The sequence below is a fragment of the Paraburkholderia edwinii genome (assembly GCF_019428685.1).
Taxonomy (GTDB): Bacteria; Pseudomonadota; Gammaproteobacteria; order Burkholderiales; family Burkholderiaceae; genus Paraburkholderia; species Paraburkholderia edwinii.
On the sequence record NZ_CP080096.1, the window covers coordinates 3,224,247 to 3,339,589 of the forward strand.

General features: G+C 63.9%; 94 protein-coding genes and 1 tRNA gene (2 of these 95 cut by a window edge). 36 read left to right on the plus strand and 59 right to left on the minus strand.

The features are described 5' to 3' along the window. Positions 1 to 1,733: the 3' portion of an FtsX-like permease family protein gene (locus tag KZJ38_RS35720; protein WP_219803819.1), read on the plus strand. Its footprint begins 817 nt before the window's first position; only the last 1,733 of its 2,550 coding nucleotides appear in the window; the start codon falls outside the window, past its left edge; it ends in the stop codon at positions 1,731 to 1,733. Positions 1,734 to 1,743: 10 nt separating this feature from the next. Then, positions 1,744 to 2,919 carry a lipocalin-like domain-containing protein gene (locus KZJ38_RS35725; RefSeq protein WP_219801712.1) on the plus strand — a complete coding sequence of 392 codons (1,176 nt, stop codon included), beginning with the start codon at positions 1,744 to 1,746 and terminating at the stop codon, positions 2,917 to 2,919. Between the two features lie 7 nt (positions 2,920 to 2,926). Here KZJ38_RS35725 and KZJ38_RS35730 read toward each other — a convergent pair whose 3' ends face one another. The 4 genes from KZJ38_RS35730 to hpnI form a co-directional block, all read right to left on the minus strand. Next, complete coding sequence (locus tag KZJ38_RS35730) at positions 2,927 to 3,976, minus strand: lysylphosphatidylglycerol synthase domain-containing protein (protein WP_219801713.1); 1,050 nt, start codon at positions 3,974 to 3,976, stop codon at positions 2,927 to 2,929. Further along, entirely contained in the window at positions 3,973 to 4,848 is an 876-nt protein-coding gene (gene hpnK, locus KZJ38_RS35735; RefSeq protein ID WP_219801714.1) for a hopanoid biosynthesis-associated protein HpnK, read from the minus strand. Before hpnK ends, KZJ38_RS35730 begins: the two co-directional genes overlap by 4 nt. Positions 4,849 to 4,856: 8 nt before the next feature. Continuing rightward, positions 4,857 to 6,278 carry a hopanoid biosynthesis associated radical SAM protein HpnJ gene (hpnJ, locus tag KZJ38_RS35740; RefSeq protein ID WP_219801715.1) on the minus strand — a complete coding sequence of 474 codons (1,422 nt, stop codon included), beginning with the start codon at positions 6,276 to 6,278 and terminating at the stop codon, positions 4,857 to 4,859. Positions 6,279 to 6,362: 84 nt separating this feature from the next. Next, a complete protein-coding gene (hpnI, locus tag KZJ38_RS35745; protein WP_219801716.1) occupies positions 6,363 to 7,598 on the minus strand; it encodes a bacteriohopanetetrol glucosamine biosynthesis glycosyltransferase HpnI in 1,236 nt (411 codons plus the stop codon). Positions 7,599 to 8,360: 762 nt separating this feature from the next. Here hpnI and KZJ38_RS35750 point away from each other — a divergent pair. Further along, positions 8,361 to 8,714: a YkgJ family cysteine cluster protein gene (locus KZJ38_RS35750; RefSeq protein WP_246642108.1), complete on the plus strand. Its 354-nt coding sequence runs from the start codon at positions 8,361 to 8,363 to the stop codon at positions 8,712 to 8,714. Between the two features lie 144 nt (positions 8,715 to 8,858). Here KZJ38_RS35750 and KZJ38_RS35755 read toward each other — a convergent pair whose 3' ends face one another. The 9 genes from KZJ38_RS35755 to KZJ38_RS35795 form a co-directional block, all read right to left on the minus strand. After that, positions 8,859 to 9,248, minus strand: a complete 390-nt coding sequence (locus KZJ38_RS35755; RefSeq protein ID WP_219801718.1) for a copper resistance CopC family protein — start codon at positions 9,246 to 9,248, stop codon at positions 8,859 to 8,861. Between the two features lie 131 nt (positions 9,249 to 9,379). Then, positions 9,380 to 10,192, minus strand: a complete 813-nt coding sequence (locus tag KZJ38_RS35760) for a DUF72 domain-containing protein (protein ID WP_246642110.1) — start codon at positions 10,190 to 10,192, stop codon at positions 9,380 to 9,382. A gap of 279 nt (positions 10,193 to 10,471) precedes the next feature. Beyond that, positions 10,472 to 11,326, minus strand: coding sequence for a nitrilase family protein (locus KZJ38_RS35765; protein WP_219801720.1), 855 nt, complete (start codon positions 11,324 to 11,326; stop codon positions 10,472 to 10,474). After that, positions 11,323 to 12,726: an amidase gene (locus tag KZJ38_RS35770; protein WP_219801721.1), complete on the minus strand. Its 1,404-nt coding sequence runs from the start codon at positions 12,724 to 12,726 to the stop codon at positions 11,323 to 11,325. Before KZJ38_RS35770 ends, KZJ38_RS35765 begins: the two co-directional genes overlap by 4 nt. Further along, positions 12,723 to 13,712 carry a DUF1028 domain-containing protein gene (locus tag KZJ38_RS35775; protein ID WP_219801722.1) on the minus strand — a complete coding sequence of 330 codons (990 nt, stop codon included), beginning with the start codon at positions 13,710 to 13,712 and terminating at the stop codon, positions 12,723 to 12,725. Before KZJ38_RS35775 ends, KZJ38_RS35770 begins: the two co-directional genes overlap by 4 nt. A gap of 18 nt (positions 13,713 to 13,730) precedes the next feature. Then, positions 13,731 to 14,441, minus strand: coding sequence for an ABC transporter ATP-binding protein (locus tag KZJ38_RS35780; protein ID WP_219801723.1), 711 nt, complete (start codon positions 14,439 to 14,441; stop codon positions 13,731 to 13,733). Next, positions 14,438 to 16,273 (minus strand): branched-chain amino acid ABC transporter ATP-binding protein/permease, encoded by a 1,836-nt coding sequence (locus tag KZJ38_RS35785; protein ID WP_246641936.1) that lies wholly within the window; start codon positions 16,271 to 16,273, stop codon positions 14,438 to 14,440. The genes KZJ38_RS35780 and KZJ38_RS35785 overlap by 4 nt, the downstream gene beginning before the upstream one ends. Continuing rightward, on the minus strand, positions 16,266 to 17,099 hold the full coding sequence (locus KZJ38_RS35790) for a branched-chain amino acid ABC transporter permease (protein WP_219803821.1): 834 nt from the start codon (positions 17,097 to 17,099) through the stop codon (positions 16,266 to 16,268). Before KZJ38_RS35790 ends, KZJ38_RS35785 begins: the two co-directional genes overlap by 8 nt. Before the next feature lie 22 nt (positions 17,100 to 17,121). Further along, complete coding sequence (locus KZJ38_RS35795) at positions 17,122 to 18,276, minus strand: substrate-binding protein (RefSeq protein WP_425518402.1); 1,155 nt, start codon at positions 18,274 to 18,276, stop codon at positions 17,122 to 17,124. 426 nt (positions 18,277 to 18,702) lie between these two features. On the opposite strand from KZJ38_RS35795, the gene KZJ38_RS35800 reads away from it, so the two are divergent. Then, positions 18,703 to 18,903 (plus strand): ANTAR domain-containing protein, encoded by a 201-nt coding sequence (locus tag KZJ38_RS35800; protein WP_219801724.1) that lies wholly within the window; start codon positions 18,703 to 18,705, stop codon positions 18,901 to 18,903. Positions 18,904 to 18,975: 72 nt separating this feature from the next. Here KZJ38_RS35800 and KZJ38_RS35805 read toward each other — a convergent pair whose 3' ends face one another. From KZJ38_RS35805 to KZJ38_RS35840, 8 genes are all read right to left on the minus strand, one after another. Further along, positions 18,976 to 19,764: an FRG domain-containing protein gene (locus tag KZJ38_RS35805; RefSeq protein ID WP_219801725.1), complete on the minus strand. Its 789-nt coding sequence runs from the start codon at positions 19,762 to 19,764 to the stop codon at positions 18,976 to 18,978. A 112-nt stretch (positions 19,765 to 19,876) separates the two neighbouring features. After that, positions 19,877 to 20,713 carry a CmcJ/NvfI family oxidoreductase gene (locus KZJ38_RS35810; protein ID WP_219801726.1) on the minus strand — a complete coding sequence of 279 codons (837 nt, stop codon included), beginning with the start codon at positions 20,711 to 20,713 and terminating at the stop codon, positions 19,877 to 19,879. Between the two features lie 111 nt (positions 20,714 to 20,824). Beyond that, positions 20,825 to 21,109, minus strand: coding sequence for a hypothetical protein (locus KZJ38_RS35815; RefSeq protein ID WP_219803825.1), 285 nt, complete (start codon positions 21,107 to 21,109; stop codon positions 20,825 to 20,827). 424 nt (positions 21,110 to 21,533) lie between these two features. Further along, positions 21,534 to 23,138, minus strand: coding sequence for a class I adenylate-forming enzyme family protein (locus KZJ38_RS35820; protein ID WP_219801727.1), 1,605 nt, complete (start codon positions 23,136 to 23,138; stop codon positions 21,534 to 21,536). A 5-nt stretch (positions 23,139 to 23,143) separates the two neighbouring features. After that, on the minus strand, positions 23,144 to 23,878 hold the full coding sequence (locus tag KZJ38_RS35825) for a CoA-transferase subunit beta (protein WP_219801728.1): 735 nt from the start codon (positions 23,876 to 23,878) through the stop codon (positions 23,144 to 23,146). Beyond that, a complete protein-coding gene (locus tag KZJ38_RS35830) occupies positions 23,871 to 24,704 on the minus strand; it encodes a CoA transferase subunit A (protein ID WP_219801729.1) in 834 nt (277 codons plus the stop codon). The genes KZJ38_RS35825 and KZJ38_RS35830 overlap by 8 nt, the downstream gene beginning before the upstream one ends. Then, positions 24,701 to 25,480: an enoyl-CoA hydratase/isomerase family protein gene (locus tag KZJ38_RS35835; RefSeq protein ID WP_219801730.1), complete on the minus strand. Its 780-nt coding sequence runs from the start codon at positions 25,478 to 25,480 to the stop codon at positions 24,701 to 24,703. Before KZJ38_RS35835 ends, KZJ38_RS35830 begins: the two co-directional genes overlap by 4 nt. Continuing rightward, positions 25,477 to 26,631, minus strand: coding sequence for a CaiB/BaiF CoA transferase family protein (locus KZJ38_RS35840; RefSeq protein ID WP_219801731.1), 1,155 nt, complete (start codon positions 26,629 to 26,631; stop codon positions 25,477 to 25,479). Before KZJ38_RS35840 ends, KZJ38_RS35835 begins: the two co-directional genes overlap by 4 nt. A 224-nt stretch (positions 26,632 to 26,855) precedes the next feature. On the opposite strand from KZJ38_RS35840, the gene tcuC reads away from it, so the two are divergent. Both tcuC and KZJ38_RS35850 read left to right on the plus strand, forming a co-directional pair. Further along, a complete protein-coding gene (gene tcuC, locus KZJ38_RS35845) occupies positions 26,856 to 28,151 on the plus strand; it encodes an MFS transporter (protein WP_219801732.1) in 1,296 nt (431 codons plus the stop codon). Between the two features lie 81 nt (positions 28,152 to 28,232). Then, entirely contained in the window at positions 28,233 to 28,994 is a 762-nt protein-coding gene (locus KZJ38_RS35850; protein ID WP_219801733.1) for an IclR family transcriptional regulator, read from the plus strand. Positions 28,995 to 29,039: 45 nt separating this feature from the next. Here the strand turns inward: KZJ38_RS35850 and KZJ38_RS35855 are convergent, their stop codons facing one another. Further along, positions 29,040 to 29,657 (minus strand): amino acid synthesis family protein, encoded by a 618-nt coding sequence (locus KZJ38_RS35855; protein WP_219801734.1) that lies wholly within the window; start codon positions 29,655 to 29,657, stop codon positions 29,040 to 29,042. Positions 29,658 to 30,013: 356 nt separating this feature from the next. Here KZJ38_RS35855 and KZJ38_RS35860 point away from each other — a divergent pair, with 356 nt between their 5' ends. Next, complete coding sequence (locus KZJ38_RS35860) at positions 30,014 to 31,549, plus strand: GMC family oxidoreductase (protein WP_219801735.1); 1,536 nt, start codon at positions 30,014 to 30,016, stop codon at positions 31,547 to 31,549. Positions 31,550 to 31,740: 191 nt separating this feature from the next. Here KZJ38_RS35860 and KZJ38_RS35865 read toward each other — a convergent pair. From KZJ38_RS35865 to KZJ38_RS35890, 6 genes are all read right to left on the minus strand, one after another. Further along, positions 31,741 to 31,828, minus strand: a tRNA-Ile gene (locus tag KZJ38_RS35865). A gap of 178 nt (positions 31,829 to 32,006) precedes the next feature. Next, a complete protein-coding gene (rpoD, locus tag KZJ38_RS35870) occupies positions 32,007 to 34,409 on the minus strand; it encodes an RNA polymerase sigma factor RpoD (RefSeq protein WP_219801736.1) in 2,403 nt (800 codons plus the stop codon). A 115-nt stretch (positions 34,410 to 34,524) separates the two neighbouring features. Further along, on the minus strand, positions 34,525 to 36,408 hold the full coding sequence (dnaG, locus tag KZJ38_RS35875) for a DNA primase (RefSeq protein ID WP_219801737.1): 1,884 nt from the start codon (positions 36,406 to 36,408) through the stop codon (positions 34,525 to 34,527). A 169-nt stretch (positions 36,409 to 36,577) separates the two neighbouring features. After that, positions 36,578 to 37,024, minus strand: coding sequence for a GatB/YqeY domain-containing protein (locus KZJ38_RS35880; RefSeq protein WP_219801738.1), 447 nt, complete (start codon positions 37,022 to 37,024; stop codon positions 36,578 to 36,580). 164 nt (positions 37,025 to 37,188) lie between these two features. Continuing rightward, on the minus strand, positions 37,189 to 37,401 hold the full coding sequence (gene rpsU, locus KZJ38_RS35885; RefSeq protein WP_075159061.1) for a 30S ribosomal protein S21: 213 nt from the start codon (positions 37,399 to 37,401) through the stop codon (positions 37,189 to 37,191). A gap of 109 nt (positions 37,402 to 37,510) precedes the next feature. Continuing rightward, on the minus strand, positions 37,511 to 38,731 hold the full coding sequence (locus KZJ38_RS35890; RefSeq protein ID WP_219801739.1) for a BaiN/RdsA family NAD(P)/FAD-dependent oxidoreductase: 1,221 nt from the start codon (positions 38,729 to 38,731) through the stop codon (positions 37,511 to 37,513). Positions 38,732 to 38,951: 220 nt separating this feature from the next. Between KZJ38_RS35890 and tsaD the strand changes: the two genes are divergently transcribed. Beyond that, a complete protein-coding gene (gene tsaD, locus KZJ38_RS35895) occupies positions 38,952 to 39,977 on the plus strand; it encodes a tRNA (adenosine(37)-N6)-threonylcarbamoyltransferase complex transferase subunit TsaD (RefSeq protein ID WP_219801740.1) in 1,026 nt (341 codons plus the stop codon). Positions 39,978 to 40,080: 103 nt separating this feature from the next. On the opposite strand, the gene folE2 is transcribed toward tsaD, so the two are convergent. The 4 genes from folE2 to KZJ38_RS35915 form a co-directional block, all read right to left on the minus strand. Further along, complete coding sequence (gene folE2, locus KZJ38_RS35900; protein WP_219801741.1) at positions 40,081 to 40,890, minus strand: GTP cyclohydrolase FolE2; 810 nt, start codon at positions 40,888 to 40,890, stop codon at positions 40,081 to 40,083. Positions 40,891 to 41,046: 156 nt separating this feature from the next. Continuing rightward, positions 41,047 to 42,957, minus strand: coding sequence for a 1-deoxy-D-xylulose-5-phosphate synthase (gene dxs / locus KZJ38_RS35905; RefSeq protein ID WP_219801742.1), 1,911 nt, complete (start codon positions 42,955 to 42,957; stop codon positions 41,047 to 41,049). Between the two features lie 101 nt (positions 42,958 to 43,058). Then, on the minus strand, positions 43,059 to 43,943 hold the full coding sequence (locus tag KZJ38_RS35910) for a polyprenyl synthetase family protein (RefSeq protein ID WP_219801743.1): 885 nt from the start codon (positions 43,941 to 43,943) through the stop codon (positions 43,059 to 43,061). Then, entirely contained in the window at positions 43,940 to 44,236 is a 297-nt protein-coding gene (locus KZJ38_RS35915; protein WP_075159066.1) for an exodeoxyribonuclease VII small subunit, read from the minus strand. The genes KZJ38_RS35910 and KZJ38_RS35915 overlap by 4 nt, the downstream gene beginning before the upstream one ends. Before the next feature lie 308 nt (positions 44,237 to 44,544). On the opposite strand from KZJ38_RS35915, the gene KZJ38_RS35920 reads away from it, so the two are divergent. Both KZJ38_RS35920 and KZJ38_RS35925 read left to right on the plus strand, forming a co-directional pair. Then, complete coding sequence (locus KZJ38_RS35920) at positions 44,545 to 45,651, plus strand: aromatic ring-hydroxylating oxygenase subunit alpha (protein ID WP_219801744.1); 1,107 nt, start codon at positions 44,545 to 44,547, stop codon at positions 45,649 to 45,651. A 179-nt stretch (positions 45,652 to 45,830) separates the two neighbouring features. Continuing rightward, the gene (locus KZJ38_RS35925) at positions 45,831 to 46,712 is read left to right on the plus strand and encodes a sulfurtransferase (protein ID WP_219801745.1); all 882 of its coding nucleotides are present in this window, start codon (positions 45,831 to 45,833) and stop codon (positions 46,710 to 46,712) included. An 85-nt stretch (positions 46,713 to 46,797) separates the two neighbouring features. Here the strand turns inward: KZJ38_RS35925 and KZJ38_RS35930 are convergent, their stop codons facing one another. From KZJ38_RS35930 to polA, 3 genes are all read right to left on the minus strand, one after another. Further along, positions 46,798 to 47,667, minus strand: coding sequence for a dienelactone hydrolase family protein (locus KZJ38_RS35930; protein WP_219801746.1), 870 nt, complete (start codon positions 47,665 to 47,667; stop codon positions 46,798 to 46,800). A 335-nt stretch (positions 47,668 to 48,002) separates the two neighbouring features. Next, positions 48,003 to 49,427, minus strand: coding sequence for an NAD(P)/FAD-dependent oxidoreductase (locus KZJ38_RS35935; protein WP_219801747.1), 1,425 nt, complete (start codon positions 49,425 to 49,427; stop codon positions 48,003 to 48,005). A 63-nt stretch (positions 49,428 to 49,490) separates the two neighbouring features. Then, complete coding sequence (polA, locus tag KZJ38_RS35940) at positions 49,491 to 52,151, minus strand: DNA polymerase I (protein WP_343223909.1); 2,661 nt, start codon at positions 52,149 to 52,151, stop codon at positions 49,491 to 49,493. 154 nt (positions 52,152 to 52,305) lie between these two features. Between polA and KZJ38_RS35945 the strand changes: the two genes are divergently transcribed. After that, positions 52,306 to 53,049 (plus strand): LOG family protein, encoded by a 744-nt coding sequence (locus tag KZJ38_RS35945; protein WP_219801749.1) that lies wholly within the window; start codon positions 52,306 to 52,308, stop codon positions 53,047 to 53,049. Between the two features lie 63 nt (positions 53,050 to 53,112). Here the strand turns inward: KZJ38_RS35945 and KZJ38_RS35950 are convergent, their stop codons facing one another. Then, entirely contained in the window at positions 53,113 to 54,003 is an 891-nt protein-coding gene (locus tag KZJ38_RS35950) for a transcriptional regulator GcvA (RefSeq protein WP_219801750.1), read from the minus strand. Between the two features lie 112 nt (positions 54,004 to 54,115). Between KZJ38_RS35950 and KZJ38_RS35955 the strand changes: the two genes are divergently transcribed. After that, a complete protein-coding gene (locus KZJ38_RS35955; protein ID WP_219801751.1) occupies positions 54,116 to 54,814 on the plus strand; it encodes a chromate transporter in 699 nt (232 codons plus the stop codon). Further along, the gene (locus KZJ38_RS35960; protein WP_219801752.1) at positions 54,811 to 55,347 is read left to right on the plus strand and encodes a chromate transporter; all 537 of its coding nucleotides are present in this window, start codon (positions 54,811 to 54,813) and stop codon (positions 55,345 to 55,347) included. The genes KZJ38_RS35955 and KZJ38_RS35960 overlap by 4 nt, the downstream gene beginning before the upstream one ends. Here the strand turns inward: KZJ38_RS35960 and KZJ38_RS35965 are convergent. Continuing rightward, a complete protein-coding gene (locus KZJ38_RS35965) occupies positions 55,341 to 56,867 on the minus strand; it encodes an AMP nucleosidase (protein ID WP_219801753.1) in 1,527 nt (508 codons plus the stop codon). The genes KZJ38_RS35960 and KZJ38_RS35965 overlap by 7 nt on opposite strands. 187 nt (positions 56,868 to 57,054) lie before the next feature. On the opposite strand from KZJ38_RS35965, the gene KZJ38_RS35970 reads away from it, so the two are divergent. From KZJ38_RS35970 to KZJ38_RS35990, 5 genes are all read left to right on the plus strand, one after another. After that, positions 57,055 to 57,465, plus strand: coding sequence for a hypothetical protein (locus tag KZJ38_RS35970; protein ID WP_219801754.1), 411 nt, complete (start codon positions 57,055 to 57,057; stop codon positions 57,463 to 57,465). 186 nt (positions 57,466 to 57,651) lie between these two features. Then, positions 57,652 to 58,647, plus strand: coding sequence for a homoserine kinase (locus KZJ38_RS35975; protein ID WP_219801755.1), 996 nt, complete (start codon positions 57,652 to 57,654; stop codon positions 58,645 to 58,647). Further along, positions 58,638 to 59,435: a BPSS1780 family membrane protein gene (locus KZJ38_RS35980; RefSeq protein ID WP_219801756.1), complete on the plus strand. Its 798-nt coding sequence runs from the start codon at positions 58,638 to 58,640 to the stop codon at positions 59,433 to 59,435. The genes KZJ38_RS35975 and KZJ38_RS35980 overlap by 10 nt, the downstream gene beginning before the upstream one ends. Positions 59,436 to 59,590: 155 nt before the next feature. Beyond that, positions 59,591 to 60,046, plus strand: coding sequence for a MarR family winged helix-turn-helix transcriptional regulator (locus tag KZJ38_RS35985; RefSeq protein ID WP_219801757.1), 456 nt, complete (start codon positions 59,591 to 59,593; stop codon positions 60,044 to 60,046). Between the two features lie 263 nt (positions 60,047 to 60,309). Beyond that, positions 60,310 to 61,827, plus strand: a complete 1,518-nt coding sequence (locus tag KZJ38_RS35990; RefSeq protein ID WP_219801758.1) for a cryptochrome/photolyase family protein — start codon at positions 60,310 to 60,312, stop codon at positions 61,825 to 61,827. Between the two features lie 86 nt (positions 61,828 to 61,913). Here KZJ38_RS35990 and KZJ38_RS35995 read toward each other — a convergent pair whose 3' ends face one another. Continuing rightward, positions 61,914 to 62,090, minus strand: a complete 177-nt coding sequence (locus KZJ38_RS35995) for a DUF3563 family protein (RefSeq protein ID WP_219801759.1) — start codon at positions 62,088 to 62,090, stop codon at positions 61,914 to 61,916. A 90-nt stretch (positions 62,091 to 62,180) separates the two neighbouring features. After that, positions 62,181 to 63,359: an extracellular catalytic domain type 1 short-chain-length polyhydroxyalkanoate depolymerase gene (locus tag KZJ38_RS36000; protein ID WP_219801760.1), complete on the minus strand. Its 1,179-nt coding sequence runs from the start codon at positions 63,357 to 63,359 to the stop codon at positions 62,181 to 62,183. Between the two features lie 320 nt (positions 63,360 to 63,679). Between KZJ38_RS36000 and KZJ38_RS36005 the strand changes: the two genes are divergently transcribed. From KZJ38_RS36005 to KZJ38_RS36020, 4 genes are all read left to right on the plus strand, one after another. Beyond that, a complete protein-coding gene (locus KZJ38_RS36005) occupies positions 63,680 to 64,507 on the plus strand; it encodes a phosphatase PAP2 family protein (protein ID WP_343223870.1) in 828 nt (275 codons plus the stop codon). Between the two features lie 123 nt (positions 64,508 to 64,630). After that, positions 64,631 to 65,455, plus strand: a complete 825-nt coding sequence (modA, locus tag KZJ38_RS36010; protein ID WP_219801761.1) for a molybdate ABC transporter substrate-binding protein — start codon at positions 64,631 to 64,633, stop codon at positions 65,453 to 65,455. Positions 65,456 to 65,557: 102 nt separating this feature from the next. Further along, on the plus strand, positions 65,558 to 66,232 hold the full coding sequence (gene modB, locus KZJ38_RS36015) for a molybdate ABC transporter permease subunit (protein ID WP_219801762.1): 675 nt from the start codon (positions 65,558 to 65,560) through the stop codon (positions 66,230 to 66,232). 257 nt (positions 66,233 to 66,489) lie between these two features. Then, complete coding sequence (locus tag KZJ38_RS36020) at positions 66,490 to 67,194, plus strand: ATP-binding cassette domain-containing protein (RefSeq protein ID WP_219801763.1); 705 nt, start codon at positions 66,490 to 66,492, stop codon at positions 67,192 to 67,194. 128 nt (positions 67,195 to 67,322) lie between these two features. Here KZJ38_RS36020 and KZJ38_RS36025 read toward each other — a convergent pair whose 3' ends face one another. Both KZJ38_RS36025 and KZJ38_RS36030 read right to left on the minus strand, forming a co-directional pair. Beyond that, positions 67,323 to 68,165 carry a TOBE domain-containing protein gene (locus KZJ38_RS36025; RefSeq protein ID WP_219801764.1) on the minus strand — a complete coding sequence of 281 codons (843 nt, stop codon included), beginning with the start codon at positions 68,163 to 68,165 and terminating at the stop codon, positions 67,323 to 67,325. Between the two features lie 96 nt (positions 68,166 to 68,261). Then, complete coding sequence (locus KZJ38_RS36030; RefSeq protein ID WP_219801765.1) at positions 68,262 to 70,055, minus strand: CHAD domain-containing protein; 1,794 nt, start codon at positions 70,053 to 70,055, stop codon at positions 68,262 to 68,264. Positions 70,056 to 70,350: 295 nt separating this feature from the next. Between KZJ38_RS36030 and KZJ38_RS36035 the strand changes: the two genes are divergently transcribed. Continuing rightward, on the plus strand, positions 70,351 to 71,145 hold the full coding sequence (locus tag KZJ38_RS36035; protein ID WP_219801766.1) for an SDR family NAD(P)-dependent oxidoreductase: 795 nt from the start codon (positions 70,351 to 70,353) through the stop codon (positions 71,143 to 71,145). 103 nt (positions 71,146 to 71,248) lie between these two features. On the opposite strand, the gene KZJ38_RS36040 is transcribed toward KZJ38_RS36035, so the two are convergent. Beyond that, a complete protein-coding gene (locus KZJ38_RS36040) occupies positions 71,249 to 71,635 on the minus strand; it encodes a tautomerase family protein (protein ID WP_219801767.1) in 387 nt (128 codons plus the stop codon). Positions 71,636 to 71,731: 96 nt separating this feature from the next. Between KZJ38_RS36040 and KZJ38_RS36045 the strand changes: the two genes are divergently transcribed. The 3 genes from KZJ38_RS36045 (at position 71,732) to KZJ38_RS36055 (ending at position 73,967) form a co-directional block, all read left to right on the plus strand. After that, positions 71,732 to 72,604 carry a LysR family transcriptional regulator gene (locus KZJ38_RS36045; RefSeq protein WP_219801768.1) on the plus strand — a complete coding sequence of 291 codons (873 nt, stop codon included), beginning with the start codon at positions 71,732 to 71,734 and terminating at the stop codon, positions 72,602 to 72,604. Positions 72,605 to 72,792: 188 nt separating this feature from the next. Beyond that, entirely contained in the window at positions 72,793 to 73,155 is a 363-nt protein-coding gene (locus KZJ38_RS36050; RefSeq protein ID WP_374992504.1) for an MbcA/ParS/Xre antitoxin family protein, read from the plus strand. After that, complete coding sequence (locus KZJ38_RS36055; protein WP_219801769.1) at positions 73,152 to 73,967, plus strand: RES family NAD+ phosphorylase; 816 nt, start codon at positions 73,152 to 73,154, stop codon at positions 73,965 to 73,967. The genes KZJ38_RS36050 and KZJ38_RS36055 overlap by 4 nt, the downstream gene beginning before the upstream one ends. A gap of 79 nt (positions 73,968 to 74,046) precedes the next feature. Here the strand turns inward: KZJ38_RS36055 and KZJ38_RS36060 are convergent, their stop codons facing one another. The 4 genes from KZJ38_RS36060 to KZJ38_RS36075 all read right to left on the minus strand — a co-directional run bounded on the left by KZJ38_RS36060 (position 74,047) and on the right by KZJ38_RS36075 (position 78,879). Further along, positions 74,047 to 74,784 carry a metallophosphoesterase gene (locus tag KZJ38_RS36060; RefSeq protein ID WP_219801770.1) on the minus strand — a complete coding sequence of 246 codons (738 nt, stop codon included), beginning with the start codon at positions 74,782 to 74,784 and terminating at the stop codon, positions 74,047 to 74,049. A gap of 163 nt (positions 74,785 to 74,947) precedes the next feature. Beyond that, the gene (locus KZJ38_RS36065) at positions 74,948 to 76,519 is read right to left on the minus strand and encodes a c-type cytochrome (RefSeq protein WP_425518403.1); all 1,572 of its coding nucleotides are present in this window, start codon (positions 76,517 to 76,519) and stop codon (positions 74,948 to 74,950) included. A gap of 31 nt (positions 76,520 to 76,550) precedes the next feature. Further along, on the minus strand, positions 76,551 to 78,146 hold the full coding sequence (locus KZJ38_RS36070) for a GMC family oxidoreductase (protein ID WP_219801771.1): 1,596 nt from the start codon (positions 78,144 to 78,146) through the stop codon (positions 76,551 to 76,553). Then, the gene (locus tag KZJ38_RS36075; protein WP_219801772.1) at positions 78,139 to 78,879 is read right to left on the minus strand and encodes a sorbitol dehydrogenase family protein; all 741 of its coding nucleotides are present in this window, start codon (positions 78,877 to 78,879) and stop codon (positions 78,139 to 78,141) included. Before KZJ38_RS36075 ends, KZJ38_RS36070 begins: the two co-directional genes overlap by 8 nt. Positions 78,880 to 79,298: 419 nt before the next feature. Between KZJ38_RS36075 and KZJ38_RS36080 the strand changes: the two genes are divergently transcribed. From KZJ38_RS36080 to treY, 8 genes are all read left to right on the plus strand, one after another. Beyond that, positions 79,299 to 79,970 carry a DUF1345 domain-containing protein gene (locus KZJ38_RS36080; protein ID WP_219801773.1) on the plus strand — a complete coding sequence of 224 codons (672 nt, stop codon included), beginning with the start codon at positions 79,299 to 79,301 and terminating at the stop codon, positions 79,968 to 79,970. Between the two features lie 607 nt (positions 79,971 to 80,577). Then, positions 80,578 to 84,093 (plus strand): maltotransferase domain-containing protein, encoded by a 3,516-nt coding sequence (locus tag KZJ38_RS36085; RefSeq protein ID WP_219801774.1) that lies wholly within the window; start codon positions 80,578 to 80,580, stop codon positions 84,091 to 84,093. A gap of 7 nt (positions 84,094 to 84,100) precedes the next feature. After that, positions 84,101 to 87,574 (plus strand): maltose alpha-D-glucosyltransferase, encoded by a 3,474-nt coding sequence (treS, locus tag KZJ38_RS36090; RefSeq protein WP_219801775.1) that lies wholly within the window; start codon positions 84,101 to 84,103, stop codon positions 87,572 to 87,574. Next, entirely contained in the window at positions 87,567 to 89,804 is a 2,238-nt protein-coding gene (glgB, locus tag KZJ38_RS36095; protein WP_219801776.1) for a 1,4-alpha-glucan branching protein GlgB, read from the plus strand. Before treS ends, glgB begins: the two co-directional genes overlap by 8 nt. 159 nt (positions 89,805 to 89,963) lie before the next feature. Beyond that, positions 89,964 to 92,291, plus strand: a complete 2,328-nt coding sequence (glgX, locus tag KZJ38_RS36835; RefSeq protein ID WP_246641937.1) for a glycogen debranching protein GlgX — start codon at positions 89,964 to 89,966, stop codon at positions 92,289 to 92,291. Positions 92,292 to 92,334: 43 nt separating this feature from the next. Next, complete coding sequence (gene treZ, locus KZJ38_RS36110; protein WP_219801777.1) at positions 92,335 to 94,236, plus strand: malto-oligosyltrehalose trehalohydrolase; 1,902 nt, start codon at positions 92,335 to 92,337, stop codon at positions 94,234 to 94,236. Next, on the plus strand, positions 94,236 to 96,515 hold the full coding sequence (gene malQ, locus KZJ38_RS36115; protein ID WP_219801778.1) for a 4-alpha-glucanotransferase: 2,280 nt from the start codon (positions 94,236 to 94,238) through the stop codon (positions 96,513 to 96,515). Before treZ ends, malQ begins: the two co-directional genes overlap by 1 nt. Then, the gene (gene treY / locus KZJ38_RS36120) at positions 96,512 to 99,502 is read left to right on the plus strand and encodes a malto-oligosyltrehalose synthase (RefSeq protein WP_219801779.1); all 2,991 of its coding nucleotides are present in this window, start codon (positions 96,512 to 96,514) and stop codon (positions 99,500 to 99,502) included. Before malQ ends, treY begins: the two co-directional genes overlap by 4 nt. A gap of 38 nt (positions 99,503 to 99,540) precedes the next feature. Here the strand turns inward: treY and KZJ38_RS36125 are convergent, their stop codons facing one another. After that, entirely contained in the window at positions 99,541 to 100,884 is a 1,344-nt protein-coding gene (locus KZJ38_RS36125) for a hemolysin family protein (protein WP_219801780.1), read from the minus strand. Between the two features lie 259 nt (positions 100,885 to 101,143). Further along, a complete protein-coding gene (locus KZJ38_RS36130; RefSeq protein WP_219801781.1) occupies positions 101,144 to 101,950 on the minus strand; it encodes a sensor histidine kinase in 807 nt (268 codons plus the stop codon). A 168-nt stretch (positions 101,951 to 102,118) separates the two neighbouring features. Between KZJ38_RS36130 and KZJ38_RS36135 the strand changes: the two genes are divergently transcribed. Next, positions 102,119 to 102,460 carry an FKBP-type peptidyl-prolyl cis-trans isomerase gene (locus tag KZJ38_RS36135; RefSeq protein WP_219801782.1) on the plus strand — a complete coding sequence of 114 codons (342 nt, stop codon included), beginning with the start codon at positions 102,119 to 102,121 and terminating at the stop codon, positions 102,458 to 102,460. A gap of 67 nt (positions 102,461 to 102,527) precedes the next feature. Next, positions 102,528 to 103,364, plus strand: coding sequence for a helix-turn-helix domain-containing protein (locus KZJ38_RS36140; RefSeq protein WP_219801783.1), 837 nt, complete (start codon positions 102,528 to 102,530; stop codon positions 103,362 to 103,364). A 174-nt stretch (positions 103,365 to 103,538) separates the two neighbouring features. Here the strand turns inward: KZJ38_RS36140 and KZJ38_RS36145 are convergent, their stop codons facing one another. From KZJ38_RS36145 to truA, 11 genes are all read right to left on the minus strand, one after another. Then, the gene (locus KZJ38_RS36145; protein WP_219801784.1) at positions 103,539 to 104,732 is read right to left on the minus strand and encodes an O-succinylhomoserine sulfhydrylase; all 1,194 of its coding nucleotides are present in this window, start codon (positions 104,730 to 104,732) and stop codon (positions 103,539 to 103,541) included. A gap of 252 nt (positions 104,733 to 104,984) precedes the next feature. Then, a complete protein-coding gene (gene purF, locus KZJ38_RS36150; RefSeq protein ID WP_219801785.1) occupies positions 104,985 to 106,535 on the minus strand; it encodes an amidophosphoribosyltransferase in 1,551 nt (516 codons plus the stop codon). 69 nt (positions 106,536 to 106,604) lie between these two features. Beyond that, the gene (locus tag KZJ38_RS36155) at positions 106,605 to 107,159 is read right to left on the minus strand and encodes a CvpA family protein (RefSeq protein WP_219801786.1); all 555 of its coding nucleotides are present in this window, start codon (positions 107,157 to 107,159) and stop codon (positions 106,605 to 106,607) included. A 7-nt stretch (positions 107,160 to 107,166) separates the two neighbouring features. Continuing rightward, positions 107,167 to 108,237, minus strand: a complete 1,071-nt coding sequence (locus tag KZJ38_RS36160) for an SPOR domain-containing protein (RefSeq protein ID WP_219801787.1) — start codon at positions 108,235 to 108,237, stop codon at positions 107,167 to 107,169. 28 nt (positions 108,238 to 108,265) lie between these two features. Beyond that, positions 108,266 to 109,576 carry a bifunctional tetrahydrofolate synthase/dihydrofolate synthase gene (folC, locus tag KZJ38_RS36165; protein ID WP_219801788.1) on the minus strand — a complete coding sequence of 437 codons (1,311 nt, stop codon included), beginning with the start codon at positions 109,574 to 109,576 and terminating at the stop codon, positions 108,266 to 108,268. Between the two features lie 222 nt (positions 109,577 to 109,798). After that, positions 109,799 to 110,671 carry an acetyl-CoA carboxylase, carboxyltransferase subunit beta gene (accD, locus tag KZJ38_RS36170; protein ID WP_075159106.1) on the minus strand — a complete coding sequence of 291 codons (873 nt, stop codon included), beginning with the start codon at positions 110,669 to 110,671 and terminating at the stop codon, positions 109,799 to 109,801. A 99-nt stretch (positions 110,672 to 110,770) separates the two neighbouring features. Continuing rightward, a complete protein-coding gene (trpA, locus tag KZJ38_RS36175) occupies positions 110,771 to 111,592 on the minus strand; it encodes a tryptophan synthase subunit alpha (protein WP_219801789.1) in 822 nt (273 codons plus the stop codon). 85 nt (positions 111,593 to 111,677) lie between these two features. Next, on the minus strand, positions 111,678 to 112,610 hold the full coding sequence (locus KZJ38_RS36180; protein ID WP_219801790.1) for a DNA-methyltransferase: 933 nt from the start codon (positions 112,608 to 112,610) through the stop codon (positions 111,678 to 111,680). An 11-nt stretch (positions 112,611 to 112,621) separates the two neighbouring features. Further along, on the minus strand, positions 112,622 to 113,815 hold the full coding sequence (gene trpB, locus KZJ38_RS36185) for a tryptophan synthase subunit beta (RefSeq protein WP_219801791.1): 1,194 nt from the start codon (positions 113,813 to 113,815) through the stop codon (positions 112,622 to 112,624). A 59-nt stretch (positions 113,816 to 113,874) separates the two neighbouring features. Next, positions 113,875 to 114,612 carry a phosphoribosylanthranilate isomerase gene (locus KZJ38_RS36190; RefSeq protein ID WP_219801792.1) on the minus strand — a complete coding sequence of 246 codons (738 nt, stop codon included), beginning with the start codon at positions 114,610 to 114,612 and terminating at the stop codon, positions 113,875 to 113,877. Beyond that, positions 114,609 to 115,343 carry the 3' portion of a tRNA pseudouridine(38-40) synthase TruA gene (truA, locus tag KZJ38_RS36195; protein WP_219801793.1) on the minus strand. Its footprint extends 93 nt past the window's final position, so 735 of the gene's 828 nt are visible here — the last part of the coding sequence; the start codon falls outside the window, past its right edge; it ends in the stop codon at positions 114,609 to 114,611. Before truA ends, KZJ38_RS36190 begins: the two co-directional genes overlap by 4 nt.

Here is a 115,343-nt window from a genome sequence, read left to right on the forward strand (position 1 = left end):
GCGCGTTTCTCGTGTTCACGATCCAGGCGCTTGGCGCGTTGCGGCGTCGCACGCAATTCGCGCTGCTGCGCGCGCTCGGTGTGACGCGCCGCGGCGTGGTCGGGCTCATCGTCGCGGAAGGCGCCGTGCAAGGCATCATCGGCGCGCTGATCGGCGTCGCGCTCGGCTATGCGGTCGCGGCTGCCGTGCTGCATTTCGCGGGCGGCGACCTCGGCGGCGGCTACTTCGAAGGCGTGCATCCGCAGGTGCATGTCGACGCCGCGGCCGCGTGCCTGTTCGTCGCGCTCGGCATCGGCGCCGCCGTGCTCGGCAGCGTTTCGCCGGCGCTCGAAGCGGCGCGTGCGCAACCGGCGCAGGCGCTAAAAGCCGGAGACGAGGAAACGAGCCTCAGGAAGCTGCATCGATCGCGCGCGCTGATCGGCGCGCTCGTCGCAATCGGCGTCGGCATCGCGGCCGCGCGGTTACCGGCGGTCGATGGTTTGCCCCTATTCGGTTACGCGTCCGTGGCGCTATTGCTGATCGGCGGCGTGATGACGATGCCCTATATCGCGCGCACGGTGTTCGACGCCTTGCCGCGCACGCAGCGCGCGTTGCCGCAACTCGCGCTCGCGCAGCTCGCGCATGCGCCGGGGCGTGCGGCGATCGGACTCGCCGGCATTGTCGCGAGCTTCAGCCTGATGGTGGCGATGGCGATCATGGTGTCGAGCTTCCGCATCGCCGTCGACGACTGGCTGCAACTGCTGCTGCCCGCGCCGCTCTATCTGCGCGCGGCGCCTGCCGGCGACAGCGGCTTTCTATCGGCCGCCGATCAGGCCGCAATCGCTGCGACGCCCGGCATCGAGCGCGCCGAATTTCTGCGCGCGACGCAAATCTCGCTCGATACGCGCCTGCCGCCGGTCGCACTGATCGCGCGCCCGATCGACCCGCGCAACCCCGCCGCGCGCTTGCCGCTGACGGGCACGCCGCTTGTTCCGCGCGACGGTACCGCGAGGCCCGCGTGGGTCAGCGAGGCGATGGCCGATCTGTATCGTCTGCATATCGGCGATCGCATTACGTTGCCGGTCGGCGGCCGCGCCGCGACGTTCACGGTCGCCGGCATCTGGCGCGATTACGCGCGGCAATTCGGCGCGGTGGTCATCGATGAAGCGGACTACCGCAAGCTCGCGGACGACACACGCGCAAGCGACGCCGCGCTGTGGCCCGCATCCGGCGTTTCCGCCGCGCAGACCATTGAACGCATCCGCGCGCGCGTCGCGGGCGGCGATCGGCTCACGTTCTCCGAACCGGGCGAGATTCGCGCGGCGAGTCTCAAGATTTTCGACCGCAGTTTCGCGGTCACGTATCTGCTCGAAGCGGTCGCGGTGCTGATCGGCCTGTTCGGCATCGGCGCGAGCTTCGGCGCGCAGGCGCTATCGCGCACGCGCGAATTCGGCGTGCTGCGTCATATCGGCGTCACGCGCGGGCAGATCGCCGCGCTGCTGCTGATCGAAGGCGCACTCGTCGCGCTCGTCGGCGTCGCGTCGGGGCTCGTGCTCGGCACGGGCATCGCGGCGGTGCTTGTGTTTGTCGTGAACCCGCAGTCGTTTCACTGGACGATGAGTTTGCATATGCCGTGGGCACTCGTGCTGACGCTTGCCGCCGCGGTGATACTCGCCGCGGCGCTCACCGCGTTATGGAGCGCCAGGTCCGCGCTGTCGGTCGACGCGGTCCGCGCCGTGCGGGACGACTGGTAAGCCGATGACAATGAAACGCCGCACCTTCCTCGCATTGCCTCGCGCGCTCGCTTCCTTGCTGCCGGTGGCGGTGCTCAGGCCGATCGTTCCGCTTGCGTCGTTGTTGCCGCTGCTACGGCCGCAGCGAGCTTCAGCAAAAGAACCCGACTATCCCCCCGTCACCGCGGGCCGCACGCTCGTCTTTCCGCGCGACTTCGGCGCGCACCCGCAGTACCGCACCGAATGGTGGTACGCGACCGGCTGGCTCTACACCGCCGATCACAGCGCGCTTGGCTTTCAGGTGACGTTCTTCCGCTCCCGGCCCGCGCTCGACGATGCGAATCCAAGCCGGTTCGCGCCGCATCAGTTGCTGTTCGCGAATGTCGCGCTCAGCGATCCGCAAGCCGGCCAACTGCAGCACGATCAGCGCTCGGCGCGCAGCGGCTTCGGTCTCGCGCAGGCGAGCGAAGCGGACACGAGCGTGCAGATCGGCGCGTGGTCGCTCGTGCGCGACGCGCGCGACGGCGCGTACAAGGTCGAGATCGACGCCGCGAACTTCGAGATGGCCTTTACGATGCAGCCGACGCAGCGCGTGCTGCTCAACGGCGCGCAAGGCTATAGCCGCAAGGGGCCGCTCGCGAGCCAGGCGAGCTACTACTACAGCGAGCCGGCGCTGCACGTGACCGGCATGCTCACGCGCAATCGCGCGTCGGGCGGTAAGGCCGAGCCCGTGCAAGGGATTGCGTGGCTCGATCATGAATGGTCGACGGCGTATCTCGCCGATGAGGCGATCGGCTGGGACTGGATCGGCCTCAACTTCGACGACGGCAGTGCACTGATGGCGTTCCAGATTCGCGACAAGGCGGGCCGCAAGTTCTGGGCAGGCGGCACGCTGCGGCGCGCGGACGGTTCGTCACGTGAGCTTGCGCCCGCGGACGTTGTGTTCACGCCGCTGCGCTGGTGGCGCTCGCCGCATACCGATGCGCGCTATCCGGTGACGATGCGCGTCGATGCCGGCGATCTGCATCTGACGCTGACGCCGCTTTTCGACGATCAGGAAGTGGATAGCCGCGCGAGTACAGGCGCGGTCTATTGGGAGGGGGCCGTCACGGTTACGGCGGCAGCGGCGAGTTCAAACGAAGCGAAGAAGCCGCTCGCACACGGCTATCTGGAACTGACGGGATACGTTGCGCGGCTCCAGTTGTGAGCCCTGTTCAGCTTTCCGACGTCACCGGCTTGTGCGTCTTCTCGACACGCGCTATCGCGACCGGCGCCGCGTCGCTCAACTGTCCTTGCCGCTCTGCCGCCACGCGCCGCAGCATCTCGGCGCCTTGCCACGAGATCAGCGCGAGACAGCCGAAAATCACCTCGCGTATCCGCTTGATAAACGCAAGCGACAGCGCCGCGTCGTGACTGACGCCGAACATCTGCGCGAGCAGCACCACCGACGCCTCCTGCACGCCAAGCCCCGACGGCACGAAGAACGCCGCGTGCCGCACCGCCTGGGTGATCGCCTCGATCGCGATCGCGCCGCCGATCGACACCGGATGGCCAAGCAGCGCAAGCGCGACATACGCTTCGAGCGCACCGAGCACATAGCCCGAAAGCTGCCACAGGAAGGCGCGCAGCAGCAAGCCCGAACGCACCATCAGCGCGTCGATATCGGCATCGAGACGCTTGCCGTCGATACGCTGCAATAGCGGATGCGACTCGCCGAAAAGCCGCCCCGCCCAGCGCTCGATCGCATGGAAAATGCCACCGCGCCGCAGGAACACGATTGCCGCGGCCGGCAGCGGCAACGAGAGCACGAGGCCAAGCGTGATCGCATGCCAGGCGCCCGAGCTTTGCGCGGACGCGACGATCAGCACGATGCCGATTGCCGAGAACGCGTACTGCACCGCAAGCGTCACGATCACTTCGACGATGACCGTCGCGCTCACGAAACTGCCGTCGGCAACGCGCCATTGCGCAAGCCGGATACCGATCACTTCGCCGCCGATACCGACTACGGGCAGCAGGCGGTTGACCGCTTCGCGCACCGTCGCGACCCATAGCAGGAAGCCGAGCGACGCGCGCCGGTCGAGCAGAAGCCGCCATGCCTGCGCGTCGAGCAGCAGCGGTAGCAGATGCAGCGGCACGAGCAGCAGCAATGCCCAGCCGGCGTGCCGGATCATCTGGAGCGCGTCGCCGACGCGCAGATGCAGCGTCAGCGCGATCAGAATCGCGATACCGACCGGCCAGCCCACGAAACGCAGCCACTTCATGACAGCACCGCCCCGTTTTGCGACCCGTCATGCGCGCCGTTCGATCGTGCATCGCCGAACACATCGCTAAAGCCGCCGCGCGTCGCGCACGCCGCGCGCAGCGCCACCGCGACGCGCGGCGACAGCAGTGCGTTCAGTTCATCGGTATGGCGATAGCGGCGCATGCCGTCGGACAGCGCGCCTTCGCCTGCCGTCGCCGGATGGCAATAAATCTCGCCGACGCCGGGCGGCAGATTCGCGAGCGTCTCGAGCAGCACGGCTTCGTCCATGCCGCCCGTATGCGCGATGCCGACCACATAGTCGTTGTGCGCGATGCCCGCGCGCTCGAGCCGCGCGCGCACGCTCGCCATCCAGGGGCGGATCCACGCGGGCGAGTGCGCTTCGTACGGCAGCCGCATCGCGCGCATGCCGTAGTCGCGGCCGATCCGGAGAATCAGCGAGAGCACCGTCGGGTGCAGATGGAAATGCTTGTGCGTGTTGACGTGATCGAGCGGCAAGCCGGTCGCTTTGAACGCTTCGAACTGGGCGCGAATTTCACGCGCAAGCTGGGCGCGCACGTGAGGCAGGAAGAAGAAACGGAAACCGTCGCGCACCATGTTGTCGCCGAAACGGCCGTGCGCATCGACGAGCGCGGGTATCTCGTCGCGCGGCAAACTTGCCGCGCCGTCGGCCAGCACCAGATGCAGGCCGACGCGCAATTGCGGCAGACGCCGCGCGCGCTCGAGCGCGTCGCGCGCAGCCGGCGCGCCGACCATCAGGCTCGCCGCGCTCAGCACGCCATGCCGATGCGCACGCTCGACCGCTTCGTTGACGCGCTCATGCAGACCGAAATCGTCGGCGGTCAGAATCAGCGCGCGGCCGGGCGATCGCATGGAGGACGTCACGCCTCGTGCGCCCTCAGGAAGCGGAAGAATTCGACGCCTTCACGCAGGCGGCGCTTCATCATCTCCCAGCTCATCAGCATTTCGCGCACGATCTCCCAGATTTTCGACGGGCGGAAATAGAACTCGCGATAGAACTGCTCGAGGTGGTGATAAATCTCGTCGCGCGACAGGTGCGGATAACCGATCGCCGCGAGCTGCACGCCTTCCTTGCTGACGAGATTGATGACCTTGTTCTCTTCCATCCAGCCGTTCTCGACCGCCTGCTTGTAGAGCGTCGTGCCCGGATACGGCGCCGCGAGCGACACCTGAATGGTGTGCGGATTGATTTCCTTCGCGTACTCGATGGTCTTGCGGATCGTCTCCTGCGTCTCGCCCGGCAGGCCGAGAATAAATGTGCCGTGAATCTTGATGCCGAGCTTCTTGCAATCCGCGCTGAAACGACGTGCGAAATCGGTGCGCACGCCCTTCTTGATGTTGACGAGAATCTGGTCGTCGCCGGATTCGAAGCCCACCAGCAACAGACGCAGGCCGTTCTCCTTCATGATCTTGAGCGTCTTGTACGGCACGTTGGCCTTGGCGTTGCACGACCACGTCACGCCGAGCTTGCCCAGGCCGAGCGCGATCGCTTCGGCGCGCGGCGCGTCGTCAGTGAAGGTGTCGTCGTCGAACATGACTTCCTTCACTTCCGGCATGTTGTCGCGAATCCACTTCACTTCCTCGATCACGTTCTCGACCGACCGCACGCGATAGCGGTGACCGCTCACCGTTTGCGGCCACAGGCAGAACGTGCAGCGCGACTTGCAGCCGCGGCCCGTATAGAGCGAGACATACGGGTAGTTCAGGTAGCCGATGAAGTAGTTGTCGATCTTCAGATCGCGCTTATAGACCGGCGCGACGAACGGCAGCGAGTCCATGTCCTCGAGGATCGGACGCGCTTCGTTATGTTCGATCGAACCGTCCTTCGCGCGCCACGACAGGCCCTTGATTTCCGCGAACGGCTTGCCTTCGGCGAGTTCCTTGCAGGTGAAGTCGAATTCCTCGCGGCAGACGAAATCGATCGCCTCGGTTGCGGTCAGCGAGTTGTGCGGATCGACCTGCACCTTCGCGCCGACCATGCCGACGATGATCGACGGCTTGTGCTTCTTCAGGTCTTCGGCAAACGATGCGTCGGTGGGGAACGACGGAGTGCTCGTGTGAATAATGACGAGGTCGTACTGCTCGGCGATCTTCAGCGTTTCCTGAACCGAGATGCCGTCGGCCGGCGCGTCGAGCACGCGGCTGCCGGGCACGAGCGCAGCCGGCTGCGCGAGCCACGTCGGATACCAGAACGAGCGGATTTCGCGCTTCGCCTGGTAACGCGACCCCGCGCCGCCATCGAATCCGTCATACGACGGCGCCTGCAAGAACAATGTCTTCATGCTCATGGTCGTTGTCACTCCGCCCTGCAATGTGTCAGCGTTGCGTTCAGTCATGGAATTATCAGATATTTGCGCGCTCGGGGTTTATCGGCCATCGGAGACTTCGAGCACCTCGACCGCATCAAGCTTTGGCGTTCCGCTTGCCGCGGTCCGCGTCGTGACAGGCACCCGCGCGCCGCGCCAGATCACATAGGACCCGAACGCACCGGCGAGCCACTGTAACATCAGCAATGCGTCGCGCAAGGGGACGAGCGGCAGGTCGCGCCAGAAGGTCCGCCCGTTGCGTGTCGCATGAATATGCATCGCCAGCCGCGCGACGCAGCCGGCGCACGTGATCGCTGTCATCGCCGCCGCCGCGACCGGTTGCGTGGCTTCTGCGTGGAAGGCGCCCGCGAGCCGCGCGCCGAGCAGCAGCCACGGCGACGTAAAGGTGACGAACAGGAAGGCGAAGCCCGCCGGATTAACCGAGCGGATCGTGCGCAGCCAGCGCGTTTCGCGATGCCAGAGCGCGACGAAGCCCGTTTCGATCACGTCGGTTGCGACGATCATTTTCGATAAAACCGTGCGCAAACCGAGCCGGCGCACGTGCCCGGCCAGCCAGTAGTCGTCGGCGAGACAATCCTTGAGCGGCTCGAAGCCGCCGATTCGCTCGAACGTATCGCGGCGCAGCGCGAGTGTCGCGCCAAAGCCGAACTCGCGCGAGCCTGTTGCATGCGCAACGAGCACCGACGGCAGAAACCATTCGTTGACGAACAGTGCGCCGATGCGCGACCAGAAGCCCTTGATGCCGGTTGCACGATACAGGCACGTCACCACGCCGTTGCGCGGGTCGGCGAGCGGCGCGCAAACGTGCTGCAGATAGTCGGGCGCGACGGCGATATCGCTGTCCGCAACGACGAGCAGATCGTATCGTGCGTGTTCGACAAGATTCATCAGGTTACTGACTTTCAGATTGCTGCCGTGCACGCGCGCATCGACGACGAGCGTGATGTCGCAATGCGGATAGGCGGCCTGCAGCCGATGCACGACGGCGATTGCCGGATCGTGCGCGGACGACACGCCGAACAGCAACTGGAAGCACGGGTGAGTCTGCTCGCAGAACGACGCGAGGTTTTCGTAGAGCCGCGGCTCCGCGCCGCACAGCGGCTTCAGTATGCTGACGGCGCCAAGCGCCGCGGGCACCGGCTGCGACTGCCCTTTGCGAGGGCGCCTTTGCGCCGTGCGCCGCAGCAGGCCGGCCGCCAATCCTGCATAGACCGTCGCGCCGCAGCAGATCACCGCGAGAAGCCATTGCGCATAGGACGTCCAGTTCGCGGTCATCGGACCCGAGCCTCCCTGGCGAAGCGCTGACCGCGCAATAGCGTCGACAGACGAGACGTGCCTGGACTGATTGGTCTGTTTAACATCGAGAGCACTCCGCTCATGTCGTCCAATCCGAGCGTAAGGTTTGCATGTGAAGCGTAGATGTTGGTGCAGAAATTGCCAAAGTCGGGATAGAGGTTATCCAAACAGGAACGCACGTGCATCGACCTCGCGCAAACCAAGCGCAGGCGAGCCTCTTAGCCGGGTGAGATAGTCCGCTCTCCGATGCGCGCAACCGCGGCCGCGATCGCGTGGCTGGAAATGGAGCAATGCACCGTTAGCCGAAAGGCAGGTGCAGGGTGTCTCAAGCATTAATTGTTTCATCGATCTGACTACAGCGCGCGCAAAAGAATGCTTGCGATTCCGTTAGGTATGGCAGAGCCATCCTTACGAAACCGATAATTATTTCTTTCAAATAAAAACGTGTCGCGGCAAGTGAATCCGCACAAACAATACTAGCAGCGGATCCTTATAGGAACATTAAGCTGACATGAGCAGCGGGAGGGCGCCGTGATGCGTCGCATTCTGCCAAAGTGCCCTGTTTGCAGGCTTTTTAGATTTCCGGCGACAGGTTTTGCGGTAAAGCTACGCCGCGACGGCTCTAAACACAATAAACTTTTTCGCTATTGGAAAAATGGATTTTTGACGATTTTTCAAATGCAAAGTAGCGACGCCATTCAATTGCTCGATATACAGGACGATAATCGGATCTTTGCCGATATGGTGAACGACGACGCCAATCCGTGCCTCTCGTGCGGCGCATGCTGCCAATACTTCCGGGTATCGATGTATATGGGCGAAATGACGGGCGCGGGCGGCACCGTGCCCGACGAGCTCGTGAGCCAGGTGAACCCGTATATCGTTTGCATGAAGGGCACCGAAGCGGGCTATGGGCGCTGCGTCGCCTTGCGCGGTGAAGTCGGAAAGCCCGGCATTCATTGCGCGATTTATGCACAGCGGCCGTCGCCGTGCCGCGAATTTCGCGTCTGGGCCGACGACGGCTCGCCTAATCCGGATTGCCAGCGGCTACGCGAAAGGGCCGGCTTGCCGCCGCTAGCCGCGATGCCGGCTTAAGGGCGGCTTAAGGGCGGCTTAAGGGCGGCTTAAGGGCGGCTTAAGGGTGACTGAAGGGCGACTTAAGGACGATGCGGTGTTAGCCGGTCGCGCTTGACGGTTCCGAGGTTCAGCCGCTTCCCGCTTTGCCGCGATCTGTCACACCTATTTCACATCGAACGTATAGTCGCCGTGCGTGCGATGCCCATCGGACGCGACCGCGACCCAATGCACGGTGTACTGTCCGGCCGCGAGCTCGGACAGGGGCACGCTGATCACATCGCGCGCCTTCGCGTCGATGCTCGCCTTGCTGGTCGTTACCGGCTTGCCCGCCGCGTCGGTGACCGTCAGCGACGAGAATGCGGGCTCGAGCGGACCGTTGAATGTGATTCTGACTTGCGCCGGCGCGGACACCGTTGCGCCCGATGCCGGTTCCTGTTGCGACGGGAATACGTGTGCGAATGCCGTCTGCGTGGTGAGCAGCACCGAGGCGCACAGCGCGGAGACGGTCATACGCTTGCGCGCGGTGTTGAATTCTTTCGTTTTCCAGAACATGAGACTTCGTCGCGGTTACAGTGGATGCGTCATCGCATCGACAAACGGTCGATGCGCCGGTGGCAGGTTCGACACGGCGCGGCCGCTGAATGTTTCAAATGCGGTTTCGAATGCGGCTTCAACATGCGATTTCAGCCCCGCTTCAGGCGCTCGATCAGGGCGATACCTGCCGCCGGATTGCGTTCCTTGAAACCGCTGATCACGTACAGAAACACATCGCGCGGGCTCTTGCCGGCAGTGCCCGGCTTCGCGACGGTTTCGAGGCCCGCCGGCTGACCGCCTGACGCCCATGTTTGCATCCGCGCGGTCCAGAGATCGAGTGCGTCGTCATCGTAGCCGCGTTCGGATGCATCGGATGTGCCCATGATGCGTGCGTAGACGAACGGCGCGGTGACATCGGCGATCTGCAGGTATTTCGAATCGCCTGCCATCACGATCGCCACGCCATGCTTGCGTGCAAGCGCGACAAAGGCTTCGTTGCGAAAGCTCTCGTGCCGCACTTCGACTGCATGACGCAGTGCGCGGCCGCCGGCCTCTTTCGGCAGCAGCGATAGAAATGCGTCGAAGTCCTGCTCATCGAACTGCTTGGTCGGCGCGAACTGCCAGTTGATCGGCCCGAGCTTGTGCTTCAGTTCGAGCACGCCGCTCGCGATAAAACGCTTGATCGACTCGCCCGCTTCCGCGAGGATGCGCCGATGCGTCGCAAAACGCGGCGCTTTCAGCGAGAAGACGAAATCGTCGGGCGTCTCGTCGTGCCACTTCGCGAACGATTCGGGCTTTTGCGATCCATAGAACGTCCCGTTGATTTCGATCGTCGTGAGCTGGCGGCTCGCGTATTCGAGCTCGCGTTTCTGCGTGAGATCTTCCGGGTAGAAGATGCCGCGCCACGGGGCGAAGGTCCAACCGCCGATGCCGACGCGGATGTTGGGGGTAGTTGAAGCCACGGCGGTGGCGGCCGTAGCCGGGGCTTTTTGGGCGGGCGCTTTCTCAGCAGCCGGTGCCTTCGCGGCCGCCGCTTTCTTGACCGCTACCTTGGTGGCCGGCGCTTTCTTAGCCGCCACCCCCGCAGTACCTGCCGCGCCCGAAGCGCGTTTCGACGGCGCCTTCGTCGTAGCCGTCGTTGATTTCGCCGCCTTCGCGGCCGGTTTGCGCGCTGCCATCGATGACGTCTCCCCTTACGCGTTCATATCGCTCCAGTGTAGCGAATCGCGCGGGGCTGCGCGTCATCCTTCGCGCGCTAACCGGTACACCTCCGGCCGGCGATCGCGCAACACATGGTTGAACGCATTGAGTTGCCGATGCCGGCGCGCATCGGCAAGATTCACCTGCGCAACAAGAATCTCCTCGTCGGTCGCACTCGCGGGGCCGGCAACCGGCCAGCCGTGCGCGTCGACAATCACGCTGCAGCCGAGAAACGGCTGTCCCCGCTCGTTGCCCACGCGATCCGCGGCGGCGACGAACAACCCGTTCGAATGCGCTCCGCTCATCGCGAGCAGATTCGCCATGACCGGCAAGCCCGCCGGTTGCGCCGGCATTGGCACCCAGTTGGTCGGCACGCACAGCATGTCCGCGCCGCCGTGCGCAGCGAGCCGGAAAACTTCGGGAAACCAGATGTCGTAGCAGATCGCGCACGCGATGCGCCCATACGGCGTATGAAACACCGGCACGCCGAGATTGCCCGGCTCGAAGAACAGATTCTCGTCGCCCCACAAATGCAGCTTGCGGTAATTGCCAAGCACGCCCTGCGGCCCAATGATCGCCGCCGAGTTATAGAGCACGTCGCCGTCGCGTTCCGTATAGCCGGCGACGAGTGTCACGCTCAACCGCGCGGCAAGGGCTGCCCACGCGCGTATCGTCTCACCGTGTCCGATCGTCTCGGACAGCGCAAATGCTTCCTCGCGCGTCTCGAACACGTAGCCTGAGTTGCATAGCTCCGGCAGCACGATCAGACGCGCGCCGCGTGCATCGGCTTCTTCGATCAACGCAATCGTGCGCGCAACGTTGCGCGCCTTCGCGCCGACTTCCGGCTCCATCTGGATGCAGGCGACGCCCAGCTTGCTTTCATTCCCTGTGCTCATTGAGCGATACTCCTCGCGATCGGCGCGCGCATCGCATGCCAGCGATGCACGTTTTCATAGGCTTGCGCCACGCGCAGCACAGTCGCTTCGTCGAACGGCTTGCCGACGACCTGCAGGCCGACCGGCAATTCGCGCGCATCGAAACCGCATGGCAGAGACAGGGCCGGCAAGCCGGTCAGATTGAATGGATACGTGAGCCGCCACGACGCCGCCAGCGGGCTTTCCTCGAGTCCGCCGGTGATCACCGACGCCTGGCCGCGATGCCATGCGGTCACCGGCGATGTCGGCGTCACGATCGCATCGACGCGTTCGAACACCGCGTTGAAATCCTCGATCAGCAGTGTGCGCAGCTGCTCGGCTTTCAGGTAATCCGCTGCCGTCACCATGCGGCCGATCTCGATGAGCGTGCGCACGTCGTCGTTCATCGTGGCTGTTGCGCCCTGTTGCAGGCCGCGGTCGTGATATGCACTCGACGATGCGAGCTCGATCGCGTAGATCGCGCCGAGGCCGTATTGCAGATTCGGCACGTCGAAATCGACGATTTGCGCGCCGAGCGCGGCCAGATCGGCGATCGCCTGTTCGACGCGCGCTTCGACGTCGACTTCATTCGCGCCGGAAAAGTGATTGCGGCACACGCCGATGCGCAAGCCCGCGACGCCCGCATCGAGCTGGGCGGTGAAGTCGGGCACAGGCATGTCGGCGCTGCCCGCGTCGCGCGCGTCGAAGCCGGCCAGCACGTTGAGCATCAACGCGGCGTCGCGCACCGACAAGGTCAGCGGCCCCGCATGATCGAGCGACCAGCTATGCGGCACGATGCCCGCGCGGCTCACGCGACCGAACGTCGGCTTGAGGCCGACCACGCCGCACAGGCTCGCCGGAATGCGGATCGAGCCGCCGGTATCCGAGCCGAGCGCGCCGCACGCGAGGCCTGCCGCGAGCGCCGCGCCGGACCCGCCGCTCGAGCCGCCGGGAATGCGCGACAGGTCCCATGGATTGCACGTCGGCGGCGTCTCGGTGCCCCATGCGAACTCGTGCGTGCGGGTCTTGCCGATCAGCACCGCGCCCGCCGCGCGCAGGCGCGCGACCGCCGCCGAGTCCGCGTTGGGGAACGCATAGCCGGGCGCGCGGCTGCCCGCGGTGGTCGGCATATCGGCCGTCAGGTAGTTATCCTTGACGGCGATCGGCACGCCATGCAGCGGTCCGCGCCGCTCGCCGCGCGCGATTTCCTCCGCACAGCGTTCGGCGTCCGCCCGGACCCGCGGGTTCAGGCATTCGTACGCGAGCACGTCGGCGTCGAGGGCTTCGATACTGGCGAGCAGCGTGTCGATCACGTCGACCGGAGAGACGTCGCCATGCGCGATGCGCGCGGCGAGTGAAGTCAGATCGTCGACGTCGCTCATGGGCGCTCCCCGGCGACGCGGTCGGCTGTGTGCTCTGCTGTGCGCTCGGTCATGCGCTCAGTGGTGCGCTCGGTTGCGTGATAAACGCGCGTCATATCGAACACGATCGCCGGATGACGCTCCGACAAATCGAGCGTGCGCAGCTTGTCGATCTCCGTGAGTATCGTTCGGTACACAGACAGATTGTGTGCAATGCGATCGTCCGCAAACTCGACGCCGATCCAGCGCGCGAGTTCATCGATGCGTTCATCGGCCGTGCCGCGCGCCCGCTGCGTCGCTCCCGGGCGGGACGGCGGCGGCGTCAGCAACATACGCGTGACCGCGGGTGGCGGCGCACGACCCGGGTCGTCGCGCGTCGGCATGCCTTCGACGAATGGCGTCACCTGGCGCCGCGCGAGTTCGAATACGCGCCGCAGTTCGGCCACAGGGTTTTCATGTTCGTCGACGCGCACATCGACCCATGCGTACGCTTCGTCGCGCATGACCTTGAGCGCGGCGGATTGCCGGCCGCGCATATCGCCGCCCGCAGCCTGCCCGGCTTCGAGCGCCTGCATCAGACGTTCTTCGAGCGCGAGATCGGGTGTCGCCTCGAACGCGGCCTGCATCGCATCGAGCGTCGCGGCGCCGACCAGCATGTTGCCCTGAACCGAATACGTGGCGCCGGTGCGCTGCCCGGCCCAGCCCGTGCATTGCGCACCGGTCCATGCGGCGCCGTGCCCGCGCTCGCCGATCACGCCGATCTGCCGCAAATCCGCAGCCGGGTCGCCGCCCAGCGCCTGCGCGAGCGCGCTCTCCGCATCGGCGCCGCGCTCGAGCAGTTCGAGCACGTCGAGTGCGAGATACGGATTGACCCACGATTGCGTGGACACCGCGCCAACGCCCGCGCGTACATAGATGCACATCGCACCCACGGCCGGCACCGCGGTACTGACAGCCACGCCGAGCGCGCCGCTGGCCGGGCAGCGCGCGACAATCGAAAAAGTCATGAAAAACGGTCTCCGTGGCTAGAGCGATAAAAAGCGCGCAACGGTTTCTTGAGCTGCCGGATCCGCTGTCGAACCCACAGCCGGAATCTCGCCGAGTTCGAGCACCGCATAGCGATTCGCGACAGCAAACGCAAAGTGAACGTGCTGTTCGACGAGCAGCATCGATGTACCGGAACGGTCGCGCTCGCGCGTCAGAATGCCGACCAGCCGTTCGATTACCGATGGCTGCATGCCCTCGGTGATTTCATCGATCAGGATCAGCTTCGGCTGGCGGATCAACGCGCGCGCGACGAGCAGCATTTTCTGCTCGCCGCCCGACAGGGTGCCCGCCTTCTGCCGCAAACGCTGCTTCAGAAACGGGAACAGGTCGTCGATACGCGCGAAAAGCGGCTTGAAATCGCGGTCGCGCGCGAGCGCGAGCTTCAGGTTCTCTTCGACGGACAGGTCCTGAAACAGCGCCTGTTCCTGCGGAATGTAAGCGACGTCGCGCCGCGCGATCCGGTTCGGCGGCAGGCCGGCGATGCGCTCGCCGAACAGCGTGATGTCGCCGCTTTTCGGGCGGATATAGCCCATCAGCGTTTTCAGCAGCGTCGATTTGCCCATGCCGTTCTTGCCCATGATCGCGACCACTTCGCCGCGCGCGAGCGTGAGATCGATGCCCTTGAGCACCATCGCTTCGCCGTAGCCGCTTTGCAGCGCGCCGATATCGACTGCAGACGATGTGCTCATGCCCCGCCCTCCGTGCCGGCCGTTCCGGTGTGCGATTCGCCCGCATACACGGCGCGCACGAGGTCCGAGTTCACCACTTCGTCGACACCGCCATCCATCACGATGCGCCCCTGATGCAGCACGACGATGCGCGAGCTGATCTGCCGCACGAAATCGAGGTCGTGCTCGACCAGCAGCAGGCACATCCGGTAGCGCGTCGCGAGCGAGACGAAGATCGAGCCGATCTGCGTGCGCTCCTGCTTCGTGAGGCCCGCGGTCGGTTCGTCGAGCAGCACTGTGCGCGGTTCGAGCGCGAGCACCATCGCGAGTTCGAGCGCCTGTTTCTGGCCGTGCGACAGATAGCGGCACTGCTGCTCCGGGATGCGATCGAGGCCCGTGAGACGCAGCACGTCGAGCGCCGGCTGCGGCAATTCGAGCGTCGTTGAACGTTGCCATCTCGACGGCCGCGCGACGCGATAGCGTGCGATACGCAATGCTTCTGCCACGCTCAACGAATCGAATACGGTCGCAGTCTGGAATTTGCGTCCGACGCCAAGCGCCACGCAATCATAGGGCGCAAGCCGCCGGATCTCGGCGCCGCCGATTTCGACGGTGCCGCCGGAACGCTGCGCGCCATCGGCGATGCAGCGCATCAGCGTGCTTTTGCCCGCGCCGTTCGGTCCGATCAGACTCAGCAGTTCGCCGGCATGCGCATCGAAGCTGATGCCGTCGAGCACCTTGAGACTGCCGAAATGCTTGTGTATGCCGCGCAGCGACAGCGCCGGACGCGCCGTTCCCCCGGTCGCGTCGTCGCGCTCGCGCGCAGGCGCCGCGACAAACGTCACGGCGACCGGCGCGGGGCCTTTACGACGCGGCAGCATGCCGCGCACGCCATCGGCGACCAGCGGCGCGAGCCCGCGCGGCATCGCGACGATCACCACGACGAACGCGATGCCGATCAGCAGCGTCCAGATATACGGCAGATCGCCGCTCAGATACGCGCTGCCCGTATCGATCAGCAGCGCGCCGACAATCGGGCCCAGCAGCGAACCGCGTCCGCCGAGCGCGACCCAGATCACGAGTTCGGTACCGAATACGAAGCCTGCATACTCGGGCGCGACCACCATCTGCACGCATGCGAACAGGAAACCCGCGAAGGCGGCAACGAGCGCGCAGGTGTCCATCAGTCGCGCCTTGTAGCGCGACACGTCGATGCCCAGATACTCGCAGCGCGACTCGTTCTCGCGGATCGCGACGAGCAGCCGGCCCGCGTCGCTGCGTACGAAAAGCCACGCGATCACCGCCAGCACCGTAAGAAAGGCGCCTGCAATAAAGAACCACGCTTCGAGCGGCAGATCGATACTGTCGAAGCCCGACAGCCCGCTGCTCGAGCCGGTGAATTCACCGCCCGAATAGATCGCCTGCACGAGCACGATCGGCAACACGAGCGTGACGACCGACGCATACAGCGGCGATGCGCCGTGATAGAACGCGAGCCAGCCGATCGCGCGCGACACAAGCCACGCGGCGGCAAGCCCTGCGGCAAGCGCGCCGGCTGCGAGCAGCGGCGAATAGCCGGCGTGCACGAACACGAGCCCTGCCGCATAGGCGCCAATGCCGAAGAACGCCGACTGTCCGAAAGTCAGGATCCCTGTGTAACCCCACAACAGGTCGACAGTCAACGCGAGCGCCGCATACAGAAACGAGCGGATCAGGTTGTTGACAAGAAAAGTAGGCAGTATGACGCTGCCCACCGCCAGCACCGCGAGCGCGGCCACGCCCACGACGAGCGGCATGCGCCACGGCCGCGCAACCGGCACGCGCAACGGCATGGTCGAAACAGGATCAGCCACGAGCAAAGCCCTCCGGCCGGATACGCAGCAGCAACGCGGCGAGCACCGCGATCGTCAGTCCGCCGAGCACCGGATTGACGAATGTGCTGACGAGCACCTGCGCGCCGCCGAGCACCGTGCTTGCCACCGCAAGATTGACGAGCGACGCGCCCGCGACCAGCACGAGCATGAAGGCGCCGACCACCCACGCGACACCCATATTCGGATCGACGCTCGCAAGCGGCGTGATCAGACAGCCGGCCAGCGAAGCGAGCGCCGCGCCGGTGCAGAACGTGATGAAACGCACGCGCGCGCTGCTGATGCCGAGACCGCGCGCGAGCGCTTCGTTCATGATGACCGCGCGGGTTTGCAGACCGAGGCGCGTACCGTTGAGCAGCCAGCCGAGCGCCAGCGCGATGATCAATGCGACGCCGACGAGGACGAGCCGGTACGCCGAATACTGCGCGCCGAGCCAGTGAACCGCACCGCTCAGCGGGCTCGCGACCATCTGCACGCCGCGTCCGAACGCGAGCGTGATCAACTGGCCGACGATAATGCCGAGGCCCCATGTCGCCAGAATCGCATCGAGCGGACGCGCATAGAGCGGCCGCACGATAAAGCGTTCGACCGCCATGCCGAGCACGAAGCCGATCGCCAGCGAACACGGAATGCTCCACCACCAGCCGAGCCCCGCCTGCGCGACGATCACACTCGCATAACCGCCCGTCGTCAGGAATGCGCCGTGCGAGAAGTTGATGATTTTCATCACGCCGAAGACGAGCAGCAATCCGGTCGATACGATAAACAGGATCGCTGCGGTCGTGACGATATCGAGGCCCAGATTCAGCATCGCGGTCGCCTCGTTGCGCTTACTTGAGTGCCGGGCACTGCGCACCCGGATCGACGTTTTTGAACGACTCGATCACCTTGACCGAACCGTCCGCCTGCACCTGGCCCAGATACATCGTGAGCGGCGTGTGACGCTGCTTGTCCATCTGGATCTTGCCGCGCGGGCCGTCGAACGAGACTTGTGCGAGCGCGGGTATCACCTTCGCGGTGTCGACGGTGCCGGCTTTTTCGACCGCTGCCTTGTACAGGTAGATCGCTTCGTACTCGGGCACCGACAGATCGTTCGGCGTCTTCAGATCGGCGCCGAAGCGCTTTTGCATCGCCGCGAGAAATTGATGATTGGCAGGCGTGTCGATGTTCGTGACATACGAACCCGAAATGTAGATGCCTTGCGCGTCGGCGCCCATGCTTTTTGCCGTGCCTTCGTCGACGGCGAGATTGCCGTACGGCAGCTTGATGCCGGCCGCGCGCAACTGCTTGGTCAACGTGACGTTCGGCGCACCGCCGGCCGTCGATGTGATGATCGCGTCGGGTTTCGCCGCCTGCAGCTTACTGATGATCGACGTCCAGTCCGAGCCGTCCATCGGCAGGTATTCGTTGCCGACCACCTTGCCGCCCTGCTTCTCGATGTAGCTCTTCGTGAAGTCGAGCATGCCGCGGCCGAATGCGTAGTCGCTGCCGATCAGGAAAAACGTTTTGGCGTGCTGCTGCTTCATGAAGTAATCGACGATCGGCGCGACCTGCTGGTCGGGCACCCATGCGTCGACGTACATATAGCGGTTACACGAGCGGCCTTCATAGAACGACGTGTAGATAAACGGCACCTTGCCGCGCGAGACGATCGGCAAACCCGCGTTGCGCGCGGCGCTCGTTTCCATCGAGATCAGCGCATTGACCTTCTTGTCGAAAATCAGCGAATCGAACGCCTTTTGCGCACCTGCGGCGCCGCTGCCGTCGTCTGCCACTTCGAGGCTCACCTGACGGCCAAGAATGCCGCCTTTCGCGTTGATTTCGTCGACGGCGAGTTGTGCCGATTGCACGACCGACGGCGCAACGACGCTGTTCGCGCCGCTTAAGCCCACCGGCACGCCGATCCTGATCGGGTCGGCGGCGAACGCCGTGTGCAAGGTCATCAGTAATGCGGTTGCCGTTGCCGCGTAAGAGAGGCGTTTCATTGTTTTATGGCTCCTTGTGTCCGTCATTTCATCTGCTCATCTGCTTCGGTGCGACGTGAATGGGAAAAACGCGAACGCAAAAAGCCCGAGACCGGATCAACCGGTGTCGGGCTTCATTGGCCGTTGCCGCGCGGGACGCCGTTGTCGTGCGCGACGTAAGTGACTGGCTGACCGGCGGCGCGCGCCTGATCAGCAAGCTCTAAAAAGCAATGGGTATGCCAACTATCGTCGGCTCGGTGTCGGCTCGGCGCTCACGTGCGATTCAACAAGGGCCGACGCACTTCGCATATTGATCACTTGCGCCGCGCCATGCGCTGCGGGCATGATCGACAGGCGCCTCGCGCCATGTGCGGTGGCTAAAGCCGCACGCGAACTGTGCAAGCGTGCACCAACCATGCGCGGCATCGCACAAGCTCTAGCTTTCGAATGACATTCTCCGAGCGGCTCGAGCAGAAGCAGGCAAATCTGCGCACGATCCAGCGCGCAAAGCGCATCGTGATGGATGCGCGCAAAGTGTCCGAAGACGAGGCGTATCAGTTATTACGCTCGCAGGCGATGGTCAAGCGCGAGCAGATTGAGACCGTTGCAAGCGCGATCGTCAAGGCGTATGAGACTTTGAGTTTTTGAGCGGCGTTACGTGCGCGCTTTGTCTTTGCCCTCATGCGCGCCTTTCAGCGCAGTTGCGCGCTTTTCTGTGCGCTATGAACCGAACGTCAGGCTCGGCCACACCATTTCAAGTTCAACTGCGATCGATTTCGCGAGGCCATCGAGATCAGGGAACAGCGACGCGTTCGTGATGTTCATGCGGTATAGCCAGCGCATCGCGTCGCTGCGCAGGTCCGGCGGCAGAATGATCTTGCGCAGCAGTTCGGTGTCGCTTTCATAATCGTCGAGAATCGCGTGCAGCGGCCGGTCGATCACGCCCGGCACGACGAACGTGCCGGACTGCGCGATCAGGCGGCCGTCCATTTCGGATGGCTCACCGAACCAGATCACCTCGTTTTCGTTGCTGAGGAAATACCGCTCGAGATTGCCCTTCACGCGCGGGTCGAGTTCATCGCGCGTGAGCATCGGCGCTGCTTTCGGGCGGGCGCTGTTGCACCATAGCGCCGGTGTGTTCAACGCGAAGATCGCGGCATCGGTCGTCGTGCGTTCGAGCGCGAAAAATGCGGCGACGAACGGCGACTTCGTGAAATCGAGCAGGCGCGTCGGCGCGCCATGGTGTTGCATCAGGCTCAGGCAGCGCAGATCGTCATTGAGCAGGTCCGGGTTTGCAAGGTAATTGTGAGCCTTGCGCCGAAAGATGCGGATCGCGCGCGCTTCACGCGCCTGCCATTCCGCGCGGTCCGCAACATACGCGAGCAGATAGCGCGACAACGAGCTTTGCAGATGCCAGCGTGCGTCGGGCTGCCCGCGAAAGGCCCAGCCGTCGAGATCCGAACACAAGTCGACGAATGCGCCCCAGCTCGAGATAACCGTCGTTTCCATCGCGCCGTTTGCCTCCCCGTAAAACTGTCAACGGTAGCAGGCTAATCTTTTTAGCCTCGTTCGGCGCGAGTATAGAAGGCAATTGTTTCGCTCGTGCGTATTTTGCGTCGCGTCAGAACAGCACCACGGAGCGCAATTCGATGCTTTTTCGCGGCAGCGCGTCGGCAGGCGAGGTCGGATCTTCGAATGCGCTATGCGCGGTCAATCGGGCGATCCCGTCTCCGGCAGAATCGAAAATTTTCAGCAGCACGACTTCGTCGGGCGTCATCTGCGGAAAGTAATACCAACGGTGCTGCGCGTTATGCGCGAAGGTGTAAACCTCGCCGCTGGTGCCGTCCTGGCGGTGCAAATCGGTCGGGACCAGGTCGTCCGGCGCAATGCTGCGCGAATCGCACATCGCAAGCGGCGACGATTCGACCGGTGCAGCAATCGGGCGCCACAGGTTAATGATCGCCGTGCGCCCGTTGAGCCACTCGTCGGCTTCACCAGCGGGCGCGAGTTCCCGTACCCGGCGCGCGCCCGAGACGAAGGTCTGATCGTTGTGGATCGTCATGACCGGCTGGTGGCCATTCTGTGCCCGGGTCGCCGGGTCGGCATCGCGCAGCGTATGGTCGAAAATCACTACGCTCCGCGCACCGGTCAGGCGCTTGATCAACTCGATCGATTCGGGGTAGTACACCGCTTCGACGGCACGCGCGTCGGAGAAGTCGGCGAGTGCGCTCGTATGCGTATGCAGTTCGAAGCCGTTGCGGTCGATCGATAAACCGCCCGGCGGCGCCGCGACGCGTGCATTGACGATCGGCATGCGATACGCGCGGTAGGTGCCGGCTTCACGCGGCACGCCCGACGGCGGATCGTACATATAACGGTAAGGCCGCTCGCCGTTGGGCACCAGATAGTTCAGGTCGGCCTCGACCATGACGGGTTGATCGATGACGATATCGCTCATGGGTTTTACTCCGTCCTTTTGCGAAAAACAGATTCGGCGTGCGCGGCGGGTATGCGCTCAAATACGCGTTCAGGTATGCGTTTATACCCGCACGCCGTTTATGCCGGCCTGTCATTCAGGCGGCGGCAACTCGCCGGCGAGATGGAACATCTCGTACGTGTATCCCAGGTTGAAATAGCCGGCGCGTGCGTAGGCGGCAACGCGTTCGAGGCGCTCGGCCTCGGTGCGATTCGAGTGCTCGTGCGATGACTCGTTGGACCCAGCGGTTCGTAAATCGGTTCGCAAGCTTGAGCTGCGAGATTCAACCGTGGGTACAACCGCAGCATTGTCCGACTGTGAAAAAAGCTGCGTTCGACGGAACAGCGGCCGACGAAAAATCGATGCGAGACCCAGCATGGCACCCCTCCGACTTCAAAATGCCCTGATTCAACTAGCAAGCACGCTCGATGCAAACAAACAGGCATGACAGCGATGCTGCGGACACGCGAATGCATTAGCGTGCCGTTATCTGCATGATCGACAGGCCTGGCCTGGCTGGCTAGTTAAACTTCGACATCCGGGAGGGGTGAAGTCATTCCATGCTTGGCGAAAAACGCAAGCCCGCACGCGGTTGGCGAATGAATTTTCTAAGGCGTGCTTGCAGGACGTGCGGCGGATGTTAAGACACATAATAGAAGCGATGAACGCTTCCATGCTGCTTAAGCAAGCCGCTTCAACGAGATTTGAGGATTGCGCTTTTGAATTGCGGCGTGAAAAGCGTGTGCTCACGCGAGCTTACGGGAATTTACGCAAGCTCGCGAGCTCAAGTACCTTGCGGGAGCTATGACACGGCGTGAAGCAAGCCATCGCGCACCAGGCCCGCGAGCGACTTGCGATCGACCTTGCCGACTGCCGTCTCGGGAAGCGCGTCGACGAAATAGACTTCGTGCGGCACGTAAATGCGCGACAGTCTGCGGCGCACCGAATCGCAAATATCCTGCGCCTGCAGTGTCGAATCGCTCCCTGCCACGATCACCGCGACCGGAACCTCGCCCAGATCCCTATCAGGCTTGCCGACCACGCAGCAGGCTTGCACGTGCGTCTCGCTGACAATCACGTTTTCGATCAGTAACGGCGAGAGGTTTTCTCCACCGCGAATAATCACGTCCTTGATACGGCCGGTGACGTACAGGTATCCGTCTTCGTCGAAGCGGCCGAGGTCGCCGGTACGCAGCCATCCATCGGTAACGGTGCGCGCGGTCGCGTCTTCCGCGCCGAGGTAACCGGTCATCACGCTTCGACCGGCGATACAGATTTCACCTTCGACGCCGGGTGCATCCGTCATCGTGTCGTCGGCTTGCCTCAGCTGAACCGATTGCCCGCGCAGCACGGTGCCGACCGAACCGATCCTGCGCGCGTGGGGCGGATTCATCGTGCTCGTGCACGTTGCTTCCGATAACCCATACGAAACGATAAGCGGACAGCCGAGCTTCGCTTCCACTTCGCGGTGCAGCGCCTCGGTAATCGGCGCCGAGCCGCATCGCGCGATTCTCAGCGATGCCAGTACCGCCGGCGTGAACGTCTGCGACAGCATGCGCGAATACATGGTCGGAACGCCGGTGATGATCGTCGGTCGATGCCGTTCCATGAGCGCGGGCATGTCGTCGGCGCGGAAGCGATCGGCGAACACAATCGTTGCGCCTGCAAGCAACGGGGCAAACAGCTGGTTATTCACGCCATTCGTGTGATAGATCGGCATCACATGCAGCAGACGGTCTTGCGGCGAAAGGCCGGTGTGGGCGATTACACCCAGCGCGTTGTTCAACAGCGCGCGTTGCGTCAGTTCGACTGCTTTTGGACGGCCGGTGCTTCCCGATGTGAAGAGAAGCAAAGCGGGCGTCTGCGCATCGATAGGTGGTTCGCGCGTTGAATCGGTGGCTTTGGATTCTGCTTCAGCGTGCGTATCGAGTTCAGCGAAATTAATCGCCAGAATTGCGCTACCACGATTGAGCTTGAGCGCTTGCGCAAGTTCATTGTTGGCGGAATCGAAGACCAGTCCTTTCGCGCCTACCAGCGTCAATCGTTCATGGATTTCTTCGGCCGGCAATTTCGGTTCGAGTACACAAGGACACAGTCCGCAACGGATCGCCGCCAGCAGAACGATGACCGCGTCGAGCGAACGGCTCATTGCGATCGCGACTACGTCGCCGCGCGCGAGGCCTCGCGCAAACAGGTTTGCGGCGGTCGTCGCGGTTGCATCCGCTAGCTCTGCATACGTTAATGACCGCGTGCCGTCGTCAAGTGCGGTCAATGCGGCGACTTGCGGCTTGCTCCAGTATGCAGCGAACGCCTGCGCGAGCGTTTGCGCGGTGCTATCGGCGCCGCCATATGTGCCACTTTCAGTGCCGCTTTCCGTGTTCCGCGGCGAATCGGATTGCTTCAGCATCGTGCTTACCTCAAGCGAATGGCCGCGTCGTGTTCGAATTGCCCGTTCTGGTCGAGCGCGCGCAGCGCCTCGCGCTCGCGCGCGCTCGGCGGCTGCGTCGGCTCCGCACCGGTTGCATCGAATTCGAATCCGGTCCGCTCGCGCACTTCGTCGAGGCTCGATTCCGGGTGCCACGACTGAAGCGCGAGCCGGTTATCGCGCTTCACGAATACCGCGATCGGCGTGACGACGCCGTGCATGCCGCCCCACGACGTGACGAAATCGAGCTTCTGCACAAGGGTTCGGCGCGAATGCTCGGTACGCCATGTGCAGGCGCGACGCGCCGTCGGCAGCATGACGGCGCCGCCGCCGCCGCCCGGTAAGCGGACTTTCGGATGATCCCATTCCCCAATGCACGAGTTGTTCGCGCAACCGCTTCCATCGAGCTGTGCGGCGCCGAGGAAGGTCAGATCCATGCGGCCGCGTGCGCAGAGGTCGTAGAAGTCTTCGTTGGCGAAAATCGAGGCCGAGCCTTCAGCCAGCACAGGATCCGAACTCGACAACGGAATCGACGATGGCGTCGGATTTACGCCGCCCGCCACGTTGATATAGACGAAATCCCAGTCGTAGGCGCGCTTGGCCATCAGGCAGGCAAGCATCGGCAGTGTCGAATTCACGCCGCTAAAAGTAATTTCGTTCGGACGTATAAACCGTGCGAGATTCGTGACGATATAGGAGAAGCCTGACCACGGTTCATGCATGATGCGCGCTCCTTTCTTCCGGCGCTTGAGCGAGGTGCGCGTCGAGCACGTCCTGGCCCGCGGGCAGATAAGCCTCGACTGCCGCATAGTCGACCGCATACTTCGGCCAGCACGAGCCCGGCCACGCTCCATTGGGGACAATCGCGTACGCTTCGACCATAAAGTACGGAATCACCGTCAACTCCGGCTGAGCCGAAAAGTCTTCGTCCGAGATTTCTTCGGCAACAACGAGCACGCTTTTCGAAGCACGACTGATGATGCGATCCCAGTGATACGTGCCGGCAATGCGCACGTTGCCTTGTCTATCCACGCTGCTCGCATGGATCACGGCAAAGTCCGGCGCGATCGCGGGAATCACCCAGGTCGCGGCGCCACTGCCGTACGGATCTTCGATGCACTTCCAGTTGTTGATGCGTGTGAGGTCGCTGCCGTGCAGTCCCGCGCAGGGCTGGAACGGCACGCCGAATGCGGCCGCGCGCAAGCCCGCGGTCAGACTCGCGCATGCGTGTTCTTCGAGCTTGAGCGCACCGCTCTCGACCGCTTTCCGATAGTACGGAGCGAGGCCGAAATTGCCTTCCATTGCGACGATGCCGCAACGCGCGCGGCTTGCGACGCCGGCACGGCACAAGATGTCGATGTCGTAGCCCGGCGATTGCTTGACCACTTCGATGCCGCGCTTTTGCTGGCGAATCAGTTCACGCACGAACGCAAACGGGCCGCGATGCAGGAAGCTGCCGCCAAGGCCCAGCGACGCGCCATCGGGTACGCGCGCGACGAGTTCTGAAAGTGACACGCACTTGTCGGTGTCTGGAAAGCCGGAAGTCATAACGTCTCCTTCTGCGGATGCTCGCTGCGCGGGCTCGATGCCGGGTTCCCGGAGTTTCGATAAGCATCGATGCGGCGCTTGAGGCCGGGTTCGGCTGCTGAGCGTACCAGGGCGGCGAGATCGGCGTTAGCGTGGTCGTCGCGCAGTGCATCGCGCAGTGCATCGCTTAACAACGCGCGGCTTGCGGCCGGTAGCGAAGTGGCTCGCGCAACTGCATCCGCTACCACATGATCGCGCTGCTCGAGCGAGGCGACGCGCTCGATAAAACCATTTCGAACCGCACGGTCGACATCGAACGTTTCGGATGTCTCAAGGATACGCTGCGCTTCGAGCAACCCGACAATGCGCGCGAAACGGCCGGTACCGAGTACGAGGCCGAACTGCAGGCCCGGCATGCGAAACGTCGTGCCCGGCGCCGCGACGCGCATATTGCATGCAGCAATCAGGTCCACGCCCGCCCCGAAGTTTTTGCCGTGCGCGACGGCGACCGTCAACGCCGGCGACGCGGCGACACGCTGCAGCAGCGTTTCGATGCGCACGAATCGCAGCAGCAAGTCGCCTTCGCTCGCTTGCTCGACATCGGTCATATCGAACCCTGCGCTAAAGCAACGGCCCTCGCCTTGCAGAATGACCGCCGGCACATTCGATGTAGCGATTTCGTCAAAAGTGGCAATCAGCTGCTCGACGAGCTCGGCGGACAAGGCATTGTGCTTTTCCGGCCGCTTCAGCGTAATAGACCAGTATTCAGGGTACTTTTCGATTGCCAGCAGATTCATGCTTCGACCTCGCTTGCCGCGCCCGCGAGCAGTTCGCCGTTGTGTTCGCCAAGCGCGGGCGGACGCATGCGGATAGGCGGCGTTTCGCCGGAAAAGCGCACGGGCGACGCGAACGTGCGCGTTTTCACGCCGTTCGGCAATTCGAGCGGTTGAACCCAGGTCATATGTGCGACCTGTTCGTCCGCAAGCACCTGCGAATAGGTATTGATCGGCGCACACGGCACGCCTGCCTCGCGAAAGCGCGCGATCCATGCCTGCGCGTCCGCCGATGCGAAGATGCCTTCAAGGATGTCTCGCAGGACGACCTGATGTTGTGCCCGCAACGTCGTCGTGGCGAAACGATCGTCGGCTTCGAGATCGCTTCGTTCAACGACCTTGCATACCGCGCGCCATAGCGCGTTGTTGCCCGCGGCCATGCCGAACCACGTGTCGCGCGCCTTGAACGCCTGATACGGCGCGTTGCGCGGGTGCGCGGAGCCGAGCTTGACCGGGTCGCGGCCCGTGCCGAAATATTCGGACGTTTGCAACGCGGCGATCGCAAGCGTCGCGCCAAGCATCGGTACATCGATGTGGGTGCCGACGCCGCTGCTCTCGACGCCGCGCAAGGCCGACGCAATCGAGAACGCCGCATAGAGGCCGGCAGAAAAATCCGCGAGCGGCACGCCGCATTTCACCGGCGCGCCATCGGGTTCGCCCGTGATACTCATGATGCCGCTCATCGCCTGCACGGTGAGATCGAAGCCGCCTTCCTGCGCGCGCGGACCGGTCTGACCGTAGGCGGAAATCGAGCAATAAACGAGGTGCGGAACAAGCTCGCTGATCGCCTCGTAGCCGAGACCGAGACGGTCCATCACGCCCGGACGGTTATTTTCGATCAATACGTGAGCGGTGCGAATCAACGCTTTCGCCTGTTCGATGTCGGCCGCGTCTTTCAGATTCAGCGCGACCGATCGCTTGTTGCGATTCAGCGAAGCGAAGTTCTCGCTGTAGCCGTCGGAAATCGGCGGCCACGCACGCAGCGTGTCGCCGCCTTCCGGATGTTCAACCTTGATGACGTCCGCACCCATATCGGCAAGCAGCATGCCGCAATACGGCCCCGCCGCGACATTGCAGAACTCGATGACCCGGATTCCCTGAAGTGGCAATTCCATCTCAACCCTCGCTGATTCGCCCGATATTTTGTGCCGCCTGATTCGGCACCCTGATTAGTGCATTAGTGCATTCGCGAACGCGGTATTGCGCGGTTCCAGGGAATTCCCCTGGATGCCGCGTTGCCGCTTGACCTCATTTTGCAGCGGTGGGAGGATCAAGTAAACCAAAATTTGAGAATGTGTTCCTGAATTTTAGGAATCTAAATCCTTGGAGAGAGACAGAGATGGCGACGCACACAGCGCCCGATGCGCGAGCAGGTACCGTATTTCGCGTGGTAAGCGGAAATTTTCTCGAGATGTACGACTTCATGGTCTACGGCTTCTATGCGTCGTCGATCGCGAAGGCCATGTTTCCCGGCGATAACGAGTTCATTTCGCTGCTGCTGTCGCTCGCCACGTTTGGCGTGGGGTTCCTGATGCGGCCACTGGGCGCGATCGTGCTGGGCTCGTATATGGACAAGCATGGGCGACGCGCGGGTCTGATTGTCACGCTGACCTTGATGTCGATCGGCGTGCTGCTGATTGCGGTGACGCCGAGCTATGCGTCGATCGGGTTGCTCGCGCCGGTACTGGTGATTGCGGGCCGCCTGCTGCAGGGTTTCTCGGCAGGCGCCGAATCGGGCGGCGTGTCGGTGTATCTATCGGAAATTGCGCCGCCTGGACGACGCGGCTTCTATGTGTCGTGGCAATCGGCGAGCCAGCAGATTTCCGTGCTGATCGCGGCAATTCTCGGTGTCGTGTTGCGCTTCACGCTGTCGGCCGATCAGATGGATGCATGGGGATGGCGCATTCCGTTTCTGTTCGGCTGCTCGATCATTCCGGTGCTGTTCTGGATTCGCCGATCGGTGCAGGAATCGCACGTATTCAAGGCGCAAAAACCGCAATCGGTCGGCGATATTTTCCGTTCGCTTGCAACCAACTGGAAGATCATCCTCTGGTCGACGATGCTCGTAACGCTGACGAGCATCATGTTCTATCTGATCACCGCTTATACGCCGACTTATGGGCGCGCCGTGCTCGGCCTCAAGCCGATCGATACGTTCTGGGTCACGATCGGCGTCGCGATGACGACGTTCATCATGATTCCGCTGATGGCCGCGGTATCCGACAAGGTGGGCCGCAAACCGATGCTGCTCGGCGCGTCGCTGATTATCGCGCTCGTGTCGTATCCAACCATGAGCTGGCTCGTGAGCGCGCCGTCGTTCGGCACGCTGCTCGCGGTCGAGGTCGGCTTTGCGGTGCTCTACGCAACCTATCAGGCGTCGCTCGTCGTCACGCTCACGGAAATCATTCCGCCGAATGTGCGCGGCACCGGCTTTTCGCTTGCATACAGCTTGTCGCAAGCGATTTTCGGCGGCTTCACGCCGGCGATCTGCACGCTGCTGATTCACGTGACGGGGAACAAGGCGATACCTGGCGCATGGCTTTCTATCGGTGCGCTGCTTGCGCTGATCGCGACGCTGGCCGTCGTGCGCAGCGACAGAAACAGCGTGCGGGGAATATCGACGGTTACGTCGTGAAATCGTTCTGAAACGGTGGTGCTTGTCTTGCTTTCCCCGGCCAGAATGCGTGATAGACTTCCTATTATTTAGGAAGTCAATATGGACAAGACACTGCTTAAAGGTCTCGTCGTTCTCGAGGCGGTCACCGACCTCGAGCACCAGCCGAAGACCATCGAAGAACTGGCGACCCGTGTCGGGCTGACACGCAGCAACGCGCATCGCACGTTGCAGACCCTGATTTATGCCGGCTATGTGGAACGCGACGAACAGGCCGGCGGCTATCGCGGCACGATCCGCCTGTTCGAACTGGGGGCGCGTCAGCTGGCGCAGCTCGATGTGCGCAGAGTCGCGTTGCCGTTGATGCGGGCGCTCGCCGAGCGCACCGAAGAGACGGTGCATCTTTCGGTGCTGGACGGCCTGGACGTGGTGTATGTCGAGAAAATCGACAGCGCGCAGCCGATTCGCGCGTATTCGATGGTCGGCGGACGCGGCCCCGCGTATGCGGTCGCAACGGGCAAGGCGCTGCTTGCCTATCAGCACGACGGCTATCTCGATGGCTACGCGAAGCAGCTGACGCGCCACACAGCCGTGACGATCACGTCGCTGCCTGCCCTCAAGGCGGAGTTGCAGAAGGTTGTGCGGGCCGGCTATGCGATCAATAACGGCGAGTGGCGCGAAGGGGTCGGCGGTGTGGCCGCGACGGTGTTCAACGGGCTTGATCAGCCGATCGCGGCGGTCGGTATTTCCGGGCCGCTCGAGCGGCTTACTGCGCGCAAGATGAAGGAGTTTGCGCCCGATGTGGAGGCGTGCGCGCTTAAGATTTCGCGCGCGATGGGGCATCGCGGGCAGGAGAAAAGTTAAGCGGCCGCGACTCGAATCGGCGTGCGGCCGCCGCCTCATCAGCGTTTATGTCCGGCGGCTCTGAATATCCTGCACAAGCTTCGCGACCTGCTCGGCGCTCGCTCCTCTTACCCGCGCGTTGACGCGCGTGGTGCCGAATCCGACGAACAGCACAATTTCATTCGGCCCCGGCGCACCGGGCACCGACAGGACGATGCTATCCATTGCATCGTAATCCCAGGCATCATCAGCTCCGCCGAAAATCAGATCGATGGTGGCGCCGGCAGCACCGACCTTTGCGTTTCCTGGAATCAGCGCCGGGCCTGCCCCGAGACCGGTGCGCATCGCGAGGCCGAGCCTCGGATGGATCAGCGCCGCGCCATGTTCCGATTCTCCGTTCGTACCGACCAGCGCGGCCTTGCCATACGCCCGCGGACGCGCTTGCCCAGCGAATCGTTGCAATGCCTTTTGCGTCAGTACGGTGCCGATTTCGACGGACATTTCGGCGAGACGCGCAAGCGACTCTTCGGAAGCCGCGCCCTGACCGGCATAGGGATTCGCAAACACCGCGGCGGCAACGACATGAAGCGATGGCTGACTGGCCGTGCGGCCCGCCTCGCCAAGCGTTTCGCGTTCAATGACGTAAATCTGACGGATCGAGGAAATGACAGACGGCGTCTCCATATCTTCTCCCATGCGAAAGTGAACGATCGAGGGCGGCTACCGCTGGGCGGTCGCTCCAACAGAAGAATATGGCTAAACGCCGGCTGTGTCAGGTTAGCCGGTACGGGATGCCTCAAACCGCAATTGCCGCTTTGCAGCCGTTCATTTTCATTACAGCCTGACCGGCATTTTTATTCCGCGCCTGCATGTGCATGCCGGCATTCTTTCGTGCTGATTCGCTCTACGCGAAGTGCAAGGAATCACTAGAAGAAGTTTCATCAACACACGAATCCGCTGCATGTAGAGTTACAGCGGACATCGCCGTACCAATGGCTGTTTCACCGGTTTTCCCACTTGATGATCATGGACGAAACGACATGCCTCTCGTCACAGGAAATTTAAGTTCGGATACCTACGATAATATCGTGGTAGGTGGAGGATCGGCCGGGTGCCTCATCGCAGCACGGCTGTCCGAAGACAGGTCCCGCAAGGTGCTGCTCATTGAAGCCGGTGGCGCCGACGTCGACCGGCCTGCGATGGTCGAGCCGGCGCTATGGTCCACGAATTTCGGCAGCGACGTGGACTGGCGATATCGCACGGTTCCCCAGCGCCATGCGAACGGGCGCGTATTCGACTGGAATCGCGGCAAGGTGCTCGGTGGATGCAGCAGCATCAATGCGACGGTTTGGGTTTGGGGGCATCCATCCGATTTTGACCGGTGGGCCGCCGATGGCAATACCGGTTGGGACTTTGCCAGTCTCCAGCCCCTCTTCCGGCAACTCGAAACCACGTTGAGATCGGAAGACAATGACAGACGAGGTACAAACGGGCCGATGCGCCTCGCGTCCACCTCATGCGGCGTGCCGCTTGCCGAAGCGTTTTTTGAGGCTTGCGGGAGTGCCGGGCACCCCCGCCTTTCCGACGTCAACGGACCCGTGCAGGAAGGCAGCGGCACATACGATCTGACCGTCGCCGCGGGACGGCGCTTTAGCGTCGTGCATGCATTTCTGCACCCCGCCATCGATCGCCCGAATCTGACGGTCCTCAGTCGCGCGGAGGTCGATCGGCTGATATTCGCTGGAAACGATTGTGTGGGCGTGCGCTGTCGCCATGAAGGGAAACTGCGCGAGTTCCGCGCGTCCGGCGAGATCATATTGAGCGCCGGCGCATTGGCCACGCCGTACTTGCTGATGCGCTCGGGAATCGGCAATGCAGCCGACCTGGGCCAGGTCGGCATCAAGGTCATTCACGATCTTCCCGGCGTTGGCGAAAATCTTCATGACCATTGCTTCATCAACGCATTTTCAGCTGAAACCGCAGAACCCGTACACCGCGAGGGACGCCTCGGCGCGCATCTCTATACACGCAGCCACGAAGCGCTCTCCACACCGGACATCGAGGTCGTGATTTCCGGCGGCGCAATCGGCCTGACAGACGCACCGATGGAAAAGTGCTTCTCGCTGCAAACCGCGCTCTTACGCCCATTGAGCCGCGGCCGCTTGACGCTCGCTCATCGCGATGGCGACATCGATATCGACCCCAACTACCTCGCCGAAAAAGCCGACATCGATGCGCTGTGCACTGCGGTGGAAAAATGCTCGGAGCTCGCCGCCTCAGCGCCTATATCGCGACACTGCACGGGCAAGGTCCGCAAGCCACCGCATGGGAAAGCACAGATACTCGAATTCATCCGAAACAACATGGGTACTTATTGGCATCCCGTCGGCACATGTGCAATGGGCGCCGGAAAGCAGGCAGTGGTCGATGCGTCTTTACGCGTTCACGGCTTAACGAACCTGAGAGTTGCAGATAGCTCCGTCATGCCGTCGATCACGACTGGAAACACTCTGGCGCCCACCCTTGTGATAGCGGAACATGCCGCGCGTAGGATTTCGTTGGACACGCGGGCATAAACAGAAATTTCGTTAGGCAAACTGGCAAGTACTAAAACTGGACTAACCAGGCGGGCGGCGCAGGCCTCGCGCGGGTAGTTTGGTCACTCGCGAGGAAAATGTAGGTGCGCTTCAACTAACCTGTTAAATCAAATTTAACTGGTTTTGTCGATTTGCCGTGGAGAGAGGTTTGAAGAGGTGCTTGCGAAGCTTGGTGGGCCGGGTGGGATTCGAACCCACGGTGTCCTTTCGGAGGCGGATTATGAGTCCGCTGCCTGCAACCAGCACGGCGTCCGGCCCAAGAAGAAAAAGACCCGGTCGCAAGGCCGGGCCTGATCGCTGATTGGCCGACATACTACACGAAATCGGGGCTTCCGGGACTGCTTCGCGTACTACACGAAACAGCCCTGAAGCCCCGCGTGAAGACAGCGGCCCGACCGCTTCACTTCGTTAAAAGCGAAGCGGCCGACGACTCACGTCAGTTTCCTTCGAGGAACGACTTCAGCTTGTCGGAACGGCTCGGGTGACGCAGCTTTCGCAGCGCCTTCGCCTCGATCTGACGGATCCGCTCACGCGTGACGTCGAACTGCTTGCCGACTTCCTCGAGCGTATGGTCCGTGCTCATCTCGATGCCGAAACGCATGCGCAGTACCTTCGCTTCGCGCGGCGTCAGCGAGTCGAGCACGTCCTTCACGACGTCGCGCATGCTGGCATGCAGTGCGGCGTCGGCCGGCGCAACCGTGTTCGTGTCTTCGATGAAGTCGCCGAGATGCGAATCGTCGTCGTCGCCGATCGGCGTTTCCATCGAGATCGGTTCCTTCGCGATCTTCATGATCTTGCGGATCTTGTCTTCCGGCATCTCCATCTTCTCGGCCAGCGTTGCCGGATCCGGCTCGAGACCGGTTTCCTGCAGAATCTGACGCGAGATGCGGTTCATCTTGTTGATCGTTTCGATCATGTGAACAGGAATACGGATCGTGCGCGCCTGATCCGCGATCGAACGCGTGATGGCCTGGCGAATCCACCACGTGGCGTACGTCGAGAACTTGTAGCCGCGGCGATATTCGAACTTGTCCACCGCCTTCATCAGGCCGATGTTGCCTTCCTGGATCAGGTCGAGGAACTGCAGACCGCGGTTCGTGTACTTCTTCGCAATCGAAATGACCAGACGCAGGTTCGCTTCGGTCATCTCGCGCTTGGCCTGACGCGCCTTCAGTTCGCCGGCCGCCATCTGGCGGTTGGTTTCCTTCAGGTCCTTCAGCGGCAGCACGACGCGCGCCTGCAGGTCGAGCAGACGCTGCTGCTGTTCGCGGATCGCCGGGATGTTACGCGTGAGGATCGCGCTGTACGAATGACCTTCAGCAACGATCTTGTCCGACCACTCGAGGTCCGTTTCGTTGCCCGGGAAACGCGCGATGAACTCGGCACGCGGCATGCCGCACTTGTCGACGACCGTGTGCAGGATCTGACGCTCGACCTGACGCACTTCGTCCACCTGAGCACGCAGCGTGTCGCACAGACGTTCGACGGTACGCGCGGTGAAGCGGATGCTCATCAGCTCGTTCTGGATCGTTTCCTGCGCCTTCAGGTACGACTTCGACTTGTAGCCTTCCTTCTCGAACGCGCGGCGCATCTTGTCGAACCATTCGCTGATCAGCGCGAATTTTTCGAGCGACATGCGCTTGAGGGCCTCGAGCTGCGCGGCGTTTGCCGTGGCTTGCGCGGCGCCGTCGTCGTCCTCTTCCTCTTCTTCTTCGTCCTCTTCGGCTTCCTCGTCTTCGTTCTCGATCGCTTCCGCTTCCTGCTCCGAGAAACCGTCCGCGTCTGCGGCGTTTTCGTCGATCAGACCGTCGACCAGTTCGTCGATGCGGATCTCTTCGTTCGCGACGCGCTCAGCCATCGCGAGGATGTCCGCGATCGTGGTCGGGCACGCGGAGATCGCCATGACCATGTGCTTCAGGCCATCTTCGATCCGCTTCGCGATTTCGATTTCGCCTTCACGCGTCAGCAGTTCGACCGTGCCCATTTCGCGCATGTACATCCGCACCGGGTCGGTCGTGCGGCCGAATTCGGAATCGACCGTTGACAACGCAACTTCCGCTTCCTCTTCGACTTCGTCGTCCGACGACGCGGCGGGCGCGTTGTCGTTCAGCAGCAGCGTTTCAGCATCGGGCGCCTGCTCGTAGACGGCCACGCCCATGTCGTTGAACGTGCTGATGATGCCTTCGATCGCCTCGGTCTCGGCGAAATTGTCCGGCAGGTGGTCGTTGATTTCCGCGTAGGTCAGGAAGCCACGCTCCTTGCCTAGCTTGATCAGCGCGCGCAGCTTCGAGCGGCGCTCCTCGAGCTCTTCCGCGGTGCCCGGCTGCGTGGAGGCGAATGCGTCCTTCAGCAGCGCTTTCTCCTTCGCGCGGCGGTCGCGTGCCTTGGCCTTTTCGCCTTTGCCCGGAGCGGGAGTCGTTGCGGGTTCTTCGCTCTGGGTGGTTGCGTCGTCATCGACGGATACTTCGTTCAGCTTTTTCGTCATGGAGTTCGCCGTACCGGCTGTAGTCTCGACTCGCGGCTGGTGGACAACAGCCGGTTGAACCGTGGATACTGGAGATTCGCGCACTGCCGCATCGTCCTGCGCGGCAGCCGCGTCCCTTGCGTCTTCCTTCGGGCTTCCGGCGCCCGGCGGTTCCTTCACCGATGCGACAGCTTTCGCCGCCTGCACCGGAGCCGCTCGCGCGGCGGAAACGGTGGAAGTACGCTTCCGGGCTGGGGTGGCGCTCTGGGTAGACGTTTTTGTTGCGGAAGTTGCGGACCTGGCCTCTGTGACCTTCGTGGTCGGCTGCTCGGAGCCTTTGCCTGCCGCTTTCTTTCCGCCTGTAGTCTTTACCATTGCAATCGCCTTTCGCCTTTGCCTGGAAATAAAACCGCTGAAAACCTTTTATTATAGCACCTGCGTTTCAGCCCTTCCCTTGACACTTCCCCTTCACACCTTTTTTACCGCTTTCTCACAGCCCGAGCTGACGCTTCATGTCAGCGCACCTTTGACTCAAGCCGTTGAATTCCGCCAGTTCTTCCGGCGTATGTCTGGATTGACGAGCCAACTGATCAAGGCGTTCACGGGACGCGTCGTAGCGCATCTTGAGGCTCGCCGCTTTCAGTTCCTCGCCGGCGAGCCGCTCATGCTCGCGGCGCTCTTCGGCGACGCTCGCATCCTCGGGGTCTTTCAGCAACAAATCCCGAACGTTTTCATCATAGTCCAGAATTTCGCGAAAGATTTCCTCGAAGGTTGGGGCGTTCGCACCGTTGCGCAATAGATCGGACAGCAACTGAAATTCGGCCGTTTCGCCCAACGCTCGCGCGTGAGTCAGCACTTCCTCGAATAGCTCCGCATGACGGGTTACCGCCAGCAAATCGCGTTCTGCGTCCTCATCGAGCGTCGCAACGATGCGCGGATGCATGACGAGGTTGCGCAGCGCGCGTTGCTCGATACCGGTTACGCTGCGCCGGTCTTTACGCGCGGGTGCCGAGCGCGCCGCGGCTGCGATCCGCGCATCGACTTCGCACAGTGCGGCCACTTCGTCGAACGGCACATCGAGGCGGTCCGCGAACATGTGCATGATCTGCGCACGCAACGCATTGGCCGGCAACGCCTGCAACAGCGGTTTCGCATCGAAGAGCGCGCGCGCCCGGCCTTCGGGCTGGTCCAGTTCCTTGCCGGCCAGCACCTCGTTCAGCATGAACTGTGACAGCGGCATCGCACGCTCAACCTGCTGCGCAAATGCTTCGGTGCCGAATTCGCGCACGTAGCTGTCCGGATCGTGCTCGGTCGGCAGAAACAGGAACCGGATGGTCCGGTTGTCCGCCGCATGCGGCAGGCATGCGTCGAGTGCGCGGCGTGCCGCGCGCCGACCGGCCGCATCGCCGTCGAAGCTGAAAATCACCGTGTCAGTCTGACGCAGTAATTTCTGCACATGAATCGGCGTGCAAGCTGTGCCGAGCGTCGCGACTGCGTTCTGAAACCCCAACTGGGCCAGCGCGACGACGTCCATATAACCTTCAACCACCAGCACGTACCGTTGTTCCCTGATCGCGAGGCGTGCTTCGAAAAGCCCGTACAGCTCGCTGCCCTTGCTAAATAGAGGTGTTTCCGGCGAATTCAAATATTTCGGCTCGCCGCCGTCGAGCACGCGGCCGCCGAAACCGATGACCTGTCCCTTAACGTTTCGGATCGGGAACATCACGCGCTCGCGGAACCGGTCGTAACGGCGGCTCTGGCCCTGCGCATCCGCTTTGTCGCTGACGATGACGAGTCCCGCGTCGACCAGCGCATCGTCCCGATAATTGGGAAACGTTGCCTCGAGATTCTGCCATCCGTCCGGCGCGTACCCGAGGCCGAAGCGCGCTGCGATCTCGCCGGTCAGTCCGCGCTTTTTCAGATACTGAATCGCATTCGGCGCGCCACGCAGTTGCTTGCGGTAGAAATCGCACGCGGTTTGCATGACGTCCGATAGCGCTGTCGTGACCGCCTTCGATACAGCCGGCCCGTAGCCTTCGCTGCTGCCGCCATTTACGCCGCCGATACCGCCGCGCATCGACGGTTCGTGCGGCACCGTCAGGCCCACCGATTGCGCGAGCTCGTTGACCGCCTCAGGAAACGTCAATCCCGCATGCTCGATCAGAAACCCGATCGCCGTTCCATGCGCGCCGCAACCGAAGCAGTGATAGAACTGCTTAGTCGGACTAACCGTAAACGAAGGGCTCTTCTCGTTGTGAAACGGGCACAGCCCCATGAAGTTCGCACCGCCCTTCTTCAGCTGCACATACCGGCCGACCACGTCGACGATATCGACGCGGTTCAGCAGATCCTGCAGGAATGAGTGCGGAATCACGATACTTGCGTTGCCTTAAAAAGGACCGGGGGCACCGGGCCGTCGGATCGCTGACGAGCGTTCTGAACAGGATAGGACGCGCGCGCCGAAACGGACAAAGCAACCGCGCATGAGAATAAGCGCCGGGACAGCGGTCTTATTCCCGCGCGACTTTGTCCGCGGAAACCGGCTACTTCGAGAGCGCCGCCTTGACCTTCGCCGACACCGCGGTCATGTCCGCGCGGCCGGCCAGTTTCGGCTTCAGCACGCCCATCACCTTGCCCATATCCTGCGGGCCGGCGGCGCCTGTCTGCGCGACGGCCGCCTGCACTTCGGCGGCGATCTCGTCTTCGGACATCTGCGCGGGCATATAGGCTGCGAGCACATCGAGCTCGCCCTTTTCCTTCTCGACGAGGTCGGTGCGCCCTGCGGCTTCGAACTGGCTGATCGAGTCTTTGCGCTGCTTGATCATCTTGTCGATGACCGCGGTCACGCCGGCGTCGTCGAGTTCGATGCGCTCGTCGACTTCGCGCTGCTTGATTGCCGCAAGCAGCAGCCGAATCGTGCCGAGGCGTTCCGTTTCACGCGCGCGCATGGCGGCCTTCATGTCGTCGTTGATCTGAACCTTAAGACTCATCGTTCACCTGCCATACATTGTGAAGGTGTTGCGGGAATTGATCGTTCGCGCCGGGCAGGACGCTGCGTGCGCCATGCAGAACACAAAAACCCGCATGAAGCGGGTTGTGACGCGGGTTTCTCGAACGCGGACCTATCTGGCGCCTGACGGGCGCCGCGATGCGATCAATAGAACTTCTTCGGCAGCATCTGGCTGCGCAGGCGCTTGAAGTGCCGCTTGACCGCCGCCGCCTTCTTGCGCTTGCGCTCGGACGTCGGCTTTTCGTAAAACTCGCGCGCGCGAAGTTCGGTCAACAGGCCGTTCTTCTCGATCGTGCGCTTGAAGCGGCGCATCGCGACTTCAAAGGGCTCGTTTTCTTTTACGCGAATGGTCGTCATTTTTCAATAACGGTTTTGGGCAAAGGGATCGAAGTATAGCAGACGTTCTGCATAAAAGCACGAATGAGTCAAGCCCCAAAATGAGCCCCCGCACTTCGGCCCCGGCCGGTTACGTTGGACGGACAAACTCGGCCGCCGCCTGCCCCGCCGCGACGCCGGACGCCCACGCCCACTGGAAGTTGTAGCCGCCGAGCCAGCCGGTCACGTCGACGGCCTCGCCGATGAAATACAGGCCCGGCACGCGCGCGCTCATCATCGTCGTCGACGACAGTTCGCGCGTATCGATGCCGCCGCGCGTCACCTCGGCCTTCCGGTAGCCCTCGGTGCCGTTCGGCACGAGCGTCCAGCGCGACAGCGCGTCGCCGATCTTGCGCAGCGTCTTGTCCGGCAGATCGGCGATGCGTGCATCCGGCGGCACGCCGTGCGTGTCGAGCCACACGTGCGCAAGCCGCGCCGGCACCCAGTCGGCGAGCAGATTCGCAATCTGCCGCTTGCTGCCGGCCTTGGCGTCGATCAGTGCGGCGCAGGCGTCGCGTTCGGCGAGCAGGTTGATGTGGATCGGCTCGCCCGGCTGCCAGTAGCTCGAAATCTGCAGCACGGCCGGGCCCGACAAGCCGCGATGGGTGAGCAGCAGGTCTTCGACGAATGCACCGGCGGCCTTTTTCGCACCGGTTTCGAGGTGCACTTCGAGCGATACGCCCGACAGCGTCGAAAACGGTTCCCAGTCGGCGGCCGCGAAGGTCAGCGGGACGAGCGCCGGGCGCGTGTCGATCAGCTTGTGGCCGAACTGTTTCGCGAGACGGTAGGCAAAATCGGTCGCACCGATCTTCGGAATCGACAGCCCGCCTGTCGCGACGACGAGCGCGCGCGCGGCAATGCGGCCCGACTGTTGCGTGCCGAGCGTGAAAATGCCGTCTTGCTCACGGCTCACTTCTTCGACGACGACCGGTCGGCGCCACGCCACCTGGCCAGCGTCGCATTCGCTCTTGAGCACGTCGATCACCGCGTCGCTCGACTGGTCGCAAAAGAGCTGGCCCTTGTGCTTCTCGTGCCACGTGACGCGATAGCGCTTGAGCAGCGCCATGAAGTCGCGCGGCGTATAGCGCGCGAGCGCCGAGCGGCAGAAATGCGGGTTCGCCGACAGGTAGTTGGCCGGCCCCGCATGCAGATTCGTGAAGTTGCAGCGGCCGCCACCCGAGATGCGGATTTTCTCGGCGAGCCGCGGCGCGTGATCGATCAACGCGACGCGCCGCCCGAGCTGGCCGGCCACCGACGCGCACATCATGCCGGCGGCGCCCGCGCCGATCACCGCGATGTCGAAAGTTTCCATGGCGCGCATTGTAACTGCGGGCGTGGTGTGCCCGGGCGGCTGCTATGCCGCACTGGTATACTTTGAGGTTCCGTTTTTGCTCACGCGTTTTTGCTCATGTAACGGCACCTTCTGGCGGGCACCGCGCCGCGCGACGCACGCGAAACGCGCCTGGCGCCGCGAGCGCGAATCGCGTTCGCAACGCCGTCCGCCTGCCAGACTCCGACCGTCTTCCCGAACCATGCTCGTTCTCGGCATAGAAAGCTCCTGCGACGAAACCGGCCTCGCGCTCTACGACACGGGGCGCGGCCTGCTTGCGCACGCGCTGCATTCGCAGATCGCGATGCACCGCGAGTACGGCGGCGTCGTGCCGGAGCTCGCCTCGCGCGATCACATCCGCCGTGCCTTGCCGCTGCTCGAGGAAGTGCTCGAGCGCTCGGGCGCCGCACCCGCCGATATCGACGCGATCGCGTACACGCAAGGCCCGGGCCTTGCCGGCGCGCTGCTGGTCGGCGCGAGCATCGCGAATGGCCTCGCGATGGCGTGGGACAAGCCGACTATCGGCATCCATCATCTGGAAGGGCACCTGTTGTCGCCACTGCTCGTCGATGCGCCGCCGCCGTTTCCGTTCGTCGCGCTGCTCGTGTCGGGCGGTCATACGCAGCTAATGCGCGTGACCGATGTCGGCGTCTACGAGACGCTCGGCGAAACGCTCGACGATGCGGCCGGCGAAGCGTTTGACAAGACCGCCAAACTTCTCGGCCTCGGCTATCCGGGCGGCCCCGAAGTGTCGCGGCTCGCCGAATTCGGTACGCCGGGCGCTGTCGTATTGCCGCGTCCGATGCTGCATTCGGGCGATCTCGACTTCAGCTTCAGCGGCCTCAAGACGGCCGTGCTCACGCAGATGAAAAAGCTCGGCACGAACGTCTGCGAGCAGAGCAAAGCGGACCTTGCGCGCGGCTTCGTCGATGCGGCCGTCGAGGTGCTTGCGGCGAAGTCGCTCGCGGCGCTGAAGCGCACGAAGTTGAAGCGGCTGGTGGTCGCGGGCGGCGTGGGTGCGAACCGGCAACTGCGCGAGGCACTGTCGGCCGCGGCTAAAAAGCGCGGCTTCGATGTGCACTATCCGGATCTGTCGTTGTGCACCGACAACGGCGCGATGATTGCGCTCGCCGGCGCGTTGCGGCTGCAACGCTGGCCCGAGCAGGCGGGCGCCGACTATGCGTTCACGGTCAAACCGCGTTGGGACCTGGCTTCGCTCGCGCGCTGAGCTTTCGCTCGAAGCAACACGACGCGCAACGCATAAGCCGACAGCAAAACACAAACGGCCGCAACAAGCGGCCGTTTGTGTTTGCGCATGGTTGCGCTGACAACTATCGCGCAACGCGCTTATCGTTCTCGATCAGCGCATACGCGCTGTGATTGTGAATCGACTCGAAGTTCTCCGCTTCGAGCACATACGAGACGATCCGCTCATCGGCATTGAGCCGCTGCGCGACATCGCGCACGAGGTCTTCGACAAACTTCGGGTTCTCATACGCACGCTCCGTGACGAACTTCTCGTCCGGCCGCTTGAGCAGCCCCCACAGCTCGCACGACGCCTCTTCCTCGGCAATGCGGATCAATTCTTCAATGGCGACATCGCCGGCCAGTTCCGCATTGATCGTCACATGCGAGCGCTGGTTATGCGCGCCATACTGCGAGATCTTCTTCGAGCACGGGCACAGGCTCGTCACCGGCGCCAGCACCTTCAGGAACACCCGCGTCACGCCATCGCGCACATCGCCCGCCAGCGTCACTTCATAGTCGAGCAGGCTTTGCACGCCCGATACCGGCGCGGTCTTGTTCACAAAATACGGAAACGACACTTCGATGCGCCCCGCGTGCGCTTCGAGCTTCTCGAGCATCGAGGCCAGCATCGCGCGCAGCGTCGTCGCGTCGAGCGGCTCGGTGCGCTCTTCGAGCAGCGCGACAAAACGCGACATATGCGTGCCCTTCTGCTCCGCCGGCAGATGGACATCGAGGTTCCACGTGCCGATGGTCGGCTGCACCGCGCCGTCTTGCGTGCGAACCGTCAATGGATGACGCACCGCCTTGACGCCCACCCGCTGAATCGGAATCTGCCGGGTATCGACCGTGCTTTGCACGTCGGGCATCACGAAGGCGGGGTTCATCTGATTCATCTTGTTGTCCTCACGGGCACGCGTGGACGCGTGCGTGCAAATAGCGAACTGCAAATGGCAACCGCCGGCTTCAAGCCGGCGGTTCCGGATGGGCTGCGCGGCCCATCGACTCATACTGGAGAATGCCGCAGCGGCGCGGCGAATGCGCCGCCAGGCTCAGGCGACGCGCTTCACCGACTTCCCGGCCGATGCCGCACTGACGTGATCGATAAACCGTTCGCGGATCGACTTCGCGATGCCCGCGCCGTCAAGACCACATTCGGCAAGCAGCTTGGCCGGATCCCCGTGATCGATGAACTGATCGGGGAGGCCCAATTGTAGTACGGGCTTGATAACCCCACTTGCCAGCAGGGCTTCGACGCAGGCGGAGCCGGCGCCGGCCATCACGCTGCCTTCTTCGACCGTGACGAGCGCATCGTGCGTTTCCGCCAGTTCGCGGATCAGCTCCGCATCGACCGGCTTCACGAAGCGCATGTTGGCCACGGTTGCATCGAGTTGCTCGGCGGCGGCAAGCGACGGTGCGACCATCGTGCCAAACGCGAGAATCGCAATGCGCTTGCCCACGGGCTGCGACGTTTCGCGGCGGATTTCGCCCTTGCCGAGCGGCAGCGCGGCCATCTGCTTGACGGTCGCGACACCCGTGCCCGCGCCGCGCGGATAACGCACCGCCGTCGGGTTCGGCTGTTGCAGCGCCGTGTACAGCATCTGACGGCATTCGTTCTCGTCCGATGCGGCCATCACCGTCATGTTCGGGATGCAGCGCAGGAACGCGAGGTCGTACGCGCCCGCGTGCGTCGCACCGTCCGCGCCGACTAGACCCGCGCGGTCGATCGCGAAGACCACCGGCAGGTTCTGCAACGCGACGTCGTGAATCAGCTGGTCGTAGCCGCGCTGCAGGAACGTCGAGTAGATCGCGACGACCGGCTTCATGCCTTCGGCCGCGAGGCCGCCCGCGAACGTGACCGCATGCTGTTCCGCAATGCCGACGTCGTAGTAGCGGTCCGGGAAGCGCTTTTCGAACTCGACCATGCCCGAGCCTTCGCGCATCGCCGGCGTGATGCCGACCACGCGCGCGTCGAGTTCAGCGGCATCGCAAAGCCACTCACCGAACACTTGCGTGTAGGTCTTCTTGCCGGGCGCCGTCGACGGCTTGATGCCCTCGGCCGGATTGAACTTGCCGGGTCCGTGGTACAGCACCGGATCGGCTTCGGCCAGCTTGTAGCCCTGGCCTTTCTTCGTCACGACGTGCAGGAATTGCGGGCCGCGCAGTTCCTTGATGTTCTGCAGCGTCGGGATCAGCGAATCGAGATCGTGGCCGTCGATCGGCCCGATGTAGTTGAAGCCGAACTCCTCGAAGAGCGTAGCCGGCACGATCATGCCCTTCGCGTGCTCTTCGAGCTTGCGCGCGAGATCGAGCATCGGCGGCGCGACGCGCAGCACGCGTTCGACGCCGGCGCGCGCGGCTGCATAGAAGCGACCGGACATCAAGCGTGCGAGGTGGCGGTTCAACGCGCCGACCGGCGGCGAGATCGACATGTCGTTGTCGTTCAGGATGACGAGCAGCGGCACATCATCAGCAACACCGGCGTTGTTCATCGCTTCGAACGCCATACCGGCCGTCATCGCGCCATCGCCGATCACCGCGATCGAGAAGCGGTCGTCGTGCTGCAGCTTGCTCGCGATCGCCATGCCGAGCGCGGCCGAAATCGACGTGCTCGAATGCGCGGTGCCGAACGTGTCGTATTCGGACTCGGTGCGGCGCGGGAAGCCCGAGATGCCGCCGCGCTGACGCAGCGAATGCATCTGGTCGCGGCGGCCCGTCAGGATCTTGTGCGGATAGGTCTGGTGGCCGACGTCCCAGACGATGCGGTCGCGCGGCGTATCGAACACGTAGTGCAGCGCGATCGTCAGTTCGACGGTACCGAGGTTGGACGACAGATGCCCGCCCGTTTGCGACACGCTGTCGAGCACGAAATTACGCAGCTCGCCGGCGAGCGAATGCAACTGGCGGAGATCGAGGCGGCGCAGGGCGGCCGGGTCGTCAATGGTTTTCAGCAAGTCGTACATCGTCGTTCCATTGTAGGAAAGCTTGCGCGCCCGCACTTCATTCGCGCCTACCCCTTCTGGTCTCTAGCGTGGCGGCGGGCTTCGCGTTGGTCTTCGCTTCTTTAACTGACCCGGTTCACAACCAGGTCTGCAAGCTCGGCAAGACGCTGTGCGCGCGTGCCGAAGGGCGCAAGCGCCGCGTGTGCATCGCTGCGCAGTTGCGCCGCGAGCGCGCGCGATGCGTCGAGCCCGATAATCGATACATAAGTCGGTTTGCCGTCCTTCGCATCCTTGCCCGCGGTCTTGCCGAGCGTGGCCGAATCGGATGTGGCGTCAAGGATGTCGTCGACCACCTGGAAGGCGAGGCCCACGGCCGCCGCGTATGCGTCGAGCGCGCGCAGCGTGTTCGCATCGGGCGTTTCGCCGGCGAGCGCACCCATGCGCACCGCGCCGCGCAACAATGCGCCGGTCTTCATGCGGTGCATCGTTTCGAGCTGTTCGCGCGTGAGCTTGTGGCCGACGCTGGCGAGATCGATGGCCTGGCCGCCTGCCATGCCGATCGAGCCGATTGCGAGTGCGAGCTCGCGCGTAAGCGCTGCCTGCTGTGCGGGAGCCAGCGCCCCGCCTTCAGTCAGCGCGACGAATGCCTGCGACTGCAGCGCATCGCCGACCAGCAGCGCCGTCGCTTCATCGTATTGCACGTGCACCGTCGGCTTGCCGCGGCGCAGGGCGTCATCGTCCATGCACGGCATGTCATCGTGCACGAGCGAGTACACATGGACCATTTCAAGTGCGGCAGCGGCAGCCTCGAGCGATTCGGCGCGCGCGCTGGTCAACTCGCCTGCCGCATGGCAGAGCAACGGACGGACCCGCTTGCCGCCGCCCATTACCGCGTAGCGCATCGCCTCATGCAGGCGGGCCGGCGCGGTCGTGGTGGGCGGCAGGTGGCGATCGAGAGCCTGTTCTACGCGCTCGAGCACCGTGCGCATCCATTGTTCGAAATTCATAGATCGTCGTCTCCGCTATCAGCGGCGGTTGTGGGGAGCGGCTTGAGCGTCTCGCCATCGAGCACGCGTACCTGTTGTTCAACTTTTTCGAGCTGCTGCTGGCAGAACGCCACGAGGGCAGCGCCGCGCCGGTACGCGGCAAGCGATTCCTCAAGACTCAAGCTGCCGCCCTCCATGCGCCCGACGAGCCCTTCAAGCTCCGCGAGCGCCGCTTCGTACGTGTCGGGCAGCGGCGCACCGGCCTCTGCCGCGGGGGACGTATCAGCGTTCTGGTTAGATGCGGTGTTCGCCATGAATCGTCGCAAAATTAAAACAAGTCGGACATTCTACGGCAAAAGCGACATTTCCGAGCCCACGACCCGCTCCCGTGCCGTTGCGCATTGGGCACACGTCATGCAAGAAACTGCACAAATGCGCGTCTCGTCCCTCAAAAAACTCTAGCGCCGATAAGGTAAAAACGCGAACTTCGAAGACAATTTTGACCCAAATCAGATACTTAAAGTCCCCAAGGAGGGGGAAACAGGTATAATCGCGGGCTCCCTAAATCGAATCTTCGATGGTTGGGTTGTTCACTGCTTTCACGTCTTCATCGGGAGTGGGAATGTCCAATCTGAGCAATGCGCTGCAGCTGCGATCTATTCATAGTCAGCTGCCAGTCGCGGCTTACTTTGACGAAGCGCTTCTTACGCGCGAACTCGAAACCCTTTTCAGGAAAGGTCCTCGTTACGTCGGGCACGAATTGATGGTGCCCGAAACGGGAAACTATTTTGCCCTGCCGAGCGAAAGCGAAGGGCGCGTCCTCGTTCGCAACCAGCAATCGAACATCGAACTGCTGTCGAACGTGTGCCGGCACCGCCAGGCCATCATGCTGAACGGCCGCGGCAGCACGGAGAATATCGTCTGTCCCCTGCATCGCTGGACGTACGATCTGAATGGCCAGCTGCTTGGCGCACCGCATTTCGCGGACAACCCCTGTCTGAATCTCGGCGCGACGTCGCTGCAGAACTGGCACGGGCTGCTCTTCGAAGCGCACGGTCGCGATGTCGCGAAAGACCTTGCACGTCTGGGCACGAAAGACCACTTCGACTTTACGGACTACATGTTCGATCACGTCGAAGTCCACGAGTGCAACTACAACTGGAAGACCTTTATCGAGGTCTATCTCGAGGACTATCACGTCGTGCCGTTCCATCCGGGCCTCGGCAGCTTCGTGAATTGCGACGACCTCAAATGGGAATTCGGCGACTGGTACAGCGTGCAAACGGTAGGCGTGCATAACGGCCTCGCGCGCGCGGGCAGTCCGACCTACGCCAAGTGGCACGATGAAGTGCTGCGTTTCCGCGACGGCAAGCCGCCCGAATTCGGCGCGATCTGGATGGTGTACTACCCGGGCATCATGATCGAGTGGTACCCGCATGTGCTCGTCGTGTCGTGGCTGATTCCGCGCGGACCGCAAAAAACCACCAACGTCGTCGAGTTCTATTACCCTGAGGAAATCGCGCTGTTCGAACGGGATTTCATCGAGGCCGAGCGCGCCGCCTATCTGGAAACGGCTCGCGAAGACGACGAAATCGCCGAGCGCATGGACGCCGGCCGCCGCGCGCTGATGGAGCGCGGCGAATCGCAGGTCGGTCCTTACCAGAGCCCGATGGAAGACGGCATGCAGCACTTCCACGAGTTTCTGCGCCGCGAGCTGGGCAAGATCTGAGCTTGATCCTGGTGAGCGCAAACAGGCGTATGAGGGGCCCGCGGCGGCGTCGCAGCATCGCTTAAGGCGTCACCGAATCAAACGATGTACAAAGGACGGGCTTCGGCCCGTCTTTTTTTGTTTAGACTACAGGCACATCGTCCGGCACCGCCCGGCCTCGTTTGCGTTGAGGAGCCGTCATGTCCCAGAACACACCCCACACTCATCACACGACTCTCATCTCGTCTGAGAATCTCGCCGAGCGTCTCGCATCGGCGCCGGACGGCGTGTTTATTGCAGATTGCCGATTCGACCTGATCGATACCGAAGCGGGCGCGAAAGCCTATGCGGCCGGGCATTTGCCGCATGCGCATTACCTGCATCTCGATCGCGATCTGTCGGGCGCGAAGACGGGCACGAATGGGCGTCATCCGTTACCCGATCGTCAACATCTCGTCGATACGCTTGCTGCGCGGGGGTTGAAGCAAGGTCAGCAAGTGGTCGCATATGACGCGCACGGCGGCATGTATGCGGCGCGCTTGTGGTGGCTACTACGCTGGCTCGGGCACGATTCGGTCGCGCTGCTCGACGGCGGACTGCAGGCCTGGCAGGCGGCCGGTCATCCGCTCACGCAAGATGTACCGCACGCCACGCGCGGCGACTTCAAGGCCGGCAAGCCGCTCGCGGTGACCGTCGATGCGCAGGCCGTCGAACACAACCTGAACACGCACGAGCGCACGCTGCTCGATGCGCGCGCCGCCGATCGCTACCGTGGCGAGAACGAGACGCTCGATCGCGTCGGCGGGCATATTCCCGGCGCGTTGAACCGCTTCTTCAAAGACAACCTGACCGCCGACGGCCGCTTCAAATCGGCGCATACGTTGCGCGACGAGTTCGGCGCTGTGATGCCTGGCGTCGCGGCGGAGCGCGTCGTGCTGCAATGCGGTTCCGGCGTAACCGCATGCCATAACGCGCTCGCGATGGAGATTGCCGGTTTGCACGGCGCCGCGTTGTATCCGGGCTCGTGGAGCGAGTGGAGCGCGAACCCGGCGCGGCCGGTTGCGACGGGGGCCAAGCCTTAGGCCTTGTGTTGGACGCCGTTAGCGTCCAACACAAGCAAGCGACATGCGACGGCCGCCGCTCGCTCGCATGTCGCCTGGCCTGAACTCAAACGCCGTGCTGCTTGAACCACGCAAGCACGCGGCGCCAAGCGTCTTCCGCATCGGCCTTTCGATAGCTTGGCCGATAGTCGGCGAAGAACGCATGCCCCGCATCGTTATAGACGACGAACTGCGAACCGCGCGCCTGCTGCGGCCCCTGCGCGATCAGCCCTTTCATTTTCTCGAGCGTGTCCTGCGGGATGCTCTGGTCCTGGAGACCGTATAGTCCCAGCACCGGCACCTTCAGATCGCCTACATGGTCGATCGGATTCGACGGCTGCAAGGTTGACGGCGTGCCGACCACGCGGCCATAGAACGCGACGGCCGCCTTCAGACGTGGATTGTGTTCCGCATAGAGCCACGCGATCCGCCCGCCCCAGCAAAAGCCGGTCAAACCGACGCGGTTCAGATCGCCGCCATGCTCACCTGCCCACGCGAACGTCGCATCGAGATCCTGCAGGACCTGCTCGTCCGGCACCTTGCTGACGAGTTGCTCGTTCAACTGCTGCATGCTCGTATAAGCAGACGCATCGCCTTGCCGCACGTAGAGGTCCGGCGCAATCGCCAGATAGCCGGCCTTCGCAAAGCGCCGGCACACGTCGGCGATATGCTCGTGCACGCCGAAGATCTCATGCACGACGATGATGACCGGCAGATGCGTCTTGCCTTTCGGCTGCGCACGATAGGCGGGCACCAGCGTGTCGCCGGAATGGATGCCGACTTCGCCTGCTTCGAGGCCTTCGCTATCGGTATGGACGGTTTGTGCCGAGACCGGCAGCACGGAAGCCGCGAAGCCGGTGCCGATTGCCGCTTTGATAAACGTGCGGCGATTGAAAGGGACGTGCGGAATCAGACTGTCGATTTCAGGCTTCAGCATGCTGCGCTCCTCGATAAGCGGCAAAGTTGAACGGCCAATGTTGAACAGCGGTGACTAGCATTCGGCAGGCGTGCGATGCGCCGATGGACTGATGAGCCGACAAACGGACAAACGGATAAGCGGACGGCCGAAACCGCAACAGGATACGCCTGCTGCGTAGCCTGTTGCAGAAGCAAGCGAATATTCGAGGTTCGCGGGATTGCCGGCGTTACCCGCGTTCGCCGCGGTTTGCGGTTCGATCCGGTTTGCATGCTTCGCCGCGGTCTCCGCGGTTAGCGCGGCATCCGCGCTAACCGCAGCTCCGATCGGCGAGCCGTTCAGTCGACGTCAGCGACTCAATGCAGCTTCACGCGAGGCGACGTCGTGCGATGCAGCCAGTGCGCGAACGTGTCGAGCACCATGCGCGCATAGCCGTGCAACGCGGCGATATGCAACCGGTAAAGCGACATATACATGAAGCGCGCGAACAGCCCTTCGATCAGCATACTGCCGCCGATCACGCCGCCCATCAGATTGCCGACCGCGCTGAAATGACCGAGCGACACGAGCGAGCCGAAGTCGCGATACGTGAACTCCTGCAACGGACGTCCCGCGAGCCGGTCCGCGATCACCCTCAACAGGAAGCTCGCCTGCTGGTGCGCGGCCTGTGCGCGCGGCGGGACATTGCGCTCGTTACCGGGCCACGGACACGCGGCGCAGTCGCCGAGCGCAAAGATGTCGTCGTCGATTTCGGTTTGCAGCGTGCGGCGCACGAGCAGTTGACCGAGCCGGTTGACCGGCAGGCCGTCGAGTTCGCCGAGCACCGCGGGCGCCTTGATGCCGGCCGCCCAGACCGTCAGATCGGCGCGCAGCGTTTTGCCGCTCGCGGTGCGCACGGAACCGGGCGCGACTTCGGCGACCGTCTCGCCGACCATCACCTGCACGCCGAGCTTCGTCAGCAGTTCCGTGGTCGCCGTGGATACACGTTCCTGCAGCGCGGGCAAGATGCGCGGGCCCGCTTCAATCAGCACGATGCCGATATCGTGGCGCGGATCGAGCTTGTGCAAACCATACGCGGACAGCACGTGCGCGGTATTGCGCAGTTCGGCCGAGAGCTCGACGCCCGTTGCGCCGCCGCCGACGATGGCAACCTGGATACGCGGTCCGTCCGGCTGTGCGGCAGCCGCTTGCGCGTGAGCCTGAGCTTCGGCCTGCGCCTGTGCCTGCGCGAAGTCCAGCGCCTCACCCTGCGGCTGCGCGGCCTTCTGTTCACCCAGATGCTCAGTCCGGTACTCCGCGCGCACGCACGCCGCAATCAACCGCTTCCGGAAGCGCTCCGCCTGCGGCACCGTATCGAGCGCAATTGAATTCTCCTTCGCGCCCTGCACGCCGAAGAAATGCGTCGTGCTGCCGATCGCGATCACGAGCGTGTCGTATCCGATCTCGCGCTGCGGCAGCAACTCCGCGCCGTCGTCGTCCGCAATGGCGGAGAGCGTGATGCGTTTCGCCGCACGGTCGAGCTTCGTCAGCTCACCTTGCTGAAAATCGAAACCATGCCAGCGCGCCTGCGCCGCATAGGGCAGCTCCTGCGTGAACGGATCGAGGCTGCCCGCCGCCACCTCATGCAGCAGCGGCTTCCACACATGCGTCGGATAACGGTCGACCAGCGTGACCTGCACGCTCGCGTTCTCCGCGCGCTTGCCGCGCCCATAACGGTCACCGAGACGCGTGGCCAGCTCCAGCCCACCCGCTCCCCCACCCACGACGACGATACGATGCATCGAGACTCTCCGGTTTCTGATCCACGAGTTGAACGTCGCTACGGCATCAGCCGCAGATGCACCTCAATGCGCTTCTTCCCAGTTCGCGCCCGCGCCGACTTCCGCGACGAGCGGCACCTTCAGCGATGCGACGCCGCACATCAGCTCCGGCAGCCGCTCGCGAACCAGGGACAGCTCTTCATCGGGTACTTCGAGTATCAGTTCGTCGTGCACCTGCATGATCATGCGCGTGCCGATGCGCGATTCGTCGAGCCAATTCTGCACGGCGATCATCGACAGCTTGATCAGATCCGCTGCAGTGCCCTGCATCGGCGCGTTGATCGCGGCGCGTTCGGCCGCTTGCCGGCGCGGTCCGTTGCCGCCGTTGATCTCGGGCAGCCACAGACGGCGCCCGAACACCGTCTCGACATAGCCCTTCGCCTTTGCGCTCGCGCGCGTGTCGTCCATATAGCGCGCGACGCCCGGATAGCGCGCGAAATAGCGGTCGATATAAAGCTTGGCCGCATCGCGCGTGATGCCGAGATTCGACGCGAGCCCAAACGAGCTCATGCCGTAAATCAAGCCGAAGTTGATCACCTTCGCAATGCGCCGCTGATCGGAACTCACTTCGATCGGCGTCACGCTGAACACTTCGGACGCGGTGGCGCGGTGAATGTCCTCGCCTTGCGCGAACGAGCGCAGCAACGACTCGTCACCCGAAATGTGCGCCATGATGCGCAGTTCGATTTGCGAGTAGTCGGCCGATACAAGCTTGTGGCCCGGCGGCGCGATAAACGCTTCGCGGATACGCCGGCCCTCGCCGGTACGCACCGGAATGTTCTGCAGGTTCGGATCGTTCGATGCAAGCCGGCCCGTTACCGCGACGGCCTGCGCGTAATTCGTATGCACGCGGCCCGTGCGCGCATTGACCATGCGCGGCAGCTTGTCCGTGTACGTGGACTTCAGCTTCGACAGGCCGCGATGCTCGAGCAGCAGCTTCGGCAGCGGATAATCTTCGGCGAGCTTCTGCAGCACCTCTTCATCGGTGGACGGCGCGCCGCTCGGCGTTTTCTTGATGACCGGCAATTGCAGCTTCTCGAAGAAGATCTGCCCGATCTGCTTCGGCGAGCCCATATTGAACTCGCCCTCCGCGAGCACGTACGCCTCTTTTTCGAGTTCGATCAGACGCACCGCAATCTCGTTGCTTTGCCGCTGCAGCTTCTCTGCATCGATCAGCACGCCATTGCGTTCCATCTTGCGCAGCACGCGCGCGGTCGGTAACTCGATCTTGCCGTAGACGAAGTCGAGCCCCTCTTCGGCCTTTACCTGCGGATAGAGCGCCTGGTGCAGCTGCAACGTAATGTCCGCATCTTCGGCCGCATAGGCCGCGGCCTGGTCCAGCGCAACCTCGTCGAAGCCGATCTGTTGCACGCCCTTGCCCGCAACGTCTTCGTACTTGATGGTCTTCAGTCCCAGGTGACGCAGCGCGAGGCTGTCCATATCGTGCGAGCGATGCGACTCGAGCACATACGACTGCAACAGCGTGTCGTGTTCGACGCCGTCCATCGTGATGCCATAGTTCGCCAGCACCTGTTCATCGTATTTCAGATGCTGGCCGACCTTCTTCCGATCCGCACTTTCGAGCCACGGTTTGAGCTTCGCAAGCACTTCATCGCGCGGCAATTGCACGGGCGCGTCGGGCCCGCGATGCGCAACCGGAATATACGCCGCATGACCCGGTTCGACCGATACCGAGAAACCCACGAGTTCCGCGACCATCGGATCGAGCGACGTCGTTTCGGTATCGAACGCGGTAATTTCTGCGGCCTCTATCTTCGCGAGCCACTCGTCGAATTTTTCCCACGTCTGCACGGTGTCGTAATGGCGCACGCCGTTGATGACCGGCGCGGGCGTCTCGCCGGCGCCCGGTCCTTCGACCACTTCCGCCGCTTCGACTTCACGTAGCCAGGTCTTGAAGCCGTGCCGCGTGAACACATCGCGCAGTTCGTCGCGCGCTTCTTCGCGCGACGCAAGCGACGCTTCGATCGAAGTGATGTGCTGGCTCAGATCGCATGCGGTATCGACCGTCACGAGCTTCTTCGCCATCGGCAGGAAATCGAGCGCACGGCGCAGATTGTCTCCTACCGCACCTTTGATCTCGGCCGCATGTGCGACGATGCCATCAAGCGTTTCGAATTGCGTGAGCCATTTGACGGCTGTCTTCGGGCCGCACTTCTCGACGCCGGGCACGTTGTCGACGGTATCGCCGATCAACGACAGATAATCGACGATAAGCTCGGGCGGCACGCCGAACTTGGCGAGCACGCCATCGCGATCGAGCGTCTCGTTCGTCATCGTATTGATGAGGGTGACATGGTCAGTCACGAGCTGCGCGAGATCTTTGTCGCCGGTGGAAACGACCACCTTCATGCCGTGCCGCTCGGCCTGTTTCGCGAGCGTGCCGATCACGTCGTCGGCCTCGACGCCGTCGATCATCAGAAGCGGCCAGCCGAGCGCGCGCACGGCCACATGAATCGGCTCGATCTGGCGGCTCAGGTCGTCAGGCATCGACGGGCGGTTTGCCTTGTACTGCGGGTACCAGTCGTCGCGGAAGGTCTTGCCCTTCGCGTCGAACACGCACGCGCTATACTCTGCGATGACTTCCTTGCGCATACGGCGCAGCATGTTGATGATGCCGTACAGCGCGCCCGTCGGTGCACCGTCCGGGCCGCGCAAATCAGGCATCGCATGATAGGCCCGGTACAGATAACTCGAACCGTCGACCAATAGCAGGGTCTTACCTTCCAGTGCTGTTCCCGGCGCAAGCTTCGCATCGGCTCCCGGTTTGGCTTGCAGGTCGGTGTTGAGCCCAGCTTCCAGATCTCGTTCTTCAGGCATTATGACTAAGAGAAAAGTGATTCCGAGTCTGCGTTCGCTCGCAGATCAAGAGCGCGCAACAGCCAAGAAGGCACGCGCATCGTGGCAGATGTTCACGATTATGGCAGAGTTTATCGAGGCGACCGAGTACCTGTCGGAGATCCGGCCGGCCGTCAGCATCTACGGTTCGGCGCGCCTGAAACCGAATTCGCCTTACTACAAACTCGCCACGCAAATTGCACGCAAACTGTCCGACGCGGGCTTCGCGGTTATCTCCGGCGGCGGCCCCGGCATCATGGAAGCGGCCAATAAAGGTGCGCATGCGGGCAAGGCGCCGTCGGTCGGTCTCAACATCGAATTGCCGCACGAACAATCGGGCAATCAGTGGCAGGATATTTCACTGCGCTTCAGACATTTCTTCACGCGCAAGGTCACGTTCGTGAAGAATTCCGATGCAGTGATCGTCATGCCGGGAGGCTTCGGCACACTCGACGAACTGGCCGAAGTGCTCACGCTGATTCAGACCAAGAAGTCGCGTCACGTGCCGATCATCATGGTCGGCGCCGAGTTCTGGAAAGGGCTGCTCGGCTGGTTCCAGGATGCGCTCGTGCCGATGGGTCTCATCAATCCTGAAGACATGAAGCTCATGCAGGTGATCGACGATCCGGACCAGGTGCTCGAAGCCGTGCTCGCGTTCTATGAAGAACGCGAAGAGGCCGAAGTGCATCCGACGAAGTCGGACGAAGACCGGATGTTCTATCTGTAACGTGGTCACCCACGCTGGAATCCGGTAGCGCTGTCACGCGCGCGCGAGTGGCACCGTCGCGCGCTAGCGCGCATCCGTCTGTTTCGATTGCGCTTCGAGCCAGCGGCAGAACTGCGTGACGAGCGGCGCATCGGCTACTTCGCGCCGCGCGACCCACCAATAGCCGCGCAATGCAATGCGCGGCCCTTCGAGCGGCATCACGAGACGCCCCGACGCGAGTTCGTCGTCGATGATCGGCAGCGGCCCGAGCGCGACGCCCAGGCCGTCGACAGCCGCTTGCAGCGCCAGATAGAAGTGGTCGAACGACTGCTTCTTGCGGCATTTCGTTTTCACGCCCGCAGTGGCAAGCCACTGACGCCATGCGTCGGGACGCGTATCGGAATGCAGCAGCACGTGACGCGACAGGTCGTCGGCCACGCGAATCGGCGAGCGCTTCAGCAGCGCGGGACTGCAGACCGGCACTTCGCTTTCGTCGAGAAAATGGCCGCTGACGCAATTCGGCCAGTGCGCCGGCCCGCGCCGCACCGCGACGTCGAAGCCGTCGATCGATTCGACGGGCGCATTCGACGTGGCGAGACGAAGCTCGACGTTCGGCGCGATGCGCTGGAACTGGCTCAAGCGCGGCAGCAGCCATTTCATCGCAAAGGTCGACAATGCATTGATGCGCAGCACATGTACGACACCGGTGTCGCGCAACTGGTCGGTAGCGGACGCGATATTGTCGAACGCGGTCCGCACCTGCGCGAGATAACGGCGGCCGCTGTCGGTAAGCCGCACGCGTTTGCCAATGCGGTCGAATACCTGCACGCCGACCCACGATTCGAGCGCGGCGACCTGGCGGCTGATTGCACCGTGCGTCACATGCAGTTCGTCCGCGGCGGCGCTGAAGCTTTCGTGGCGCGCCGCGGCTTCGAACGCGCGTAGCGCGGGAAACGGGGGTAACTTGCGGGTCATGCCGGAGATTATGCTTGTGAGTTTAAGTCACAAGCAAGCGGCGTAAAAATCGTTTGGTATTGCTCGCGAACAGCGCTAACCTCCGAAGCCTGTACCAACGGGCGACCGCAAAATGAATCAACACTCCTCTTCTTCCGGGCCGGCGGCGTCGGGGACGTCCGGGGCGCCCGCAACGCCGTCCGAGGCCGCGAAATCATCGGCGCCGTCATCCGCCTCGAAAACCAGCGCGTTGCCCGATAGCGATTTCGCCGCGGATGCCGTGCCCACCGTCGCCGATCTGTTCAAAGGCTTCCTCGGCCTCGGGCTCACCTCGTTCGGCGGCGCGCTGCCGCTGGCGCGGCGCACCGTCGTCGAACGGCACCGCTGGCTGTCGGGCGCCGAATTCACCGATCTATTGGGACTGTGCCAGTTTCTGCCGGGCGGCAACGTGATCAACCTGGCGGTTGCGATCGGCATGCGCTTTCGCGGCTGGCGCGGCGCGCTGGCGGGGCTGCTCGGTCTGATCGCCGGACCGTCGCTGGTGGTGATTGCGCTTGGCGTGCTTTACGAGCACACGCAGAACGATCCGCACGTGCAGCACCTGTTCGCCGGTCTCGCGGCCGCCGCGGCGGGCCTGCTGATCGCGATGGCGGCGAAAATCCTGCTGCCGCTCCGACGCAACCCGATTGCAGCCGGCATCGCCGCACTCGGCTTCGTGGCGATTGCGGTCCTGCGCTTTCCGCTGCTGCCCACGATGCTCGTGCTCACGCCCCTGAGCATCGCGCTTGCCGCACTCGCGGCCGCGAAGTCCGCGAACGGAGCCGGACGATGACGGCCACGCTCGTCGCCCTCGTCCTGATCTTCGGTCAGCTATCGCTACTTGCGTTCGGCGGCGGCAATACGATCCTGCCGGAGATGCAGCGGCAGGTAGTCGATGTCCATCACTGGATGCCGGCCAGCGAATTCAGCGCGCTCTTCGCGCTCGCTCAGGCGGCGCCGGGGCCGAACATGATGGTCGTCACGCTGGTCGGATGGCATGTGGCCGGCTGGGCCGGCGTGATCGTGACGTCGATCGCGAAGTTCGGTCCGTCGTCGTTCGTTACGGCGCTCGCATTGCATGCGTGGGAACGCTTCAAGGACCGGCCGTGGCGCGCCATCGCGCAGAAGGGACTCGTGCCGGTTACCGCGGGGCTCGTCGCGGCCAGCGCGGTGCTGATTGCGCGAGCCTCGGATACGACGTGGCTCGCATGGAATATCACCGGAGTGTGCGCGGCGCTCGCTTTTACGACGCGCATTCACCCGCTGTGGCTGCTTGCGGCGGGAAGTGTGATCGGCCTGGTGGGACTAGGCTTCCTGCCTCACTGAAACGCCACTTCCGCAAAGCTGCGCAACTTCCGGCTGTGCAAGCGGTGCAAGCCATCGGCCCTCAACAGTTCCATCGCCGCGACGCCGATCTGCAGATGCTGATCGACCTGCGCGCGATAAAACTGATCGGCCATGCCAGGCAGCTTCAGTTCTCCATGCAGCGGTTTATCCGACACGCACAGCAAGGTGCCGTAGGGCACGCGAAAGCGGAATCCATTAGCCGCAATCGTCGCGCTTTCCATATCGAGCGCAATCGCGCGGCTTTGCGATAGCCGCTGCACAGGCTCGCGATGGTCGCGCAATTCCCAGTTGCGGTTATCGACGCTCGCCACCGTCCCCGTGCGCATCACGCGCTTCAACTCCGCGCCGTCGAGCCGCGTGACCTGCGCGACCGCGCGCTCGAGCGCGACCTGCACTTCGGCGAGCGCCGGAATCGGCACCCACAGCGGCAAATCGTCGTCGAGCACGTGATCTTCGCGCACATAGCCGTGCGCCAGCACATAGTCGCCAAGACGCTGCGTGTTGCGCAGCCCCGCGCAGTGGCCGAGCATGACCCACGCATGCGGACGCAGCACCGCGATATGGTCGGTGATGGTCTTCGCATTCGACGGCCCGACGCCGATATTGACCATCGTGATGCCGCCGCCGTCCGCGCGTTTCAGGTGATATGCGGGCATCTGCGGCAGCCGCGGCGGCGGCGTGCCCTCGGCTTCCTGCTCGCCGAGATTCGCGTTGTACGTGATCACGTCGCCGGGTTCGACGAACGACGTGTACTCGCCGCGATACGCGCGCAGCTCCGCATCGTCGGTATGCGCCATCATCGTACGGCCGAGCTTCACGAACTCGTCGATGTAGAACTGATAGTTCGTGTACAGCACGTAGTTCTGGAAGTGCGTCGGCGACGTCGCCGTGTAGTGCCGCAGCCGATGCAGCGAGAAGTCGACGCGCGCCGCGGTAAAGAGCGCCAGCGGATGCGGTTCGCCCGGCATCGGTTCATACGTGCCGTTGACGATCCGGTCGTCGAGCAGCGCGAGGTCCGGCGTGTCGAACACGTCGCGCATCATGAAGAGACGGTCGCGGTCGAGATCGCCTTCGAGGTGAATGCCCTCGGCAAACGCGAAGTGAATCGGAATGGCCTGGTCCGACACGCCGACCTCGATCGCGACATGATGGTTCTTCGCCAGCAGCCGCAATTGTTCGCGATAGTAATTGCCGAACAGGTCGGGCCGTGTCACGGTAGTTTCAAATACGCCCGGGCCGGCGACAAATCCATACGAACGGCGCGAGTCGATGTGCGTGTTGACTTCGGTACGCACACGCACGAACGGGTAGCACGCGCGCACACGGCGCTGGAAGGGCTCGTTGCGCCGATAGCGAGCGAACGCATCGCGCAGGAACGACGTGTTCGATTCATAGATCGCGGAAAGATGCGTGACAGCCGCGGTGGCATCGTCAAACGCCTCGGTCTTGTACGCGCTGGCCGGTGTCTCTACCAGGCGCTGATTGGTCTCATAGTTCATTTCACGTGCCTCGGTTGATGGGCTCACATTACCACGGAACCCACGCAGGCTGACCGGCCGCCACGTCGGCAATGCGGGCCCGCCAACGCGCCGCGCACATTCGTCGAAAGCGGCGCAAAATAAGGCGTAGGCGGCCGTCGGCCGCACCGGATTTGCTAGAATCGCGTCACCCTCTCGGAGAATCATCATGAAGCCGCTCCTTCCCGCTGCCCTCGCACTGGCCTTCGCCGTGTCAGGGGCCGCGCTCGCGCAGCCCGCCGCTGCCGACCAGCAGCCGCCCGCGCAGCAACAGGCCACCGCCCCGATGTCCGCGAACGAGAGGGCGGGCCTGCCGGATCTGGCCGCAATCAACCGTCCGGCGGCGGAAGTCAGCTCGAAGGTGGATATCAACGTGCCGCGCACGCCGAGCTTCTACGAACGCAGCAGCAACGGCACCGAGATCACCGAATACCGCGACCGCGGCAAGCCTGTCGAAATCGACGTGCGTTCGAACTTCGGCACGCGCTACCAGATGACCGCGCCGGTCGACACCTCGCCGCAAGTGTATGAAAGCTCGCATCCGACCAACCGCCTGCCGTCCTTCAACATCAAGTACTGAACGAACGATGCACGCGGTGCTCGCGGTGCACACGACGCTCGCGGCCCGGATGAACCGGGCCTGCCGTTGCAAGCACCGCGCGTAATTCGCGTCACCCCGCACCTGTAAGCTGAAACCCTATTCGTCACCCTCACCCGACTGGCGACCCAACCACGCCAGCCCACCAACCCGATCGATGTTTTCCGCATGGCCGTCTTCACTGCTGTTACCGAAGCCCAACTCGCGCAATGGCTGCGCCACTATGACCTCGGCGACGTCGTCGAATTTCGCGGTATCACGTCCGGCATTGAAAACAGCAACTTCTTTCTGACCACCACGCGTGGCGAATACGTCCTGACCATCTTCGAGAAGCTGACCGATCGCCAGTTGCCGTTCTATCTCGACCTGATGCGGCATCTCGCCGCGCATCGCGTGCCGGTGCCGGACCCGGTGCCGCGCGACGACGGCGCGCTGTTCGGCATGCTGCATGGCAAGCCCGCGGCCGTCGTCACGAAGCTCGAAGGCGCGCCGGAACTGGCGCCCGGCGTCGAGCATTGCGTCGAGGTCGGGCAGATGCTCGCGCGCATGCATCTCGCCGGCCGCGACTTCGCGCATCATCAACCGAATCTGCGCAGCCTCGCCTGGTGGGAAGAGACGGTGCCCACGCTGTTGCCGTTCGTCGACGATGCACAGCGCGCGCTCCTGACCGAAGAGCTCGCGCATCAGCACGCGTTCTTCGCATCGGCCGACTATGCGGCGATGCCCGGCGGGCCGTGCCACTGCGACCTCTTTCGCGACAACGCGCTGTTCGCGCACGCAGCGCCCGGCACCGGGCACGAGGTGCGGCTCGGCGGCTTCTTCGATTTCTACTTCGCGGGTTGCGACAAGTGGCTCTTCGACGTCGCGGTCACCGTCAACGACTGGTGCGTCGATCTGCCGACCGGGCGCCTCGACGACGCGCGTGTTGAAGCGTTGCTGCGTGCATATCAGACAGTGCGTCCGTTCACACCCGAGGAAAATCGCCACTGGGGCGATATGCTGCGTGCGGGGGCGTACCGTTTCTGGGTCTCGCGCCTGTATGATTTCCATATGCCGCGCGCGGCCGAGTTGCTGAAACCGCACGACCCCGGCCATTTCGAGCGCATTCTCCGCGAACGCCTGAAAGGCGTCGCACTCCCTGGCATTCACACCTCATGCAACTGATCGAAGTTCCCGCGAAGACCGGCTATGTATGGTTCCGGCAGGGCATCTGGCTGTTCCGCAAGAACCCGCTCGCGTTCCTGACGCTGTTCTTCGCGTACCTGCTCGCGATGACGCTGATTTCGCTGATCCCCGTGATCGGCGGCGTGTTGCCGCTCGCGCTGATTCCGGGCATCGCGGTCGGCTTTATGGCCGCGTGCCGCGATACGATCGCCGGCAAGCCCGTGTTCCCGACCATTCTTGTGGATGGCTTCCGTTCGTATGGCTCGACGGTCGCGCGGCGCCTGCTGCTGTTGGGATGCCTCTATATCGTCGCGATGGCGCTCGTGCTCGCGGGCTCCGCGCTCGCGGACGGTGGCATACTGCTGCGGCTCATGGTGAACGGCGAAGCCATGCAGCAGGAAACGCTCGCGACCAGCAACCTGCCGCTCGCCATTCTCACCGCACTCGCTTTCTATGTGCCCGTCGCGATGCTGTTCTGGTTCTCGCCGATCCTCGCCGCGTGGCACGACGTGCCGCCGGTGAAGGCGATGTTCTTCAGCATCATCAGCTGCTGGCGCAACCGCGGGGCGTTCGTCGTGTACGGCGCGCTGTGGTTTGCGGTGGCGATCACCGTGTCGCTCGGACTGTCCACGCTGCTGCAGGCGCTCGGCGCCGGCGACCTTGCGCTGATCGTGCTGATGCCGGCGTCGATCATCGTCACGACAATGCTCTATTGCTCGTTCTATGCGACTTATCGCGGCTGCTTCGGCGTCCAGGGACCCGAACAGCCGGCGCCGCCGGTGGCGTGATTCGGGTGGCGTGATTCGGGTGGCGTGATTCGGGTGGCGTGACTAGGGTGGCGTGATTCGGGGCGGCCCGGCTCGCCGGCGTCGCCCGATTGCGGCACAATGATTTGCACGCGATCGATTCGCGCGCTCTCTTGCACTCTTCGCCGAGACGCATCATGACCCAGCGCCCGCTTTTACCGCTTACGCTCGACACGCAGCTCTGTTTCGCGCTGTATTCAGCATCGCTTGCGATGACGAAAGCCTATAAGCCGCTGCTCGACAGGCTCGGTCTCACCTATCCGCAATATCTTGCGATGCTCGTACTGTGGGAAGGCGACGACGTGACGGTCAAAGATATCGCGGCGCGCCTCAATCTCGATTCCGCGACCATCACGCCGCTACTCAAGCGCCTCGAAGCGCAAGGTTACGTCGAGCGTACGCGCGGCACCGACGACGAGCGGCTCGTGTTTATCCGCCTGACAAAAGCCGGCACCTCGCTCAAGCGCGCGGCGCGCGACGTGCCTACTGAAATCTTCGGCGCGACGGGCCAGGCGCGTGAATTCCTGTTTCGCTTGCGCGACGACCTTGCGCAGTTGCGCGGCACACTGAACGAACATCTCGAGCGCGGATAGCGCGCTTTTCGTGTTTTCGAGGCGGTGGGCGATCGAACCACCGTGGCCCGGCCTTGCAGGAGGGGGCAGTGACGAAAGTATTGCCTGCAGCGTAGCCACTTCCGAACGCCACGCAACACCACGCAACATCGCCCCGGCACAACACGAGCAGGCGCTTTTCTTGCGTCCACCCAACCGAAGACGTGGACCCGGCCATCCGACGAAAACCGGCGCCATCGCCTCGCCTCGCCGGCTCCCAACCTCTATCGCCCGATCCCATCACGATGACCGAACCGCGGCAACTCGACGCTTCCTTCGACCACGGCCTTGTCTGGTTTCGCCGCGACCTGCGCACCGGCGACAACGCCGCGCTCTACTACGCGCTCAAGCATTGCCGGCAGGTCTGGTGCGTATTCGTCTTCGACACGACGATCCTGCAGCCGCTGATCGACCGCTCGCGCAAACAGAACCCGAAGCACAGGCCGCGCGACCGGCGCATCGATTTCATCGTCGCAAGCGTCGCCGAACTGGATAAGTCGCTGCGCGACGGCGGCGGCGGGCTGATCGTCGAGCACGGCGACCCGCGCGATGTCATCCCGACACTCGCCGATCGTCTGAAGATCGATGCTGTATTTACCAATCACGATTACGAGCCGTCGGCAATCGAGCGCGATGAAGCAATTGGGGACCGCCTGCGCGATGCGCAACGCGAACTGCTCACGTTCAAGGATCAGGCGATCTTCGAACGGGACGAAGTGCTGAACGGCCAGCGCAAGCCGTTCACGGTCTTCACGCCGTATCGCAACGCATGGCTCAAGAAACTGACGCCGTTCGACCTCAAACCGTATCCGGTCGAACGCTACGCGAAGAGCCTGGCGAAACCGCCGGCGGAACTCGACCACGGCATGCCGTCGCTCGAGCAGTTGGGCTTCGAGCGAAGCAATCTCGCGGACCTGAAGCTGCCGCCCGGCATGAGCGGCGCACAGCAGTTACTCGAAGATTTCCTGACGCGCATCGACAGCTACGCGGACCGTCGCAACTTCCCGGGCGTCGCCGGGCCGAGCTACCTGTCCGTCCATCAGCGCTTCGGCACCGTCTCGATTCGCACGCTGGTGCGGCTCGCCAACGACCTGTCGCTGCAGCCCGACGGAGCGGGCGCGGCCACGTGGCTGAACGAGCTGATCTGGCGAGACTTCTATTTCATGATTCTTGCGCATCACCCGCAGGTCGCGAGCGGCGCGCCGTTCAAGCCCGAGTTCGACGAGCTGCGCTGGGAGCGCGGCCACGAAGCCGACGCTGCGTTCGCCGCGTGGCGCGAAGCGCGCACCGGCTATCCGCTTGTCGACGCGGCGATGCTGCAGATCAACACGACCGGCTATATGCATAACCGGCTACGCATGGTCACCGCGAGCTTTCTCGTCAAGGACCTGGGGCTCGACTGGCATCTCGGCGAGCAGTACTTTGCCGAGCAGCTGAACGACTTCGACTTCTCGGCAAACAACGGGAATTGGCAATGGGCAGCGTCGACGGGGTGCGACGCGCAGCCGTGGTTCCGCATCTTCAATCCGGTCACGCAATCGGAGCAGTTCGACCCGCAGGGGCGCTTTATCAAGCGCTATTTGCCGCAACTGGAGAAGGTGCCGCCGAAATGGATACACGCGCCGTGGCTGGCGAGCGACGAGCAGCTGGCGGAATGGGGTGTGGTGCTCGGGGAAAACTATCCGCGGCCGATTGTCGATCATGCGGAAGCGCGGAAGCTGACGCTCGAGCGCTTTGGAAGAGTACGGCCGCAGCAGCGCTAAGCGCGAGGCGGGATTAGCCAATCAGCCGACCATTTGGCTCCGGCCGGCCATCGCACGCCCACCACGCGCCAACGCTCAAGCAACGCTTATTGCTGGCCCATCCACGCCGGTTGACGGCGTTGCGCTTCGCGATCGAGCTTGCGCATACGGAATTCGAGATCGTACAGATCGATCGCTTCCGACAGATAAGCGTCCTGGCGCTCTCGTGCGACTTCGTCAGCGGATTTCGTCAGGAACAGGAAAAGGCGGCTCAGCAGGTACATGGTTCGACCCCTAGTAAGTGTGAAGCTAAGGGATAACCCTTAGTTGTTGCCGCATTATAGGGAAAACCCTGAAGCAGCGCCAGCTTTTCTTTAAGGAGAACCGTAATAGCGGCCGTTGGCCGGGCGCGGCCGATCGCCGGCCACTTCCGGCGCCACGCTGCGGCGCTGATATCTGAAAAATTCCCATATCAGGCCACTCGCATCGGGCCCTTTCGACGAATGAAACGGCACCGCGTCGTCGCCGCCGCTCCATGCGTGGCCGAGCCCCTGCACGCGGCACACGCGCACGACGCGCCGCCCGCCGCGCACATAGTCGCGCGTCACCACGGTCGCTTTACGATCCTCCTTCGTATCGCCGGCCTTGCGGGCGCCACTCGCGTCGACGAGGCCGTTGAGCCGCAGAAACTGCGTGGCCAGCTGATCAGCATTGACCGGCGCCACCACGGGGTCGAGCTCGCCCTGCATGATGATCGCGGGCATGCCCGGATGCGCATCGACGTCGGCGGCGCGATCCACAAGCGTGACCGGGTCCTGGCGCGCACCGCGGCGCATCACGTCCATCGCCGTGATACCGGAATGCGCTTCGCCGAACGCCGGGCCTGAATGCAGCGCAACGGCCGCGAACCGCTCCGGATAACGCATCGCGAGCAGCGACGCGAGACCGGCGCCGGCCGACAGGCCCGCCACGTACACCCGTTCCGGGTCGAAGCCGTGCTCGGCGACCAGCGCATCGACGAGCGATACAACGGCTAACGCCTCCGCCCCGCCCGCATTATCCGAATCGTCATACCAATGCCAGCAGCGATGCGCGTGCGTATGTTTCGACTGCTCCGGATAGACGACTGCGAAGCCGAAGCGGTCGGCGAGCAGGTTCATGCGCGTGCCTTCCGCGAATTCGTCGATGGTCTGCTTGCAGCCGTGCAGCATCACCACAAGCGGCGCGCCGCGCTGCGGCTTGCCCGCGGGCAGATAAAGCCCGTACTGCAGGTGATTCACGAGCCGGCCCGGCGCGGCTGGCGCTGAGTGGAACGAGCGCGTCCACGTGCCGCTCGCCCACGCTGCCGCGCGCGGACGCACGCGCGATTCGCGCTTGCCCGGATGCTGGGCGTCGCGCGCCACTGCCTTGCGCACCTTGACCGGAGGCCGTGCCGTGGCGGGTCGCACGGGTCGAGTCGACGTCCGCTTCGCCGTCGCATGCGCATGCTCTTTCTGGATGGCGATCAATCGTTTCAGGCCGCCGAGCCATATTTTTGTCAGACTTTTTGCCATGCATACCTCGCAAAAAGGATCGGTGTCTGCCTGCAGATGAGGGCTCTTGTGCGTTGCACAATAACATCAATCCTGCTGCGATGCTGTCGACCGAACAGGTGCCTGATCCGTTAACAGGCGTGAACGCGGCGAAGCCATCCGGGGCACGCGCACCACGGGTTCCCAAACCGGCCGGGCGCCGCACATACCGGGCGATTCCGCATTTTTATACTTATAAAATACGCGCGCCGCGGGCGGTGCTACACGATCACTTCCCGGTTGGCGCACCGCAGCCAGCTTCCGTTCGGCCCTATTCATTCGATGCCTGTTGTATTTTTACCATGCCCGACCTGCCGCTCCATTTCTGGTACGTGACGAGTAGCTGCGGCGGCGCCAGCGTGACGCTGCCGCTGACCGTGGCGATCGCGCTCTGGCTCGCGGTCGGGTATTCGTCGCGTCTCGCGCTCGGCTGGATCGCGCTGATTGCCGGCGCCGGATCGATCGTGCTCGTGACGAAGCTCGCGTTCCTCGGCTGGGGCATCGGCGTGCGCGACTGGGATTTCACGGGCGTAAGCGGCCACGCGATGATGTCGACTGCGATCTATCCGGTCGCGTCTTTCCTGATCCTGCTGCCGGCACGACCGGCCATCCGCGTGGCCGGCATCGCCGCGGGGTTCTGCGTCGGCATTGCGATCAGCTTCTCGCGCATCGTCGTCGAAGCGCATTCGCCGTCGGAAGCGGCCGTCGGCTGCGCGATGGGCGCCGTGATCGCGCTCGTCTTTATCCGCCTTGCGTGGCATACGACGCAAAGCCGGAACCGGCTGTCCATCTTGCCGGTCATGATGAGCCTCGTCGTGCTCGTGGCCGCGTTCCACAATATTCATATTCCCACGCACCGCTGGGTCGAGCGTGCCGCGCTGAAGATCTCAGGCCATCCACGGCCATTCGTCCGCGCGCGCTGGAAGGCCGCGCGCGACCACAGTCACGCGATCGCTGCGCCGCTGTCGCGCGCACGTGATGCGTTGGCGCCACGCGAGGCGCGGTCGGTCCAGGTCGGCCGCTGTCTCGATGCAAGCGTGCGCCAGAGCGCGTGCTTCGATATCGCGCGAGCGGACGGCCCGTCGGCCCGACGCGCTGACGCGACAGCGGTCCCCGCTTTCCCTTGTTGAGATTGATGCTGACGATGCGAGCCGCTTGAAATATCGACCGTTATAACCTCGGATATATTACGATAGCGCTTCATTTCGCTTTCTTTTTTCCTATCCGATATCTCGACGCCTCGACACCCGCTCATGAGACCGCTCTCTCGCCCGCTTTCCCGACCGCTTTCCCGCCCGCTTTTCCGACCGCTTTTCCGCCTGTTCGCCCACGCACTCGCCGCAACCGCCTTTGCACTGACGTTCAGCGCGCAGGCGCGCGCCGACGATCTGATCGTGTCCGCCGCCGCCAGTCTGACGAATGCGTTCAAGGCAGTCGGCGACGCGTTCGAGCAGCAGCATCCGGGCACCAGGCTGCTATTCAATTTCGGCGCATCCGACGTACTGATGCAGCAGATCGTGAACGGCGCGCCCGCCGACGTGTTCGCGTCGGCGGACCAGAAGGCAATGGACAAAGCCGCCGCGGAGAAAGTGATCGTGCCCGCCACGCGCAAGGATTTCGCGGCGAACTCGCTGGTGCTGATCGTGCCGACCGACAGTCGCTTCGCGCCCGCGTCGCTCAACGAACTGACTGCGGCGAACGTAAAGCGCGTCGCGTACGGCGACCCCGCTTCCGTGCCGGTCGGCCGCTACACGGAAGGCGCGCTGAAATCGGCCGGCGTATGGGACGCGGTCAGCGCGAAAGGTGTGCTCGCAACCAATGTGCGGCAAAGTCTCGACTATGTGTCGCGCGGCGAAGTCGATGCGGGCTTCGTGTTCGGCACCGATGCGGCGATCATGCCGGAAAAGGTCAAGGTTGCCTTGACGGTGCCGACGCAAGCGCCGATCACGTATCCTATCGCGCAGGTCGAAGGCAGCCGTCATGCGGCGGACGCGCAGTCGTTTATCGCCTTCGTGCTGTCGCCGGCGGGGCAAGCGGTGCTGGCGAAATATGGGTTCAAGCCCGCGCCGGCGCGTTGAGACCAGATCGCCGAAATCGGCGCGCGTGAGCCTCGTGCTTCACGCGCCGCCCGCCACACATTGAACGAAACGTAGAACGCTCACCGGATCGCCTGAATAGTCATGGAACACGCGTGGATCCCGTTGCTGCTGTCGCTGAAAGTAGCCGGCTGGGCGACCGCGCTCAACTTCGTAATTGGCGTGGCCGCGGGTCTCGGCCTGTCGCGCTGGCGCTCGGGCGCGCGCGACGTGGTCGATTCGCTGCTGACGCTGCCGCTCGTGATGCCGCCGACCGTGCTCGGCTACTACCTGCTCGTGCTGCTCGGCCGCCGCGGCATGTTCGGCGCGTGGCTCGACCGGCTCGGCATCCAGCTGGTGTTCACGTGGCAAGGCGCGGTGATCGCGTCGATGGTCGTCGCGTTTCCGCTGGTGCTGAAGTCGGCGCGCGCGGCATTCGAATCGGTCGACCCGCAACTCGAACGCGCCGCGCGCACGCTCGGCGTCAACGAAACGGCGATCTTCTTTCGCGTGACCTTGCCGCTTGCGATGCGCGGCATTCTCGCGGGCACGCTGCTCGCGTTTGCCCGCGCGCTCGGCGAATTCGGCGCGACGCTGATGATTGCCGGCAATCTGCCGGGCCGTACGCAGACTTTATCGGTCGCGGTCTACGCCGCAGTCCAGGCCGGCGACGATCACACCGCGAACGTTCTGGTGCTAGTCACGTCGGTCACCTGCGTCGTGATTCTGCTGCTCGCGGGCCGCCTCGTGCCGCAACATTCGCTGATGACGTCGCGCTGATGACGTCGCGCTGATGACATCGCGCTGATGATGGACCGCTGTTCGCTCGCGCTTGATCGCTGTTTGCTTGCTGCTTGCTGATTGCCAATCGCCGAATACCGTTTGCCGAACGCCTAACGCCTAACGCCTAACGCCAACCACCGACCACCGACCACCGACCACTGACCACTGACCACTGACCACTGACCACCGACCGCTGATCGTTTAACCGCCAACCGCCGCTTACCGCAACCTTTGCAACTTTCGCAACTTTCGCCATGCCGCTCACCGTCGACATCCGCAAAACCCTGACGAGCGCCGAGCGCCGCTTCACGCTCGACGTGTCGTTCACGACGACGTCGCCGCGGGTCGTGCTGTTCGGCCCGTCCGGTGCGGGCAAGAGTCTGACGCTGCAGGCGATCGCGGGCCTGCTGCGCCCCGACGAAGGCACGATCGCGCTGAACGGCGACACGCTGTTCGACAGCGCGCGCGGCATCGATCAGACGCCGCAGACGCGCAAGCTCGCGTATCTGTTTCAGGACTATGCGCTGTTTCCGCATCTGAACGTGCGGCAGAACATCGCGTTCGGGCTGCACGGCGGCTGGATGAATCCGCGTCGGCGCGTCGCGCACGCTGAACTCGACTACTGGCTCGACGCGCTCGATTTGCGCAGCGTCGCGGGTAATCATCCGGCGCAACTGTCGGGCGGACAGAAGCAGCGTGTCGCGCTCGCTCGCGCGCTCGTTGCGAAGCCGCGGCTGCTGCTGCTCGACGAACCGTTCTCGGCGCTCGACGGTCCGCTGCGCGAACGGATGCGCCGCGAGCTATCGGACCTGCAGACGCGCCTCGACATTCCAACGCTGCTGATCACGCACGACCCCGACGATGTCGCGTTTTTTGGCGATCAGGTCGTGCAGATTTACGATGGCGGCGTGCGCAAGGAGCCGCAGCCGTTTCCAGGATTCGCGCGCAGCGTGACGTAACGCGAGCAAGCCACGCGAGGCGCAGAACGGCGGCGCGTTTCGACTCGCCATCCGCGACGCGACGCCGCGCCTGCGCGCGCCACATCGACAGCCCGCGCGCCCTCGACGCGTCTTCTACGCGCCCCCGCCTATTCAGTCACACCGAGAATCACACTCGACGCCTTGAATGCCGCCACCACCGGCTGCCCTTCCGCGAGCGCAAGTTGGTCGACGCTGTCATTCGTGATCACCGCGGTCACGACCGTCGTCGCATCGAGCGCCACCGACACTTCCGCATTCACCGCGCCGCGCGTCACGGCAGCTACCGTCCCGCGCAACTGATTGCGCGCGGACAGCCGCAGCGGCGCGCCGTCATCGTCGGCCAGCAGAATCACCCACGACGCCTTGACGAGCGCAAACGCGGCAACGCCTTCCTTGAGCCCAAGCGTCTCGGTACTTTCATGCGTCAGCACGGAAACGATGGTTTGCCCGCCCGGCAGCGCGAGCGACACCTCATCGTTGACCGTGCCGCGATGGATCGACGCGACCTTGCCGAACAGCTGATTGCGCGCGCTCGTTTTCATGCCGATACGGCCGATCAGCGCCCAGTCGCCGGCAAAGCCCTCGATCGCCGCGCCCGCGCGTTCGAGAAACTTGCGGTGCTCGCTCTCGACCGCGTGAAACGTATCGATCAGGCCCAATGCACGCGCCGTCAGCGTCGTGCCGCCGCCGCCCTTGCCGCCCGTCGATCGTACGACGAGCGGTTCGCCGGCGAGATTGTTCATCGTGTCGATCGCATCCCAGGCGGCCTTGTAGCTCATGCCGACGGACTTCGCCGCGCCCGTGATCGAGCCGGTTTCGCGAATCGCCGCGAGCAGCGCAATGCGCGACGCGCCGCCGAGCGTCTGTTCGCCCGATTTGAACCACACCGAACCGGCGAGCTCGAGCGGCCCACGCTGTTCCGGCTCGTCTCCCTCTACGCGATCTGTCATGGTTGTATGTGCAACGAATTGTATTGTGGGGTTGAGGCGGGTTGATGCGCGCTAATGCGCGTTGGCAGATTGATTATAGCGATGGCGCCAGGCCGTTCAGCCGCCGCCGCTTGCCACTTTCGGCCTGCTCAAGTCCATGAGCAGGCGCTCGCCTTCCTTGGCCGTATGACGCTTGAGCGCTTCGCACCAACCTCGCGCGAAACCGAGCTGATACGGCGGCACGTCCAGTTCCTCGAGAAAATGCAGCGCGACCACGGCGTCGTTGCCGTCGCCGAGCACGCTTTGCATGCGCGATAGCGTCTTCGAGACATCGCGGCGCGTCTTGTGCGACACGATCGGCTCGAAGAACTCGATCGTGTAGCGCAGCCGTTTCGCATGAATGCGCACCTTGTGGCGGCTCGCCGCATCGAGCGCGGTCAGCTTCGTTTCGTGCGTCACGCGCTTGTAGTGCTTTTCGATGCGCTTGCTCACGTATTTGCGCAGCGACCGGCCACGCTCCTTTTCGGGCGTGCCGCGCAACGACAGATCGCTGATCCATTCGAGCCACGCGAGCGCGAGCTCCGCATAAGCGGGCGAGCGCATCGCCTCCTGAACCCTGGCGCGCGCATCGACGCGCCGCCGCTCGGCCGCTTCGCGCGTCGCGTCCCAGGCGGCCGCATCGACATCGGCTTGCGTGAGCTCGGGCAGCGTCGAATCGGTGAAGACGTCCCAGTCGCGCGCGTCGCCGAGCAGATCGCTGAGCCACTTGAAACGCGGCTCGACGCGCGTGGTCCACATGCCGTCGATCCACGCCGGAAACATCTTCGTCGCCGTTTTAAGCCGACGCTGCGCGACACGCATCTGGTGAATGAACTCGACATCCGGCGCATCGCGCACGGCCGCTTCATTGCCGAACCATTGGTTCGCGATATTGCATTCGATCGCCAGCAGCGCCCGATGCGGCGTGCGCGCACCATCGAGATCGATCGCCCTGGCGCGCGCCGGCGCGTCGTCGCGCGGCACGTCGATCCGGCATTCGCGGTCGAACGCATCGGCAAGCACCGGGAATGCCGGCGATGCAGCGGCAAGTTCGTTCGCGACCGAGAAGAGCGCGGTCAATGCGGCTTCGGGCGTTTGCGCCACCTGCACGGGCGAAGCGGCTTCGCATGCCGTTTCGAATTCGGCCACGGACGTCGCGGCACGCGCGGCGTTGGCCGGATCGGCGGGCGTGGGTTCGTCCGCGGCATCGGTGGCTGCGGCGGCGGCCGCGTCGGCGTCACGCGATGCGTCCGCGTCCATGTGCGCGGCCTGGGCCGGTTCATCGTCCTCGTTGTCGGGCCAACGCGTCGTGACGCGCAGTTCGCGCAGCGCGAGCGCGGGATCGGTCTGCGCGCGCACGCAGTGCACGACGTCGAATGCGATATCGACGGTCACCCCCTGCGCCGTCTCGCGCCGCCACTGGATACGCCGCTCGTGCCTGAGCGTCGCGACGGTCGCCAGTTCGCCGGCGCGGCCAAGCACACGCGCGAGTTCACGAGGCGCATCGTTAAAAGCGTCGACGAGCGCCGCATCGCGCTCCAGCGCGACATCGCAGACGACATGGCAAATCGCGACGCCCGGCGCATGCCATTCGCGATGCGTGGCGATGGCGCGCCTGCCGTTTTCGGTCACTTCGGTCACGACGCGCCAGCCGGCATCGGCCAGCGCACAGTCGCCATCGAAGCCATACAGCGTGCGCGGCGCCGCACCATCGGCCGGCGCGGCATCGGCAAGACGCTCGAAGCCCGCCAACGCATCGACCGTTTCGGTCAGCGCGGCATCGATTCGCTCCGGCGCCTGCCCGTGTTGTTCGAGCCACGCGAGAACAGTGGGCTCCGGCAGATTCAGCACAATTTCCAGCACACGAACCATGAACACTCCAATCGTGGCGAATGGTGAAGGCACCTACAAACAACGCGAACACCATCACGAACAAGCGCTAAAAGCGAGGCTTCGCACAGCCACCCACAGTGCATGATCGATGGTACACGGGCCGCCATGCGACCGTCACGCGACCTCACTCGCCCCTCACGCCGCGCCGCGCGCCTCTACTCTGACAAACAGCCTAACGTGGTCATAGAATGATTCCGGCCTCGCGAGCGAGCGTATCTGACTTGCGTCAAATACGCCGCGCAGGTTCCATCCCGTTTCGGAGGAGACAACAGTTATGCATATCGATCTTTCCGGCAAGACTGCAGTGGTAAGCGGTTCGACGGCGGGCATCGGCCTCGCGATCGCAACCGGCATCGCGGCGTCCGGCGCCGACACCATCGTCAACGGCCGCAATCAGCGTGCCGTCGACGAAGCCGTCGCAACGGTCCGCGCGAAGGCGTCCGGCGCAAAGGTGCGCGGCATCGCCGCGGACCTCGGCACGCGCGCGGGCTGCGATGCATTCCTGAAGGACGTACCGGATGCGGACATCCTGATCAACAATCTCGGCATGTACGGCCCGAGCGATATCTTCGCGACGAGCGACGACGAGTGGGAGCGCTACTTCCAGATCAACGTGATGTCCGGCGTGCGCCTCACGCGCGCTTACCTGAAGGACATGATGGAGCGGCGCTGGGGACGCGTCGTGTTCGTCTCGTCCGAGTCAGGCTTGAACATCCCTTCCGACATGCTCGCGTACGGCTTCACGAAGACAGCACAGCTATCGATCGCGCGCGGCATCGCAAAGTTCGCGGCGGCAAGCGGCGTCACCGTCAATTCCGTGCTGCCCGGCCCGACGATGACCGACGGCGTGCGCGAGATGCTCCGGGAAACGGCGCAGAAACAGAGCAAATCGATCGAGCAGGCGGCCGACGAATTCGTTGTCTCGAGCCGCGGCACATCGATCATTCGCCGCATCACGATGCCGGAGGAAGTGGCGAATATGGTCGTCTACATCTGTTCGCCGCAGGCATCGGCGACGACCGGCGCGGCATTGCGTGTCGACGGCGGCATCGTCGACACGATCGCATGACGCGGCTGCGCAAACGCACCGCACCAGCGCCGCACAAGCGCCGCACGAAGCACGCGTGAAGATCGCGCAAACCTCGCCTGAATGCTCCGGACGCGGGCCGCCGCTACGCCATCGCGTATTGCGCGAGCCCGTTGCCGAACGACCAGTCTTCTCTTTGCACTTCGACGAGATTGACGAACACGTCCTCGGGCCGTACGCCAGGGTCCGCGGCCAGGGAATCGGCGATGGCCTTGTAGAGCGCCTTCTTCTGCTGCTGCGTGCGCGTGTTCGAGACCGTGATCTGGATCAGCACGAAGTCGTCGCTGCGCGCGATGCCCATGTAGCGCCGGCTGAAGATGAAGTTGTCCGGCTCAAGCTCGGTGATCGACATGAAGATGTCGTCGTCCGGCACGTTGAACGTGTTCACCAGCGCGCGCTGGATGCTGTTCGCGAGCGCAGTCCGATAAGCGGCCGGCTTGCCGGCCTGCAAGGTAGTGCGAGTCAACGGCATGGTCTGTCCCATGAATGAAAGAGGGAACAGCGAGCTTAGGCCGGCGCTATCATAAAGAACAGACATCTTCGCCTATTTCATCTATAAGTTTTTGAAATGAGAGTCCTCGATCTTGATGCGGTACGCGCGTTCGTGATGATCGCGGACCTGAATAGCTTCACGCGTGCCGCCAACGCGATGAATCTCACGCAATCGGCGATCAGCCTGAAGCTGAAGCGGCTCGAGGCCAGTCTTGGCAAGCAGCTACTCGAGCGCACGCCGCGCGCCGTGCGTCTTTCGCAGGATGGCCTCGCATTTCTCGCCGCGGCGCGCGACCTGCTGCATGCGAACGACCGCGCGCTCGGCACGCTGACCGCCACGCGGCGGCGCCTCGTGCTGGGCTTGAGCGAGCATGTCGCGGGCGCCGATCTGCCGCAACTGCTCGCGCGCCTCAATACGCACGACCCGGAACTCGCCGTCGAAATGCAGCTCGGCTGCTCGCGCGTGCTATTCACGCAATACGAAGAACGGCGCTTCGACGCGGTGATGGTCCGCCGCATGAATACCGACACCGCCGACACTGCAAACGAAGCCGTCCGCGCCGACGCGCAGTCGCTCTATGCGGAACCGCTGGCGTGGCTTGCTTCATCGGACTGGCTGCCACGCCCCGACGAACCGCTGCCGATCGCCGTGCTATCCGAGCCCTGCGAAGTCCGCGCGATGGCGATCCGCATACTCGACGCGGCAGGCATTCGCTGGCGCGAGGTGTTCGTGAGCGGCAGCCTGACCGCGATTTGCGCTGCAGTCGAGGCCGGTTTCGCCGTTTCGCCGCTCGCGAAGCGCATCACACCGCACACGCTCGTCGACGTCGGCGCGCGGCTCAATCTGCCGCCGTTGCCGGGGTCGGTCGTCACGCTTTATTCGCGCGTGCAGGACGCGCACTCGGTCGAAACGCTGCGGATCATCGCGAACGAGCTCAGCAGGCAGTGAGGGTGGACGGAAGCCGGAACGTCACCGCGATGTCTTATCACCCTTGCATAAATCCAAAAATAGACTAATATCATAGACAAGTTCATTTGAGGACTCATCTCAGGATTCCGATTATGTCTTCAGCCGCTCACATTTCAGGCGCCGCGCGACCGTCGCGGCGCAACCAGACTGAACCGACGCTTGCCGGCATGTCGGCCGCGGGCTTGCGCGCGTTCTTCAATATCGCCCGCGACTGGGACCTGAGCACCGATGAGCAGATCGTGCTGCTGGGCTCGCCGGGCCGGTCGACGTTCTTCAAATGGAAGGCGGAGCCGCAAACCGCGCGGCTGGGGCGCGACACGCTCGAACGGCTGTCGCTGCTGCTCGGCATCTACAAGTCGCTGCAAATCCTGCTGCCGCAACCGGCCGCCGCGGACGCGTGGATCAAGCGTCCGAACAGTGCGCCGCCGTTCGGCGGCCGCCGCGCGCTCGACCGGCTGCTTGCCGGCAACATCAGCGATCTGGTCGCCGTGCGCCAGTATCTCGACGCAATGCGAGGCGGCTGGGCGTGACGCGATCGCAATGGCAGGAACGCTGGCCCACGTCGCCGCTTGCGTGGTTGCCCGCTTATCGCGTCGTGCCGACGCGCTTTCCGGCGGTGAATCTGTTCGACCGTGTCGCGTCGCCCGAAGACTTCGAGGCGCTGTATGCGCTCGAAGCGATGACCAACGACCGTCTGCGCACCGAAGTCGGCGAACTCGATCTGGTGCCGCGCGACGAGCGCCGCTTCGGTCCGGGCTGGGGGCCGATCATGGCCGCGTTCACGCATCTGAATCCGCTCGGCAGCCGTTTCTCCGATGGCACGTACGGCGTGTTCTATTGCGCGGCGTCGCGCGCCACCGCGATTGCGGAAACCCGCTATCATTCGGCGCTTTTTCTGGCGGCCACGCAGGAGCCGCCGCTGCGTCAGCAGATGCGGCTCTATACGGTATTGGCGGAAGGCGATGTCGTCGATCTGCGCGGCGGTGTACGCGGTGCGAGTGACGTGAGTGGCGCGACGAAACCGGCAACGAAACCGGCAACGGAATCGGCTAGCGGCGCGCGTACGGCCGCGGTGCGAAACGTGTCGGATACGGACACGTCGTTCGATGCACCCGCGGTGCTCTCGCCAACCGACTACACGGCCGGCCAGGCGCTCGGCCGCGCGGCGCGTTCAGCAGGCGCGCCGGGCATCGTGTATCCGTCGGTGCGCGACGCGAGCGGCGAATGCCTCGCGGCTTTCCGCACGACGCTGCTGCGCGATTGCCACCACGCCGCCTACCTCGAATACAACTGGAACGGTCACGAGATCGACGTGGTATTCGAACTGAATCAGGTGGGGTAGCGCACGGAACCGATGCACGCAACCAACGTGTGGAATCTGGCGCGCTCAAGGATCCTGCGCGCGCATCGCTATGTACCGGTCAGGGCAACGCGAATGCCGCCGCCCCTTCCGCACGCGCCATTTCCACACTGACCGACCAGCGCTGCAACGTGTTCGCTTCGATGACGGTGAGTTTGCCGCCCTGCCCGAACGCGCCGGTGTCGATAAAAAGCTGTGCACCACATTGGACCACTTCGCGCACGGGCGTGTGTCCGCAGAACGTGGTCGACAGCCCGCGCACGCGCGCGGGATCGAAATTGCCCAAGGCGAGGTCGCGTCCCCATAAAATCCGCTGACGCGTCGCATTGGAAAAATCGCCGCGATCGAGTTCGGCATCGGTGCCGAAAAACTCGGCATGCAAAATATTGAAGCGCTCGCTGCCGCTGCCGATCACGCGCACGAGCGGCAGCAGGCGCAGCCGCTGCGCATAGTCGCGCAGCCTTTCGTCGGACAAGTACTCGCCCCACTGTCCGCCGATGTCGTACCACCACTTGCGCCGCAAACGTCCTTCCGCGACGCCGCACAAGGTGTCCTCATGATTGCCGAGCACCGCGTAGAACCACGGCTTGTCGAGCAGCGCGAGCGCGGCTTCCGACTGCACCCCGCGGTCGACGAGATCGCCGACCGAAAAAAGACGATCGCGCGCGGGGTCGAAAACGATCTCGCGCAGCAGATAGCGCAACGCGTCGACGCACCCATGCAGGTCGCCGATAACGAAGTCGCGGCCGACGCGATTCACCGGGTGATGTTGAACGGTAGTGACCAGAGTGTGCTCCATCTCTCGATGATAGTGCGATGACGCATCGCCTGTATGAGCGCTGTCGATCGTTCGAGGATCTTTGACACTACAACGCAGTGGCGAGTTGCACGTTGACGCGCGGCTTCGTTGCAACCGCGCTCGCAGAGCGTGCCCGCGTTTCCTTAACGGGTTCTTAAGCCGGTTACCGTGGCCGACTACGCAATTGGGCGACCTGCTTCGCAGTGACAGACGAGTGAGGATTCCCGAATTGGTTCGTTACGTAATCGCCAAGTTCGGCAATCTGATCGTCAGTCAACTGATCGCCAAACGACGGCATCAAGATATCCGCGTTTTGTGTCTTTCGGCTGACACCATGCAGAATCACCATCACCAGATTCGTGGTATCCGCCGCACCGACCACGCTGTTATGGATCAGCGACGGATACGCGCCCGGCGCGCTCGCGCCGACGCCCACGCCAGTCCATCGATGGCAGCTCGCGCAGTTCGCGATGAATAGCTGCGCGCCGCTGATATTGCGGCTGATATTGCGACTGCCATCGTGGCTGACATCGCGTTTGACATGACTGACACCATTGACGTCTTTGGCGCCGCCGTCGGCACCATTCGCGCCACCGACAACATCACCGACAGCAGCACCGCGCAATGCCGTAACGTCCGCAGCCGGCGCACCATGCATGTCGCGCGCCAGCTCCTTCTCGCTGCTTATACCGCCGCGCACAGGCGGCAGCGCGCGCAGATACACGGCGATCGAGCGCAGGTCTTCGCCGCTCAGAAACTGCGTGCTGTCCTCGACGACCTGCGCCATCGGCCCGGCCGCACTGGCGCGTCCCTGCGCGACGCCGGTCGCAAGATAAGCAACGACTTCAGCAGCGCTCCAGTTGCCGATGCCGCTGATCTTGTCCGGCGTGATGTTGAACGCGTGCCAGCCGGCCTGCATGGCGCCGGAGAAACGCTCGTCCGATTTCAGTCCTTGCATGAAATTGCGCGGCGTGTGGCACTCGCCGCAATGCGCAAGACCATCGACGAGATAGGCGCCGCGATTCCATTCGGCGCTCTGTTTCGGATCGGGCACAAAGCGCCCTTCGTCGAAGTTGAACAGATTCCAGAACAGCATGAGCCAGCGCTGATTGAACGGAAAGTTCAACGCGTTGGCGGGCGGCGTGAATCGAACCGGCGCGATCGTATTCAGGTAAGCGCGCATCGCGAGCACGTCGCGGTCCGCGACCTTCGTATACGACGGGTACGGAAACGCCGGGTAGAGCCGCTCGTCACCCTTGCCGATGCCTTCGTGCATCGCGCGCAGGAAGTCGGCGTCGCTCCATCGGCCGATACCCGTATCGGGGTCCGGCGTGATGTTCGGCGTATAGATCGTGCCGAACGGTGTCTGCATGGCGACGCCGCCCGCAAACGGCCGGCCTTTATCCGACGTGTGACATGCGATGCAGTTGCCTGCGCGGGTGAGGTATTCGCCGCGTTGCACGAGTTCCGCGCCATTCGCGCCAGCGTTTTCTGCAGGGCCGCGCGCCACCGCTTCGGCAAGCGGCGATTCGTCGCCGCGCGCGGTGTTCGCGCCATGCACCTCGAGCCACGCGATGTACAGCGCAAAGAGCGAAAATGCGGCGGCCAGCGTCGCGATGCTCATGACGCGTTTGCGCCGATAGAGCCGCTGGAATCGCCGTTGCCGCAGAAGCCTTTGCTCGCGCAACGAACCGCCTTCGCCGGCCGGCCGCGCGCGAGACGTCGGATTCGTCATCGTCGAAATCTCCCCGTCGGTATCCGTGTGTTCAGATTTCGCGCTTGAGCTTGTCGGCCAGCTTCAACGCCAGCGCCGCAACCGTCAGCGTGCAGTTGACGGAGCCGGCGCTCGGCATCACCGCGCTGCCCGCGACAAACAGATTCGGATGATCGTGCGTGCGGCAGTCCGCATCGACAACGGAGTCGGCGGCTTGGCTGCCCATGATCGTGGTGCCCATGATGTGATGGTTCGGTGCAAAGGTATCGTCGAACGCGACTTCGGTGCCGCCGAAAAGCTCGGCGATGCGTGCGTACTGTTCCTGCGTGTGCGTCGCGCTTTTTTTCACGTAGTCGCCAATCGAGTAGTAAATTTCCGGGCGCGCAATGCCGAGCGCGTCCTTGTGTTCGGCCGACGGCACGATGCGGTTTTGCGACTCCGGCAAAGGCTCGTGAAAACTGTTGATCGTCACGAGCCGCGCCGCGCGGTTGCGAATCTGCCGGTCGATTTCCGCGCCGGTCAAGCCGCCGGCCAGCAGCGCCGAAGCGATCGCGAGCGTCGGCGTGGCATTCGATACGTGCAACTTTTTGGCCGCATATTCGTTACGAAACGCGCCATCGCGGAAGTTCACCACCGACGTCATCTCCATCGGCCCGCGCCCCGGCCACAGCGATTCGTTCGCGAGAAAACTGACGCCGGTGCCCGGATGGTCCATCAGATTGCGGCCGACCTGATCCGAACGGTTGCCGATGCCGCGCGGAAATGCTTCGGAGCTCGACATCAGCATCAGCTTCGGCGTTTCGACGCCGTTTGCCGCGAGTACGAAAAGCTTGCCCGTCACGCGCGTGCTGTTGCCGTGCGGGTCCTTGTAGTGAACCGCGGTGATGAGCCCTTTGTTGTCGGCTTCGATCCGGTAGACCACCGCTCGCGCGCGCAGCACGGCGCCCGCCTGCTCCGCTTTCGCGACATGCACGATGCCGTTGTACATCGCCCCGATCGGACAGATCGGCATGCAGTTGTTGTTGCCGCAGCAGGTCGGCCGGCTGTCGTAGGGACGGCTGTTGCGCGCCACGGGCTCGGGCACGACCTGAAAGCCGTTTGCGTTGAGCACATCGGAAAAGCGCTGGTCCATATACGACAGCGGCAGCGCACGCATCGAATACGGCTTCGAACGCGGCGAACCGAGATCGACCGACGCGTCCGGGCCCGATACGCCGAGCGCGTCTTCGGCCGCGCCGTACCACGGCTCGAGCGCTTCGTACGGATACGGCCAGTCGCGCCCGACGCCGTAACGCGTCTTGAGCTGGAAGTCCTGCGGCAATAAGCGCCACGCGGCGGCCGCCCAATGCCAGGTCGTGCCGCCGACCACGCGCAAGTACTGCGCGCGGTACGCAACCTCGCCCTTCTGCACAAGATAGTCGTTGGCCGGCGCGTACTGCGGATGCGGCGCATAGGGCGTCGCCGGATAAGGGGACGCGTAATCGTCTTTCGCGGGCGAGTTGCGGAAGTTCTCGACGATCTGCCAGCGCGGCAAACGCGGCCCCGCCTCGAGCATCAGCACCGATGCGCCCGCTAGCGCAAGCTGATGCGCGACGAGACTGCCCGCGACGCCCGAACCGACGACCACGATATCGGCGGACTCACGCATTCGTCGGTTTCTGCGACCAGTAGAACGGTACGTCGCGGCAATAGGACGGCACGGTCAGCACGTCATTGACCGGATCGAACATCAGCGCGCTTTCATACGCGATAACGCGCACATTCGGCAGCTCGCCGACGAGGCCCAGATACCACGCGCGCACGATCGCGGCGGCCGTTTTTGCGAGCGCCGGCGTGTCCGTTTGCAGCGCGGCGATCACCATATCGGACGGTACGCCGCCGTGCGTGTGCAGCCACGTGTTGAGCGTCGCGACATTCTGCATGAACTGATTGTCCGCTTTCGACAGTGCGTCATACGCGCGCTTCGCAAGCACCGAATTGAAGCTGCTGCGGCCTGTGAGCTTCTGCGACAGCGCGACGAAGGCGTCGAGTCCGCCGCCGCTGGGCGGCTGCGTGTCCGCTTGCGCGGGAGTGGCGCGAGCCGCGCTAGCCGGTGCGGTACCCGAGGAGCCGACTGCCGCGCCATTCGAGGCAGGCGTTGATGCGTCCGCCAAGCTGGACGATGAGGGGGATGACGAGGTGGACGATGAAGCAGCCGTTCCGGCGAACCCGGCGGTCGAGCCCGCGGCAAGCGCGGCAAGCGCGGCAACCGATGCACACGCGCCGGCGAGCCACGCACGGCGGCTTTCGGAATGCGCCGCACGCGGTACACACGTATTGCGCGTGTTGCGCGTGTCTCGCCGCGGCCGCACGCGCGCGTGGCGCGTGTCTGCGTCTGTCATAGGGGCTCCAGATCGTGTTCGTATTCCGGCCCGCGCCGCGCTTCGCACAATCGAACGATCGAACCAATCGACCCAACCAGATTGAGCCAATGCGCGATTCAATGCGCGATCCAATGCAGCGCGTACGGGCCGTCTGCCCCAAATTACCCAAGCATGGTCTTCAATGCCGCTCAAAGCGGTTTTTTGCTGTTCGTATCGCAGCGACCGTTGCAGGATGGCTTCGCCTGAAAGCCTCTCGCAAGCGGATTGAGTAAAACTGTGCCCGGAAATATAACGTCCGCGCGTCGGTTCGACAATCAGGCCGCGCACATCGCAGTTCGCCGTTATCCACAACAACCCGCACAACAACCCGTACAACAACCCACACAACCACCCCGGGCAACAACGCGCACAGCGACCGTTCCGTTCGACCGACAACCATGATAAATCTCTACCCGCAAGTCCTCCGCAACCGCCCGCGCATGGTGATCGGCGCGGTGGCCGGCGTGCTGATCGCCCTGCTGCTGTTGCCCTCCGCGGCGCGTCCAACCGTGCGCGCGCTGATCGGCTGGGATGCGGCCGTGTGGATCTACCTCGCGCTGATCTGGTTTCATATGGCCCGCGCCGATCACGACGACGTGCGCGAGCTCGCCGCGCGCGAAGACGAAAACGCCGGCATGGTCCTCTTTATCGTGTGCGTCGCGACGGTCGCGAGCATCGCGGCGATCGTGCTCGAACTCGCCACGGCAAAGGGCAGCGGCGGCCAGAATGTGGCGCCGGGGTTATCGCACTACGTGCTCACCGCGCTCACGCTGATCGGCGCGTGGTTCCTGATTCCGACCATCTTCACGCTGCACTACGCGCGCCTTTACTTCAGCGGGACGACGAAGGAAACCCCGTTGCTGTTTCCCGACCACAAGCTCGATCCGAACTATTGGGACTTTCTGTACTACTCGTTCACGATCGCCGTCGCCTCGCAGACCTCCGACGTCGTACTGCGATCGCGGCAGATTCGCCGCGCGACGCTCGCGCAATCGATTCTCTCGTTCTACTTCAACGTCGCGGTGCTCGGTCTATGCATCAACATGGCGGCGGGGCTGCTCGGCTCGTGATCGACTGATCCCGCCATCCTGCGATCTCGCGATCCCGCGGCCATGTAAGGTCAGCCGCGCTTTCTCCCGATTTACATGCGCCGCGCGCCCGCGCGGCGGCCGTCGTGCGGCGGCGCGCTTGCCCGCGGCTCAGCGGGCCGCCATGCCCGCCGCGCCTGAGCTTGCCGCGGCGCACCGCCCCACGCGCCATGCCGGCCGATTGGCATACCGCTTGCTCCCCACTGGCTGCCTTTGTCATACGCTTTCGTACGATCCGGCTGCCTTGTAACCGACACACTGGCGGGGACACTCAGGCGGTCCGGCTTCGCCCGCGGAAACACCGCGCCGTGCTCCGCTGCAAGCGGCGTTGCGAATCGGTGAGGCGGCCTTGCGCTCCATGCACTAAATTGTGACGAGTGGTCGGAGCGGTCAGTCTGACGAAATCCGGACGAGACTATGTGACATAAGGAACCCGTAGCGGGAAGACACACAACACGTACACGCCATGCCAGACACAGGCGCCGTCGCACGAGCACCGCGCGGCATCCGGCTCTGACAGCCCAATGAGCGGCCGTGATCGCACAATCGGTGCATCCACGCCGCGGCAGGACGAATCTGGAAACGATCGATGGAAGCTCCCCATGCCTATGCGCCGCGGATCTACTTTATTCACTCCCTGCTCGCCGGCCCGCTCGACGCGTGGCCCGCTCATTTCGAGCACGCCGCCTCGCTCGGTTTCGACCATGTCCTGATCGGCGCGCTGTTCAAGCCAGGGGCCGCCGGGCACACGCAGATCGTCAGCGATCATGCGCAGTTGCACCCGGTGTTCGGCGCCGGCGAAAACGCCGCGGACGCGCTTTCGCGTCTTACCCAAACCGCGCGTCAGCACGGCCTCACGCTGCTGGTCGATCTTGTGATCGATCGCGTCGCGGCCGACGGCGCGCTCTTCAACGCGCATCGCGACTGGTTCCATCCGTTCGAGCCCGAAGAAGCGCGGCTCGATCCGCGGCATGCGCGGCACGAGGACAACGTCGCTTACGCGAATTTTCACGGCGAAGCGACCGCGCACCTGATCGACTGGTGGGCCGAGGTGCTGCGCACGCTCGCGCAGGCCGGCGTCGGCGGCTTTCGCTTCGATTCGCCGCATCGCGTGCCGAACGTCGCGTGGCGGCGCCTGCGCGTGGCCGTGCGCGAGCAGCATCCGTCGGTGCGCTTTCTGGCCGCGACACCGGGGCTCACGCGCGCCGATGTGCTGGCGCTCCAGGGCACGGGCTTCGACAGCGTGTTCTCTTCGTCGCGCTGGTGGGACTTCCGCGCGTCGTGGATGGTCGACGAGCACGAAGCGTTGCAAAGCGTCGGTGCGCCGATCGCGTTTCCTGAGGCGCCGTACGGTACGCGCCTGATTGACGACGTCGCCGACACGCACGACGCCACCATCGTCGAACGCACATACCGGCGCGGACTCGCCGCCGCGACGGCAATCGGCACCGGCTGGATGATGCCGATGGGCTTCGAGTACGGCGTCGCCGAACCGATGTCGTATCTGCGTGGCGATGCGCACGCCTTCGCGGAGCAATGCCGCGCGCGGCGCTTTGACTTGAGCGGCGCCGTCAAGCGCGCCAACGCCTTGCAGCGCGATACATGGACCTTGCAGACCGCCGGCGCGCTGCGCATGCTGAGCGCGCCGAACGCGCCGCTCGCCGTGCTGCTGCGCGGCGACACCCCCGACCTGCGCGACGCGAAAGAAGCAGTACTGGCCGCGTTCAACCCTGAACTGAGCGTACCGGTGCGCGCCGACCCCGCGCGCTTCCTCGATGGCGTGCCCGGCGGCTTTACGCGCTTTGTGCCGCTGACGGCGACCGGCGAACGCGGCGACGCGCGCGCAGAGCGGGCGCCCGTGCCGCTCAAGCCGTTCTCGATCGCGCCGGCCGGCTTCACGCTGGTCGGCGTGGTGCCCGACAAGCCGATCCAGCTCGCGCCGCCTATCGACAAGCGCACCAGCAAGACTTCCGCGCGCAAGACCGTGCTCGACGCGATCGCAGCGCCGCGCGTCGCGATCGAAAGCGTGTCGCCGTCGGTCGACTACGGGCGCTTTCCGGCCAAGCGCGTGGTCGGCGAACGCGTGCCGATCACGGCCGCGATCTTCGCCGAAGGACACGACAAGATCGCGGCCGCCGTGATCTGGCGCGCCGCCGATGAAACCGCGTGGCACGAAGTGCCGATGACGCCCGTGCAGCCCGCCGGCAACGACTTGTGGGAAGCGCACATTCCGCTCGACCGCGTGGGCCGCCACGAGTTCACGGTGATCGCCTGGCGCGACGACTTCGCGTCGCTTGTCGATCATATGCAGAAGAAGCTCAACGCGAACCAGACCGTCGAGCTCGAGATCGAGGAAGCGAAGCATCTGTTAGCGCTGGCGCTCGCCGAAGGCGAAACGGCCAACGAAACCGAAGGCAAGAACGCGGGCAAATCAGATCAAAGCGCAGACGAAAGCGTCGCGGACCCGAAACCGCTCAAGAAGGTGGTCAAGGAATTCACAAAAGCCGACACGCCGGAGCGGCTGCGCATGGTGCTCGCGCCGTCGACCGCGCAGGCCGTCGCTGCTGCGCGCCACCGGCCGGGCTTATCGCGCGACGGCGTGATCTACCGGATCGACGCCGAGCGGGCGGCTGCGCGCTTCGCGAGCTGGTATGAGATCTTCCCGCGCTCGATGAGCGACGACGAGCATCGCCACGGCACCTTCGACGATGTGATCGGAAAATTGCCGCGCATTCGCGATATGGGCTTCGACGTGCTGTACTTCCCGCCGATCCATCCGATCGGCATGGCGAACCGCAAAGGCCGCAACAACACGCTGACGCCCGGCCCCGACGATGTCGGCAGTCCGTATGCGATCGGCTCCGAAGCGGGCGGCCATACAGCCGTGCATCCCGAACTCGGCACGCTCGACGACTTCCGCCGCATGCTCGCGGCGGCGCACGAGCACGGCCTCGAAATCGCGCTCGACTTCGCGATTCAATGCTCGCCCGATCACCCGTGGCTGAAGGAACATCCGACGTGGTTCGCATGGCGCCCCGACGGCACGCTGCGCTACGCGGAAAACCCGCCGAAGAAATACCAGGACATCGTGAACCCGGACTTCTACGCGCACGACGCGAAGCCCGACCTGTGGATCGCGCTGCGCGACGTGATTCTGTTCTGGATCGATGCAGGCGTGCGCATCTTCCGCGTCGACAATCCGCACACGAAACCGCTGCCGTTCTGGGAATGGATGATCGCCGACGTGCGCGCGCGGCACCCCGACGTGATTTTCCTCTCCGAAGCGTTCACGCGGCCGCGCGTGATGGCGCGTCTCGCGAAGGTCGGCTTCTCGCAGTCGTACACGTACTTCACGTGGCGCGAATCGAAGCGCGACTTCACCGAGTATCTGACCGAGCTCACGCAGACTAATCTGCGCGAATACTTCCGGCCGAATTTCTTCGTGAATACGCCGGACATCAATCCGCGCCATCTGCAATGGTCGGGGCGCGCGGGCTTCGTGATTCGCGCGGCCCTCGCGGCCACGCTGTCGGGACTGTGGGGCGTCTATAGCGGCTTCGAGCTGTGCGAAGCTGCCGCCTTGCCGAATAGCGAGGAATATCTCGATTCGGAAAAGTATCAGCTGCGAGCATGGGACTGGAACCGGCCCGGCAATATCGTCGGCGAGATCAGCGCGTTGAATCGCGTTCGCCGCGCGAATCCGGCCTTGCACACGCATCTCGGTCTCACGTTCCTGCCCGCGCACAACGACCATGTGCTGTTCTTCGAGAAGGCGACCGACGCACGCGACAACGTGATCGTCGTCGCGATCAACCTCGATCCGTTCAACGAACAGGGCGCGGATATCGAACTCTCATGGTCGACATTTAACCGCTGGCAATTGCACGACCACGCCGCAGTAGACGTAGTCGATCAGATGAGCGGCGAGCGCTTCCAGTGGCATGGCCGCTGGCAGCACGTGCGGCTCGATCCGAACACCCGGCCTTTCGCGATCTGGCGTATCGAACCCGCGGGCGGCCTGCCGCGCGAAGCGATACCGGAGGCGGCAAACGCGGCCGACCCAACCCTCACCGGCAGCGGCTTCGCCGACCCATTCTCGGAATAGGTGCGACATGAAGCGTGACGATCCTTCTGATAACGCATTACAGGCAACGATCGCCGATCCGACCGTCGAAGAGCCGGTCGTGGAGCATCGGCCCGCGCGGCGCCGCAAGACGTCGACGCTGTCCGACGATCCGCTCTGGTACAAGGACGCGATCATCTATCAGGTTCACATCAAGTCGTTCTTCGATGCGAACAACGACGGCATCGGCGATTTCCCCGGTCTGCTCGCGAAGCTCGACTACATCGCGGAACTCGGCGTCGATGCGATCTGGCTGCTGCCGTTCTATCCGTCGCCGCGCCGCGACGACGGCTACGATATCGCCGACTATCGCAACGTGCATCCGGACTACGGCACGCTCGGCGATGTGAAGCGCTTTATTCAGGAAGCGCACGCGCGCGGCATCCGCGTGATCACCGAGCTCGTGATCAACCATACGTCGGATCAGCATCCGTGGTTCCAGCGCGCGCGGCGCGCGAAGCCCGGCTCGAACCATCGCAACTACTACGTGTGGTCCGATACGGATCAGAAATACACGGGCACGCGCATTATCTTTATCGACACCGAGCCGTCGAACTGGACCCACGATCCCGTAGCGGGCGCGTACTACTGGCACCGCTTCTATTCGCACCAGCCCGATCTGAACTTCGACAATCCCGCCGTGCTGCGCGAAGTGCTGCAGGTGATGCGCTTCTGGCTCGATATGGGCATCGACGGGCTGCGCCTCGACGCGGTGCCGTATCTGGTCGAACGCGAAGGCACGAACAACGAGAATCTGCCCGAAACGCACACCGTCCTGAAGAAGATCCGCGCGACGATCGACGCCGAGTATCCGAACCGGATGCTGCTCGCCGAAGCGAACCAGTGGCCGGAAGACGTGCAGGAATACTTCGGCAACGAAGACGAATGCCATATGGCGTTCCACTTCCCGCTGATGCCGCGCATCTATATGGCGATCGCGAGCGAAGACCGCTTTCCGATCACCGACATCATGAAGCAGACGCCGGATCTGGCCGACAGCTGCCAGTGGGCGATTTTCCTGCGCAACCACGATGAACTGACGCTCGAGATGGTCACCGATTCCGAGCGCGATTATCTGTGGAACACGTACGCGACCGATCGCCGCGCGCGGCTCAATCTCGGCATACGCCGGCGCCTCGCGCCGCTGATGGAACGCGACCGGCGCCGCATCGAACTGATCAATTCGCTGCTGCTGTCGATGCCGGGCACGCCCGTCATCTATTACGGCGACGAACTCGGCATGGGCGACAACATTCACCTCGGCGACCGCGACGGCGTGCGTACACCGATGCAATGGTCGTCGGACCGCAACGGCGGTTTCTCGCGCGCGGACCCCGAGCAACTCGTGTTGCCGCCCGTGATGGGCTCGCTGTACGGCTTCGATGCGGTGAATGTCGAAGCGCAAAGCCGTGATCCGCATTCGCTGCTGAACTGGACGCGCCGCATGCTCGCGACGCGCCGCTCGAAACACGCATTCGGCCGCGGCTCGATCCGTTTCCTGAAACCGAGCAACCGCAAGATTCTCGCGTATCTGCGCGAGATGCCCGGCGAGCCGGCGATTCTCTGCGTCGCGAATCTGTCGCGCGCGCCGCAGGCGGTCGAACTCGATCTGTCCGAATTCGCGGGCACCGTGCCCGTCGAAATGACGTCCGATTCGGTGTTCCCCGCGATCGGCCAGCTCAGCTATCTGCTGACGTTTCCGCCGTACGGCTTCCTGTGGTTCCTGCTGTGCTCGAGCAATCAGCGGCCGACATGGAGCCAGGCGCCGTCCGAGGCGCTGCCCGATTTCGTGACGATCGTGATCCGCGAAGGGCAACTCGGACCGACGCCCGAAAACGTGCGGCTGCTCGAATCGGAAGTGCTGCCGTCGTGGCTCGTGCGGCGGCGGTGGTTCGCTTCGAAGGACCAGAAGCTCAATGCGGTGCGTCTCGCCGCGCTGACGACCATTCCTGAAGCGGGCTTCGCGTTCACCGAAATCGAAGCGGACGTCGGAACCAGCGGCAACGAGCATACCGAGCGCTATGTGCTGCCGCTCGCGATTACATGGGGCACCGATACGACCACGCCGCTCTTCATGCAACTCGCGCTCGCGCGCGTGCGGCGCGCGCGCAATATCGGGCACCTGACCGACGCCTTCGCGCTGCCGCAATTCGCGTACGGCACGCTTAAAAAGCTGCGCGAGCGCGCCGCGGTGCCAACCGTGCAGAAGAGCGAGATCCGCTTTATCCCGACCGACCGTTTCGACGAACTCGACCTCGGCGACGCGCCCGAAATCCGCTGGCTCGCAGCCGAGCAAAGCAACAGCTCGCTGGTGATTGCCGATGCGATCGTGCTGAAGCTCGTGCGGCGCCTGATGAACGGCGTGCATCCCGAAGCGGAAATGACGCGCTATCTGACGCTGCGCGGCTATTCGAACACGGCGCCGCTGTTTGGCGAAGTGGTGCGCGTCGATCCGGAAGGCGTGCCGCATACGCTGTCGATTTTGCAGGGCTTTGTCGACAACCAGGGCGATGCGTGGAACTGGGCGCTCGATTATCTGCGGCGCACGATCGACGAACTCGCGCTGGCGATCGACGGCGAGCCGATGCAGGACCGCATCAACGAGGACGAAGCGTTCGAAGGCTACTCGATGTTTATCGGCATGATCGGCAAACGGCTCGGCGAACTGCATGTCGTGCTCGCCACGCCGTCCGACGATCCGGCCTTCTCGCCCGAGCCCGCCACGGCCGAACAGGTGCGCGCGTGGATCGACGGCACGCAGTCGATGCTCGCGGCCGCGCTCGATGTGCTCGAAAAGAGCACCGATCATCTGTCCGAAGACTCGCTGCTGCTCGCGCGCAGCGTGCTCGACCGGCGCGAGCGGCTGGTCGAGGCCGTCGAGAATCTCGTCAATGCCGATGCGAGCGCCTTGCGCACGCGCATTCACGGCGACTTCCACCTGGGCCAGGTGCTCGTCGCGCAGGGCGACGCGTTCCTGATCGACTTCGAAGGCGAGCCTGCGCGCAGCCTCGAAGAACGTCGCGCGAAGTCGAGCCCGTTGCGCGACGTGGCGGGGCTGTTGCGCTCGCTGTCGTATGCGAGCGCCGCCGCGCAGTCGACCACCGAGGCCGCGCCGCAGCCGACTGCCGATCGCAAACGCGCGCTGTTCGACCGCTTCCGCACGCATGCGGCCGAGGCGTTCCTCGCCGAATACCGCAGGGCGCTCGAGGCATCGCCGCAGCCGACCGTCGCGCCTGCCGATGAGCAAGCCCTGCTCGACCTGTTCCTGATCGAAAAGGCCGCGTACGAGATCCGCTACGAAGCGGCGAACCGGCCGTCGTGGCTCGGTCTGCCGGTACGCGGGCTCGCGGCGCTCACGAGCCGCCTGCTCGGCGACACGGGCACGCCGCCGGGCGGCCCGATACAGCATTCACCGGGCGGCAGCGCGCCGCCGAACGACGCCGCAGAGGGCGACTATGAGTGAGCAAAGCAATGTGCATCACGCCGCGGAGCGTGCCATGGCGGGGCTGAACCCGCTCGATCTGAACGCACTCGTCGATGCGCGCCATCCCGATCCGTTCTCGCAGCTCGGCATGCATCAGACCGAGGCGGGGCCCGTCGTTCGCGCGATGCTGCCGAACGCCGCGCGCGTCAGCGTCGTCGCACGCGACGATGGGCGTGCGCTCGGCGAACTGCAACAGGTGCACGCGGGCGGACTGTTCGCGGGCCCCGTCAGCGAAGCGGTGCCGTACCGGCTGCGCATCGACTGGCATGGGCCCGTGCAGGAAATCGAAGATACCTATGCGTTCGGACCGGTGCTCGGCGATGAACCGCTGCAGCGCGTCGCCTGGGGCGATCCGTATGCGGTGCTCGAATGCCTCGGTTCGCGGCCAATCGTGCTCGACGGCGTGCCGGGCGTGCGCTTCGCGGTGTGGGCGCCGAACGCGCGACGGGTGTCCATCGTCGGCGACTTCAATGCATGGGACGGCCGGCGTCATCCGATGCGGCTGCGCCATCAGGCCGGCGTCTGGGAACTGTTCGTGCCGCAGATCGGCGCGGGCACGCGCTACAAGTACGAGATGCTGACGCGCGATGGCCACCCGCTGCCGCTTAAGGCCGACCCGTGCGCGATGCAGACCGAAAAGCCGCCCGCGACCGCGTCGATCGTCGCGCATGTCGACGAGATCGAGCAGTTCGCGTGGACCGATCGCGAATGGATGGAGTCGCGCGGCAACCTGCAAACGCCGCGTACACCGGTTTCGATTTACGAAGTGCATGCCGAGTCGTGGCTGCGCATCGCCGAGGAAGGCCATCGCGGCCTCGACTGGTCCGAGCTCGCGGACCGGCTCATTCCATACGCGAAGGAAATGGGCTTCACGCATATCGAGTTCATGCCGATCGCCGAGCATCCGTTCGGCGGTTCGTGGGGTTATCAGCCGCTCTCGCAGTTCGCCCCTTCGGCGCGCTTCGGCAAGCCCGAGCAGTTCGCGAGCTTCGTGAACCGCGCGCACGAGGCTGGCCTCGGCGTGATTCTCGACTGGGTGCCCGCGCACTTTCCGAACGACTCGCATGGGCTCGTGCAGTTCGACGGCACGCCGCTCTACGAGCACTCGGACCCGCGCGAAGGCTATCACCAGGACTGGAACACGATGATCTACAACCTCGGCCGCAACGAGGTCAGCGCGTTCCTCGTCGCGTCCGCGCTTGCGTGGCTCATGCGCTATCACGTCGACGGCCTGCGCGTCGATGCGGTTGCGTCGATGCTATACCGCGACTATTCGCGAGCGGCCGGCGAATGGGTGCCGAATATCTATGGCGGCCGCGAGAATCTCGAATCGATCGCGTTTCTGAAGCGGCTTAACCACGAAGTACAGCATATGCCCGGCATCCATGGCGCGATTACCATCGCCGAGGAATCGACGGCATGGCCCGGCGTGACGGCGCCGGTCGACAGCGGCGGCCTCGGCTTCCAGTTCAAATGGAACATGGGCTGGATGCACGACACGCTGCACTATATGCACGAAGACCCCGTGCATCGCCGCTGGCATCACCACAACATGACCTTCGGCATGGTGTACGCGTATTCGGAGCGCTTCGTGCTGCCGCTGTCGCACGATGAAGTCGTGCACGGCAAAGGCTCGCTGATCGGCAAGATGCCCGGCGACCGCTGGCAGCGCTTCGCGAACCTGCGCGCGTATTTCGGCTTCATGTGGACGCACCCCGGCAAGAAGCTGATGTTTATGGGCGGCGAGTTCGGGCAGTTCGCCGAATTCGATCACGACGGCTCGCCGCACTGGCATCTGCTCGACGACGACCTGCATCACGGCGTGCAAAAGCTCGTGCGCGACCTGAACCGCATGTATCGCGCCGAGCCCGCGCTGTATCAGATGGATAGCGAGCCCGGCGGCTTCGAATGGATCATCGGCGACGATGCGCAAAACAGCGTATACGCGTATCGGCGCATGGACGGCAGCGGACGCGAGATCGTCGCGGTCTGCAATCTGACGCCGGTGCCGCGGCAAGGCTACCGCGTCGGCATGTCGCGCCACGGACGATGGAGCGAGATTCTGAACACGGACGCGGCCATCTACGGCGGATCGAATCTCGGCAACGGCGGTCTCATTCATACCGAGGACGTGCCGAGCCATGGCCGGCCGCAATCGGCGTCGCTGGTGCTGCCGCCGCTGGCGACGATCGTGCTGCGCGCGGATTGATGGACACTTCGCGGCACATCGCAGCGTAGTGACGGCGCGTTTGCTGTGCCGTCGCGTTGAGGTTGCGTTGCCGTTGTATCGCGGTTTCGTCGTAGTTTCGTCGCGGTTTCGCTGCTTTGAGCCCCGAACACGCACAAGCCGAAACAAGGAACGGGAACCATGTCGCATGTACTGCCCGACCGGCTGTTGCCGGGCTCGCCCTATCCGCTGGGGTCGAGCTGGGATGGATTGGGAGTGAATTTCGCGGTCTTTTCCGCTAACGCGCACAGCATCGAGCTGTGCCTGTTCGAACCGGGCGGCCGCAAGGAAATCAGGCGCTATGCGCTGCCCGAATGCACCGACGAGGTGTGGCACGGCTATCTGCCGCATGCGCATCCGGGCACCGTGTATGGCTTTCGCGCGCATGGGCCGTATCAGCCGCAGCACGGTCACCGCTTCAATCCGCACAAGCTGCTGCTCGATCCGTATGCGCGCAAGCTGCTCGGACAATTCCGCTGGTCGGACGCGCTCTTCAGCTACCGCATGCATTCGAACCGGCTCGACCTGTCGATCGACCGGCGCGACTCGGCGCCGGCGATGCCCAAATGTGTGGTGGTCGACGAGGCGTTCGACTGGACGCACGACCGGCGGCCGAATGTGCCGTGGGGCGACACGGTGATCTACGAAACGCATGTGCGCGGCGCGTCGATGCTGCGCGGCGATCTGCGTCCGCCCGAACGCGGCACGTTTTCGGCGCTGGCTTCGCCGGAGTTTATCGATCATCTGTTAAAGCTCGGCGTGACGGCCGTTGAGCTGCTGCCTGTGCATGCGTTCCTGAACGACCGTTTTCTCGTCGAGCGCGGCCTGCGAAATTACTGGGGATACAACACGGCGGCGTTCTTTGCGCCTGAGCCTTCGTATCTGACGTCGCACCGGCTAGACGAAATGCGCATCGCTGTGCGGCAGCTGCACGCGGCGGGCATCGAGGTGATTCTCGACGTCGTCTACAACCACACGTGCGAGGGCAATGAGACGGGTCCGACCGTGTCGTGGCGCGGCCTCGACAACGCGAGCTACTACCGCCTCATTCCCGGCGACGAGCGCCACCACATCAACGATACGGGCTGCGGCAATACGGTCAACGTCACGCATCCTCGCGTGCTGCAGATGGTGATGGATTCGCTGCGCTACTGGTCGACGGCGTTCAATATCGACGGCTTCCGTTTCGATCTCGGCGTGACGCTCGGCCGCGAGGCGGCGGGCTTCGATCCGGGCTCGGGCTTTTTCGACGCGATTCGCCAGGACCCGGTGCTGTCGCAGCGCAAGCTGATCTCGGAGCCATGGGATATCGGGCCGGGCGGCTATCAGCTCGGCGGCCATCCGCCCGGCTTCGCCGAATGGAACGACCGCTTTCGCGATTGCGTGCGGCGCTTCTGGCGCGGCGACGCGGGCCTGCGCCCCGACCTCGCCGCGCGCCTGACCGGTTCCGCCGATCTGTTCAACCGGCGCTTTCGCAAACCGACCGCGTCGATCAATTTCGTCGCGTCGCACGACGGTTTCACGCTCACGGATATGGTTTCGTATGAGCGCAAGCACAACGAGATCAACGGCGAAAACAACAACGACGGTCATAACGAAAACTACAGTTCGAATTGGGGTGTCGAAGGACCGGTTAGCGCGTTGACGGCGGGCGGTGACGCCAGTGGCGAATCGACCGATGGTGCGACCGGCGCCGAAGCCAGCAGCGGCGAACCGTCCAACGATGCCCAGCAGGAGCAGGCCGTCGCCGAACAGGTGTCGGCCGAAGCCGCGGCGGCGGCTGCCGCGATCGAAGAAACGCGTGCACGCGTCGCGCGTTCGATGATCGGCACCTTGTTGATCGCACTCGGCACGCCGATGCTGCTGGCCGGCGACGAAGCGTGTCGCACCCAGCGCGGCAACAACAATGCGTACTGCCAGGACAACGAAATCTCGTGGATCGACTGGCATCTCGCCGATACACCGGACGGCAAACGGATGACCGCGTTCGTCGCACGAATGATCGCGCTGCGCAAACGTCATCCGTTGCTGCGCGAGACGCGCTTTCTGGTCGGCGATCGCGAGGTGCTGCCGGGGCTCTACGACGTGGGCTGGTTCGACGAGCGCGGCGAGCCGCTGTCGATCGAGGCATGGCAGGACCCGGAAGGCCGCGCTTTCACGCTGCGTCGCGCGGGTCCGGGACTCAGCGGCGAAACGGAAGTATTGTTGATGATGTTGAACGCGTCGGCCGACACATTGCGCTTCACGCCTCCGCCGCCGCATCTGGAATGGCACGTGCTAGTCGATTCGGCGGACCCGGATGCGCCGCCGCATCCGCTCGCATCGCCCGATCTCGAAGTGGCCGCGCGTGCGCTTGTGGTACTCGCCGCGCGGCCGTCCGGCGAGGCGGACTGGCAGGCTGGATGGATGGCCGGCGAACAGCACGGCTCGCGTCTGCTGACTGCACGGCCGCCCGAGCCCGGCGCGTGATGCTGCCGCGGCGGCAGACGCCGTTTCACCAAAGGTGACGATCATGCATGACAGAGCTATTGATCCCCACGCGCATGAACACGCGCACTGCCTGCCGTTCGGCGCGCAGGTGCTCGGCGCGCGCGGCGCGAAGCCGCGCACGCGTTTCCGCTTCTGGGCGCCATCGTGCAAGAAAGTCGAACTGCTGATCGAAAATGGCACTGCCTGCGAAGGCGCGCATGAAATGAACGAATCGGGCAACGGCTGGTTCGACCTCGAAACCGGATGCGGCCCCGGCACGCTCTATCACTATCGTCTCGACGGCAAGCTCACGGTGCCAGACCCCGCATCGCGCTTTCAGCCGCAGGACGTGCACGGCCCGAGCGAAGTGATCGACCCACGCGCGTATCAGTGGCAGCACACGCACTGGCACGGCAGACCTTGGGAAGAAGCGGTGATTTATGAATTGCACGTCGGCGCGCTCGGCGGCTACGACGGCGTGATGAAACGGCTGCCGTCGCTCGTCGAACTCGGCGTAACCGCGATCGAACTAATGCCGCTCAACGATTTTCCCGGCACGCGCAACTGGGGCTACGACGGCGTGCTGCCGTTCGCGCCCGATTCGGCCTACGGCCGCCCCGACGATCTGAAAGCGCTGATCGATGCCGCGCATGGCCTCGGGCTGATGGTGATACTCGACGTCGTCTATAACCACTTCGGGCCGGACGGCAATTATCTGCATCAGTATGCGAAGCCGTTTTTCCGCGAAAACACGCATACGCCGTGGGGCCCGGCGATCGATTTCGAACGCATGGAAGTGCGCGAGTTCTTCTGCGACAACACGCTGTACTGGATCAACGAATTCCGCTTCGACGGGCTGCGCTTCGATGCGGTCCATGCGATTCGCAACGACGAGTGGCTGCGCGAGGTCGCGGACCATATCCGTGCGAAAGTGCAGCATGGCCGCCACGTGCATCTGATTCTCGAAAACGAGCGCAACACCGCGAACCTGCTCGACACGCATTTCACCGCGCAATGGAACGACGATGCGCACAACGCGCTGCACGTGCTGCTGACCGGCGAAACCGAAGGCTACTACCACGCATATGCGAAACAGCCGATTCGCCAGCTTGCGCGCGTGCTGTCGAGCGGCTTTGCGTATCAGGGTGACCCGTCGCCGATCCACGACGGCGAACCGCGCGGCGAAGCGAGCGGCCATCTGCCGCCCACCGCGTTTGTGATGTTCCTGCAGAACCACGATCAGATCGGCAATCGCGCGATGGGCGAACGGCTGCGGTCGCTGTGCTCCGACGATGCGTTGCGCGCGGCGATCGGGCTCGTGCTGCTGTCGCCGCAAATTCCGCTGCTTTTCATGGACGAAGAGTACGGCTCCGAGCAGCCGTTCCTGTTCTTCACCGACTACACGGGCGATCTCGCCGATGCGGTGCGCGAAGGACGCCGCCGCGAATTCGCGCGCTTCGCTTCGTTCGCCGATGAAAAGCGCCGCGCGCAGATTCCCGACCCGAACGATCCGCATACGCTCGTGAAGTCGTCGCCGCGCGGTCACGAGGACACCTCGCCCGAGCGGCTCGAATGGATGCACTTCTATAAATCGGCGCTGGCCGTGCGCGCGAAACTGATCATGCCGCGCCTGAAGCATGCGAAGCCGCTCGGCGCAACCGTACTCAAGGCGCAGGACGGCAGCGAAGCGAAGGCCCTCGCCGCGCGCTGGCAGCTCACCGACGGCGAGACGCTGTCGATCGTGCTGAACCTCGCGGAACAGCCGGTGCCGTTGTCTTCGACCAATCGGCCGCCGGGCAAGGTGATTTTCGAAACACCGCCGCGCGCGCGCGATCGCGTCGACGATGGCGAATTGCCCGCGCAGTCGTTCGTCGCCTGGCTGACCGGCGACGTCTGCGAATACGCCACTGGACACGATGCGCGACACCGCGCACATCAGGAGTGATGCGCGTGAAAGCTGCCCGACGCCCCAGCGAATCGATTGCCAGCCTTGCGACACGCGCCGGATTCGAAATCGAATGGCAAGACGCGCACCAGACCATGCGACGCGTGCCGGACACGACCCTCATCGCACTGCTCGAAAGAATGGGCCTGCAGTGCGGCAACGCCACGCAGATTCGCCAGAGCGCCGCGGCGCTCGACGCCGAACTGTCGGGCCGCAAGCTGCCGCCGCTGATGACCGCCGAATGCGGACGCGGCATCGCCCTTTCCGCGGCCTCGGTGAAATCCGGCAGCCGCTATCGGATCGAGCTCGAAAGCGGCGCATTGATCGATGGCCGTTTCACCGCGCCGAAAGGCGAAGCGGCGCTGCTCGCGCCGATCGACGAAGCCGGTTATCACACGCTCGTGATCAACGATCACCGGATGACGCTCGCGGTCGCGCCCGCGCGCTGCTATACGGTCGACGATGCGTGGCGCACGCTGCATGCCGACGACGCGGACAAAAAAACCACGCCGCCGCTGTGGGGGATCGCCGCGCAGATTTACGGGCTGCGCCGCATCGGCGATGGCGGCATCGGCGACTACACAGCCCTCGCCACGCTCGCGATCGAAAGCGCGAAGCGCGGCGCGCACGCGCTTGCCGTGAGCCCGACGCACGCGATGTTCAGCGCGCTGCCGCAGCGTTTCAGCCCGTACGCGCCGTCGTCGCGCTTGTGGCTGAACGCCGCGCATATCGATCCCGCCGCCGTATTCGGTGCGGAGGCGGCGCGTCGCGCAATCGAAACCGCGCAAGCCGGCGACGCATGGCGCCAGCTCGAAACGCTGCCGCTGATCGACTGGCCGGCTGCCGTGCCGCTCAAGCTCAAGGTGCTACGCATCCTGTTCGAGCAATTCTGCGCGCACGACCGTGCGCAGGATTTGCCGCGCGCGCTCGAATTTCACGGCTTCTGTGTGCGCGGCGGACGCGCGCTCGAGGATCATGCGCGTTTCGAGGCCCTGCACGCGTATCAACTCGCGCAGCCCGATGGCGAAGGCTATTGGCGTAAGTGGGACGAGCCGTTGCGCGATCCGCGCAGCCCTGAAGTCGAGGCGTTCGCCGGCGAGCATCGGCATGAAGTCGAGTTTCATCTGTTTCTGCAATGGCTCGCGGCGAAGGGGCTCTCGCATGCGCAGCACGCGGCGCGCGATGCGGGCATGGCGGTCGGACTGATCGCGGATCTCGCCGTGGGTTGCGATAGCGCAGGCAGTCATGCATGGTCGTATCGCGACGACATGCTGCACGGCGTGTCGGTCGGCGCGCCGCCCGATCTCTTCAACCAGGCGGGCCAGTCGTGGGGACTCACGACGTTCTCGCCGCGCGCGATGCGTACGCAGGGATTCTCGGCGTTTATCGATATGCTGCGCACCGTGTTCGCGCACGCGGGCGGCGTGCGCATCGACCATATTCTCGGCCTGCGGCGCCTATGGCTCGTACCGGAAGGCGAGCGCGCGAAAAACGGCGCGTATCTGCGCTATCCGCTCGACGATATGCTGCGCCTGATCGCGCTCGAATCGTGGCGGCATCGCGCGATCGTGATCGGCGAAGATCTCGGCACCGTGCCGCCCGGATTTCGCGAGCGGCTCGCCGACCATGGGCTGTCCGGCATTCGCGTGCTGTGGTTCGAGCGCACGCCTGAAGACGACGGCTTTCTGCAACCGTCCGAATGGGACCGCAACGCGGCCGCGACGACCACCACGCACGATCTGCCGACCGTCACCGGCTGGTGGCGCGGCGAAGACATCATGTGGCGCAACCGCATCGGCCAGACCATGCCGCGCAGCGACGGCCGCGATCCGGTCGAAGCGGCGCAAGCCGAACGCGGTGCGGATCGTGCCGCGCTGTGGAGCGCCTTCCAGCAGGCGGGTGTCGCCGCGCGCGATGTCGCGCCGCCGCCGGCCGATCAGGCGCCCGTCGACGAAGCGCTCGCGTTTATCGCCGCGACGCCGTCGCCGCTCGCCACGTATCCGCTTGAAGACCTGCTCGGGCTCGAAGAGCAGCCGAACCTGCCCGGCTCGATCGACGAGCATCCGAACTGGCGCCGCCGTGTGAAGCAGCCGGTCGACGCGCTGTTTGCGGATACGACGTTCTGCGACCGCTTGCGCGCAGTCGATCGGGCGCGCGCGGCCGCTGCGGTGGAAGCGCCCGCCAAAGCCGGCACGCGAGGCGCGCCGGGCACGCCGGATGCAAGCGGCTCCTCCACCGCTTCGGGCTCTTCCGCTTCCTCCTTGCCGAACACGCCATGACCGTCCCGCGCTCCACGCTCAGGCTCCAGTTTCATCGGGGCTTCACCTTCGACGATGCGCTTGCGCATCTCGAATATTTCGCCGCGCTCGGCATCAGCCATCTGTACGCGTCGCCGGTGACGAGCGCGGTGCCGGGCTCGATGCACGGCTACGATACGGTCGACTACACGCAGGTCAGCGCCGAATGCGGCGGCGAAGCGGCGTTGAAGCGGCTTGCCGACAAGCTGCATGAGCGCGGCATGGGGCTCATTGTCGACATCGTGCCGAACCATATGGGCATCGCGGGATCGGGTGCGCATAACGGATGGTGGCGCGACATTCTCGAATGGGGCCGGCATAGCGCGTACGCGCGGCATTTCGATGTGGACTGGCATTCGCCGGACCCTGCGTTGCGCGGCAAGGTGCTGTTGCCCTGCCTCGGCGCGCCCTACGGGGAAGAGCTCGCGGCGGGCCGCATCAAGCTGCGCTTTGCGGCCGATACGGGGCGCTTCAATATCGAATATGGCGATCATGTTTGCCCCGTCTGCCCGATCGACTACGCGGCGCTGCTGCAGTCGGCCGATCGCACCGATCTGAATGCGCTTGCCGAGCAGTTTCGCGGCCTCACGACGCAGCCTGCCGATCAGCCGCGCGCGGCGCAAGCGTGCGATGCGCTGCGCGAATTCGCGAGGCAGAACGGCGCGACGTCCATCGACTTCGTTCTTCAGGCGTATGCGCCTGAAGATCCGGTCACGCGCGATCATCTGCATCGGTTGCTCGAGCGCCAGCATTACCGCCTCGCGTGGTGGCGCACCGCTGCCGACGAAGTGAACTGGCGGCGCTTCTTCGATATCAGCACGCTTGCCGCGGTGCGCGTCGAGCGGCCCGAAGTGTTCGAAGCGGTGCATGCGCTCGTGTTTCGTCTCTATGCCGAAGGCGTCGTCGATGGCGTGCGCATCGATCATATCGACGGGCTCGCCGAGCCGCGCGAATACTGCCAGCGTTTGCGGCAGCGGCTCTCGGAGCTGCGCGAGGGCGCGCCGTATATCGTGGTCGAAAAGATTCTCGCGCGCGGCGAGCCGTTGCGCGACGACTGGCCCGTGGACGGCACGACCGGTTACGATTTTATGAACGACGTCGGCGCGCTGCTGCACGATCCGCGCGGCGCGGAACCGCTTGCGTCGACGTGGGCTGAATTGAGCGGGCGCAGCGCGGTATTTGCCGACGAAGCGTTGGTCGCGCGACGCAAGATTCTGAATGAGAACCTTGCGGCGGAACTGGACCGCGCGGCACGCGCGCTGCATCGCGTTGCGCGCGATAACCTCGCGACGCGCGATTTCACCTACACGTCGATCCGGCGCGTGACCGGCGAGCTTGCCGCGCACTTTCCGGTGTATCGGATCTATCCGCAGAACGGCCTGCGCAGCGCAGCCGACAACGTGTATTTCGACCAGGCGCTCGATGCCGCGCGGCGGATGCTGTCGCGTGCGGATTGCACCGTGCTCGAGCGTGTCGATATGTGGCTTGGCAGCGGTGTCGACGAACCTGCTGGCGTGCGCGAAGCGGCTGCCGCGGGGAGCAATCGCGAAGCAACGGACCTGAGGACGGACCTGCGAACGGACTTGAGAACGGACGCACGGACGGATGCGCGGACCAACCCGCGCGCGCAACATCCGCCGCAAGGCGCGGCCACCGGTGCGTTCAATCACGCGGCCGCCGCGCGGCGCACCGTGCAAACGTTGTTCTCGCAATTGACCGCGCCCGTTGCGGCGAAGGCGATCGAAGACACCGCGTGCTATCGCTATGGCCGTCTGATCTCGCGCAACGAAGTCGGCGCCGATCCGGGCGAATTCGCGATATCGGTCGATCAGTTTCATGCGAGCAATCTCGAGCGTGCGCGGCGCTATCCGCACGCGATGCTCGTGACGGCGACGCACGATCACAAGCGCGGCGAAGACGTGCGCGCGCGGCTCGCGGTGCTCAGCGAAATCGCCGACGAATGGAGCGCGACACTGCGCGCGTGGTCGACCTTGAATACGCCGCAGCGGCGCGCGCCCTCCGGCGACACGACCGCCGATGCGCTGACCGACGACTGGGCACCCGGCCCCGCGGCGGAAGCGATGATGTATCAGACGCTGGTTGGCTGCTGGCCGCCCGATCTGAGCGCCGACGACGAGGCCGGCATCGCGGAACTTGCCGAACGCGTCGCGCAATGGCTGCTAAAAGGGCTGCGCGAGGCGAAGGTGCGCACGAACTGGTTTGCACCCGATGAGGCGTTTGAGAATGCATGCCGCGCGTTTCTGTTCGACATTCTCGCGCCGCAACGGCGCGATGGTTTTCTGCGCGAGCTGTGCGCGTTCGTTGCGCGGATCAGTCGTGCGGGTGTGATCAATAGCCTGCAGCAGACCATTTTGCGGCTCGCGTCGCCCGGTGTGCCGGACCTGTATCAAGGCACCGAGTTATGGGACTTCAGTCTGGTCGATCCCGATAACCGGCGGCCCGTCGACTTCGAGAAACGCGCCGCGATGCTCGCGGAAAAGCCGCCTTCGGAGTTTCTCGCCGATTGGCACGATGGACGCGTGAAGCTCGCGATCGTGCAGCGGATGCTCGCGCTGCGCACGCACCTGCCTGAGCTGCTGAGTCAGGGCGCGTATGTGCCGCTCGCGGTGGAAGGTGCGCATGCGGAGCGCGCGATTGCATTTGCACGGCGGCAGGGAAACGCGTGGGCCGTGGTGATTGCGACGCGGCTCGCGGTGCCGCTGCTTTCTGAAGCCGACGCCGATGCGAAGGCCGGCGACCGCGCGCTCGCCGATATTCCGCTGGTCGAACCGGCTCGCTGGGAAGACACCGCGGTACGGATGCCGGAAGAACTGTTCGGGCGCGCGATGTTCGATTGGGTCAGTCCGGCCGCACCGAAGGTCGAAGACAATGGCTTGCTGTATCTGCGCGATGCGTTGACGTCGATGCCGGTTGCGGTGCTCGTCGAGGATGGTGTGCCGCGGACATAGGCAACATGAGCGGCAGCATGAGCGAGCGGCATGCCGGCTTAACCGCCCTCGTCGTCGAACTCCTTCGGATACACCCGCACGAGGACGATGCGCGGCCCCGTCATCTTCTTCACGACGATATCGAAGCGGTCGAATTCCACGCGCTGCCCTTCGGCCGGCAAATCGCGCAGCGCCTGAATGACGAGGCCGCCGACCGACTCCGCGCGTCCTTCATCGATATCGATACCGAGCGCGCGCTCGAGCGATACCACGGGCAGGCTGCCCTTGCCCATCAAGGTGCCGTCGTCGAGGCGCGTCCAGTCCTGATCGCCCTGGCGGAATTCGTCGTGAATCTGGCCGACAAGCGCGCCGAGCAGATTGTCGAGCGTCAGAAAGCCCATCGGCTTTTCGTGCTTGTGCCCGACGAGCGCCAGATGCGGCGCGCCCTTGCGAAAGCGGCGAAACAGTTCGAGCGCCGGCATATCGGGCTTCACGTATTGCACGGGGCGTACGTACTTCGACAGGTCGTCGAGCGAACTGCCCGCATGCCGCGCGAGCAGCAGATCCTTCAAATGAATGGTGCCGGCGACGCGTTCGCCCGACGCGTCCTCGAAGAGCGGATAGCGGCTGAAACGATGGCGCGCGACGATCTGCATATTGTCGCGCCACGGCAGATCGTGACGCAGGCTCACCAGTTCGTGCGCGGGCCGCATCAGGTCGGAGACGGTCATGCGCGAGAAATCGAGCGAATGCGCGATCGTGTTCCATTCGTCGGGGCTATACGTGCGGCCCGGCAGTTCGATTTCGTCGGCCACGCTCGTGCGGCGCGCGCGCAGAATCAGCTTGAGCTCTTCGTTCGAATAGTGCGCGTCGCCGCCGTGATCGGCCGTTAGACCCGCGATTCGCAGCACCGCGTTTGCGCTTGTATTGAGCAGCCAGATGGCCGGATACATTGCCCAATAAAACGCGTACAGCGGCAGCGCGACCCACAACGAGACCTTCTCGGCCTGACGGATTGCCAGCGACTTCGGCGCAAGCTCGCCGACCACGATATGCAGAAACGAAATGCACGAGAACGCGAAGAACAGCGAGATGCCGTGTATCAGCTTCTCGGACTCGATGCCGAGCACGCTGAAGACCGGCGTCAACAGATCCGCGAAGGCCGGTTCGCCGATCCATCCGAGGCCGAGCGAAGCGAGCGTAATGCCGAGCTGACACGCCGAGAGATACGCATCGAGCCGCTGATGAACGGTGGCGAGCAGCTTGCCGCGTACGCCGTGTTTTTGCGCGAGCGTCTGTACGCGCGTTTGACGCAACTTCACAAGGCCGAACTCGGCCGCGACGAAAAAGCCGTTGAGTGCGACGAGAAGCAACGCACCAATTAGGGCGACGACCTGGATCAAGGCGGCGGGCTCCGGCAACAAAACCGTCAGTATAGAGGGTGAAAGGCCGGCGAAAATGATGTGCGCTGCGAAGCGGTTATTGGATCACGCCGTGCGGGGCAATGCGATGTGTCGTGATGCGCGGTGAGGCGATGCGCGGTGAGGCGATGCGCGGTGAGGCGATTCAGGCTGCGCCATGAGGCGCCGCCTGAATCGATTGGAGCAGCAGATACGTGACGTCGTGCTGAACGTCGAAATCGGAACGCCGCGCTCGCGCGATTTAACCGGCGTTCAGCGGCACTCGCAGCGACAGTTTCGCTGGCTGCCCCTGCGCGAACTCGCCTTGCTCGAACGCGCCGTCATGCGCTTCGGCCACGCGCTTGCACAGCGCAAGCACCCACGCGATTCGCCCTGCCTCGCGCGGTTCGCATGCCTGCCTGCGCGCGAAGTTTTCGAGCAGATGCGGTAGCGCTGCATCGCCTAGGGCGTCGAGCGCCGCGGTATAGGTCGCAGTTGCGTGCCACATCGATGTATCCGCACGCGTTTCGAGTGTGACGATCGAGTCCGGCGCGCTCGCTTCGGTTGCGAAAGTCAGCATGAGCCAGAGCGCCGCGGCCAGACGCTCGCGGTCGCCATCGAGTTGTTCGGCGGCAAGCGGTGTTTCGAGCATGAGCCTCACGCCGCGCGGCTGCGCGAGCATGTCGCGCACATCCATCACGGTCGTGTCGACCAGCGGACGCAACTCGAAACGCTCGCGCTTGAGCGCAAGCGATTTCGTCTCGGCGCGCGTGGTGTCGACGATCGATTCGAGCAATTGCACCTGCTGCTCGACGCCGCTGCGGATGCCCGCCAGCGCGCGCTGCGCGGTCGCATCGGCGCCGTCCACCTTGCGCTCGAGCACATAGGCCCAGCTATGGATGGCGTTGAGCGGGCTGCGCAGATCATGAGAAACGAGCGACAGCACATGGTCGCGCATAAAAAGCGCCGTCTGCGCGCACAAACGGGCGACACGTTCCGACGCCGCGGCGCCGGGCACGCCCAGTTCATGACTGCTGTTCGCTGGGAAAGGCGTGGTCACGGTCGACATCCTCGTAACAGTTCGCGATTCGCGGTTTGATTCGCGGTTCGCTTTGAATGGCCAGCCAACATTATAGGCAAGCCCATTGCGCGAAAACGCGCGACACGCACCAGATTCGCTGTATATACGCAACGCGCCTACAATATCGGTTTCGATTGAACCTCAAGGGAGCAACTTATGCCGACCGTGACCACTGAATCCGGCCTGAAATACGAAGATCTGACCGAAGGCACCGGCGCCGAAGCGCGTGCGGGCCAGACGGTCAGCGTTCACTACACGGGCTGGCTCACCGACGGCCAGAAGTTCGACTCGAGCAAGGACCGCAACGACCCGTTCGCGTTCGTGCTCGGCGGCGGGATGGTCATCAAGGGTTGGGACGAAGGTGTGCAGGGCATGAAGGTCGGCGGCGTGCGGCGTCTGACAATTCCGCCGCAACTCGGCTACGGTCCGCGCGGCGCGGGTGGCGTGATTCCGCCGAATGCGACGCTCGTGTTCGAAGTCGAACTGCTCGACGTCTGAGCATGGGCCGCGTCCGCGCAGCGACTGAAGCGCGGGCGCCAGACCGAGGGAAAGAGCGCACAAGTTTATGGCCAGCAGCATCGTCACCGTTGCGTCGCCAAGCGTGTCGTTGCGACGCTTCAGCGAGACCGAAGCGTCGGACGTGCACGACTTCCATCAGATCGTGCTCGGTCTCGACGGCTCGATGGTGATGGCTGTCGACGGCATCGAGCGGCAAATCGACCGGCGTTCGGCGTGGCTCGTGCCGGCGGGGTCGCGTCACGACTATGCGGGCATCGGCGAAAACCGGCAGCTCGTGCTCGATTTGCCCGCTGCGTCGCTTGCGGTGCCTGAGCGGCTTTTCGAGCGCGCACGGACGATGGATGTCGATAGCGGGTTGATGCAGCTGGTCGGCGAGATTGCCACGCGTGCTGCTATACGGAGTAGCGGTGGCGGCTTCGTCGAAATGGACGACGTCCCCGCGGTGTCGCGCCGCTTCAACTGGAATGCCGCGACGCGGTTATGTGCGGCGCTCGTGCAAGGCGCAAGCGGCGCGGGTGATTTCGCTAGCGCTTCAGGTACGTCCAATGCGCACCGCGCGGCCATCGGCCTCGACTTCGCCCGCATCGACCGCTGGTTACGCGCGCATCTCTCAGAACCGCTGCGTATCGCCGATCTCGCCGCGCATTGCGGCTTCGGATTGCGACGGTTTCACCAGCTTTTTATCGAAGCGTTCGGCGAGACGCCGCATCGCTATCTGCAGCGCTTGCGGCTCGATACGTCGATTACGCTGCTTGCCGATCCGCGCCGAACGCTGACCGACGTCGCGCTCGATGTGGGGTTCGGCGATCAGAGCGCGTATACGCATGCGTTTACGCGCCGGTTTGGGATCGCGCCGGGACAGTGGCGTGCGTTGCGGCATTGAGCACATGTAGCGGGTTTTTGCGCGGCTGTGACCGTGACGGTTCGCGCGCATCTGCTAGCGTTAGCGCACCGCGCGGTTTCCGGCGCTTCCCGTCACGATTCCTGAAGCCGCGTTGCCGCGGCTTCAGGTTCCTGCTTCGTGTTCAATGCGCTAGCAGAGCGGCAAGCCCGGCATTCACGCGCCGTTCAAACCACGCTCGAGATCCGCGCGAACATCGCCCGCATCTTCGAGTCCGACCGCGAGACGAATCAGCCCTTCGGTAATGCCCGCGGCCGCGCGCGCTTCCGGTGTAATGCGCGCGTGCGTCGTGGTGGCCGGATGCGTGATCGTCGTGCGCGTATCGCCGAGATTGCCGGTGATCGAGCAGATCTTCGTGCTGTCGATCACGCGCCACGCGTTAGCGCGCTGCGCTTCCGGCGTATCGCCCTTCAGTTCGAACGACACGATCGCGCCGCCCGATTTTTGCTGACGCTTCGCGATCGCATATTGCGGATGCGATTCGAGGCCCGGATAGAACACGCGCTTCACCGCCGGATGCGTTTCGAGCCAGCTCGCAATCGCAAGCGCATTTGCCGACTGACGATCGACGCGCAGCGACAGCGTTTCCATGCCCTTCAACAGCACCCACGCGTTGAACGCCGACAGCGTCGGGCCCGCGCTGCGCACGAACGGAAACACCTTCTCCATGATGAACTGCCTCGAGCCGACCAGCGCGCCGCCGAGCACGCGGCCCTGGCCGTCGAGAAACTTCGTGGCCGAATGCATGACGACGTCGGCGCCCAGTTTCAGCGGCTGCTGCAGCGCAGGGCTGCAAAAACAGTTGTCGACGACGAACAACGCATTCGCCGCCTTCGCGATCTTGCCGATCGCTTCGATATCGGCGATTTCGGTCAGCGGGTTCGACGGCGTTTCGAGGAAGAACATCTTCGTCTCGGGGCGCACGGCGTTTTTCCACGCGTCGAGATCGGTCGGGTCGACAAAGGTGGTCGTGATGCCGAACTTGCTGAAGATCTGCGAGAACATGCCGAGCGTCGAACCGAACAGACTCTGCGAGCTCACGAGGTGATCGCCCGCCTGCATCGCCGACATCACCACCGACAGGATCGCGCTCATGCCCGATGCGGTCGCCATGCACGCTTCGCCGCCTTCGAGCGCCGCGAGCCGGTCCTGGAACATCGTCACGGTCGGGTTCGTGAAGCGTGAGTAGGTGTAGAAGTCTTCCGAATTCTTGAAGCGCTCGGCCGCTTCGGCCGCATTCGCGAACACGAAACTCGAGGTCAGGAACAACGCTTCCGAATGCTCGCCGAAGTCGCTGCGCAGCGTGCCCGAACGGACCGCGAGGGTATCGAAGTTGAAGGTATCGTCCATAGTCGTTCTTTCCGTTCTATCCGTTGTTTCCGTTATCCGGCACCGGCGAGCCGGCAACAAAAAAGCCCGCGTTGCGTCGGCAATCAGCGGGCTTTGTGTGTGCGGAGCAGCTTGAGCGGTAGAGCGGCGCGCTTGCGCGGCCACCGTTCGCTTTAGCTGTTTCGGGAAACCTTTGTCAGGCCGCCCTGCGTCCGCAAGCTGAATTCAAATCGACGCAAGTCAGGATTCTAGCACCGTCGTTGTCGCGCAGCCTCATTCGACCGACAGCTGCAGATGCAGTTGTGAACGCGCGGTGCCGCCGTCGATCGCTTCGCTTGCCGCATCGCGGTCCGATTGCGCGGCCGGCGCGAGGCGCGCGAGTTCGACGCCATCGAGGTATTCGCTCGTCACGTCGCCGGTGATGTAGTTGCCGTCGAAACACGACGCGTCGAAATCCTTCAGCGCCGGGTTGATGTCGCGTACCGCGTTCTTCAGCGCGTCGACGTCCTGATACACGAGGTAATCGGCGCCGATCATGCGCGCGACTTCGTCGTCCGTGCGGCCGTGCGCGACGAGTTCGCCGCGCGTCGGCATATCGATGCCGTACACGTTCGGGAATTTCACCGGCGGCGCCGCCGACGCAAAGATCACCTTGTTCGCGCCCGCATGGCGCGCCATCTGCACGATTTCATGCGAGGTCGTGCCGCGCACGATCGAATCGTCGACGATCAGCACGTTCTTGCCCTTGAACTCGATGCCCATCGCGTTGAGCTTCTGGCGGACCGACTTCTTGCGCACGGCCTGGCCCGGCATGATAAACGTGCGGCCCACGTAGCGGTTCTTGAAGAAGCCTTCGCGATACTCGACGCCAAGCTTCGCGGCCACCTGCATCGCAGCCGGACGCGACGAATCGGGAATCGGCATCACGACGTCGATTTTCAGGTCTGCCGGCAGAACGCGCTTGATCTTCTCGGCGAGGTAATCGCCCATCCGCAGACGTGCGTTGTAGACGGGCACGCCATCGAGCACCGAGTCCGGACGCGCAAGATAGACGAGTTCGAAAATGCAGGGGTTCAGGCTCGCGTTCGTCGCGCACTGCTGCGCGTGGAAATTGCCTTCGAGGTCGATAAAGACCGCCTCGCCCGGCAGCACGTCGCGGACGAATTCGAAGCCAATGCCTTCGAGCGCCACCGATTCCGATGCGAGCATCCATTCGGTGCCGTGATCCGTCTCGAGCTTGCCGATACACAGCGGGCGAATACCGAACGGGTCGCGGAAACCCACGAGGCCGTACCCGGCGATCAGCGACACGATCGCGTATGACCCGCGCACGCGACGATGCACGCCCGACACGGCCTTGAAGAGCGCCGACGGATCGAGTTCGAGGCCCGAGCTCGCGAGCTGCAGTTCGTGCGCGAACACGTTGAGCAGCACTTCGGTGTCGGAATTCGTGTTGATGTGGCGGCGATCGACGCGGAACATCTCGTCTTTCAGTTGCGGCCAGTTCGTCAGGTTGCCGTTGTGCGCGAGGATGATGCCGAACGGCGCGTTCACGTAGAACGGCTGTGCTTCCTCTTCGCTCGATGCGGAACCCGCGGTCGGGTAGCGCACCTGGCCGATGCCGACCGTGCCCGGCAAGCTGCGCATGTTGCGCGTGCGGAACACGTCGCGCACCATGCCGTTCGCCTTGTGCATGTGAAAGTTGTTGCCGTCCGCCGTCGCGATGCCGGCGGCGTCCTGACCGCGGTGCTGCAGCAGCAGCAGGCTGTCATAGATAAGCTGGTTGACCGGGGACTGGGAAACTACGCCTACGATGCCGCACATGGCATGTCCTTCAAAGGTACGAAATTCGTTTCGGCGGCCGGCTTGCTTGCGCCGGCGTGCCGCCGCGCTTCACGGGCCGGAGGCCGCGGTGTTGCCCGCAGTGCTACCGTTTGCTCCGGCACCCGCGTCGCCCACATGGACGTACGCCGCAATGGCGTCCGGAAGCAACGGCTTCAACTCTCGCACGCCCTGCTCCGCATACGGCCGCAGCAACGCGTTACGCCAGAATGCCTGCTGGGGCAGTTCGGTCAGTCCTGCAAGCGCGACCAGAACCAGCACCAGAATGACCCCGCGCACGAGGCCGAACATCAATCCGAGCGAGCGGTCGATGCCGCTCAATCCCGATACCTGCACGAGGCGACTGAGCAAGGCATTTGCCACGCCCGCCACCAGCATGACCGCAATCACGATGACCGCAAATGCGAGCAGCCATTGTGTCAGCGCGCCGCCCGGCCAATGCTCGGGCATGTACGGCACGACCAGCCCGACAAACCGGCACGCAATCAGAAACGCCACGATCCAGCCGATCAGCCCGAAGATCTCGGACAGAAAGCCGCGCCACGTGCCGCGCAGCGCTGACAGGCCGATCACCGCCATAACAGCGTAGTCGAACGCGGTGAACATCGCTGGCTTATTGAGCCGAGCCGTTGTTCGCGCCCGACGTCAAGCCGGCTTCACGAACCTTCGCTATCGCTGCCGACGCCGCCGCGCGGTCCGCGAACGGTCCTGCGCGCAGCAATGTTCGCGTCGAACCGTCAGCTTGCTTCCGCTTTTCGAGATATGCGGGCACACCGGCCGCTTTCAACTTGCTGGCCCAATTGCGCGCGTTTGCATCATCGGTAAACGAACCCAGTTGCACCGCGAAGCGGCTGCCCGGCGGCGCCGTCGGCGTGCCGGAATCGGCCAGCGCGGCTGCCGCGCCTGGCGTGGTGTTCGCGGAGGATTCCGCCGATGCCGTCTGCGTTGCCTGAGTTGTTGCCTGAGTTGCCGATTGCGTCGATTTCGTTGCCGGGGCGGTGTTCGCCGCTGCAGTTTGCGTGTGCGTTTGCGCTTGCGTGGACTTCGCCGCCGGTTTCGCCGCGGCAGCTGCGTTGTTCGCGGCCGTTACCGGCGCTTGCTGAACTTTGCCCGCGGACTGCGTTGGCTGTTGCGCCTGCTTGCCCGCGCCCTCACCCTGCGCTTGCGTCTGTGTCGCTGCGCTGCGGCTCGACGACCCGTTGGCCGCGGTCGCGACGTTTGTCGACGGTGACTCGCTGGACGGCGCCGGCGCGCCTTGCACGCCCGCTGCCGCGCCCTGCGCACCTTCCGGCGCGGCCGGGTTATCGGGTGCGACGCCCGCCTGGGTGTCCTGCGGATCCTGCACGCGCGCCCGCGATACAGGGCGGCTCGGAATATCGATTGAAATATCGTCGGTGACGGGTTTCGGGTGCGAATCGAGCACCATCGGCAGAATCACGACCGCCGCGACCACCAGCGCGATCGCGCCGACCAGCCGCCGCCGTGCGCGCTGCTTTTCCGGCAAGGTGGGATCGAGCAGCATCGCGTCCGCGTCGCCGGCCCGTTCGGCGCGCCGGGTTCGCCTTTCGACGCGCTCGCCACGATCGGCCGCGCTTGAGCTCCTGTTTGAGCCCCGTCTGGGACTGGAATCTGCACCGCGCCGGTTGGGCGCGCCGTCTTTCTTGCCGAACGAGAAAATTGCCATGAATGCCTTGGTTCGAGGCTGCCCGCGTTCAGTGTTGCTGCGATTTCCGCCAGGCCATCACGCCCGCAACGGTAAAGAAACTTCCGAAAACGATAATTCTATCATTGTCGGAGGCCCGTTTTAGCGCATCCTGAAATGCTTCCGAAGCCGACGCGAAGCGCGTGATGCTGCTGTCCGCGCCGTCAGCAACGCCCGCGTCGCGCAACGCGGCCTCCAGTTGCTCCGCCGAGGCGCCGCGCGGCGTCGGCAGGTCGGTCACGCACCAGTGGTCGATTTCGCCTTTCAGGTGTGCGAGCACGCCTGCAATGTCCTTGTCGCGCATCGAGCCGAACACCGCGTAAGTGTACGGAAAATAGCCCATATTGCCGAGATTTTGCGCGAGCACGGCCGCCGCGTGTGGGTTATGCCCAACGTCGAGCACAATCGACGGCTTGCCCGGCAAGACCTGAAACCGGCCCGGCAATTCGACGTTCGCCAGACCAAGACGGATATCCTGCGCGGAAACCGGCAGGCGGTCGCGCAGCGCTTCAAGCCCTGCCAGCGCCGCCGACGTGTTGATCAGCTGATTGGCGCCGCGCAACGCCGGATACGCGAGCGCCGAGCGGCGCAGCGTGCGGCCGACGTAATTCCACTGCTGGCGTTCACTGCCCGCCTGGCCCTCGTAGCGAAAATCCTTGCCGAACAGCCACAGATCGGCGCCGATCGTGTGCGCATGGTCGATCAAGGTTTGCGGCGGCAGCGGATCGGCGCAAATTGCCGGCCGTCCCGCGCGGAAAATACCGGCCTTCTCGAACGCGATCTTCTCGCGCGTATCGCCGAGGTATTCGGTGTGATCGATGTCGATGCTCGTGATGATCGCGCAATCGGCATCGAGAATATTGACTGCGTCGAGGCGGCCGCCAAGGCCTACTTCCATGACCACCGCGTCGAGGCCGCGCGAGGCGAACAGTTGCATGATCGCGAGCGTCGTGAATTCGAAGTACGTCAGCGACGGCGGCTCATCGAGACTCATGCGCGCCCGTTCGACGGCTTCGAAGTGCGGTAGCAGATCGGCGTCGCTCGCGTTCTCGCCGTTCACGCGGGCGCGCTCGTTGAACGACAGCAAGTGCGGCGACGTGTGGCAACCGACCGTGTAGCCGGCGCGCAGCAGGATCGACTCGAGAATCGCGCAGGTCGACCCTTTGCCGTTGGTGCCGCCGACGGTGATTACGGGGCACGCGAACGACAGCTGCAATGCATCGCGAACCCGGCTGATCCGCTCGAGGCCCATATCGATACCGACCGGATGCGCAGTTTCGAGATGCGTGAGCCACGCATCGAGGGTGGGGAATGTGGTCATCGAATCAAGCGGGAATGCGGGGAGTGCGGTCCGCAATTATCCCGGAAACGACAACGCGCCGCTTGCCTGTCGCTCGCGGCGCGTTGTCTGTTGTTCGCTGGGGCGTGTGCCCGCTCGCCTGCGGCAGTGTTTCCGCGCGCGCGGCGTGGTTTCCGGCCGTGGTGTGCGCGAAGCTCGCAACATCGCGGCGCCCAGCTTATCGCTTTGGCAACCGCCCTATCGTTAAGCGACCGCGTCGGCGGGCTGACGCGTGAGCAGCGCCATCAGTTGCGCAATTTCTTCGCGCAGCTTGCGACGGTCGACGATCATGTCGATCGCGCCCTTCTGCAGCAGGAACTCGGCGCGCTGGAAGCCTTCCGGCAGCTTTTCGCGCACGGTCTGCTCGATCACGCGCGGGCCCGCGAAGCCGATCAGCGCCTTCGGTTCGGCGATCACGACGTCGCCCAGGAAGGCGAAGCTCGCCGACACGCCACCCATGGTCGGATCGGTCAGCACCGAGATAAACGGCAGCTTCGCTTCGGCGAGGCGCGTCAGCATCGCGGTGGTCTTCGCCATCTGCATCAGCGAAAGCAGGCTTTCCTGCATCCGCGCGCCGCCCGAGGCGGTGAAGCAGATAAACGGCACCTGCTGTTCGAGCGCGTTCTGCGCGCCGCGCGCGAAACGCTCGCCGACCACCGAGCCCATCGAGCCGCCCATAAACGAGAACTCGAAGCACGCCACCACCACCGGCAGCGTGTGAATCGCGCCGCCCATCACGACCATTGCGTCGGTTTCGTCGGTTTCGTCGATCGCTTCCTTCAGACGGTCCGGATACTTGCGGCTGTCCTTGAACTTGAGCGCGTCGACCGGCAGGATTTCCTGGCCGATCTCATAGCGGCCTTCCGCATCGAGCAGCCCATCGAGGCGCTCGCGCGCGCCGATCCGCATATGGTGATCGCACTTCGGACAGACGTGCAGATTCGCCTCGACGTCGTTGCGGTAAAGCACCGCTTCGCACGACGGGCATTTGATCCACAGGCCTTCCGGAATGCCTTTGCGGCTTTTCGGATCGGTTTGCTTGATTTTGGGCGGCAGCAATTTGTCGAGCCAGCTCATGATTGATTTTCTCCGGGCCTTCGGTACGCGCTACCTCTCGCGCAATGCGCGCAAAACGCGTACCGACGGCCTTGTTTCTGATGTTGATCGATTGCCGGATCAGGCTGTGCGGGCGCCCGCACCAATCGAATCGATTGCCTGACGGATTTCCCGGATAAACCGGGTCAGCGATTCGGCGGCGGCTTCGGGAGCCGCGTCTTCGAGCAGATTGACGATCCGGCTGCCGATCACGACTGCATCGGAGACTTCCGCCACTGCACGCGCCGATTGCGCATCGCGGATGCCGAATCCGACCCCAACCGGAAGCGATACCCGCGACTTGATGGCCGGGATTTTACCTGCAATATCAAGAACGTCCAGATGTCCGGCGCCGGTCACGCCTTTTAGCGACACGTAATAGACGTAGCCGCTCGCCACGCGGCCGACCGCCGCGATGCGCTCGTCGGTCGAGGTCGGCGCGAGCAGGAAGATCGGATCGATGCCGGCGGCCTTCATTTTCTCGGCGAACGGCGCACATTCTTCGGGCGGATAGTCGACGACCAGCACGCCGTCCACACCCACCTCGGTGGCGGCCTTGGCGAACGCTTCCGCGCCGATGCGCTCGATCGGATTCGCGTAGCCCATCAGCACGATCGGCGTCTTGTCGTCCTTCTCGCGGAAACGCTTGACGTCAGCCAGCACGTCGCGCAGCGTCACGCCTTTCGCGAGCGCGCGCTCGGACGAGCGCTGGATGACCGGACCGTCCGCCATCGGGTCTGAAAACGGCACGCCGAGCTCGATGACGTCGGCGCCGCCCGCGACAAGCGCGTGCATGAATTCGACGGTGCGCTTCGGATCGGGATCGCCCGCCGTGATGAACGGGATCAGGCCTTTGCGCTTCTGTGCGGCAAGCGCCGCGAATGTCTGGTTGATTCGGGACATGTTGATTTTCTCGAAGTCGATTAACTGCGCGTTTTTCCGGCTAGCGGGTGAGTAACCCAATGGTCCATCCGCGTTCGGCGCTCGATTATGCCGATGCCGCGGACGCTACCGAAGCCGCTGCCAAACTGACGCGTTCTCGCGCTATCGCGCAGTAACTTTCATTGATCTCATAGCCGACGAACTGGCGCTGCTGACGCGCGCAAGCCACTGCCGTGGTGCCACTTCCCATAAACGGATCGAGCACGCGGCCGCCCGGCGGGCAGCTGGCGAGCACCATCCGCTCGACGATTTCCAACGGCTTCTGGGTCGGATGATCGACCCGCTCGGCATGCTGCCGATGCAGGCGCGACACCGACCAGACGTCTTTCGGGTTGTAGCCCATCTCCAGCCACTTGCTGCCTTCGAACAACTTGCGCGAACGCGCCTTCTTCGTGGCCGCATCGTACGGGATACGGACGGGATCGAGATCGAAATAGTAGTCTTTCGACACCGCGAACAGACCGATGTTGTCGTGCACCGACGTGAAACGCCGCGTCGTGCCGCCCATGCTCGGTACGCGCCGATCCCAGATGATTTCGTTGACCATCGTGAGTTTTGTCTTCAGAAAGCAGAAGATCTCGGGCGCGTACTGCCACGTGCAGAAGATATACAGCGAACCGGTCGGCTTGAGCTTGGGAATCGACAGTTCGAGCCACTCGCGCGTCCAGGCGAGAAAATCGTCGCCCGAACGCATGTCGGAGTCGTTGCCGTAGTCCTTGCCGAGCCCGTACGGCGGATCGGCAAGAATCAGGTCGATCGACTGGTCCGGCAGGTTCGCCGCATCGGTCAGGAAGTCGCGGTTGCGAAGTTCGATCGCGGCCGGCACCGGCAACAGCACCGCAGGCGCGGCAGGCGGCATGACCGCAGGTGCGGCGACCTGCGCAACCGGTTGTTCCGCGACCGGTTGCGCGGCGGCTTGCCCCACCTCTGCCGCAGCGGTGTCGAGCGCTGGCTGCGATTCCTCGAACTCGTCGCGCATCGCCGCGGCGCTCAGAACTTGATACCCGATCGCTCGGCGACCGTGTGCATGTCCTTGTCGCCACGGCCCGACAGGTTGACCAGCAGGACCTTGTCCTTCGGCAGCGTCGGGGCGAGTTTCGTCGCATATGCCAGCGCGTGGCTCGATTCGAGCGCGGGGATGATCCCCTCAATGCGGCAGCAGTCGTGAAACGCCTTGAGCGCGTCCTCGTCGGTGATCGCGACGTATTGCGCGCGGCCGCTATCCTTGAGCCACGCGTGCTCGGGGCCCACGCCCGGGTAGTCGAGACCGGCCGAGATCGAATGCGTTTCGATGATCTGGCCGTTTTCGTCCTGCAGCAGGTACGTGCGGTTGCCGTGCAGCACGCCCGGCGTGCCGCCCGTCAGCGACGCCGCGTGGCGGCCCGTGTCGATGCCGTCGCCGGCCGCTTCGACGCCGACCAGCTGCACCGATTTGTCTTCGATATACGGGTAGAAGATGCCCATCGCGTTCGAACCGCCGCCAATGCACGCGATCACCGCATCCGGCTGGCGGCCAACCAGCTCGGGCATCTGCACCTTGCATTCGTCGCCGATCACGCGCTGGAAGTCGCGCACCATCATCGGGTACGGATGCGGGCCGGCCACCGTGCCGATGATGTAGAACGTGTTTTCGACGTTGGTGACCCAGTCGCGCATCGCTTCGTTCAGCGCATCTTTCAGCGTGCGCGAGCCCGATTCGACGGGCACCACGGTCGCGCCGAGCAGCTTCATGCGATACACGTTGGCGGCCTGCCGGTGCACATCCTCGACGCCCATGTAGACCACGCATTCCATGCCGAAGCGTGCGGCGATCGTCGCGGTCGCGACGCCGTGCTGGCCGGCGCCCGTTTCCGCGATCACGCGCGGCTTGCCCATGCGTTTCGCGAGCAGCGCCTGGCCGATCACGTTGTTCACCTTGTGGGCGCCGGTGTGGTTCAGGTCTTCGCGCTTCAGATAGATCTGCGCGCCGCCGAGCAGTTCGCTCCAACGCTGCGCGTGATAAACCGGGGAAGGACGACCGACGAAGTGCTTCAGTTCGCGCTGATATTCGGCGATGAAGTCCGGATCGGTCTGGGATTTCTCGTAGGCGATGCGCAGTTCTTCGAGCGCATGCATGAGGGTTTCAGCGACGAACACGCCGCCGTACTGGCCGAAGTGGCCTCGTTCATCAGGTAAGTTGTACATTTCCGTCACTCGTTTCAGTATGCCGGGCCGGCGTCTATTGAACGCCTGCGCGGCCTGAATCATCCAGCGTCCGCTTGTCTGACTGCGTGTACGAACGCCGCCATCCGGGCGTGATCTTTCACGCCCTTGGCGCCCTGCACTTCGATGCCGCTCGAGACATCGACCGCATACGGGCGCACACGGCGTATCGCTTCACCGACGTTTTGCGCGTTCAACCCACCACTCAAAACGGCCCGACGCGCGAGCTCTGCTGGAATAAGTGACCAATCGAAAACCTTCCCGCCGCCGCCATAGCCTTCGACATGCGTGTCGAACAGAAGACCACTGGCAGCTGAATAGTTAAGCGCCGATTTTACCAAATCGCCCGGCCGAGTATCAGGCTCAATACGCAGCGCGCGCAACCATGGCAAACCCGCGACGCTCGCGAGCGCCTCGCATTGCTCGGGCGTTTCGTCGCCGTGGAATTGCAGCAGCGACAGCGGCACGTCGCAGACGACGTCACGCACCCAATCCGGTGTCGCATTGACGAACAGCCCGACCACCGACAGAAACGGCGGCACATTGCGCGTCAGTTCGACCGCCTGAGCGATGCTTAGCGCGCGCGGGCTCGGCGGGTAGAACACAAGGCCGATCGCGTCCGCGCCAAGATCGACCGCGCAGTCGACGTCGGATGGCTTCGACAGGCCGCATAGCTTGATGCGCGTGCGACGCGGGACGGTGGCCGCGGCGCTTGCCGGCGGGGTTGCCTCTGCAGTGCCGGCTTGCACCGGCTCGTTCGAAGGAGTTGCGTTCTTCATGGTTGCGATTTGTCGTCGTTCCAGACATGTGCCCACGGCACGCTGCCGACCGGCGCGGCCGGCACCGCGAACTCGTCGGGGTAGCCCACCTGCGCGAGATACAGTCCGTCGGGCATGAAGGTCGGCGCGGCGATGTTGCGGTCACGGCTTGCCAGCACATCGGCGAGCCAGTCGACAGGATAACGCCCGCGCCCGATCGCGACGAGGCAGCCCATCAGGTTACGCACCATGTGATGCAGGAATGCGTTCGCGCGGAACCGGAAATGGATGAAGTCGCCGTCGCGGCGGATGTCGATCTGATACAGGTGTTTGACCGGTGTCTTGGCCTGGCATTCAGACGAACGGAACGCCGAAAAATCGTGCTCGCCGATCAAGTATGTGGCCGCGGCGCGCATGGCGTCGATCTCGAGCGGCGTGTGGATCCAGCCCGCGCGGCCGGAGAGCATCGGCGAGCGCACCGGGTTCACGTACAGCACGTAGTAGTAGGTACGCTCGAAGGCCGAAAAACGCGCGTGGAACGTGTCCGGCATCGGCTTCGCCCACTGGACCGCGACCGTCGACGGCAGGAACGCATTCGTCCCGCGCACCCACGAGAACTCGGCGCGGTCGAGTTCGGTGTCGAAATGGACCACCTGGCCAAGCCCATGCACGCCGGTGTCCGTGCGGCCTGCGACGATGGTCTGCAGCGGCGTCTGCGCGAATTCGCGCAGCGCGCGCTCGAGTTCATCCTG

Bases quoted from the DNA above. Each gene is read 5' to 3' on its own strand.
- KZJ38_RS35725 (WP_219801712.1), top strand. From the start codon at position 1,744: ATGAAACGCCGCACCTTCCTCGCATTGCCTCGCGCGCTCGCTTCCTTG.
- KZJ38_RS35730 (WP_219801713.1), bottom strand. From the start codon at position 3,976: ATGAAGTGGCTGCGTTTCGTGGGCTGGCCGGTCGGTATCGCGATTCTG.
- hpnK (WP_219801714.1), bottom strand. From the start codon at position 4,848: ATGCGATCGCCCGGCCGCGCGCTGATTCTGACCGCCGACGATTTCGGT.
- hpnJ (WP_219801715.1), bottom strand. From the start codon at position 6,278: ATGAAGACATTGTTCTTGCAGGCGCCGTCGTATGACGGATTCGATGGC.
- hpnI (WP_219801716.1), bottom strand. From the start codon at position 7,598: ATGACCGCGAACTGGACGTCCTATGCGCAATGGCTTCTCGCGGTGATC.
- KZJ38_RS35750 (WP_246642108.1), top strand. From the start codon at position 8,361: ATGGTGAACGACGACGCCAATCCGTGCCTCTCGTGCGGCGCATGCTGC.
- KZJ38_RS35755 (WP_219801718.1), bottom strand. From the start codon at position 9,248: ATGTTCTGGAAAACGAAAGAATTCAACACCGCGCGCAAGCGTATGACC.
- KZJ38_RS35765 (WP_219801720.1), bottom strand. From the start codon at position 11,326: ATGAGCACAGGGAATGAAAGCAAGCTGGGCGTCGCCTGCATCCAGATG.
- KZJ38_RS35770 (WP_219801721.1), bottom strand. From the start codon at position 12,726: ATGAGCGACGTCGACGATCTGACTTCACTCGCCGCGCGCATCGCGCAT.
- KZJ38_RS35775 (WP_219801722.1), bottom strand. From the start codon at position 13,712: ATGACTTTTTCGATTGTCGCGCGCTGCCCGGCCAGCGGCGCGCTCGGC.
- KZJ38_RS35780 (WP_219801723.1), bottom strand. From the start codon at position 14,441: ATGAGCACATCGTCTGCAGTCGATATCGGCGCGCTGCAAAGCGGCTAC.
- KZJ38_RS35795 (WP_425518402.1), bottom strand. From the start codon at position 18,276: ATGAAACGCCTCTCTTACGCGGCAACGGCAACCGCATTACTGATGACC.
- KZJ38_RS35800 (WP_219801724.1), top strand. From the start codon at position 18,703: ATGACATTCTCCGAGCGGCTCGAGCAGAAGCAGGCAAATCTGCGCACG.
- KZJ38_RS35805 (WP_219801725.1), bottom strand. From the start codon at position 19,764: ATGGAAACGACGGTTATCTCGAGCTGGGGCGCATTCGTCGACTTGTGT.
- KZJ38_RS35810 (WP_219801726.1), bottom strand. From the start codon at position 20,713: ATGAGCGATATCGTCATCGATCAACCCGTCATGGTCGAGGCCGACCTG.
- KZJ38_RS35815 (WP_219803825.1), bottom strand. From the start codon at position 21,109: ATGCTGGGTCTCGCATCGATTTTTCGTCGGCCGCTGTTCCGTCGAACG.
- KZJ38_RS35820 (WP_219801727.1), bottom strand. From the start codon at position 23,138: ATGCTGAAGCAATCCGATTCGCCGCGGAACACGGAAAGCGGCACTGAA.
- KZJ38_RS35825 (WP_219801728.1), bottom strand. From the start codon at position 23,878: ATGCATGAACCGTGGTCAGGCTTCTCCTATATCGTCACGAATCTCGCA.
- KZJ38_RS35830 (WP_219801729.1), bottom strand. From the start codon at position 24,704: ATGACTTCCGGCTTTCCAGACACCGACAAGTGCGTGTCACTTTCAGAA.
- KZJ38_RS35835 (WP_219801730.1), bottom strand. From the start codon at position 25,480: ATGAATCTGCTGGCAATCGAAAAGTACCCTGAATACTGGTCTATTACG.
- KZJ38_RS35840 (WP_219801731.1), bottom strand. From the start codon at position 26,631: ATGGAATTGCCACTTCAGGGAATCCGGGTCATCGAGTTCTGCAATGTC.
- tcuC (WP_219801732.1), top strand. From the start codon at position 26,856: ATGGCGACGCACACAGCGCCCGATGCGCGAGCAGGTACCGTATTTCGC.
- KZJ38_RS35850 (WP_219801733.1), top strand. From the start codon at position 28,233: ATGGACAAGACACTGCTTAAAGGTCTCGTCGTTCTCGAGGCGGTCACC.
- KZJ38_RS35855 (WP_219801734.1), bottom strand. From the start codon at position 29,657: ATGGAGACGCCGTCTGTCATTTCCTCGATCCGTCAGATTTACGTCATT.
- KZJ38_RS35860 (WP_219801735.1), top strand. From the start codon at position 30,014: ATGCCTCTCGTCACAGGAAATTTAAGTTCGGATACCTACGATAATATC.
- rpoD (WP_219801736.1), bottom strand. From the start codon at position 34,409: ATGGTAAAGACTACAGGCGGAAAGAAAGCGGCAGGCAAAGGCTCCGAG.
- KZJ38_RS35880 (WP_219801738.1), bottom strand. From the start codon at position 37,024: ATGAGTCTTAAGGTTCAGATCAACGACGACATGAAGGCCGCCATGCGC.
- rpsU (WP_075159061.1), bottom strand. From the start codon at position 37,401: ATGACGACCATTCGCGTAAAAGAAAACGAGCCCTTTGAAGTCGCGATG.
- KZJ38_RS35890 (WP_219801739.1), bottom strand. From the start codon at position 38,731: ATGGAAACTTTCGACATCGCGGTGATCGGCGCGGGCGCCGCCGGCATG.
- tsaD (WP_219801740.1), top strand. From the start codon at position 38,952: ATGCTCGTTCTCGGCATAGAAAGCTCCTGCGACGAAACCGGCCTCGCG.
- folE2 (WP_219801741.1), bottom strand. From the start codon at position 40,890: ATGAATCAGATGAACCCCGCCTTCGTGATGCCCGACGTGCAAAGCACG.
- dxs (WP_219801742.1), bottom strand. From the start codon at position 42,957: ATGTACGACTTGCTGAAAACCATTGACGACCCGGCCGCCCTGCGCCGC.
- KZJ38_RS35910 (WP_219801743.1), bottom strand. From the start codon at position 43,943: ATGAATTTCGAACAATGGATGCGCACGGTGCTCGAGCGCGTAGAACAG.
- KZJ38_RS35915 (WP_075159066.1), bottom strand. From the start codon at position 44,236: ATGGCGAACACCGCATCTAACCAGAACGCTGATACGTCCCCCGCGGCA.
- KZJ38_RS35920 (WP_219801744.1), top strand. From the start codon at position 44,545: ATGTCCAATCTGAGCAATGCGCTGCAGCTGCGATCTATTCATAGTCAG.
- KZJ38_RS35925 (WP_219801745.1), top strand. From the start codon at position 45,831: ATGTCCCAGAACACACCCCACACTCATCACACGACTCTCATCTCGTCT.
- KZJ38_RS35930 (WP_219801746.1), bottom strand. From the start codon at position 47,667: ATGCTGAAGCCTGAAATCGACAGTCTGATTCCGCACGTCCCTTTCAAT.
- KZJ38_RS35935 (WP_219801747.1), bottom strand. From the start codon at position 49,427: ATGCATCGTATCGTCGTCGTGGGTGGGGGAGCGGGTGGGCTGGAGCTG.
- polA (WP_343223909.1), bottom strand. From the start codon at position 52,151: ATGCCTGATTTGCGCGGCCCGGACGGTGCACCGACGGGCGCGCTGTAC.
- KZJ38_RS35945 (WP_219801749.1), top strand. From the start codon at position 52,306: ATGACTAAGAGAAAAGTGATTCCGAGTCTGCGTTCGCTCGCAGATCAA.
- KZJ38_RS35950 (WP_219801750.1), bottom strand. From the start codon at position 54,003: ATGACCCGCAAGTTACCCCCGTTTCCCGCGCTACGCGCGTTCGAAGCC.
- KZJ38_RS35955 (WP_219801751.1), top strand. From the start codon at position 54,116: ATGAATCAACACTCCTCTTCTTCCGGGCCGGCGGCGTCGGGGACGTCC.
- KZJ38_RS35960 (WP_219801752.1), top strand. From the start codon at position 54,811: ATGACGGCCACGCTCGTCGCCCTCGTCCTGATCTTCGGTCAGCTATCG.
- KZJ38_RS35965 (WP_219801753.1), bottom strand. From the start codon at position 56,867: ATGAACTATGAGACCAATCAGCGCCTGGTAGAGACACCGGCCAGCGCG.
- KZJ38_RS35970 (WP_219801754.1), top strand. From the start codon at position 57,055: ATGAAGCCGCTCCTTCCCGCTGCCCTCGCACTGGCCTTCGCCGTGTCA.
- KZJ38_RS35975 (WP_219801755.1), top strand. From the start codon at position 57,652: ATGGCCGTCTTCACTGCTGTTACCGAAGCCCAACTCGCGCAATGGCTG.
- KZJ38_RS35980 (WP_219801756.1), top strand. From the start codon at position 58,638: ATGCAACTGATCGAAGTTCCCGCGAAGACCGGCTATGTATGGTTCCGG.
- KZJ38_RS35985 (WP_219801757.1), top strand. From the start codon at position 59,591: ATGACCCAGCGCCCGCTTTTACCGCTTACGCTCGACACGCAGCTCTGT.
- KZJ38_RS35990 (WP_219801758.1), top strand. From the start codon at position 60,310: ATGACCGAACCGCGGCAACTCGACGCTTCCTTCGACCACGGCCTTGTC.
- KZJ38_RS35995 (WP_219801759.1), bottom strand. From the start codon at position 62,090: ATGTACCTGCTGAGCCGCCTTTTCCTGTTCCTGACGAAATCCGCTGAC.
- KZJ38_RS36000 (WP_219801760.1), bottom strand. From the start codon at position 63,359: ATGGCAAAAAGTCTGACAAAAATATGGCTCGGCGGCCTGAAACGATTG.
- KZJ38_RS36005 (WP_343223870.1), top strand. From the start codon at position 63,680: ATGCCCGACCTGCCGCTCCATTTCTGGTACGTGACGAGTAGCTGCGGC.
- modA (WP_219801761.1), top strand. From the start codon at position 64,631: ATGAGACCGCTCTCTCGCCCGCTTTCCCGACCGCTTTCCCGCCCGCTT.
- modB (WP_219801762.1), top strand. From the start codon at position 65,558: ATGGAACACGCGTGGATCCCGTTGCTGCTGTCGCTGAAAGTAGCCGGC.
- KZJ38_RS36020 (WP_219801763.1), top strand. From the start codon at position 66,490: ATGCCGCTCACCGTCGACATCCGCAAAACCCTGACGAGCGCCGAGCGC.
- KZJ38_RS36025 (WP_219801764.1), bottom strand. From the start codon at position 68,165: ATGACAGATCGCGTAGAGGGAGACGAGCCGGAACAGCGTGGGCCGCTC.
- KZJ38_RS36030 (WP_219801765.1), bottom strand. From the start codon at position 70,055: ATGGTTCGTGTGCTGGAAATTGTGCTGAATCTGCCGGAGCCCACTGTT.
- KZJ38_RS36035 (WP_219801766.1), top strand. From the start codon at position 70,351: ATGCATATCGATCTTTCCGGCAAGACTGCAGTGGTAAGCGGTTCGACG.
- KZJ38_RS36040 (WP_219801767.1), bottom strand. From the start codon at position 71,635: ATGCCGTTGACTCGCACTACCTTGCAGGCCGGCAAGCCGGCCGCTTAT.
- KZJ38_RS36045 (WP_219801768.1), top strand. From the start codon at position 71,732: ATGAGAGTCCTCGATCTTGATGCGGTACGCGCGTTCGTGATGATCGCG.
- KZJ38_RS36050 (WP_374992504.1), top strand. From the start codon at position 72,793: ATGTCGGCCGCGGGCTTGCGCGCGTTCTTCAATATCGCCCGCGACTGG.
- KZJ38_RS36060 (WP_219801770.1), bottom strand. From the start codon at position 74,784: ATGGAGCACACTCTGGTCACTACCGTTCAACATCACCCGGTGAATCGC.
- KZJ38_RS36065 (WP_425518403.1), bottom strand. From the start codon at position 76,519: ATGACGAATCCGACGTCTCGCGCGCGGCCGGCCGGCGAAGGCGGTTCG.
- KZJ38_RS36070 (WP_219801771.1), bottom strand. From the start codon at position 78,146: ATGCGTGAGTCCGCCGATATCGTGGTCGTCGGTTCGGGCGTCGCGGGC.
- KZJ38_RS36075 (WP_219801772.1), bottom strand. From the start codon at position 78,879: ATGACAGACGCAGACACGCGCCACGCGCGCGTGCGGCCGCGGCGAGAC.
- KZJ38_RS36080 (WP_219801773.1), top strand. From the start codon at position 79,299: ATGATAAATCTCTACCCGCAAGTCCTCCGCAACCGCCCGCGCATGGTG.
- KZJ38_RS36085 (WP_219801774.1), top strand. From the start codon at position 80,578: ATGGAAGCTCCCCATGCCTATGCGCCGCGGATCTACTTTATTCACTCC.
- treS (WP_219801775.1), top strand. From the start codon at position 84,101: ATGAAGCGTGACGATCCTTCTGATAACGCATTACAGGCAACGATCGCC.
- glgB (WP_219801776.1), top strand. From the start codon at position 87,567: ATGAGTGAGCAAAGCAATGTGCATCACGCCGCGGAGCGTGCCATGGCG.
- glgX (WP_246641937.1), top strand. From the start codon at position 89,964: ATGTCGCATGTACTGCCCGACCGGCTGTTGCCGGGCTCGCCCTATCCG.
- treZ (WP_219801777.1), top strand. From the start codon at position 92,335: ATGCATGACAGAGCTATTGATCCCCACGCGCATGAACACGCGCACTGC.
- malQ (WP_219801778.1), top strand. From the start codon at position 94,236: ATGCGCGTGAAAGCTGCCCGACGCCCCAGCGAATCGATTGCCAGCCTT.
- treY (WP_219801779.1), top strand. From the start codon at position 96,512: ATGACCGTCCCGCGCTCCACGCTCAGGCTCCAGTTTCATCGGGGCTTC.
- KZJ38_RS36130 (WP_219801781.1), bottom strand. From the start codon at position 101,950: ATGTCGACCGTGACCACGCCTTTCCCAGCGAACAGCAGTCATGAACTG.
- KZJ38_RS36135 (WP_219801782.1), top strand. From the start codon at position 102,119: ATGCCGACCGTGACCACTGAATCCGGCCTGAAATACGAAGATCTGACC.
- KZJ38_RS36140 (WP_219801783.1), top strand. From the start codon at position 102,528: ATGGCCAGCAGCATCGTCACCGTTGCGTCGCCAAGCGTGTCGTTGCGA.
- KZJ38_RS36145 (WP_219801784.1), bottom strand. From the start codon at position 104,732: ATGGACGATACCTTCAACTTCGATACCCTCGCGGTCCGTTCGGGCACG.
- purF (WP_219801785.1), bottom strand. From the start codon at position 106,535: ATGTGCGGCATCGTAGGCGTAGTTTCCCAGTCCCCGGTCAACCAGCTT.
- KZJ38_RS36155 (WP_219801786.1), bottom strand. From the start codon at position 107,159: ATGTTCACCGCGTTCGACTACGCTGTTATGGCGGTGATCGGCCTGTCA.
- KZJ38_RS36160 (WP_219801787.1), bottom strand. From the start codon at position 108,237: ATGGCAATTTTCTCGTTCGGCAAGAAAGACGGCGCGCCCAACCGGCGC.
- folC (WP_219801788.1), bottom strand. From the start codon at position 109,576: ATGACCACATTCCCCACCCTCGATGCGTGGCTCACGCATCTCGAAACT.
- accD (WP_075159106.1), bottom strand. From the start codon at position 110,671: ATGAGCTGGCTCGACAAATTGCTGCCGCCCAAAATCAAGCAAACCGAT.
- trpA (WP_219801789.1), bottom strand. From the start codon at position 111,592: ATGTCCCGAATCAACCAGACATTCGCGGCGCTTGCCGCACAGAAGCGC.
- KZJ38_RS36180 (WP_219801790.1), bottom strand. From the start codon at position 112,610: ATGCGCGACGAGTTCGAGGAATCGCAGCCAGCGCTCGACACCGCTGCG.
- trpB (WP_219801791.1), bottom strand. From the start codon at position 113,815: ATGTACAACTTACCTGATGAACGAGGCCACTTCGGCCAGTACGGCGGC.
- KZJ38_RS36190 (WP_219801792.1), bottom strand. From the start codon at position 114,612: ATGAAGAACGCAACTCCTTCGAACGAGCCGGTGCAAGCCGGCACTGCA.